Origin of the sequence: Afipia sp. DC4300-2b1 (assembly GCF_049895725.1) — a bacterium.
GTDB classification, from domain to species: Bacteria; Pseudomonadota; Alphaproteobacteria; order Rhizobiales; family Xanthobacteraceae; genus Afipia; species Afipia broomeae.
Map to the genome: position 1 here is coordinate 897,110 of NZ_JAFCSX010000001.1, position 113,071 is coordinate 1,010,180.

A 113,071-nucleotide genomic window follows, 5' to 3' on the forward strand; every position below is an offset into this window, starting at 1 on the left:
CCTTGCCAAGCGCTTCCGCCGTGTCGCCGTTCTTGACAAAAAACAGCCCCGACGCGTTGTCGGCTTGCAAACGCTTGGCTTCCGCCAGCAGGGATTCGCTGGAGACTTTTGCATTCGGCCCGTTGTCGTAGGTGACCTTGAGTGCGTCCGCTGCCTTCTTGGCGTTGGCATAGGTGTTGGCCACCGCGACGACCCAGCCTGTTGTGGTGCCGGTCTTGTCGTCCAGCGTCACCGCCTTGATGAAGCCCGGCACCTTCTTTGCCGCGCTGTCATCCACCGACTTCACCGTCGCGCCGTAGCGCACCGGCGGCATCACGATCTTGCCGTAGACCATGCCGGGCAGGAACGTATCGATGCCGTACTTCGCGGTGCCATTGGTTTTCGAGGGAATGTCGATCTGCGGGATCGACTGGCCGACCAGCGTGTACTGATCCGGCGTCTTCAGCTTGAGCGCTTTCAGTTCATCCGCCGAGAACTTCCTGGTCGCCTTGCCGCTCTTCACGATCTCCGCGAAGGTCAGCGACTTCTTCGATTTCGGATGCGAGATCGTGGAATCGCGCACCACCAGTTCACCCGCCGGCACGCCCATGATTCCTGCCGCGGCTTCGGTCAACGCAATGCGGCCCGCGGCACCCGCGCGGCTCATGGCGTCGAAGTTCATCATGGTGCTCCACGAGCCGCCGGTGATCTGCGCGCCAAGAACCGGATCGTTGTACTTCGGATCGTTGGAGGCGAGTTGAACCCGCATGTCCTTCCAGCTTGCGCCGAGTTCTTCAGCCACAAGCTGCGCCATGGTGGACGCGATGTGCTGTCCCATATCGGCCTTGCCGCAGGTCACGGTGACGAGACCGTCCGGCGCGATGGAGTACCACACGCTTGGATCGAATGCGGCGGGCGCGGCCAGCGCGCTCGATCCCGGAACGGATGCGAAGCCGAGCGCCAGACCCGCGGCGGACGTGCCGACAATGAATGAGCGGCGGCTGAGATCGGTCGATGAATCGACCTTGAGGTGCTTGTTCATGTTGCCCTCCGGTCGGCTGGCGCGTTGGACGCGGTGCGCATATCGTTGGCGGCCCGCATGATGGCCTTCTGAATTCGCGAGTAGGTCATGCAGCGGCACAGATTGCCGTCCATGTGCGCGACCACTTCGTCCTTGGTCGGGTTGGTGTTCCTGGCGAGCAGCGATGCCGCCTGCATGATCTGGCCGGACTGGCAGTAGCCGCATTGCGGCACCTGCTCGAGAATCCAGGCCTTCTGCAACGGATGATCGCCCTTGGCGCTCAAGCCTTCGATGGTGGTGATCTTCTTGCCGGCGACTTCGCCGAGCGCGGTCTGGCAGGAGCGCACGGCTTCGCCGTTGACATGAACAGTGCATGCGCCGCAAAGACCAGCGCCGCAGCCGAATTTCGTACCGGTCATCTGGAGTTGTTCGCGGATAATCCACAGCAGCGGCGTATCGTTCGCCGCGTCGACGGACACATTCCGCCCGTTAATGCTTATCGTCGGCATTTTTGCGTTTCCCCGCCGGTGCACGACATCGCTTACGGCGATGACTCACATCGAGGTCGTCCGCCCGCCACGCACCGGTCAGTAGCGAGCGGGCGGAAGCATGATCGGGTTTTCAACCGCTGGCAACGAAATTGGAATCGATCAAAACAAAATGACGCGCATGGCTGCTTCTTTGTGCAGCGCGACATACGATTCAAATTTGTAACGTTATGAGGAGCTGGCCGTGCGCTGCGGAATCGTCATCGCAGCGATGCCCACGATGACGCAAACAAGACCGATCCAGACCGTCGGCGACAGCGTTTCGCCCAGAGCCACCACACCAAGCCCGACACCCAGCGGCACACGTAAATAGGCTTGTGCAGTGGTGCCGACCGATCCCAGCGTCTGGATTAGCCGGAAATAGATCACAAAGGCGAGCGCCGTGGAAAATGCCGCGAGGGCAATCAACGCCGCAACAGAGGCTGCCGACGGCGTCAACGTCCATGGCCGGTCGACGATGAGGCTGAGCGGCGTCAGCATGACCGCGCCGCAGATCATCGATCCGGCGGCCGGCACCATTGGATCGAGCCCGTTGAAATTGCGCCCGAACAGCGCGGCGGCACCAAACATGACCGCAGAGAGCACCAGCGCAAGCTGGGCGATGACATCCTGTCCCAACCCATTTAGCGCATCGACGCCCACCACGAGACAAATCCCGGTGAGACCTGCCGCCACACCGAACGATTGCCGCAGGGTGGGACGCTCGTGACGCACGAATAGCAGCGCCAGCAGGAACGCGAAGATCGGCGCGTTCGAGCCCAGGATGGTCGCGAGGCCTGCACCCACATGGGTTTCCGCATAGGCGATCAGCGTGAAGGGCACCACGCTGTTGAGGCAGGCCTGGATCATGAAACGCTTCCACACCGCCGGATCGCGCGGCAGGGTGATGCCGCGCAGGCGCATGATCGCCAGCAGGATGCCGCCTGCGATCAGCGTGCGCCCGGAAATGAAGGTCAGCGGCGGAATCGTCTCGACGCCGATCTTGACCAGTGTGTAGGCCGCGCCCCACAGCGTCGCCAGCAAAACCAGCAGGGCAAGGTTGACCGCGGTGCGCGCGGGAGGCGTCTCGATAGCGAGGGTCATGTCGGCCTATAACGTTCTTTTCCAAAAGCATCGGTTAGCGATGATTCACCTCTCCTGTGGGGAGAGGTCGGCACGCAAAGCGTGCCGGGTGAGGGCGTAGAATCTCTCGATAGATTGAGGTCCCCTCACCCCAACCCTCTCCCCGCCGGGGAGAGGGAGCACTTTTCGTTCGTAGCCAGATACTTGCTCATATCAGACAATCGTTGTTTCGATGCGGGTCGAAGTTTATCCGCCGCGCAGCAGATTGGAGTATTGCTCCGGCACCTCGATCGGAAAGCCAAGGATCGCCGCCGACAGCGCCTTGCCGTAGTTGTCGAGGCTGAGGCTGCGCGACACCCCGCCGCCGAGCGCACCCTCTGCGACGAAATTCAGCGCCGCCAGATTGTCCGCCTCATAGCGCGTGACATCGCCCTTGATCGCGCCGCGATAGAACGCCTTGAACTTTGCCGCAGTCAATTGCGCTTTCAGCAGCGGGTAAAATTCGTCGCGATAGGCGATCACCGCGATATTCGACGTGTTGCCCTTGTCGCCGGACCGCACATGCGCCACGCGCTCAAGTTTGATAAGCATGGGTCAGCTCTCATACCAGGTGATGACCGGGGCGACCTTCTCGCGCGGCACCAGCGTGGACCACACGCCAATGATCTCGCGGGCGCGGTCCTGATGCGGCACCCGCTTGCCGGTCATGCCGACGCCGGACACCGCCATGCCGTCGATCTCGCGGCCGACTTTCAGGGCTTCCTCGCGCGTCTTGCAACGCGCGGCGACACGCACCGCGATTTCATAGGGCTCCGGCGCGTCCTGTGGCGTAGCCTCGCCATGGATAGCGTTGACGCCAAGGAAATCGATCCTCAGATCGTCTGCCTTGAGATCCACGATGCGAAACCGCTCTTCGAGGATTGTCTTCGCCAGTTGCGCACGGCGCAGCGCGCCCGGACCGGCATAGAAGAACATGTCCTCGCCGATGAAGCCTTCCATGCAGCCCATCGACACTTTCAGTGTCGCTGTCCGCGGCTTGCCGCCGATGTTGCGGACCCGCATGCGGTCCGGACCGGCCTGTTCCAGCGCAGCCGTGGTGAAATCGACCACAACGTCCGGCGTGATGTAGTTCGCCGGGTCGTGCACCTCGTAGAGCATCTGCTCTTTCACTGTCATGGCGTTGATCGCGCCGCCGGTACCCGCAACTTTCGCAATGACGGCGCTGCCGTCGCTCTCAACCTCGGCAATCGGAAAAGCCAGATCCCACGGATTCGGCACATCCTTGAAGCCGGGATCGGCGAAATAGCCGCCAGTCACCTGGGCGCCGCACTCGAGCAGATGCCCGAGGCCGCTGCCCGCGCCGAGTTTCGCAAAGTCATCCGCGCGCCAGCCGAATTCGTGCATCATCGGCGCGAGAAACAGGGACGGATCGGCGACCCGCCCGGTGATGACAATGTCCGCACCCTGCCGCAAGGCTTCGACAATCGGCTCCGCGCCGAGATACGCTTCCGCCGAAATGATCTCCGATGCGATGGAACTGACCGGGGCGCCGTTTTCCAGAATGGTGCCGCCAAGCTTTGCGATCCGGTCGGTAATAAGACTGCCGGAAACCGCCGCCACCTTCTTTCCGCGCGCGCCGTGTTCACGCAGCAGTTCGACGATGCGCTGCGCCGCGCCGTCCGGATTGATCCAGCCCTGGTTGCTGATGATCCTGGTGCCGCGCTTGAGACAGCCCGGCAGCACGGCCTTCATGCGGTCGTCGAGATAGGTGTCATATCCGGGGAACGACGGATCCCGCCGCTTGCGCACCTGCGCCGCCGAGACGGTCGCCTCCGCCATGGTCTCGAAACAGAGATAATCGAGATCGCCCTGCTCGGCGTTGAGTTTCGCCGGCTCGATGCGGTCACCCCACCACGCCGATCCCGCGCCTATCCGCAAACCCGACAAAAAGTTGATCCTTCCCCTGAGTTTTCTTGAACCTTCCGGCTTGCCTTGGGCGGCAAACCGAAGAACACTTTGTCCATGAAACTAGTGTTGTTCGCCCCGCTTGTCGCCATCGCTCTTGTGCATACCCCGGTGGATGCGCGCGCGGAGCGGCTGCCGCCTTCTCCCTTCACCACGACACTGTCTAACCACACGCCGCTGGTGTTCGGCATGAGCGTGGACGACGCGACCGAGGCGCTGGGACAACCGCTGAGCTATGTCAGCGGCCAGCCCGGCAATGAAATCTTTGTCGTGATCCGCAATGTCGGCGCGCGATGGTCGTTCCGCGACGACCCGCTCTATCTGCAATTCCGCGGCGGGCGCCTCACCGGCTGGAAGGCCGACTGGAGCCGCAACTGGATGTGGCGATAAGCCTGCATCCTATTCGCCGTAGCATTTCCGATATCTGATGGAAGGACGTCCATATGGGACAGACGATCACGTTGACCGCCTCGGATGGATTCAGGCTTGGCGCCTATCGCGCCGATCCGGCTGGCGCACCGAAAGGCGCGCTTGTCGTGATCCAGGAAATCTTCGGGGTCAACTCGCACATCCGCAACATCTGCGATCGGTTGGCGAACGAAGGCTACGTCGCCATCGCACCTGCGATCTTCGATCGCATCGAGCCGGACTTTCAGTCGGGATATTCGCCGGATGAAGTCGCGGTGGCGCGGAAATTCGTCGCCAATCCCGATTGGCCGGCGATGCTGCGCGACACGCAGGCCTCCATCGATGCGGTGAAAGACATCGGCCCGGTCGGCATCATCGGCTTTTGTCTCGGCGGCAGCATCGTCTATGCCGCAGCGACCAAGCTTTCAGGTCTCCGCGCCGCGGTCGGCTATTACGGCGGCGCCGTGGTCCGCTTCGCCGATGACAAACCCACCGTGCCGACACAGTTGCACTTCGGCGAGAAGGACACCGGCATTCCCTTGAGCGATGTCGAGATCATCAAGGCGAAGCGGCCTGAGGTCGAGGTGCTGATTTATCCCGGCGCGCAGCACGGTTTCGGCTGCAACGAGCGCGCCAGTTACGACAAGCCGAGCTCGGATCTCGCCTGGCAGCGCAGTCTAGCGTTCTTCAGGAAAAACTTGAAATAGCGACGTATCAGAACCAGCGTTCGGCAACCGAGATGGTATCGCCGGGCTTGAGGAAGGTGCCGGGCGGCACCACCGCCTGCGCCGCGCCGCCTTCACCGACGCGGGTCAGCTTGATGGCCTTGCGCTCTGCGCGCGGCGTGAAGCCGCCGGCGATGGCCACCGCGCTCTCGACCGTCATGTTGGGCACGTAGGGATATTGGCCGGGTGCGGTGACTTCACCAAGGATGAAGAACGGCCGATAGCTCTCGACTTCCGCCGCCACATACGGCTCGCGCAGATAGCCCCGCTTCAGCCGCGCCGTCACGGCAGCAGCAAGCTCGGCGGGCGTCAGTCCGCGCGCAGGCACCGAGCCGATCAGCGGCATGGTAATCGCTCCGCTGGCGCCAACCGCATAGGTGTTGGTGAGACCTTCCTGGCCATAGACCACGATGCGCAATTTGTCTCCGGCGTCGAGCCGGTAAGGCTCATCGACCGGCGCGTAGCCGGTCGTCACAGACGCGGATGTCTGCATGCAGCCCGTCAGCGCGAGCGCACCAATAACGACAGCGATCAGCGATAACCGCGACGCACGCATCAAACGCTCCGGGCCTGCCCTCGTGATGAGAGACAGGCCCGGTGTGCAGCATTTATGGTTAACAAAGGGTAAGCGCGGGGTTAGTTGCGCATGATCTGATCGGAAAACCTGCTCCCGCTTTTCCGGATCATGCGTTACGCGCTCACGCCCACTCCGATCGGGCACGACACGCCGGTTCCACCAAGGCCGCAGTACCCGGCAGGATTCTTCGCCAGATATTGCTGATGGTAGTCCTCGGCAAAGTAGAACTCGCCGGCCGGCTTGATCTCGGTGGTGATCGAACCATACCGCTTGGCGTTGAGCGCCTTGTTGTAGGCATCCTTCGAGGCCAGCGCCGCCTTCGTCTGCGCGTCGCTGGTGGTGTAGATCGCAGAGCGGTACTGCGTGCCGATGTCGTTGCCCTGGCGCATGCCCTGGGTCGGATCGTGGCTTTCCCAAAACGTCTTCAGCAACGCGTCGTAAGACACCTTGTTCGGATCGAACACCACCAGCACCGCTTCGGTGTGGCCGGTGCGGCCCGAGCAGGTCTCTTCATAGGTCGGGTTCGGTGTCGACCCGCCGGCATAGCCGACAGCGGTGACATAGACGCCGTCCATTTCCCAGAACTTGCGCTCGGCGCCCCAGAAGCAGCCGAGACCGAAAATCGCCGTCTCGAAGCCGGCGGGATAAGGGCCCTTCAGCGCGTGTCCGTTGACGAAATGGGTCCTGGCCGTCGGCAGCGCGGTCGCGCGGCCCGGCAGGGCATCGGCGGCGCTCGGCAGATCGAGGGGCTTGCGGGAGAAGAACATGGCGTGCTCCTTGCGGGTTCGCGTCTCTATATATGGGCCTATACGCAGCAATTGTCAGAGCGTTACGCGCCGCCGGCTCATCATATGTCCGGCATCACCCCTTGAAATATGCGCGAACCCACTCCCGAAATTTGCTCGCCAGGCGAATTCGCCTCACCCGGAACGCTGCTCAATTTCGTGAGTAACCGATCAGCGGCTTGGAAGGCCGGAACAGCAGCATCAGGACAATACCCAGAATACCGAGGACCGCCCAGGCCGGCTGGTTGAGCAGAAGCTTCATCACGCTATTCCAGAGCAAGGGCGAAACTCCTTCGACCAGGGTCTGAAACGACTGCTGGCTGGCCTGGTTGATGTCGTTCCAGAGCTCGCCGAGGCGCGTAATCCGCAGGGTCTGGTCGGCAATGGTCCTGGCCCCGTCGTAAACCAGCGACAGGAAGCCGATAACCAGCAGAAACAGCCCAATCAGACGAAAAAACCCACGGATCATCATTCACCCCATTTATTTCAATCACTTCGCCGGTATCGGCAGGGCCTCCCGCCGGACCCGGAAACCCCAAAATGGGCCCGGAAATCGTTGACGGTGCAGGCCAGTATCCCTATAAGAACCCGCAACTGGCGGCGGGCGCAATCCTGCCGCCGATGTTCTTTGAGAGCGTGTTCTTTAAGCAAGCTCTTTGAGAAGAACATTTTCAGGACCACCGATTTTCACCCATCATCGGCCGAACGGTCGATAGCGATCAGCCCGTCGGCTCACAACGACAGCCGCGGTCTGACGGACCGAGAGAAACCGAGAGACCATGGCCAATACCACTTCCGCCAAGAAGGCGACTCGCAAGATTGCCCGCCGCACCCTGATCAACAAATCGCGCCGCACCCAGATGCGCGGTTCGGTTCGCAATGTCGAAGAAGCGATCAAGAAGGGCGACCGCGCCGCCGCTCTCGAAGCGATGAAGAAGGCCGAGCCGGATCTGATGCAGGCCGCGCAGCGCAATATCATTCACAAGAACAACGCGAGCCGTAAGGTATCGCGCCTGACGCATCAGATCGCCAAGCTCGCCAAGTAAGTTCCACGGCGCGTTTGTCCCGAAAAAACTGACCGTCAAAAAGACGATCTGCAAAAGCCCGGCGAACGCCGGGCTTTTTCTTTTTGCAGTTGCACGATGAACACAGACGTTCCCCGATGCGCGGCGGCACACCAACACCGTTCATGACATGCGCACCGACAGCATTTGCGGTGCTTGCGATGTTTCGAAAATGCAAGCGCGATGACGCACCGACTCCAAACCACGAGCAGGGGTTACCCTGCTCTGCCGATCACAAAAAAACACGCGTGACGAAGGCCTTATCGGCATAGTGAGCGACAGCAGTTGGAAAACGCATGGGTCGCCTGATCAATCTTAAATTATTTATGAAGGAAGTTTTGCCGATTGCTCGTTTTGTGACAGTTGTCCGACTTTTCGAATCTCCGCACAGATTCAAAACCTTGCTGTTTTGTCATGAACCACTCGGTGTTTCGCATCCGCGGCAAGTCGCGCTTTGAGCGCGCGATGCGAAATCAATTTCGTTGCGAGCCGCAGCGCCTCGTGTATTTCTTATTACGTCGCGTCGCCCACGGCTCTCTTGATCAGCGCGGTTTGAGACTCTTGGGCGGGCATGCAGTTAAGGTTGGTCTGCACGTCAGTGGCACTTTCCTAGCGATGGTTGGGCGCGGACTCACGGTTTGTGAGAACGGTCCTCTGTGTGAAAATTTCTCCGCCGCGGCGATCGGAACTTTCCGGGCTCCGCGTAACAAAGCGAGAAATCCCGCAGAGGAAAAACCCCACCAGCTTCGAAGGCAGGGGATAGGTTTGGACGGGCGAAACGAAGCGGCGGCTACGGCCTGATCAGTCAACTGATCGGGCGAAAACAAAAGATTAGACCAGATCAAGGCGATAACAACTTGCCATGGTTTTCCCGTGGCAGGAGGGGGAATTTTTATGTCCAGCAGTCAGAGCAGGCACAGCGACTTTACAGCAATCATTTCCAGCGAGTTCATTTCAGCGACCACGCCAGCCGCGCCCTGCGGTCCGCCACCCCATTCCAGTCCGCGCTAACGCGACACACGTCTTCTTCCCAAAGCTGAGCAATGCCCGCGGCGATCGGCGCCGAACGGCGGAGCGTCTGCAAACGACGGAAGAAACGCATGTCAGCGGCAGACATCATCACGGCTCTGGCCGGATCACACCTCAATCAGAAGATCAGAACGCAAATGACAATCTCGGCAGAAACAATTCCGGCAGGCATCGAACTGGCAGACATCGAACGCGATCAGTGGGCGCGCTTCAAAGGACGGCTGCGCACGAATGTCGGCGAGGATTTCTACACAAGCTGGTTTGCCCGCATGGACCTCGAGCGCATCCATGACGACTGCGTTCACATGACGGTTCCGACCAAGTTCCTCAAGAGCTGGATTCAGGCTCACTATGCCGACCGGGTCCTCGCCTGCTGGCAGTCTGAAGCGCCGAGCGTGAAGCGCATTGAACTGACGGTGCGGACCGCGATGCGTTGTGCCGCGCCAGTGAAGGACGCCAAGGCGCCGCTGGGCCAGCCCCGGCCGGAGCTCGGCAATGGCGCAAGCCGCCCGGCGCCGGAACTGCGCAACACCGCGACCGCGCCGGTGTCGGCGAGCCACGAGGCGCTCGGCGGTTCACCGCTCGACCCGCGCCTGACATTCGCGACCTTCGTGATGGGCCGCTCCAACACGCTGGCACATGCTGCTGCACGTCAAGTGGCTGAAGGACGCCGCGGCGACAGCGTGATGTTCAACCCGCTCTATATTCATGCCGGCGTCGGCCTCGGCAAAACCCATCTGTTGCAGGCGGTCACCTGGGCCGGGAATTCCAATCCCGAGCGCAAGGTGCTGTATCTGACCGCCGAGAAATTCATGTACGGCTTCGTCGCCGCGCTGAAATCCCAGACGGCGCTCGCCTTCAAGGAAGCGCTGCGCGGCATCGACGTGCTGGTGATCGACGATCTTCAGTTCCTGCAGGGCAAGTCGACGCAGTCGGAATTCTGTCACACGCTGAACGCGCTGATCGACGCCGGGCGTCAGGTGGTAATTGCCGCCGACCGGCCGCCGTCCGATCTGGAAAGCCTCGACGACCGCGTGCGCTCGCGCCTCGCTGGCGGTCTCGTCGTCGAGATGGGTTCGCTTGGCGAAGAACTGCGGCTCGAAATCCTGAAGTCGCGCGTGTCGGCCGCGAAGGCACATCACGCCACCTTCGACGTGCCGATGCCGGTGCTGGAGTATCTCGCGAAAACCATCACCCATAACGGCCGCGATCTTGAGGGCGCGATCAACCGTCTCCTTGCTCACAGCAAGCTCAACGCCACCACCGTGACGCTTGAAATGGCGGAACGCGAAGTCCGCGATCTGGTCCGGCCGATGGAGCCGAAGCGGGTCAAGATCGAGGACATCCAGCGCGTGGTCGCCCGGCAGTACAATGTCAGCCGCTCGGACCTCCTGTCATCGCGCCGGACCGCCAATGTGGTCCGTCCGCGTCAGGTCGCGATGTATCTGGCAAAGACGCTGACCCTGCGCTCCCTGCCGGAGATCGGACGCCGGTTCGGTGGCCGCGATCACACCACGGTCCTGCATGCGGTCCGCAAGATCGAGGCCCTGGTCGCCAAGGATGTCTCGCTCTCCGACGAGGTCGAACTGCTGAAGCGCCAGCTTCAGGAGTGATCCAGCCGGGATGGCTTGGAAAAACCTGAGATAACAAAGGGGGAAAGCCGCCTTCCGGCGGCTCTCGCCCTTGCGCTTCCCGCTCAACCGCGCCACCTTACGGTCCCCCGTGGACCCCGGCGAAACTCCCGTTTTGCCGGTCCGCAGGGTTCAGTCGCCGCGGCGTGCTGTCCAGCCGTCCGGCACCTCCAATAACGATACGGACTTGGGATCGGGCGGAATTGTCATGAAGGTTACCGTCGAGCGGGCGCAACTCCTCAAATCACTGAGCCACGTTCATCGCGTGGTCGAACGCCGCAACACAATTCCGATATTGGGCAATGTGCTGATCCGTGCCGACAAGTCGCGCCTCAGCCTGAAGGCCACCGACCTCGATCTTGAAGTGACCGAGACGCTGGCGGCGGAAACCGGTACCGGCGGATCGACCACCGTTCCCGCCCACATGTTCTACGACATCGTGCGCAAGCTGCCGGACGGCTCACAGATCGTGCTGGAGGGCGACGGCGACCGCTCCGTGCTGGCGATCCGCGCGGGACGCTCGCGCTTCACGCTGCAGACGCTGCCGGAAAGCGACTTCCCCGATCTCGCCGCCGGCGACATGACCCATTCATTCACGCTGGCCGCCGCTGACATGAAGCGGCTGATCGACCGCACCCAGTTTGCGATCTCGACCGAAGAAACCCGCTACTATCTCAACGGCATCTATCTGCACGCCGCGGGCACCGCTAAGGCCGCGACGCTGCGCGCGGTCGCGACCGACGGTCATCGCCTCGCACAGGTCGACCTGCCGTTGCCGAAGAGCGCCGACGGTATGCCGGGCGTGATCGTGCCCCGCAAGACCGTGGGCGAAGTGCAGCGCCTGATCGAAGACAACGAGGCCGAGCTGAAGATCGAGCTGTCGCAGGGCAAGATTCGCTTCACCATCGGCGATGTTGTGCTGACCTCGAAACTGATCGACGGCACATTCCCCGACTACGGCCGCGTCATTCCGCAAAACAATGACAAGGAACTGATCGTCGACAAGAAGGATTTCGAGGCGGCGGTGGACCGCGTCTCGACCATCTCATCCGAGCGCGGCCGCGCCGTGAAACTGGCGCTGTCCGCCGGCAAGCTCGTGCTGTCCGTGACCAATCCGGATTCCGGCAGCGCGACGGAAGAGCTGGAGGTCGAATACGCTTCCGACCCGCTCGATATCGGCTTCAATTCGCGCTACCTGCTCGACATCGCGGCGCAGATCGAAGGCGAGGTCGCGGTGCTGCGTCTGGCTGATCCCGGCTCGCCCACACTCGTGCAGGACAAGGACTCCAAGGGCGCGCTGTACGTGCTGATGCCGATGCGGGTGTAATTTTACTGTTATGACGTGAATGCACTTTCTCTCTCGCCTTGTGGGAGAGGGTGCCCGCGATCCGACAAAATTGAAGATCGTCATTGCCGGGCTTGACCCGGCAATCCATCATCCTCGAATGAGATATTGGGTTTACATCCTTGCCAACAGGCCGGGCGGCACGCTGTATGTGGGCGTCACCAACGATCTGATACGCCGCATCTACGCACACCGTGAAGGACTCGCCGAGAGTTTTCAGCAAACGCTACGACGTTAAAACGCTCGTTTATTTCGAGCAGCATGACACTATCGCTGCCGCACTCCAGCGCGAAAAAAACATCAAACACTGGTCGCGCGAGTGGAAGATCGATCTAATCGTCGCACAGAATCCTGATTGGAACGATCTTTATAGTGAGATTGTCCGCTGATGCGGACGATGGATTGCCGGGTCAAGCCCGGCAATGACGATCGACATCTGTTGTGACGTTCTCAGGCCTGCTATCTAGCGCACCATGACCGTCTCCCGCATTCTCCGCCTCAGCCTGACGCATTTCCGCAACTACCGTGCGGGGAGTGTGGAGACGCGCGGCGATGTCGTGGTGCTGGTCGGCCCCAATGGTGCGGGCAAGACCAATTGCCTGGAGGCGATCTCGTTTCTTTCGCCCGGACGCGGCCTGCGCCGCGCCACGCTCGATGATGTTGCGGATATCCAGGGCGACGGCTCCTGGGCGGTGTCCGCCGAGGTGGAAGGCGAACTCGGCCTTGCGACGCTCGGCACCGGCATCGACGCGCCCCGCGCCGACGGCGCGTCCTCGCCCCGCCGCGTGCGCATCGACCGCGAGCCGGTGACCTCCGCGGCGGCCTTTGGCGATCATCTGCGCATGGTGTGGCTGACGCCCGCCATGGACGGCCTGTTCATGGGCGCGGCGTCGGAACGACGTCGCTTTTTCGACCGTCTGGTGCTGGCGATCGACTCTGAGCATTCCAGCCGCGTCTCGGCGCTGGATCGTTCCCTGCGCTCAAGAAACCGGCTGCTGGAAGACCGCAACTTCGATGCGCACTGGTGTGACGCCATTGAGCGTGAAACCGCGGAACTCGCGGTCGCGGTCGCCGCCCAGCGCGGCCAGACATTGCAGCGATTGAGTTCGATGCTGGCCGCGCGCGGCAGCAAATCAGTGTTTCCGTCGGCGCTGATTGCACTCGACGGCTGGATGGAGAATGCGCTGCTGACCGAGACCGCCACCGCCGTCGAAGACCGCTACCGCGACATGCTGCGGGAAAGCCGTGCAAAAGACGCCGCCGCGGGTCGCACGCTGAACGGGCCGCACCTGACAGATCTGCAGGTCATCTACGCGCCCAAGAACATGCCGGCGCGCGATGCCTCCACCGGCGAACAGAAAGCGCTGCTGATCGGCCTCGTGCTGGCCCACGCCACTCTGGTCGCCGAGATGACCGGCATCACGCCGCTCCTCTTGCTCGATGAAATCGTCGCCCATCTCGATCCCAATCGCCGCGCCGCGCTGTTCGACGAACTCGCCGCCCTCGGCGCACAGGTCTGGATGACCGGCGCTGATCCGGTCGCATTCACGGACATCGGTGCGCGCGCGGATATTTTCGACGTCGAGGCGGGGACGGTGAAACGGCGCGCGCGCGGCTGAACCGGGCCGCGATCTCGCCCCCAAAAGCCCTCCCGCATGCTGCGCGAATCAAGCTTTTCCACAGCCCCGAAAATGCCTCTTCGGAGCCTTGAAAAACAGCCAGAAAATCCTATCTAATCAACAGCTTGCAGGACGCCACTTTGTCCTAGGAGCTTGTCTGTTTTCATGGCACAAATCGACAATCGAAGGCGCATTTTCCGCGACCCGATTCGATCTCTCTGCCGAACCATTTTCGAAGGCAACTCATGACCGAACCAGCCCGGCAAACCAGCGCCGAACCTGTCGCCAATCCCGGTGCGGAATACGGCGCTGAATCGATCAGGGTGCTGAAAGGTCTCGACGCCGTCCGCAAGCGGCCGGGCATGTATATCGGCGACACCGATGACGGCTCGGGCCTGCATCACATGGTGTACGAAGTCGTCGACAACGCCATCGACGAGGCGCTTGCGGGCCATGCTACCCGCGTCGAAGTCATCCTCAATCCAGACAACTCGGTGACCGTACGCGACGACGGCCGCGGCATCCCCACCGACATCCACAAGGGCGAGGGCATTTCGGCCGCTGAAGTCATCATGACCCAGCTTCATGCCGGCGGAAAATTCGACCAGAATTCCTATAAGGTCTCCGGCGGCCTGCACGGCGTCGGCGTCTCCGTCGTCAACGCGCTATCGAGCAAGCTGGAATTGCGCGTCTGGCGCGACGGCAAGGAACACTACATCCAGTTCAAGCACGGTGATTCCGTCGCCCCGCTGGAAGTCGTCGGCGATGCCAATGGCAAGCGCGGAACTGAAGTGACATTCCTCGCCTCGACCGAAACCTTCACCAATGTCGAATACGATTTCGCGACGCTGGAGCACCGCCTGCGCGAGCTGGCGTTTCTGAATTCCGGCGTCAACATCACGCTCTCTGACATGCGTCACGCGGTCGAAAAACGCGAGGAACTGTTCTACGAGGGCGGCGTCGAGGAATTCGTCAAATATCTCGACCGCAACAAGAAGCCCGTGGTGCCGACCCCGATCGTGATGCGCGCGGAGCAGAACGGCATCAGTGTCGAAGTCGCGATGTGGTGGAACGACAGCTACCACGAGAACGTGCTGTGCTTCACCAACAACATTCCCCAACGCGACGGCGGCACGCATCTGGCGGGCTTCCGCGGCGCGCTGACGCGTCAGGTCACCGGCTATGCCGACGCCATGGCGAAGAAGGAAAAGATCGCGCTGACCGGCGACGATTGCCGCGAAGGCCTCACGGCTGTGCTCTCCGTCAAGGTGCCAGATCCGAAGTTCTCGTCGCAGACCAAGGACAAGCTGGTGTCCTCGGAAGTGCGCCCCGTGGTCGAAAACGTGCTGAACGCGGCGCTCTCGGCCTGGTTCGAGGAACATCCGTCGGAAGCGAAGACCATTGTCGGCAAGGTGATCGAGGCCGCCTCCGCGCGCGAAGCCGCACGCAAGGCCCGTGATCTGACCCGCCGCAAGGGCGCGCTCGACATCGCCTCGCTGCCCGGCAAGCTGGCCGACTGTCAGGAACGCGATCCGGCGAAATCCGAACTCTTTATCGTCGAGGGTGATTCCGCAGGCGGCTCCGCCAAGCAGGGCCGCAACCGCGAATTCCAGGCGGTTCTTCCATTGCGCGGCAAGATTCTCAATGTCGAACGCGCACGCTTCGACAAGATGCTTTCATCCGAGCAGATCGGCACGCTGATCACGGCGCTCGGCACCGGCATCGGACGCGACGACTTCGACATCTCGAAGCTGCGCTATCACAAGATCATCGTGATGACCGACGCCGACGTCGACGGCGCACATATCCGTACGCTGCTGCTGACGTTCTTCTTCCGGCAGATGCCGGCGCTGATCGAAGGCGGGTTTCTCTACATCGCCCAGCCGCCGCTGTTCAAGGTGACGCGCGGCAAGTCCGAGCAGTACCTCAAGGACGAGCGCGCGATGGAAGATTACCTGATCGAGACCGGTCTTGATGACTGCGTTCTGAAGCTGTCATCGGGCGAGGACCGCAAGGGCCGCGATCTTCAGGCACTGCTGGAGGACGCACGCGTCATCCGGGGCATTCTGAACAGCTTGCATAGCCGCTACAACCGCACCGTGATTGAGCAGGCCGCGATCGCCGGTGTGCTCAGCCCTCATGTGATCGGCAACATCGAGACCGCCAACCAGGCCGCCGACTATATCGCCAAGCGCCTCGACGCGCTGGCCGACGAGGTCGAACGCGGCTGGGTCGGACGCTTCACCGAAGGCGAAGGTTATTTCTTCGAGCGCACCGTGCGCGGCGTCAAGGATGTCGCCATCATCGACGACGCGCTGCTCGGCTCCGCCGAGGCGCGCAAGCTCGACGAATATGCGGGACGGCTGCAGGAGGCTTATCCGCGCAGCGCCGTGCTCCGCCGCAAGGACACCGAAACGCCGATCCACGGACCGGTCAGCCTGTTCGAGGCCGTCACCGATGCCGGACGCAAGGGCGTGACCTATCAGCGCTACAAAGGCCTCGGCGAAATGAACCCGCAGCAATTGTGGGAGACGACGCTCGACGTCAATGCCCGTTCGCTGCTGCAGGTCAAGGTCAAGGAAGTCGACGCCGCCGACGACATCTTCACGAAGCTGATGGGTGATGTCGTCGAACCGCGCCGCGAGTTCATCCAGGACAATTCGCTCGACGCCAACGTGGACGTTTGATCCTTATTCGATTGACGTTCACGATCGCCTGAGACGTGCGCCGCATTGCCACGTTTCATCCACATCCGGGCACGATGATCGGGCTTGATGCGCACATGGACCGTGGTCCATAAGCCGCTTCCCCCTTGCCGCGACTCAATTGCCGCGGCGATCTCTCCTGGTTGAAGGATCCGCCGTGGCCAAGACAATTTCCCAACAGATTGCAGACGAACTCGGCGTTCGCGAAGCGCAGGTCGAAGCCACCATCAAGCTGCTCGACGAAGGCTCGACCGTGCCTTTCATCGCGCGCTACCGCAAGGAGGTGACGGGCGCGCTCGACGATGCGCAATTGCGCACGCTGGACGAACGCCTGACCTATCTGCGGGAGATGGAGGCGCGGCGTACCACCATCCTCAATTCGATCCGCGAGCAAGGCAAGCTCGACGCCGCTCTCGAAGCGGCCATCATGGCGGCAGACAGCAAGGGCCGCCTTGAGGACATCTATCTGCCGTTCAAGCCCAAGCGCCGGACCAAGGCGGAAATCGCCAAGGAAGCGGGCCTCGAGCCGCTGGCGGACCTGTTGCTGACCCAGCCCGCAAACGAGCCGCACGCCGCCGCCGGGCCCTTCGTCGATCCCGACAAGCAGGTGGCCGATGCCGCCGCCGCGCTTGAGGGCGCACGCGCGATCCTCGTCGAACGTTTCGCGGAAGACGCCGACCTGATCGGCGCGCTGCGCGAAGATGCGTGGTCGAACGGCGTGCTGACGTCGAAGCTGCGCGAGGGGAAGCAGGAAGCCGGCGCCAAGTTCAGCGACTATTTCGATTTCAGCGAGCCGCTGCACAAGCTGCCGTCGCACCGCATTCTCGCCGCGTTCCGCGGCGAGAAGGAAGAAATCCTCGACCTGCAGATTCTTCCCGAGCCGCCGGCGGCGACACCTGCTGCTGTGAGTTCGTACGAACTGCGCATCCGGCAGCAGTTCTCGATCTCCGATCAGGGACGCCCCGGCGACAAATGGCTGACCGAAACCGTGCGCTGGGCGTGGCGAACGAAGATTCTCATTCACATCTCCATCGATCTGCGCATGCGGCTGTGGACCGCAGCCGAGGAAGAGGCCGTTCGCGTCTTTGCCGCGAACCTGCGCGATCTGCTTCTTGCCGCGCCTGCGGGAGCGCGTGTCACCATGGGCCTTGATCCGGGATACCGCACCGGCGTGAAGGTCGCTGTGGTCGATGCCACCGGCAAGGTCGTGGCGACCACCGCGATCTTTCCGCACGAGCCGCAGCGCCGCTGGGACGAATCGCTCGCGATCCTCGGAAAGCTCGCGCGCGAGCATCGCGTGGAACTGATCGCGATCGGCAACGGCACGGCATCACGCGAAACCGACAAGCTCGCCGGCGACCTGGTGAAGCTGCTGCCGGAACTGAAGATGACGCGCATCGTCGTGTCGGAAGCCGGCGCATCGGTTTACTCGGCGTCCGCCTATGCCTCCGAGGAACTGCCCGGTCTCGACGTGACGCTGCGCGGCGCGGTGTCCATCGCACGCCGCTTGCAGGACCCGCTGGCCGAACTGGTCAAGATCGATCCGAAATCCATCGGCGTTGGGCAATATCAGCACGATCTCGGCGAGGCAAAACTCTCGCGCTCACTCGATGCCGTGGTGGAAGACTGCGTGAACGCGGTCGGCGTCGACGCCAATACCGCCTCTGCGCCGCTGCTGGCGCGCGTCTCCGGCATCGGCACGGGCCTCGCGCAGAGCATCGTCCAGCACCGCGACGCCAACGGCCCCTTCCGTTCGCGCAAGGCGCTGAAAGAGGTGCCGCGTCTCGGGCCCAAGGCGTTTGAGCAGTGCGCCGGCTTCCTGCGCATCACGGGCGGCGACGATCCGCTCGATGCCTCAGGCGTGCATCCGGAATCCTACCCCGTCGTGCGCCGCATCCTCACCGCCACCAAGAGTGACATCCGGGCGCTGATCGGCAACGCCGAAATCCTGCGGCAGGTGAAGCCGCAGAGCTTTGTCGACGAAACCTTCGGTCTTCCGACCGTCACCGACATCCTCCGCGAGCTTGAGAAGCCGGGACGAGATCCGCGGCCCGCGTTCAAGGCAGCCGTGTTCATGGACGGCGTTGAAAAGGTCAGCGATCTCAAGCCCGGCATGGTACTGGAAGGCGCGGTGACGAATGTCGCGGCGTTCGGCGCATTCGTCGATGTCGGCGTGCATCAGGACGGCCTTGTCCATATTTCCGCGATGTCGCGCACCTTCATCAAGGACCCGCGCGATGTGGTGAAGCCGGGCGACATCGTGCGCGTCAAGGTTCTGGACGTCGACGTTCCGCGCAAGCGCATCGCGCTGACGCTGCGTCTCGACGACGAGATCGGACCGGCCTCCGATCGCACCGCGCGCAGCGCCCCGCGCCAGCAGGAGCGTCCCCTGTCAAAGTCCCAGCAGCGGGCCGCATCGCAACCCGCCCCTTCGGGCGGCGGCGCACTCGCGGAAGCCCTCAAGCGCGCAGCGGAGCGGCAGAACGGCAGAAAATAGCGGCGGCCGCGAAACGCCGCAGCCTTGGACCATGATTTTGTCAGGCTGCGGTGCTACTCAGTCATCATGGCCAGCGTCGAGACAACACAATCAGCCCGGATCGCGGCCCGCAATCCGGTCGCGACCGAGTTTATTGAAACCATCAAGCTCGCCCTGCCCATTGCCCTGACGCAACTGGGACAGATCGCCATGATGACGACCGATCTCGCGCTGATCGGCCGCCTCGGCGACACTGCTGTCGCCGCAGCGTCGCTGGCGCATACGGTGTTCTTCGTCGCCTTCGTGATCGGCATGGGACTGGTGTCCGCCGTGGCGCCGCTCGCAGCTCAGGCGCTGGGCGCCCGTCAGCCGCGCACGGTTCGCCGTGCGCTTCGCGTCGGCCTGTGGGCCGCGCTGCTGCTGTGCGTTCCGATGATGATGCTGCCGCTGTTCGGCGAGAAGATTCTCCTGATGCTCGGTCAGGCGCCGGAGAATGCCCGTCTCGCGCAGCGTTATCTGCTCGGCCTCGCGCCGGGCATGGCGCCCGCGTTGTGCTTCATGGCAATCCGCAACTTCATGGGCGCGGTCAACCGGCCCGAGCCGGGCCTGTGGATCACGCTGGCTGCGATCCCTGCCAATGCCGTGCTCGGCTACGCCTTGATCCACGGCCATTGGGGCATGCCGAAGCTGGAATTGCTCGGCGCGGGCGTCGCCACGACCACTGTGAACTTCGGCATGTGCGCTGCGGCCCTGTGGTTCACCTACAGCCAGCGGCCGTTCCGAAAATTTCACGTGCTGGGACGGTTCTGGCGGATCGACTGGCCGCTGATGCGCCAGCTTGTCATCATCGGCGCGCCGATCGCGGTGTCATTCCTGCTGGAGTACGGATTGTTCTCCGCCGCCGGCCTGCTGATGGGGCTGATCAGCACGACCGCGCTCGCCGCGCATCAGATCGCGCTGCAGATCGCGGCCATCCTGTTCATGGTGCCGTTCGGCATTGGAATGGCCGCGACCGTGCGCGTCGGGCAGGCGCTGGGGCGCGGCGATGTCCCGGCGATCCGCCGCGCCGGCGTGGCTGCGATTGTGCTCGGCATCATCTTCATGACGACAATGACGCTTGCCGTGATCGTGGTGCGATTTGACCTCGCGGGTTTCTTCTTCGGCGATACGCGCCAAGGCCTGGCTGCGATCGAACTCGCCGCCACGCTGATGCTGGTCGGCGCAACCTTCTTCATCGCCGACGGCATCCAGACCGTGGCCGCCGGCGCGCTTCGCGGTCTCAGCGACACCCGCATCCCGCTGCTGCTTGCGGCCATCAGTTACTGGCTGATCGGTTTCACCGCGGCCTATGGGCTCGCGTTCTGGACTAACCTGGGCGCGATCGGAGTCTGGATCGGCCTGTCGATCGGAACCGGCATCTATGCCATCCTGCTGGTATTGCGCTTCCGCGGGCTGACACAACGGCTGAGGCTGCAACATGACCGTTCAGGCTTCTAGCGTTCGAGACCTCGAAGCCGACGCCGGCATGAAGGCCTTGCTTCCCGGCGCGCAGTTCGCCGATGCGTTTCGTATCGCGGTGAACGACGACGCGCTCACTGCGCGACAGGCGGCAGAACGCATGTTTCTGCGTCTGCCGCGCTGGATCGGCGGTCTGATGAAGCTGCGGAATCTCGTCGTTGCACCACTGGGCCTCAAGACCCCTTCGCATGCAAAAACCATCGCCGCGGATTCGATCGGGCCGTTTCCCGTCATCAGTGAAACGCCACAGCGTTTGGTGGCGGGATTCGATGACAGGCATCTCGACTTCCGCGTGATCGTCGATGTCACCGGCAGCCTGCCCGACCGTCAGGTCACCGCGACCACGCTGGTGATGACCCATAACCTGCTCGGCCGCGTCTATCTTGCGACCATCATGCCGTTTCACCGGATCATCGTTCCGGCCATGCTGCGGCAGGTCTGACGCGCATCAAACCTGGCCGCCTTGACACGGATCAAAGGCAAATGAGCACCTGCGCGCTATCGGACTTCTGGGACCCGCAAAGGGCGGCATGTGCAAGGGAGGCCGGTCATGTCCTTATTTGTGCGTTTGCTGCTCACGCTGGCGGCTCCGATTACTGCGCTGTTTGTCGCCCGCGATAGCCAGCACTTCGACATCATCCAGACCTTGATGGCCACCGTGATCGCCACCATCATTGTCGCCGTTTTCGCGTTCTGGCCCTACATCCGGAAGTCCAAGACCTGATCCCGATATCTGACCAAACAGCGCGCCCGGCTTAAGGCTTCATCCGGTCCAGTGCCTGCTGCATCGGCACGGGCGAGACCTCAATGAATCCCCTGAACGGCCGGTCCATATCGAAAATCAAATTGATCGCCACCGACACCGACAGCGCCCCCAGGAAGAACGCGGCGATCACAGTGCCGTTGAACGGAGCGAATACCCCGCGCCACAGGAACAGCACGCTGAGCCAGAAGATGCCGACAACTAGAAACGGACGCGGGGTCGTGTTGATCTGCTGGACGGACAAGAGGCGGCTGGTCCGCTTCAAATCCCGAATAATGTCCAGCGCGTTCCTGCGCCCCTCGATCTGAGCCGCGTTCGGCGGCACGAACTGGCGCAGTCCGTCCTCGATCTCGTCGAGCAGCCTCACCGACTCGGCGGCTTCATTCACTTTGTCGGTGCCGCGATTGGCCCATAGCTGGGCAATTTTGTGTGCCATGAATCCGCGCAGCAACTCACGCATCTTTGTTGCATCCTGACCGAAATGCACAAGCTCCCGGTCAAGCAGGGTTAGATTGGCGCTGAACTGTTGCACCTCCTGAGTCCGCACATCGAAACTCGATTTCGTGCTTGCGACCAGAAGACCGAGCACGAGTGCAGCCAGGAGTGAGACAACACTCATGACGTTGTGCACCGTTTTGCTCGTCGCATCCGTCCGGTGGTGTTCGGGCAGAAATCCGCGAAGCGCGAAGCCCACCATTCCAGCGCCAAAAATGCAGATAAAAGCGATCAACCCGATGCCGGTAAACATGGCCATTCACATGATGAAATCGAACACCTGCGCTGCCCCGCAGGTCATCGCGGTACCTCACGTATGTCAAGACAGGCATGAACCCCAACGGGTTGAACATCCGCCGCAGGATGCCTAGTCTGCCGCCCAACGAACGGGAAAACAACAATGGCGAATGAAACCGCAACGCTGGCCGCTTACGTCGCAAACCTCAGATATGAAGACATTCCACCAGAGGTGCTGGAGCGCGCCAAGGCGCTGACCCTCGATTTTCTGGGCAGCGCCGTGCGTGCACGCAGCGAGGCGGAATCGACGCCGTCCTTGCTGGCGATGCTGGCGACCCTCGGCCTCGACGGCAAGGGCGATGCGACCGTGTGCGGCGACGCCAAAACCTATACGCCCGCCATCGCCGCGCTGCTGAATGGCGCGCTCGGCCACTCGCTCGACTTCGACGACACCCACGCGGATTCCTCGCTGCATCCGAGCGCGCCCGTTGTGCCCGCCGCCTTCGCCGTCGGCGAGATCGTGGAGGCCAGCGGCCGCGACGTGCTGACAGCCATCGTCGCGGGCTATGAGGTCTGCTGCCGCCTCGGCAATGCGCTCGATCCAACCTCGCATTACGCAAAAGGCTTTCACCCCACCGCCACCGCCGGCACCTATGGTGCAGCGGCCGCCGCGGCAAAACTTTACAAGCTCAGTGCAGATCAGATCGTCGCAGCATTCGGCGTCTCCGGCAGCCAGGCCGCCGGCTCGTTGCAATTTCTGGTCAACGGCGCCTGGAACAAGCGCTATCAGGTCGGCGCCGCTGCGATGAACGGCGTTGTCGCCGCCTCGCTGGCCCGCGAGGGATTTATCGGCGCAACGGAATCGGTTGAGGGCAAGCACGGCCTATTGGTCGGCTACAGCGATGACGCTCATCCGGACAAGGCGACCGCTGGTCTCGGCAAAATCTACGAGACCATGAAGATCGGCGTGAAGCCCTATCCGAGTTGCCGCTACACCCACGCCGCCATCGACGCCCTGATCGCCATGCGCCGCGAGCACAATCTCACGCCGGAAAACATCAAAAGCGTCGAGATCGGCCTGCACCGCAACGGCATCACACTCACCGGCGATGCCGCGACCAAGCGCCATGCGCGCAGCGTGGTCGGCGGACAGTTCTCGATGTTCTTCACCGGTGCGCTGGCGCTCGATCAGGGTTCGTTCGGCTGGGACGATTACAAGCGGCTCGGCGATCCCGCCATCGAGGCGCTGGCTGACAGGATCGAGGTCGTGCAGGACCCCCGGCTGGAGGGCAAGAGCCATCCGTTCGGCGCGCGTGTCAGCATCGAAAGCGGTGAAGGCACCCTGGAACGCCTGATCCCGGATCCATCGGGCGAGCCGTCATCGTTTCCCGATGCGGCGGCGATGCAGCAGAAATTCCTGCAACTCGCGCGGCCGGTGCTCAACGAGCGCGCCGACCGCTTCGCCGACGCCATCCTGTCGCTCGACAAGTTCGACCGCATCGACCGCGTCACGTCGCTCGCGCGGCTTTGAGTCGCATCAGGCAACCTGCGGATCAGGCATTCCCAAACGAAAGTCTGGGCCGGACCGTCTGGAATCGGTCGCATTCGCTGTCTATCATCGGCAGATGATGCCTGACTGCGCAGGAGCAAGCTGACGAATGGCGACGCTGGGACTGGACCGTGCCTCCTTGAGCAATCTGCTCTCCACGCTGACGGAGCGGGGCCGCAGCCTTCTGGGCCTCTCCAATGGCGCGCGGGCGATGTCGCAGGCCGAGTTGATCGGGCTTGGCGAAACCCTGCTGTCGCGGCGCGGCGAAGCCACCGGCGTCGCGCTCGCCAACACGCTGCTTGCGGGTTACTCGGCTGCGAGTGAAGCCGATCAGCTCGCCTTCCTCAATGCACTTGCCGATCTGTTCGGGCCGGACATGAACGAACTGAATGCGGCACTCGCCGTGGTGCGCGACAAGGGCACGTCACCCGACGCCGTCAGCAAGCTTTTGAAGGCGGCCGAGCCGAGACGGCAAGAATTGATCCGGCGTCTCAATCTGGCGCCGGGCGGCACCGCATCGCTGGTGCGCATGCGCGAAGCGCTGCTGACGCATATCAAGGATCATCCCGCGCTCAAACACGTCGACAGCGATTTCGTTCATCTGTTCGCGTCGTGGTTCAACAGGGGTTTTCTCGTGCTGCAACGGATCGACTGGACCACGCCTGCGAACATTCTGGAAAAGATCATCCGCTACGAGCAGGTTCATGCCATCTCCAACTGGGACGATTTGCGCAGCCGTCTCGCGCCGTCGGATCGCCGTTGCTACGGCTTCTTCCATCCGCAGCTCGTGGATGAGCCGCTGATCTTTGTCGAGGTGGCGCTGACCCGCGAGAGCCCGGCGGCGATCGCGCCGCTGCTCGACCTGACACGCGCGCCAATCCCGGCGACCGATGCGACGACGGCGGTATTCTATTCGATCTCGAACACGCAGCGCGGGCTCGGCGGTATTTCCTTCGGCAACTTCCTGATCAAGCAGGTGGTCGAGGAGATCAAACGCGAACTGCCGAATGTGCATACCTTCGTGACACTTTCGCCGGTGCCGGGATTCGCTGCCTGGCTGAAGCGCGAACGCGCGTCCGAGACTTCGCCGCTGCTCGATGGGGCGTCACGCGCCATCCTCAACGCGCTGGACACGCCGAACTGGGCCGACGATCCCGACATCGCCGAACAGGTCAAGGCCGAGCTGCTGCCGCTGGCGGCTTACTACTTCATCGAAGCCAAGGGTTCGCGCGGGCATCCGCTCGATCCCGTAGCGCGCTTCCATCTCGGTAACGGCGCACGGCTGGAGCGGCTGAACTTCCTCGGCGACCGCTCCGAAAAAGGCATGCAGCAGTCGTACGGGCTGATGGTCAATTATCTTTACGCGCTCGATCAGATCGAAGCGAACCACGAAGCCTTTGCCGAAAAAGGCCAGGTTGCATCGTCGTCCGCCGTTCGTAAGATGCTGCCAGCACGCGCGCTCGCGGAGACATCCGCAAGCGCGTAATAAAACTCCATTGATGCAAGGAGACGCGTCATGAGCTGGATGCCATCGAACGATCCGATCCTCGGCGACCCGCAGACCTGCGACGCGCTCGACCTCATCATCGTGCCGCGCACCCGCGATCTCGGCGACGGCTTCGCTGTCCGCCGCGCGCTGCCGCACGGCAAGCGGCAGATGGTCGGCCCCTTCATCTTCTTCGATCACTTTGGACCGGTGCAGTTCGTCGCCGGCAAGGGCATGGACGTGCGCCCGCATCCGCATATCGGGCTCGCCACCGTCACCTATCTGTTCGACGGCAGCATCATGCATCGCGACAGCGAAGGAAATATCCAGGAAATCCAGCCCGGCGCGATGAACCTGATGACCGCCGGGCGCGGCATCGCGCATTCCGAGCGCACACCGGACGTGCAGCGCGCCAGCGGCCAGCAGATGCTCGGCCTGCAAAGCTGGATCGCGCTGCCTGCAGGCAAGGAAGAGATCGCGCCGTCGTTCCAGCATTTCGGCGCCGACGTCCTGCCGACGGTTCAGGACACCGGATTCAAGGCGCGCATCATCGCCGGTTCATCGTTCGGCGCAAAATCGCCGGTCGAGATGGTTTCGGAGTGGTTCTACACCGAGGTGGCGCTGGACGAGGGCATGCGCGTGCCGCTCGATGCGGATCACGAGGAACGCGCGATCTATATCGTCGATGGCGAGATCGAGATCGCCAATGAAAAGTATGAAGGGCCGAAGCTTCTGATCTTCCGCCCCGGTGACCGGATCACCGTGAAGGCCGTGCGCCCGACGCGCATGATGTTCCTCGGCGGCACGGCGCTGGAAGGCCCGCGCCATGTCTGGTGGAACTTCGTGTCGTCGAGCAAGGAGCGCATCGAGGAAGCGAGGGCCGACTGGAAAGCCGGCCGCTTCGCCCATGTGCCCAACGAGCACGAATTCATTCCGCTGCCGGAGTGATCCTCAGAACACCGTATAGCCGCCATCGATCAGGATGCTATCCGCGGTGTGATACGATGACGCCTTGCTCATCAGGTAAACGGCGATGCCACCGAAGTCCGACGGTTCGCCGAACCGGCGCATCGGAATGCGCGGCATCACATTGGCGACGAACTTGTCGTTGGCCATCAGGCCCTCGGTCATCTCGCTCTTGATCCAGCCCGGCAGGATCGCGTTGGCCGTGATGCCATAGCGCGCCTGCTCGACCGCGAGCGCTCGGATCAGCGCATTGATCGCAGCCTTCGTCGCGGCGTAATGCTCGTTACGCGCCGTGCCGAACAGCGACGCCATGCTTGATGTCGCTACCAGCCGCCCGAAGGCATCGCCTTTTGCCGCGCGTTCCGTCATGTGCCGCGCAGCCGCCTGGAAGACATGAAACACGCCATCGAGATTTGTGGCGAACATCTTGCGCCAGTCCGCTTCGGTGCGGTCGATGAAGGCCTGACGTCCGCCGCCGCCGATCCCGGCATTGGCAAAGCAACCGTCGACGCGGCCGAATGCGTCCAGCGTCGCCTGCATCGCAGCTTTCACCGATGTCGCGTCGGTGACATCGCAGATACGCGCCTCGGCCTTGCCACCCTTGCCGGTGATCGAGGCCACCGCCTGCGCATTCTTCTCGGCATTGCGACCCCAGATCGACACCGCGCATCCTTCCGCCGCCAGCGCCTGCGCGATGCCAAGACCGATGCCGCCATTGCCGCCCGTGACCACCGCCACGCGGCCGCTCAGATCGAAAATGCCCATAATCGCTTCATCTCCGTTGATCTCGTTTGGCGGCGACATTGACCAATCGGCCGCGCAAAATCAAACCGCCGCGACGACGGAACGGCTCTTTCGCCATGCGAAACTAAAATTCGCAGCGCATGGCAGACCAGACATTGTTGCCATGCTGTGCCGTTTACAGCCAATTCGGTTTCCGAAATAGTCGCTGCGAAACGGACGCGGCAACGCTTGCGGACGTCACGCTCAATCAAAATCATCAAGCGAGGAACGCATGCAGTTCAAACATTGCAGACTGGAATTCGACGGACCTGTCGCCACACTTGTACTCGATCATCCTGAGGTCATGAACGCGGTGTCGCCGGACATGCTCGCCGGTCTCACCGAGGCGATGGATGCGATCGACGAGAAGCGCGACGACATTCGTTGCCTCGTTCTCACCGGCGCTGGCAAGGCATTCTGCACCGGGGCCAACCTTCAGGGCCGCAACGATCAGAGCGGCAAGCGGCCGAGCGCAGGCACGACGCTTGAGACAGCGTTTCATCCGTTCCTGCGCCGTCTGCGCAACCTGCATTGTCCGATCATCTCATCCGTGAACGGTCCGGCTGCCGGTGCCGGCATGAGCTTCGCTCTGATGGGTGACGTCATCGTTTGCGCGCGGTCGTCGTATTTCCTGCAGGCGTTTCGCCGCATCGGCCTGGTGCCGGATTGCGGATCGACCTGGATCCTGCCTCGCCTCATCGGCAAGGCGCGCTCGGTCGAGCTGTCCTTGCTGGGCGAGCGGCTCCCCGCCGAGAAGGCGCTGGAATGGGGACTGGTCAACCGCGTCGTCGATGATGCGGCACTCGCCGAGGAGACCAGGAAGCTTGCCCATGATCTGGCCAACGGCCCGACCGTGGCGCTGTCGCTGATCCGCCGGCTTTACTGGGAAAGCGAGAACAATTCGTTCGAGGAACAGCTCGACCTCGAACAGCAGTTCCAGCGCGTCGCCGGACGCAGCGAAGATTTCAAGGAAGGCGTCGGCGCGTTCCTGGAAAAGCGCCCGGCCAAGTTCAAGGGCCGCTGATCTGTCAGCGCAGAGACGATGTTCGAGGCAACCAGGCTGCGCTGGAAAACAGCGCAGCCTTTTTGCTGCTGCCGGAACATGCGGAATATCTCATTTTGCGCAAGGACCAGCTGCAAATGCGATTGTCATAAAAATCTCTTTTACGTCAGCGTTGTCGTCGTCTAGGACTGGCTCGCCTTCACCCATGGATGTCACGCGTGGCCTTTCCCTCCGTAAGCCGAGTTCCAAGCCCTCATGTGAAACTTCGTGCATGGCTGAATGATATCTTCGCCAGCGCGGCGCCTGCGGTCCTCACGGTGTCCTTCGGACTGTCCTATTCGGTTCTGATTTTCTCCGGTCCGCTGTCCGAGTATCTGCCCTACGGGATCGCGGCGACCTTCATCGCCACGGCGATCATCGCCATCGTGGTCGCGTTGGGCAGCACCTTTCCCATCGCAGTTGGGGGCCCCGAAACGTCCACAGCGGCGGTGACCGCCATTCTGGCAACCTCGGTGGTCGAACACATCACGGCAACCGATCCGTCCGCACACTTGCTCGGCCCTGTGCTTCTCACGCTGTCCGCCGCAACCATCATCACCGGCCTGGCGTTGTGCAGTCTGGGCCTGACCCGGATCGGCCGCGCGATCCGGTATGTGCCTTATCCCGTGATCGGCGGATTCCTTGGCGCGACAGCGCTCCTGATCGCCCTCGGCGGCGTTCGCGTCATTACGAACATGTCCTTGCGGTTCGACAACCTGGCATCGTTCGCTGATCCGATGACGATGTACGAACTTCTCGCAGGCATCGCGCTGGCGTTCACGATCTATCTGACGTGGCACCGCTCGCGCAATCCGCTGGCGCTGCCGGCGCTGCTGATCGCCGGCGTGGTCGTGACCCATATCGTGTTCAACTTCGCAGGCATCTCGCTGGAGCAGGCGCAGGCCCTCGGCTGGACATTTCAATCGCTGCCGCGCGCGACGTTTTCCCTTCCGTGGCATCTGGGTGATATTGAAAACTACCCATGGCAGGCCGTGCCCGGGCTGATCGGCAATCTCATTGCGGTGATTTTCGTCACTGCGATCAGCACGCTGTTCAACACCACAGGTCTTGAAGTCGCGACCAGCCGCGAAGCAAACCTCGAACGCGAACTGAATGTCGCGGGAGCCGCCAACATCCTGTCGGGACTGTTCGGCGGCTACGCGGGGTGCATCTCGCTCAGCCGGTCGCTGCTTAATTTCAACGGCGGAGCCACCGGCCGCCTGTCCGGACTGACGGTCGCCGGGATTGCGGTGCTGATGCTGGTCGCCGATCCGGCACTGCTCAGCTTCATGCCGAAATTCATTCTCGGCGGCCTGCTGATCTATCTCGGCGTGGACCAGCTCAACCGCTGGATTATCGAATCGCGGCGGCGGCTGTCCACCATCGAATACCTGTCGCTGCTGGCGATCATCTTCATCATCGTGAAGTGGGGTTTTATCGCTGGCGTCCTGATCGGAACTGTCATCGGCTGCGCGACATTTGCACTGAGCGCATCCCGCATCAGTTCGATCAAATTCGGCTTCAACGGCGCGGAGTACCGCAGTTCGCTCGATCGCTCGCAGCACGATCTCGCGCTGCTGGCCGCCCATGGCAAGGAAATCCACGGGCTTAATCTGCAGAGCTATCTGTTCTTCGGTTCGGCCAATCGGCTTTATCAGCATGTGAAGACGCTGCTCGAACATCATCCCGAGTGCCGCTATCTGGTGTTCGATTTCAAGCTGGTCACCGGAATCGATTCATCGGCCGCCTACAGCTTCGCCCAGATCAGGCGTTCGGCGATCGAGAACGACGTGAAGCTCGTTCTCGTCAACCTGCCGCGCGCAGCCGAAAAAATGCTGCGGTCGGGAGAGTTTCTGGCCGGCGACATTCTGGTCATGCCGGATCTCGATCATGCGCTGGAGTGGTGCGAGAACGAAATCATCGCCCGGCACAGCGGGCTGGAGCAGGAAGAAGGCGATCTGCAAGGCTGGTTCGCGGGAATTCTCGGCAATGATCATGATGCCGCCGAACTGGCGCGCCGCTGCGAACGCCTCGAGGTCCGCGCTTTCGAGACTATCGCGCGCGCGGGTGAACCGGCCGACTCGATGCTCTTTATCCTCAACGGCAGGATCGGCGTTATCGTTGACGCGGGCGGGGGTCACAGCACCCGGGTCCGAAGCCTCGGCCGCCATACAACGGTTGGGGAAATGGGGCTTGTCGCACGCCAGCCGCGCAGCGCCACGATACGGGCGGAGGCCGACAGCGTGCTTTACGTGCTGCGCGCCGAAGCGTTCAACGCGATCACCGCCAGCAACCCGGCCCTCGGCCAGAAGCTCCTGACCTATTTCATGTCGGTGTTGGCCGAGCGGCTCACTTTCGCCAGCCGCATGATCGGCGTGCTGCGCCGCTAGGCGTCAGGCGACGTGACTCATGAAGGCCTCGCGGCGGCCAATCATGCGTTCTGCAGCGACTTTTGCATCTTCACGCGTCGATGTCGCATAGGTTCGGTATTCGAGATCGAGCGACGTTGCGGAATCGCGCTTGCCGAACCAGGATACGAATGATTTCGGCCCCGATGTAATCGACGACAGCGCGAGAGCGAGGTTGTCGGCAGAGTCGAATGCGAACAGCGCTCCGGATGAGGCGTGCCTGACTTCAAAAATTCCCGGCCCGATCGGCGCCTCGAGTTTTTCGCCGCGCGCGGCCTTCGGGTAACGTTTCCACTCGCTCCAGGTTGAAATCATGGTGACCTTCCGCCGCGCCCTGCGCGTATCTCTTTAACAAACAAACGTCCCTGCCCGCACAGCGGGAAAAGTTCCAACGAACGCAACAGGCAATCGTTCCCGCCGAAAATCGTCTTTTGTCATATGGATGCGGCCGCAAGCCCTTCAAGGGAGAAACGCGGTTAACCGGTAGTCACTCGATCGTGAACAGTTGCCGCTAGACCGGCAGTCCGGCCGCCTGCGCCAGCGCCTTCAGCGAGGTTTGCGGACGCGCACCGATGTGCTGGATCACCTCGGCGGCGGCGAGTGCGCCAAGCCGGCCGCACTGTTCATGGCCAAGACCGCGCACCAAACCGAACAGGAAACCCGCGGCGAACAGATCGCCCGCGCCCGTTGTATCCACCACCTGCTTCACCGGATATGCCGGAACCGCCGTCACCTTGTCCTTCCCAGCAACCACGCAGCCCTTTTCGCTGCGGGTGACCACGGCGAGTTGGGCGTCATTGCGCAACTGACCCAGCGCCTTGTCGAAATCCTCGGTCTGATAGAGCGAAGCCAGTTCCGTCTCATTCGCGAACACCAGATCGACCGTCCCGGTCCGGATGAGATCGAGGAACTCATCGCGGTAGCGGCCGACACAAAAAGCGTCCGACAGAGTGAGCGCGACACTGCGCTTGTTGTCATGCGCGATCTTGGAGGCTTTCAGAAACGCCTCCTTCGCATTGGCCGGATCCCACAGATAACCTTCCAGATAGACGATCGAGGACGCCGCAATCTGGGCAGGGTCGATGTCGGCGGGGGAGAGATCCTGCGCCGCGCCGAGATACGTGTTCATGGTTCGCTCGCCGTCCGGCGTCACCAGGATGTAGGAGCATCCGGTCGCGGGGCCGTCGGTCGCGGCCGCGGTCGTGAACGCCACATTCGCGGCGCGGATGTCATGGGTGTACATGCGGCCGATCTGGTCGTCCTTGACCTTGCCGACATACGCCGCCTTTGCGCCGAAGCCCGCCACGCCGAAAATCGTATTCGCCGCTGAACCGCCGGACATTTCGGTGGCTGGGCCCATGGCCTGATAAACCGCAGCGGCGCGCGCCTCGTCGATCAGCGCCATCGATCCCTTGGCCATGCCGTGCTGAGCGAGAAAGGCATCGTCGGTTCGCACCAGAATATCGAAGATGGCATTCCCGATCCCGAGAACGTCGTATGTCGCTGCGGTCATTAATGATATTCCTGCTGGAAGGGAGCAAAACCGGCAAAAACTGGTATTTCAGGGGGGACTGGAGAGCCGGTTCCAAGGTCTTTGGAGCAACCGGCGACCTATCACGACAACGCGCCCGCCAGCAAGCATGTGATCCGCAGAATAGCTCGATGATCCGTCATATCCTGACCATCTCGACCGGCACGCTGGCGTCGCGAACGCTGGGATTCATGCGCGACGCCCTGATCGCGGCGCTGCTCGGCGCCGGATCGGTCGCAGACGCGTTTCTGGTGGCGTTCCAGTTCATCAATGTGACGCGCCGCTCCTTCGCCGAAGGCGCGCTGAACGCAGCGCTGATCCCGCATTATCTGCGCGTGCGGGAAACCGAGGGTACCGTTGCCGCCGCCGCCTTCGCGGGACGCGTGCTCGGCAGCGTCAGCCTCATCCTGATCTGTATCGCGCTCGTCCTGACGGTGCTGATGCCGCTCGTCATTGCAGTGCTTGCCCCCGGCTTCGTCGGCCGCGAGACATTGCAGTTCGCCATCAATGACGCCCGATTGATGATGCCGTATTTCGCGTTCGTCGGCCCATCTATCGTGATGATGGGCGTGCTGAACGCCGAGCATCGCTTCATGCTCACCGCATTCTCGCCGGTGCTGTTCAACATCACCATGATCGTTGTGCTGGTCGTGCTGCTGGTCTGGCGGCACGATCCGCTGTTCTCGGCAACCGTGATCGCGGGCGCAGTCGGCGTCGCCGGATGTCTGCAAATGCTGATCCTCGTTCAGCGCAGACCGTGGCGCGACGGCATCGCCACACCGATACGGATTTCATTCGACCCGCAAATCCGGGGGTTTCTGCGCAAGGGCATTCCCGGCATGGTGGCCAATGCCGGGCCGCAATTCCTGATTGTCGGCGGCGCGATCATCGCTTCGAATTCGCCGGCCGCGGTGTCGTGGCTTTATTTTGCCAACCGCCTGATCGAACTGCCGCTCGGCATGGTCGGCGTGGCGATGGGCACGGTGCTGGTGCCTGAAATGACCCGCGCGATCCGCGCCAACGACAAGGACGCGCTGATGCAGGCCGAGTCACGCGGACTCGAACTTGCGACCGCACTGGTCATGCCGGCAACCATCGGCCTGATCGTCCTGAGCCAGCCGATCATCCGCGTGCTGTTCGAGCACGGCGCATTCACCGCGGCGGATACCATCGCCACCGCACAGGCGCTGGCGATCCTTGCGCTCGGCCTGCCCGCGCATGTTCTGGTGAAAGTACTGGCTCCGGCTTTCTTCGCCCGCGAGGACACCAAAACGCCGCTCGCGGCAACGCTGTCCGGTATCGCGGTCGCCGTGATCTGCGGGCTGTTCTTCGGGCATGCCTATGGCGCCAGCGGCGTCGCCGCCAGCATCTCGCTCGGCGCATGGTTCTGCGCCGGCGTGCTGGGCTGGCGAGGCGCGACGACATTCGGATTTTCCCTCGACGCCATTTCGCAGCGCCGGCTGCCGCGGATCGCGATCTGCGCCGCGGTGATGGGCGCGATGCTGTATCTCGCCGAGTCCTTCGTGGCACCGGTGACGGCAACGGCTGGCTTCGCGGCCCAGATCACCATTCTCGGCGGACTGGTCGCGGCGGGCGTTTCGTTTTACGGCCTGCTGCTGGACCTGTTCGGTGTCGTGAGCTGGGGCGAGGCAATCAGCAATTTACGTGATGGCGGCTTGCGCGAGTAGCGCCTGCATGGCTAAAGACGCGCGTACACGGATCGGCCGCCGGACGGCGGCACAGGAACAGTAAGATGGCTTCAAAAGAACTGGTTTTTTCGGGCGTCCAGCCGACGGGCAATCTGCACCTCGGCAATTATCTCGGCGCCATCGTCAACTTCGTGAAGCTCCAGAACACCCACAACTGCATCTACTGCGTTGTAGACCTGCATGCCATTACCGTCTGGCAGGACCCTGCCGAGCTGACCCGTAACATTCGCGAGGTCACGGCGGCGTTCATCGCCGCGGGCATCGATCCGAAGAAGCACATTGTCTTTAACCAGAGCCAGGTCTCCGAACATGCCGAGCTCGCCTGGGTGTTCAACTGCGTGGCGCGGCTCGGGTGGCTGAACCGCATGACCCAGTTCAAGGAGAAGGCCGGTAAGGATCGCGAGAATGCATCGGTCGGGCTATACGCCTATCCGAATCTGATGGCGGCCGACATTCTGGTCTATCGCGCGACGCATGTTCCGGTCGGCGAGGATCAAAAGCAGCATCTGGAGCTGGCGCGTGACATCGCGCAGAAGTTCAACAACGACTTTTCGGATTCCATCCACGCGCACAATTTCGGCGAGAAGTTCTTTCCTCAGCCGGAGCCGCTGATCACCGGCCCCGCGACGCGCGTGATGTCGCTGCGCGACGGCACCAAGAAAATGTCGAAGTCGGATCCGTCGGACTATTCACGCATCAATCTCACCGATGACGCCGACGCGATCGCGCAGAAAATCCGCAAGGCGAAGACCGACCCGGAGCCGTTGCCGGGCGAGGAGGAAGGCCTGAAGAGCCGTCCCGAAGCGGACAATCTGGTCGGCATCTACGCGGCGCTGTCGGGACAATCGCGGCCGGACGTGCTGCGCGAATTCGGCGGTGGACAGTTCTCGGGCTTCAAGAGCACGCTGGTGGATCTCGCGGTCGCGAAGCTCGGGCCGATCGGTGCGGAAATGAAGAAGCTGACGCAGGACGCCGCTTATGTGGATTCGGTTCTGGCCGAAGGGGCGGATCGCGCGCGCGTCATCGCCGCCGAAACCATGGATGCGGTGAAGGACATCGTCGGCTTCATCCGCAAGACATGAAACTGTCTTCCATCCTGCGAAGGCCATGCCTGAATGAATCCGGGCATGGCCTCCTGCGCGTCCGGACAAACCAAATCGAGTTCCGTCAAGCCTCTTCTCACCTTGTCGGCGCGCCCTCGCGCATGGCAGCATGATGCCGGTCATTAAGCTGCGCGTATTCGTCTCGCAAACCGGTGCCCACTTTTGCGGAATACGCGCGAGGGACATGCATGAGCAGCCAGCGACGAAGCTACGAACAGGGCCACAGGCCGAAATGCCTCGTCGTCGTTGACGACACAGCGGAAGGCGACCGTGCGGTGTACTACGCGAGCCGCTGGGCGCTGCGTGTCGGCGGCGGCGTCGTGATGCTGCGCGTCATCGAGACGGAAGACCGCAACCAGCAATGGCTCGGTGTCGCCGACATCATGCGCGCCGAAGCCGAGGAGATCGCGAACGCGGCGCTCGACCGCGCCTCGGGCCGCGCCAACGGCATCGCAGCCATCACGCCGGAGCGTGTCATCCGCGAGGGCGATCCCGGCGAGCAGATCCTCGACGTCATCGATAACGATGTCGACATTGCCATGCTGGTGCTTGCGGCCAGCGCCGGTGCGGAAGGCCCCGGTCCCATCATCACCATGCTGGCGAAAACCGCCGGCACATTTCCGATCCCGATTACCGTCGTGCCGGGCAACCTCAGCGACCTCGATATCGACGCGCTGTCCTGAATTGTCATGGCCGGGCTCGTCCCGGCCATCCCGATCATGAGGCATAGGGCCGAGTTCATCGGGATCACCCGGACAAGCCCGGTGATGACACCGGGGAGTTTCCCCACCCCGGAACAGCCGCCATGCACCTTGATCGGGCTGTTTCAGGCGCCATCTGTGCTATAGGAACCGCTCACTTAACCCCGTTCGCGCCGGCCTTGAACCGGCGATGCGCCGGAGAACCAGATGTTTATCCAGACCGAAGCGACCCCAAATCCCGCGACCCTGAAGTTCATTCCCGGCCGCCCCGTGCTCGACAGCGGCACCATGGAGTTCACCGACCGTGACTCCGCCACCCGCTCCCCGCTGGCCGAACGCCTGTTCGGTGTGCCGGGCGTGACCGGCGTGTTCTACGGCTCGGATTTCGTGACCGTCACCAAGGACGACAGCGACTGGCAGCACCTCAAGCCGGCGATCCTTGGCGTCATCATGGAACACTATATGTCCGGTGCGCCGCTGCTTGCTGACGGCCAGGTTGCCGACGGCGATGCGCCACACGCCGAGGAATTCTTCAGCGAGGCCGACACCGAGACCGTCGCGGTCATCAAGGATCTGCTCGAAACCCGGATTCGCCCGGCGGTCGCCAGCGACGGCGGCGACATCACGTTCCGCGGCTTCAAGGACGGCATTGTCTATCTCGACATGAAGGGCTCCTGCGCGGGCTGCCCGTCCTCGACGGCGACGCTGAAGCACGGCATCCAGAACCTGCTGAAGCACTTCATCCCGGACGTGGTCGAAGTCCGGCCGATGTAAATTACCGAATTTTCCAAAAAGGCCTTGGGGCAAGCGCCGAACCGCTTGCCCCTTTGCTTTTTCAGCGGCACGTTGCCGCCAGCTTTGCCATCGTACCGGTCCCTGAATGATCGTTCTCGCCATCGATACCGCGCTGGACTACTGCGCTGCTGCCGTGCTCGATGCCGCCACGAAGGCGGTCATCGCGCAGGAAACGCTGGAGATGAAGCGCGGCCATGCCGAGGCGCTGATGCCGCTGATCGCACGTGTCATGACCGCGTCAGGCCTGAGCTATCTCGAACTCGACCGCATCGCCGTCACCACCGGCCCCGGCAGCTTTACCGGTTTGCGCGTCGGCATCTCCGCGGCGCGCGGCATCGGCCTTGCCGCCGACAAACCGGTGATCGGCCTCACGACGCTGGCGGCCTATGTCGCGCCTCTGGTCGCGGAGAAGCAGGAGCATCCGATCATCGCTGCGATCGATGCCCGGCATGACCATGTTTACTGTCAGGTCGTCGCCGGCAACGGGTCGGCCTTGATGCGCCCCGCTGTGATGCCGATCGAGGACACCTTCGCGGCCTCACGCTTTGGCGCATTGCGCATGGTCGGCAACGCGGCGCAACTGCTGGCGGATCGCTGGCCGCGAAATGTTCCGGCACCTGTGCTGGTCGACCCGAAACCCGGTCCCGATATTACCTGGGTCGCATGGATCGGCGCGGGGACCGACCCAGGCGCGGCGCCGGCGAAGCCGTTTTACTTGCGCGCGCCCGATGCCAAGCCGAAGGCTGGTTACGCGCTGCCGGGTACACGGACGTAGCCATGCCGCGCGTTCCCGCATTTCTGTCCCGTGTGTTTCCGAAACTGTTCGGACGCGCCGACGCCACGGTCGAACCCGCAAATCTCCGCGATGCGCCGCGTCTCTCACAACTGCATCGCGCCTCGTTTCATCGCGGCTGGGGCACGGACGAATTCGAACAGATCCTGATCGAGCGCAATGCACTCGCTCACCGGCTGCGGCTCGGCGGATCGATCATCGGATTTATCGTGTCGCGAACCGCCGCCGACGAAGCGGAGATTCTCTCTGTTGCGGTTGCACAGAAGCACCGCGGGCGCGGATTCTCGCGCGACCTGCTGCGCACCCATCTCGGGCATCTTGCGGGGCATGGCCTGAAAACCGTGTTTCTCGAAGTCGAGGAAAACAACCGCCCTGCCCGCGCCTTGTATGAACGCGCCGGTTTTCGCGTCGTCGGGCGCCGCGAACGGTACTACAAGGACGCCAGCGGCGAACAATTGAACGCCGTGGTGATGCAGCGAGACTTGTCGTAAGCTGCGGCGGGTGGCAAAACACCGCTCTATCCACCGGAACCTCGCAAGATGTCGTCCTTGAACCCCGTGCCGACAGGCAAGCACACGGATATCGAAAAGCGTTGCACCGCAGCCGGCATGCGCATGACCGAGCAGCGCCGCGTCATTGCGCGCGTGCTCGCTGAGGCCATGGATCATCCCGACGTCGAGGAACTTTACCGGCGCTGCGTTGCAGTCGACGACAAGATCTCGATTTCGACGGTCTATCGCACCGTCAAGCTGTTCGAAGACGCCGGCATCATCGAGCGTCACGATTTCCGCGAGGGCCGCGCCCGCTACGAGCAGGTGCCGGAGAGTCATCACGACCATCTCATCAACCTGCGCGACGGCAAGGTGATCGAATTCACCTCCGAGGAAATCGAAAAGCTTCAGACCGAAATCGCGCGCAAGCTCGGCTACAAGCTGGTCGACCACCGGCTGGAGCTTTATTGCGTGCCGTTGGACGAAAAGACTCGGGACGACGACAAGACTTGAGCACGCCCTCCCCTTACGATCTCGTCATTTTCGATTGCGACGGCGTGCTCGTCGACAGCGAAGCGCTGGCGTGCGTCGTTCATGCCGAGGTGCTGACGGAATACGGCTACACGATTTCCGCCGAACAGGTGCACGAGCGCTTCCTCGGGCGTTCGGCGCGTGAAGCAAGGCTTGAAGTCGAAAGCGAACTCGGCCGCGCCTTTCCCGACTCGTATACCGCGCAACTGCGCGCCACGATCGACCGGGTGTTCGGCGCGCAGTTGCAGCCCGTTCCACACATCTTCGAGGCGCTGGACCGATTGTCCCGGCGCATCTGCGTGGCGTCCTCCGGTACACCGACGCGCATTCGCAGCAGCCTCGGCACCACCGGCCTCATCGGCCGCTTCGACCCGCATCTGTTCTCTGCGATGCAGGTCGAGCGCGGCAAGCCTGCGCCGGACCTGTTTCTGTTTGCCGCCGCACAGATGGATACGCCGCCAAGGCGATGCGTCGTGATCGAGGACAGCGTGCCCGGCGTCACCGCCGCGCATGCCGCGGGAATGACCGTGATCGGATTTACCGGCGGCAGCCACTGCCGGCCCGGCGATGCTGACCGGCTGCGGGCGGCCGGCGCGAGCATTGTCATCGGCGATATGCGCACATTGCCCGGTCTGATCGAACCAAGCCTCGACCCCGCTGAAATAAGCGCCATTTAGGGAGGCGATTAAGTTCGCCCCTGAAAACCCCAACAGAACAAATAGATAGCCTCTATTTGGCGCGTTCTGAACTACCGCCCGGTCGCTGGATTTCGCCGCCCTTTATCTATATTTGAAGCGAGCGCGTATTCCGCAGAAGTGGGTACCGGTTCTGCGAACGAAATACGCGCTAAGTTATGATTAGGAGCGTTTCTTCGGCTAACCGGCCGGAAAACGCTCTCTGGAGCGGCCCGGAGCGCCGCCAGACCCAAGGTTTCGATGACCGCGCCGCGCAAGCTGCACATCAAGTCATACGGCTGTCAGATGAATGTCTACGATGCACAGCGCATGGTGGACACGCTCGCGCCTGAAGGATTCGTCGAGACGGCAAATGCCGACGACGCCGATCTTGTGATCCTCAACACCTGTCACATCCGAGAGAAAGCGTCCGAGAAAGTTTATTCGGAACTTGGACGCCTGCGCACCGCAAAGGACGAGGCCGCTCGCAACGGCCGCGAAATGCAGATCGCCGTGGCGGGCTGCGTCGCGCAGGCCGAAGGCAGTGAGATCATCCGCCGTGCGCCGGTGGTCGATGTCGTGGTCGGCCCGCAGAGCTATCATCATCTGCCGCAGTTGCTGGCAAGGGCAAAGACCGATGGCCGCGCTGTCGAGACGGAATTTCCGGTCGAGGACAAGTTCGCCTCGCTGCCCGATCCAAAACCGGCGATGATCCGCGCGCGCGGCATCTCGTCTTTCGTCACGGTGCAGGAAGGCTGTGACAAGTTCTGCACCTTCTGCGTGGTGCCTTATACGCGCGGCATGGAAGTGTCGCGTCCGGTCGCGCGCATCGTCGACGACGTCAAGCGCCTCGCCGATAACGGCGTGCGCGAGATCACGCTGATCGGCCAGAACGTCAACGCGTTTCATGGCGAAGGCGAGAACGGCAAGCCATGGTCGCTCGGCCAGCTTCTGCATCGTCTTGCGGACATTCCGGGCATCGTGCGCCTGCGCTATTCGACCAGCCATCCCCGCGATGTCGACGAGGCGCTGATCGAGGCCCACCGGGACATTCCCGCGGTGATGCCGTTCGTGCATCTGCCGGTGCAATCCGGCTCCGACCGCATCCTGGAAGCGATGAACCGCAAACACACCGCTGCCGATTATGCCCGCACCGTGGAGCGGTTCCGCAAGGTGCGTGAAGACATTGCATTTTCATCGGATTTTATTGTCGGTTTTCCCGGTGAAACCGAGGAAGACTTTTCGGCAACACTCGCGCTGGTCCGCCAAATCAGCTACGCTGGCGCCTATTCTTTCAAGTATTCGCCCCGGCCCGGTACACCGGCCGCGGACATGCAGGAGACGGTCACGACCACTGTGATGGACGAGCGATTGGCGCGGCTCCAGGAGTTGATCGACAGCCAGCAGGCTGCCTTCAACGCGGCAGTGATCGGCAAGACGGTCGATGTGCTGTTTGAGCGCGCCGCGCGCAATCCCGGTCAGATCGTCGGCCGCACCGCTTACCTGCAACCTGCTCATGTCATGGCGTCGCCCGACATCATCGGCCAGGTGCTGCCCGTCGCCGTCGACAGCCTCGAGCGCTACAGCCTGATCGGCGCCCTCGCCGGGTCGGACGTGTCTCCCGTCTCGTCACCTAGAATTTCCCAGCCCGCCAACACTTCCTTGTCAGCCATGACCACCGGAGCCTGAACCCTTGCCAAAAAGCGCATCGGATTCGCCGACACTCGCCCCTGGCCGCAAAAACGACCGAGACGTTCCAACACCGCACGAAGCCCAGATCGTCGTCGCCTTCGATGACAACGGCGCCGCCTCCGCCCTGGTCGGTCCCTACGGACAAAACCTTGCTCTGATCGAACGCCGCCTCGGCGTCGTCGCCGACTCGCGCGGCAACCACATCACCGTTGCCGGATCGCGCGACGGTTGTGACGCCGCGCGGCGGGTGCTCGAAATGCTTTACGAACAGGCTGTGCGCAGCCAGGACATCGCGCAAGGCGATGTCGAAGGCGCGATCCGCGCCGTCATCGCGCAAGGCTCGCTGTTCGAATTCGATCCGAAGACCGCGAAGTCGCAATTCGAGGAGATCAATCTGCGCAAGCGTCCGGTTCGGGCGCGTACCGCTGCGCAGGATTCCTACATCCGCGCATTGAAGCGGCACGAACTGGTGTTCGGCATCGGCCCCGCCGGCACCGGCAAGACATGGCTCGCAGTGGCGCAGGCCTGTCAGCTGTTCGAACGCAAGGAAGTCGACCGCATCATCCTGTCGCGCCCCGCCGTCGAAGCCGGAGAACGGCTTGGATTCCTGCCCGGCGACATGCGCGAAAAGGTCGATCCGTATCTGCGGCCGATCTACGACGCGCTGTACGATCTGATGGATTCGCGCATCGTCGAGCGCGGCCTGCAAAGCGGCGAAATCGAAATCGCGCCGCTGGCCTTCATGCGCGGCCGCACCCTGACCAACGCGGCCATCATTCTGGACGAAGCGCAGAACACCACGTCGATGCAGATGAAGATGTTCCTGACGCGTCTTGGCGAGAACAGCCGCATGATCATTACCGGCGATCCGAGCCAGGTCGATCTGCCCAATGGCCAGCCGTCGGGGCTGGCGGAAGCCGCCAAGCTGCTCGACGGCGTCGAAGGCATCGCCCAGGTGAGATTCCAGGCGCAGGACGTCATCCGCCATGAACTGGTGGCGCGGATCGTTGCCGCATATGAAGGCGTGCCGAAGCAGCCTGCGGGCAAACCTTGACGCACCGATGAAACAGAGCGCCAGTTGCAACCAAGATCTTTGACATGACGTCCGCCGATAGACCCGCGACCGAAGTCCTCGTTACCGCCGACTGCTGGAACAGCGAAAGCGGTGTGGAGACGACGATCCATCGCGCCATCGAAACGGCGGCGTCCATGGTCGATGCCGATACCGCCGACGCCGAACTTGCGATCATGCTGACCGACGATGCCGGCATCCGCACTCTCAACAAGAACTGGCGCGGCATCGACAAGCCGACCAACGTGCTGGCGTTTCCGGCACTACAATCGGAGCGCGCTGACGACGACGCGCCGCGCATGCTCGGCGACATCGCCATCGCCTACGAGACCACGCGCTTTGAGGCCGAAGCCGAACACAAGCCGTTCGATCACCATCTCAGCCATCTGGCGGTGCACGGTTTTCTGCATCTGGTGGGCTACGATCACGAAAACGATAAAGATGCCGAGATCATGGAAGGTCTCGAGCGTGATATCCTGGCGCAGCTCGGGATCCCCGATCCCTACGCGCACGACGATCAGGTGAACTAGGTGTCCAATTCTCTTGCCGACAAATCCGACAGGGATCGCTCTGATACGCCGCGATCGGGCAATCTGCCGGTGCCCGTGCAGCAGGGCGAGGTGCTGCGCCCGTCGTCGGAACTCTGGCTCATGCGTGCGCTGCGCACGCTGTTCGGATGGAAGGCGGGATCGGCTCGCGCCGATCTTCAGGTGGTACTTGATGCCACGGCACCGGACGAAACCAGCTTCACCACGATCGAGCGCACCATGCTGCGCAACATCCTGGGCCTGCACGAGCGGCGCATCGCCGACGTCATGGTGCCGCGCGGCGACATCGTCGCGGTCAAGCGGGATATTTCGCTGGGCGAGTTGATGAGTCTGTTCGAAAGCGCGGCTCATTCGCGTCTGGTGGTCTACAACGACACCCTCGACGACCCCGAAGGCTTCGTTCATATCCGCGACCTGCTCGCCTTCATCACAGCGAAGGCGAAGGTTGCGGACGAGGTCAACGCCAAGCGCAAAAAGCCGTTTCCGGCAGGACTCGATCTACGTTCGGTCGACCTGCGCATGAAGCTGTCCGACGCCAACATCATGCGCAAACTAATCTATGTTCCGCCATCGATGCCCGCCATCGATCTGCTGGCGCAGATGCAGGCGACGCGCATCCATCTGGCGCTGGTGGTCGACGAGTACGGCGGCACCGACGGTCTGGTGTCGATCGAGGACATCGTCGAGCAGGTGGTCGGCGAGATTGATGACGAGCACGACAGCGATGAGACACCGTCCGTGGTCCGGCAATCCGATGGATCGTTCATCGCCGACGCGCGCGCCAGCCTGGAAGACGTGCAATCCGTGGTCGGAGAGGAGTTCGACACCGGCGAAGCTGGCGAGGATGTCGATACGCTCGGCGGCTATCTCGTGACGCAGGTCGGCCGCCTGCCAGTGCGCGGTGAAATCATTTCCGGACCGGGCGAATTCGAGATCGAAGTGCTCGACGCCGATCCTCGCCGCGTCAAACGCGTCCGCATCGGAACGCAGAAAGACCGCTCCAATCTGCGTCATCGCGAGTTGCGCCGCCGGGAAGCCGCGAACGATGCCGCGCAGGCCCAGGCCAACGACAACACCAATCCGGCTTCATCCAGCGACGGCGCCGGCAATCGATGAAGTCCTTCCGCGCGCTCATCTCCGGCATCATCCTGTCATGGGGATGGACGCGCGCGATGATCGCGCTCGCCGCGGGCGCGCTGTCGGCGCTGGCGATGGCGCCGTTCAACGCGTGGCCGATTTTGTTCCTGACGATTCCGGTCGCGGTCTGGCTGGTCGATGGCGCTGGCGCCGGACGCCTCGGCGGCATTCCCGCTGCGGCGATGAGCGGCTGGTGGTTCGGCTTCGGCTATTTCGTGGCGGGGCTTTATTGGGTGGGCTACGCCTTCCTCGTCGACGCCCAGACTTTCGCGTGGCTGCTTCCGTTCGCGGTGATGGGCCTGCCGGCAGGACTGGCGCTGTTCATGGCCCTCGGCTTTGCGCTTGCCCGGCTGATCTGGGCACCGAATGCGTTTCGCATTCTCAGTCTCGCCTGCGCGCTCACGGTCAGCGAATGGCTGCGCGGACATATCCTGACAGGCTTTCCCTGGAACGCCTTCGGCTACGCATTGACCGAGCCGCTGGCGTTCGCGCAAAGCGCGTCACTGGTCGGGCTTTGGGGTTTGACGTTTATCGCGGTCGCGGTTTTTGCGTCTCCCGCAGCGCTGATCGACGATCCGCACGTGACGCGCCGCCCGTGGATTCCGCTCGTTGTCTCACTCGTCCTGCTTGCCGCGATGGGTGGCTACGGCGCAATCAGGCTCGCAAACCAGCCGACGCAGTTCGTCGACAAGGTGAAACTGCGCCTGATGCAGCCGAACCTGCAGCAGGATGTGAAATTCAACTACGCCGCCAAACAGATGGTGATGGAGAAGTATCTGTCGCTGTCGGATCGCGCGACGGGTCCGCAATCGAGCGGCGTGCGTGACTCCACCATCCTGATCTGGCCGGAATCCGCGTTTCCGTTCTTCCTGGCGCGCGAGGCCGACGCCATGGCGCAGATCGCGAACCTGTTGCCGCCGGGGACGGTGCTGGTGACGGGTGCGATCCGCCCGCCGGATCAGCCTGCCGGAACGCAAATCACCCGCGCCTACAATTCGATTTATGTCATCGATCACGATGGAACCATCCTGTCGATCTACGACAAGCTGCATCTGGTTCCATTCGGTGAATACCTGCCGTTTCAGTCCGCGATGGAAAAACTCGGCTTCGTGCAGATCACCAAGGTACGCGGCGGCTTCATTCCGGGCGACCGGCGGCGGACCATGACGGTACCGAACGCACCACGCATGCTGCCCCTGATCTGCTACGAGGCGATCTTCCCGGGCGACATTGTTCCCGGCGACGATCGTCCCGGCTGGATCGTCAACCTGACCAACGACGGATGGTTCGGCATCTCGACCGGCCCCTATCAGCATCTGCAACAGGCCCGGCTGCGAGCGATTGAAGAAGGCCTCCCCATCGTACGCTCTGCGAACACAGGCATCTCCGCCGTGATCGATCCGTTCGGCAGGATCATTACGCAATTGGGACTTGGCGCCGAGGGCGTGCTCGATTCAGCGTTGCCCAAACCAGCGTCCCCGACGCTGTTCTCCCGTGTTCGCGATATCCCGGTGGCACTGGCGGTCGCATTGTCGATTGTGATCGTTATCCGCCGCCGCGCGAAACAAAAGCCCTGACATCACCGTATCTGTTCTGACGCACGGTATTTCTGGACATGTGTCCAGACTGTCAAACCTTGTTCGATGGGTTCAATCGGCCTCAATGCGGTCACAGGGTTTAACCTAAATTCTTCATCACGGGGGCGACAAGGATTTGACGATGCTGGCGCAAGAAGCGTATTCCGGTCTGGTCATCGCCGACAGGTTCACCATCGTTTTCCAAACCCTGCCGATGACGGGGAGCTTTTAGATGACCACCAAGGCGCCCAATCCTGTTGACAAATATGTTGGCAGCCGCGTGCGCATGCGCCGGATCATGCTTGGCATGAGCCAGGAAAAGCTCGGCGAAGCGCTCGGCCTGACATTTCAGCAGGTGCAGAAATACGAGAAGGGCACCAACCGCATCGGTGCAAGCCGGCTTCAACAGATCTCCGACATTCTTCAGGTGCCGGTCTCGTTTTTGTTCGAAGGCGGCCCGGCCGGACCGAACGCGCTGGCAGGATTGAGCGAAGCGCAATCCCCCGCCTACGTTTCGGATTTTCTCGCCACTTCCGAAGGACTCGCGCTGACGCGCGCGTTCACGCGCATCACGGATGCCAAACTCCGCCGCAGCATCGTGGAACTCGTCGAGCAGATGGCGGCGCGCGAACAGTCCGACCCCACATAAACCTGCGGACCCCGCAGCGCCGTGGATCGGCAACGTTGCCGGGGCGTGTCCATGACCGGATTTCAACCAGATCGCACCCGCGATGAACGATAGACTGCCCAAGCCGGTGAATGCGATGTCAGCGAACGATACGACCTCATCACGCGGGCAAAATATCGAACACGGGCATGGATCGTTTTTCGGGCGGCGCAAGGGCCACAAGCTCCGCAATCACCAGGCCGATCTGATCGAAAATCTGCTGCCGCATCTCGCACTCGATCTTGCTCACGCGGACGCCTCTGATCCGGGCGCGCTGTTCCAGGCACCCATCGACGAAATGCGTCTCGAGATCGGATTCGGCGGCGGCGAACACCTGATCGCGGAAGCGCTCGCGTTTCCGCGGACCGGCTTCATCGGCTGCGAGCCGTACGTCAACGGCATGGCGAAAATCCTGGCGCAGATCGAAGCGCACAACATCGCCAACATCCGCCTTTTTGCAGGCGACGCCGCCGAGCTGCTGGCATGGGCGCAGCCATCGAGCTTTGCGCGGATCGATCTCATTCACCCCGATCCGTGGCCGAAACGGCGGCACTGGAAGCGCCGCTTCGTGCAGGACGCAACCATCGCCGAGATGTCGCGCATCCTGAAATCAGACGGCGAGTTCCGCTTCGTGTGCGACATCGACGACTACTGTGCATGGACCCTGATGCACATGCAGCGCTCTGCGGACTTCATCTGGACAGCAGAGCGCGCCAGCGACTGGCGGAGGCCGTGGCCGCACTACACGATGACCCGCTATGGAAGAAAGGCCGACCGCGAAGGACGCAAGGCCGCCTATCTCATCTTTCGGCACGTGAACTCTTAGGCCGGCAAACCCTTGTCGCGCAGCCGCCAGAAGGTCAGAACGCGCTGCGCCGTCGCGAGCGACAAACGCTCGTAGTTGATCCGGGCTTCCTCAATATCCGGACCGGAGGGCGTTCGTCCCGGACCAAGCCGCAACACCACCAGCGCCCGCACGGTGGCCCATTCCAGCCCGATCGATTTTCCCAGAAGCAGAATGGGATCGTAGCGATCACCGAGCATCAGCTGATGGACCACCGACAGCCGCATTCCCGTCAGCGCCGCCAGCCCCGCAATCGATTCCTCGTATTTATGCAGCTTGGCGAAGCCGAGCAGCGCCGCCTCGTTGAGTTCTCCCGCCTGATGCAGCGCCAGAATGGCGCGCTGGGCCGGCTGGAAATCGCGGGTCTGCGGTGGCGTTTTCGGCGCACCGGAAATCTCGATCATCGCCTGATTGATCGCCGCCTTCTGTTTCGGCTTCGCAGAGTCAAACATGCGGCGGCGGACGAGATCGACCGATTTCGCCAGCAACTGTTTCAGCGACGCGGCCGGAAGGTCCTCGCGCTGGCCGACAGTCAGCGCCAGCATGCCATCGTCGGTCGCGCGCTTGACCAGTCCCGAATAGCCGGACTCGGAAAACTGCGCGCCATTGTTGGCCGCGACGCTGCGCACCACTTCGCGGTCACCGCGGCGGACGATCACATCGGTCACGGTGGGAGACAATGTCGGGCGCCCTGAAATCGCGGCCAGATGTTCCTGGCCCTTGGCGCGGGCGATTTCGACGAGTGTCGGATCGTCGAGCAGCGGCGATCGGCTCAGGATCGGACCGGCAATCTTGATTTCATTTTCGTGGGCGAGTTGCTTCACCAGCGTCGGCGGCGCGTTATCCAGCTTCGACAGCCGCTCCGCCAGTTCCACGCGCGTCTCGATTTCGGTGGCCGGCACCAGACCAACCAGAATGTCGTCGAACAGCGCGACATGCCGCGTCTCGAAATGCGCGGCACCTTGCAGGAAAAGGTCGGAAATCCGCGCAATGGCCGCCGCCCGCTTTTCAGCGGAGCCGTTTTTGACGATCTCATCGAGTTCGGGAATGAGCGAAAAGGCAGCAGCCATGCGAGTCTCTGGTCGCTACTGGCGCGGCGGTCTACCGTGCGCCTGGAAGCGTTGGCGACTGTAGGTAGGCCAGATGAATGAACGGTTAGCCGGAAAGATCGCTTTGAGGACAGCTGCCATAAATGAGTTCGTGCTGGCGTCCGGACTCCCGCCGTTTGGCTGTAAGCTTATACATCCTTTCGATATTCGGAGCTTTGCCAGTAACAAAACGGGTTCCGCAATCGTTTCCGGCCCGCGGGAAGCCCTTGCCGCACAGGCCAAAAACGTCTATATCCGCCGCAGCTGATAAATTCTCATACGCACACGTAGGAGAGTGGGCCCCCCGGGACCCGCTCTTTTTTATTACCTGATGGCCCGTGCCGCATGCAGCAGCCGGCCGATAACCATAAGAGCACTCTGATCCTGGACATGAGCGACCCCACCGACGTTGCCGTTGATGCCGAACTGCTCGCCGAACCGCGCCTTGTGGTCGAGCCGGGCGTCGGCGCGCGCGTGGCCGCGGTTGCGACGCCAGTGTTGCAGGGCATGGGCTATCGGCTGGTGCGGATCAAGGTCACGGCCGAAGCGGGCTGCACTGTGCAGATCATGGCGGAGAAGCCCGACGGCACCATGCTGATCGAGGATTGCGAAGCGATTTCGAAAGCGCTGTCGCCGGTGATGGACATCGCCGATCCGATCCAGCGCGCATATCGGCTGGAAATCTCATCCCCCGGCATCGACCGGCCGCTGGTCCGCCGCACCGACTTTGAGCGTTATGCCGGGCATCTGGTGAAAATCGAGATGGCTGTGCCTCACGAGGGCCGCAAGCGTTTCCGCGGCAAGCTTGGCGGCGTCGAGGGCAACGGCATCAGGATTATTCGCGACGACGCTCGCGCCGATCAGGAAGCAAGTGTGTTGCTTACGATGGAAGACATCGCCAGCGCGAATCTCGTTCTGACCGATGAATTGATCGCGGAATCCATGCGCCGGGGCAAATCGGCTGCACGCGAGATCAAGGAAGACCTCGGCCTCGCGCCGCCTCCGCCCGAACACGCGAAGAAGGCCCGCGCCGAACTGCCAATTTCAAAAAGTTTCAAGCCGAAGCCAAAGCCGAAAAAAGCCGCGCCAAAGAACACCAAGGAACACCGCCTCGCCGCTGAAGCGAAAAAGCGAGCAGGCAAATCGGATCACCACGAAGGAGACTGAGCCATGGCCGCTGTCAGCGCCAACAAACTCGAATTGCTGCAGATCGCCGACGCCGTCGCACGCGAAAAGTCGATCGACCGCTCGATCGTGATCGCGGCGATGGAGGACGCCATCGCCAAGGCGGCCCGCGCCCGCTACGGCTCCGAGACCGATGTGCACGCCGAGATCGACGCCAAGAAGGGCGAACTTCGGCTGTCGCGCCACATGCTGGTAGTCGAGCAGGTCGAGAATTCCTCGAACCAGATCTCGCTGAAGGACGCGCAGAAGGCTAACCCCGGCGCGCAGATCGGCGACACCATTGCCGACACGCTGCCGCCGCTGGAATACGGCCGCATCGCCGCGCAGAGCGCCAAGCAGGTGATCGTGCAGAAGGTGCGCGAGGCCGAGCGTGACCGGCAGTATCAGGAATTCAAGGATCGCATCGGCGAGATCGTCAACGGCGTCGTCAAGCGCGTCGAATATGGCAGCGTCATCGTCGATCTCGGCCGCGGCGAAGCCATCGTGCGCCGCGACGAAATGCTGCCGCGCGAAGTGTTCCGCAACGGCGACCGCGTCCGCTCCTACATCTTCGATGTCCGCCGCGAAACCCGCGGACCGCAGATTTTCCTGTCGCGCACCCATCCGCAGTTCATGGCGAAGCTGTTCGCGCAGGAAGTTCCTGAAATCTATGACGGCATCGTCGAGATCAAGGCTGTGGCCCGCGATCCGGGTTCGCGCGCGAAGATTGGCGTAATTTCACGCGATTCGTCGGTCGATCCGGTCGGCGCCTGCGTCGGTATGCGCGGCTCGCGCGTGCAGGCCGTGGTGAACGAACTGCAGGGCGAGAAGATCGACATCATTCCGTGGTCGCCCGATATCGCGACCTTCGTGGTCAACGCGCTGGCGCCCGCCGAAGTCGCGAAGGTCGTGATCGACGAAGATCGCGAGCGCATTGAAGTCGTGGTGCCCGATACCCAACTATCTCTTGCGATCGGCCGCCGCGGGCAGAACGTGCGTCTTGCCTCGCAGCTCACCGGCTGGGACATCGATATTCTGACCGAACAGGAAGAATCGGAGCGCCGTCAGGCCGACTTCGAGAATTCCACCCGCGTCTTCATGGAAGCCCTCAATGTCGACGAAGTCGTCGGCCAGTTGCTGGCGTCCGAAGGTTTCGGTTCGGTCGAGGATCTGGCGCTGGTGGACCCACGGGAACTCACCAGCATCGAGGGCTTCGACGAGGAAACCGCCAACGAGCTGCAAAGCCGTGCCCGCGAATATCTTGAACAGCTCGAGGCAGAACTCGAAGCGAAGCGAAAGGAACTGGGCGTGGAAGACGCTTTGACGACTGTGCCGGGCGTAACCGCCAAGATGCTTGTGAAATTCGGCGAGAACGACATCAAGACCGTCGAGGATCTGGCCGGCTGCGCCACCGACGATCTGGTCGGCTGGGTTGAACGCAAGGACGGCGAGACCACCAAGCACGCAGGCATTCTGGACGCCAACGAAACGTCGCGCGAAGATGCGGAAGCCCTCATCATGCAGGCCCGCGTCGTCGCCGGCTGGATCACCGAAGCAGATCTCGCCAAGCCGTCCGAAGAGGCAGCCGCCTCCGAAGACAATTCGGCTCAGGCATGAAGTGTGATGCGGTTTTCGGACAACATCATGCTTTTCAAGAGCTAGGGAAATGACCCGCGCATGCTTGCCATCGCTGATCACGCAGATCTCGACAACGGACCCCGGACAAAAGCCGGGACCGAGCGGATGTGCGCGGTCACGCGGCAGGTTGCGCCGATCGATGATCTGATCCGCTTCGTCCTCTCCCCGACCGGTGAAACCGTTCCCGACCTGAAGCGCAAGCTGCCGGGGCGCGGGTTATGGGTGTCGCTGTCCCGCGCCACCGTGGCGGAAGCCGCCAGGCGCAACGTCTTCGCGCGCAGCTTCAAACGCGACGTCCAGGTGTCGAAAACCCTGGCCGACGATGTCGAGCGCATGATGGTCCGGGGAGTGTCCGAAGCCCTCGCCATGGCCGCGAAAGCGGGCCAGGTCACGTCAGGATTTTCCAAGGTTGAAGGCGCCATCGAGGGGCGGCAGGCGGTGGCCCTGATCCACGCCACGGACGGCGCTCCGGACGGAATCCGCAAGCTGAATGCCAAACTGGCCGCCGTAATGCGGGAAAACGGTACGGAATCAGCCGATTTCCCGGTTATCAGCGTCCTGACCACCGATGAATTGGATTTGGCACTCGGGCGGGCAAATGTGGTACATGCTGCCCTGCTCGCGGGCCCGGCAAGCAAGACCTTCCTCGCACGTTGCCAGACGCTCACCCGGTTTCGGGGGACGGATGGCGGTCACGATGGCGGGATGGACAAGAACAATTAGGGCATTGCCGTCAGATGCGGCATGCGAGCAACGAACAAGATTAGGACTGTTGAATGGCTGATACGAAAAATCCTGGCGATAAGCCGCTGAGCGTCGGTGCGAAAACTCTGTCGCTGAAACCGCGCACAGAGACCGGCGTCGTGCGCCAGAGTTTCAGTCACGGCCGCACCAAACAGGTGGTGGTCGAAAAGAAAACCAAGCGCCGTATGGCCGGCGATCCCGCGCCTGCGCCCGAAGCGGCACCCGCCGCGCCGGCGCCTGTCGCAGCGCCTCCGAAGGTAACGCCGCGTGCGCCTGAGCCTGCGCGTCCACCCGCGCGCAAGTCGGGCGTCGTGCTGCAGACCCTGACCGAAGACGAGCAGAGCGCCCGCGCCAGCGCGCTCGCCGATGCACGCTTGCGCGAAGAAGAAGAGCGCCGCGCGGCGGAAGCCGAAGCTGCACGCCGTAACACCAAGGAATTCAAGGAACAGCAGGAGCGCGAAGCCGCCGAAGCCCGCAAGAAGGCTGAGGAAGAACGCCATCGCGCCGAAGAAGAAGCCAAGGCGCGCGCCGAACGCGAGGCCAACAAGCGCAACGAAGCTGCCGCCAAGGCCGCGGCGCCCGCCACCACCGCGCGCACGACGGCCGCAACGCCTCCGGCCCGTCCCGCCGCTGTTGCCGCCGATGGCTCCGACGACGATGAAGCTCCGCGCATGGTGCGCCGTCCAGGCGGCGGTCCGGCCCGTCCCGTCATTGCGCCGAAGCCGGCTGCCAAACCCGGACCTGCGAAACAGCGCGGACGTCTCACCCTTTCGACCGCACTGAACGCCGACGATGTGCGCGAGCGTTCGATCGCCTCGTTCCGCCGCCGCACCCAGCGCCTCAAGGGCCACGCGTCCAACGAGCCGAAGGAAAAGCTGATCCGCGAAGTCACGATTCCCGAAGCCATCACGATTCAGGAACTCGCCAACCGCATGGCCGAGCGCGCCGTCGATATCATCCGCCTGCTGATGAAGCAGGGCGCGATGCACAAGATCACCGACGTGATCGACGCCGACACCGCGCAACTGATCGCCGAGGAAATGGGCCACACCGTCAAGCGCGTCGCCGCGTCGGACGTGGAAGAAGGCCTTTTCGACGTCGCAGAAGATCATGCCTCGGACACCACACCGCGTCCGCCGGTCGTGACCGTCATGGGCCACGTCGACCACGGCAAGACCTCGCTGCTCGACGCGCTGCGCCACGCCAACGTGGTCAGCGGCGAAGCCGGCGGCATCACCCAGCATATCGGCGCGTATCAGGTCACTTCGCCCGAAAGCGGCAAGAAGATCACCTTCATCGACACGCCAGGCCACGCAGCGTTCACCGCGATGCGCGCCCGCGGCGCCAAGGTCACGGACATTGTCATTCTCGTCGTTGCGGCGGATGACGGCGTGATGCCGCAGACGATTGAAGCGATCAACCACGCCAAGGCGGCGAAGGTTCCGATGATCGTTGCGATCAACAAGATCGACAAGCCGGATGCGAAGCCGGAGCGCGTGCGCACCGAGCTGCTGCAGTACGAGGTTCAGGTCGAGTCCTTCGGCGGCGAAGTCGTCGACGTCGAAGTGTCGGCCAAGAACAAGACCAATCTCGACAAGCTGCTAGAAATGATCGCGCTGCAGGCCGAACTGCTCGACCTGAAGACCAACCCGGATCGTCCGGCTGAAGGCACCGTGATCGAAGCCAAGCTCGATCGTGGCCGCGGTCCGGTTGCGACCGTGCTGGTTCAGCGCGGCACGCTGCGGGTCGGCGACATCATCGTGGCCGGCGCGGAAATGGGCCGCGTCCGCGCGCTGATCAACGACCAGGGCCAGACCATTCAGGAAGCTGGTCCGTCGGTTCCGGTCGAAGTGCTCGGCTTCAACGGTCCGCCGGAAGCCGGCGACCGCCTCGCTGTCGTCGAGAACGAAGCCCGCGCCCGTCAGGTCACCGACTACCGTGCTCACCAGAAGCGCGAGAAATCCGCAGCCAGCAACGCCGGCATGCGCGGTTCGCTCGAGCAGATGATGTCGCAGCTCAAGACCACGGGCCGCAAGGACTTCCCGCTGGTCATCAAGGCCGACGTGCAGGGCTCGCTGGAAGCCATTCTGGGCTCGCTCGAGAAGCTCGGCACGGATGAAGTCGCCGCACGCATCCTGCATGCGGGCGTCGGCGGCATTTCGGAGTCCGACGTGACCCTGGCGGAAGGCTTCAATGCCGCCATCATCGGCTTCAGCGTCCGCGCCAACAAGGAAGCGGCGGCGCTGGCCAAGCGCGACGGCATCGAAATCCGCTACTACAACATCATCTACGATCTCGTGGATGACGTGAAAAAGGCGATGTCCGGCCTGCTCGCGCCGACGCTGCGCGAAACCATGCTCGGCAACGCGCAGATCCTCGAAGTGTTCAACATTTCGAAGGTCGGCAAGATCGCAGGCTGCCGCGTCACCGACGGCAGCGTGGAACGCGGCGCCAATGTGCGCCTGATCCGCGACAACGTCGTCGTGCACGAAGGCAAGCTGTCGACACTGAAGCGCTTCAAGGACGAAGTGAAGGAAGTGCAGTCCGGTCAGGAATGCGGCATGGCATTCGAGAACTACCAGGACATGCGCGTCGGCGACGTTATCGAGTGTTATCGCGTGGAGACCATTCAGCGCTCCCTGTAAGTCCAAGTCTTACGGGCGCGTTGAAGGGATATTGCGAAGTCTGACGTTCTGCCCGGCCCAAAGCGCGAAGCATGTCTTCGCGCCGAAGGTGCCGGGCACCGCGTCTTGAAAGATTCAGCAACGCTACAACCGCAATGGCCGGGATGCAGACCAGTTCTGCCCGGCCATGGCGATTTTTGATTTGAACAAGGACGACAATGGCACCTCGCAAAAAGGACAGCGACCCTCGCGGCGGCACGACCGGCGCCTCGCAGCGACAATTGCGCGTCGGCGAAATCATCCGCCACGCGCTTGCGGACATTCTCGCTCAGGGCGGCGTGCACGATCCGGCGCTCGAAGGTCACATCATCACCGTGCCCGAGGTGCGGATGTCGCCGGACCTCAAGCTCGCGACCATCTATGTAATGCCGCTCGGCGGCCGCGGCATCGAGGACGTGATCGCAGCGCTCGATCGCAACAAGAAGTTTCTCCGCGGCGAAGTCGCGCATCGCGTTAACTTAAAATTCGCTCCTGATCTTCGCTTTCGCGTTGACGAACGATTCGACGAAGCAGAACGGATCGAGAAATTACTGAGAACACCCGCGGTTCAAAAAGACCTCAAGACAGATTCGGACCAAGACTGATGAATGTGACGACCCCAGACCGCGTGATCGAACAGCAAACAGCCGATTCGAACGCGCCTTCCGAAAATAAATTTGAGCAGGCACGCAATGATGCCTCTCAGCATCGCGAAGCACATGTGTCGGTTACCTCCCCCCTTGTGGGGGAGGTCGACGCGCAGCGTCGGGAGGGGGGTGAGCAACGAACAGCAATGCGTCAATCTCCCCCCCTCCCCAACCCTCCCCCACAAGGGGGGAGGGAGCAGAAAAAGGGCAACCAGCAGAAGCGCGACCGCCGCGACGTCCACGGCTGGGTGATTCTCGACAAGCCGATCGGCATGACGTCGACGCATGCTGTCGCCGTGCTCAAGCGCCTGTTCAATGCCAAGCGCGCGGGACATGCCGGCACCCTCGATCCGCTCGCCTCCGGCGGATTGCCGATTGCACTCGGCGAAGCCACCAAGACCGTTCCGTTCGTGATGGATGGCCGCAAGCGCTACCGCTTCACGGTGCAGTGGGGCGAGGAGCGCGACACCGACGACACTGAGGGCCGCGCCACCCAGACCAGCCCTGTCCGGCCTTCCGTGGAAGCGATCCGGGCGTTGCTGCCGCAGTTCACCGGAACCATCGAACAGATCCCGCCGCAGTATTCGGCGATCAAGATTCAGGGCGAACGGGCCTATGACATGGCCCGCGACGGCGAGGTGGTCCCGCTGCAGCCCCGGCCGGTCGAGATTCACGAATTAACCCTTGTGGAACAACTAGATGGCGACCGCTCGGTATTCGAGGCCGAATGCGGCAAGGGCACCTACGTCCGGGCACTGGCCCGCGATATGGGCCGTCTTTTGGGCTGTTTTGGTCATATTTGCGCGCTCCGGCGCACGATTTGCGGGCCTTTTACCGAAGCGGACATGATTCCGCTGGCAGATCTGGAGGCTTTGTGCGATAGAGCCGCGTCTGGCGAGGGCAGCCTCGCCGACGCGCTTTTGCCCGTTGAGACCGCGCTGGACGACATCCCGGCACTGGCCGTCACACGGGCGGATGCCGCAAGGCTCCACCGGGGCCAAGCGGTTTTGTTGCGCGGACGGGATGCGCCAATTTCAAACGGCACAGTCTATGCCACCGTCGGAGGAAGGCTTCTGGCCCTCGCCGAGATCGGCAATGGCGAACTCATCCCCAAGCGTGTGTTCAACCTGACCGGGCTGACAGCTCATCCCGGCCGCAAAGAAGGTGTTTGACGATGTCGATTGCCGCAGAACGCAAAGCGGAAGTCATCAAGAAGAATGCAACCAAGACCGGTGACACCGGTTCGCCTGAGGTTCAGGTCGCGATCCTGTCGGAACGCATCGCCAACCTCACCGAGCACTTCAAGAGCCACGTGAAGGACAATCATTCGCGCCGCGGCCTTTTGAAACTCGTCTCCACGCGCCGCTCCCTTCTCGACTACGTCAAGAAGAAGGACGAGGCTCGTTACAAGGCGCTGCTCGAAAAGCACAACATTCGCCGCTAAGAAATACACGCGCGCAGGTTTGCGCGCGTTTTTGCATGGCGTGTGAATACGTCATGCATTTCCAACGCGTGGTCCTCTGAAATGTCCACGCGGCGTGTCCAGCAGCAATCCGGCGGCTGGGCGATAACGGGTAACATGCCCGTACCATCGAAAGGATGGACGCCATTCCAAACCTGAAGACCATGGCAGGATCGCCGGACGCTGACGCCGCATTCACGCGCGGTCAGCGTCCCGCAATCTTGCGCATGGTTTTTGTGTTTCAGGCGTCCGTTCTTTCGTGAACCCATGAAAGACGAAGACAATGTTTAATGCTCATTCAGTCGAGATCGACTGGGGTGGACGTCCACTCAAACTCGAAACCGGCAAGATCGCGCGTCAGGCCGACGGCGCCGTTGTCGCCACCTATGGCGAGACCATCGTGCTTGCCACCGTCGTCGCCGCCAAGACGCCGCGTGAAGGCGTCGACTTCCTGCCGCTCACCGTGGATTATCAGGAAAAGACCTACGCAGCCGGCCGCATTCCCGGCGGCTACTTCAAGCGCGAAGGCCGGCCCACCGAAAAGGAAACGCTGGTTTCCCGCCTGATCGACCGCCCGATCCGTCCGCTGTTCGTTGACGGCTGGCGCAACGAAACCCAGGTCATCGTGACGGTTCTGTCGCACGACATGGAAAACGATCCGGATATTCTTGCGCTGGTGGCTTCCTCCGCGGCGCTGACCCTCTCCGGCGCACCGTTCCAGGGCCCGATCGGCGCAGCCCGCGTCGGCTTCATCAACGACGAATACGTTCTCAATCCGACCCTCGACGAGATGGCCGACACCAATCTCGATCTCGTCGTCGCCGGCACTGCCGACGCCGTTCTGATGGTGGAATCGGAAGCCAAGGAACTGAACGAAGAGATCATGCTCGGCGCCGTGATGTTCGGTCATCGGCATTTCCAGCCGGTGATCAAGGCGATCATCGAACTGGCCGAGAAGGCCGCGAAGGAGCCGCGCGAGGTTTCTTCCGTGGACAACAGCGCCATCGACAAGGAAATGCGCAGCGTCGGCGAGGCCGAACTGCGCAAGGCCTATGCCATCCCGGTCAAGCAGGATCGTTACGCGGCCGTCGGCGAAGTGAAGAAGAAGGTCATGGACCACTTCTTCCCGGAAGGCCAGGAGCCGAAGTACGACAAGCTGCGCGTCGCCGGCGTGTTCAAGGAGCTGGAAGCGGACGTCGTTCGCAACAACATCCTCGACACCGGCAAGCGCATCGACGGCCGTGACGTGAAGACGGTTCGTCCGATCGTCGCCGAAGTCGGCGTGCTGCCACGTGCCCACGGTTCGGCGCTGTTCACCCGCGGTGAGACCCAGGCAATGGTTGTCACCACGCTCGGCACCGGCGAAGACGAACAGTACATCGACTCGCTGTCGGGAACGTACAAGGAGCGCTTCCTGCTCCATTACAACTTCCCTCCCTACTCGGTTGGTGAAACCGGCCGTCTCGGCGGCACCAAGCGTCGCGAAATCGGCCACGGCAAGCTCGCATGGCGCGCGATCCATCCGGTCCTGCCGGCGCATCACGAATTCCCGTACACGCTGCGCGTGGTCTCGGAGATCACCGAGTCGAACGGTTCTTCATCGATGGCGTCGGTCTGCGGCGCTTCGCTGGCGCTGATGGACGCGGGCGTTCCCCTGAAGCGGCCCACCGCGGGTATCGCCATGGGCCTCATTCTCGAGGGCGACCGTTTTGCCGTGCTGTCCGACATTCTCGGCGACGAGGATCATCTCGGCGACATGGACTTCAAGGTCGCAGGCACCGAAAACGGCATCACGTCGCTGCAGATGGACATCAAGATCGCCGGCATCACCGAAGCGATCATGAAGCAGGCCCTCGCCCAGGCGAAGGACGGCCGTATCCACATCCTCGGCGAAATGGCGAAGGCATTGACCAATGCCCGCGCCGAGCTCGGTGAGCATGCGCCGCGCATCGAAGTGCTCCAGATCCCGACCGACAAGATCCGTGAAGTGATCGGCACCGGCGGCAAGGTGATCCGCGAGATCGTCGAGAAGACCGGCGCCAAGGTCAACATCGAGGACGACGGCACCGTGAAGGTGGCGTCCGCCAACGGCGAATCGATCCGTGCGGCGATCAAGTGGATCAAGTCGATCGCGTCCGATCCGGAAGTCGGCCAGATCTACGACGGCACCGTGGTCAAGGTGATGGAGTTCGGCGCGTTCGTGAACTTCTTCGGACCGAAGGACGGTCTGGTTCACATCAGCCAGCTCGCCGCCAACCGCGTGCAGAAGACCTCCGACGTCGTCAAGGAAGGCGACAAGGTCAAGGTCAAGCTGCTCGGGCTCGACGATCGCGGCAAGGTTCGCCTCTCGATGAAGGTGGTCGATCAGGAAACCGGCGAGGACCTCGAGGCCAAGCAGAAGGCCGAGGGCGTTTCCGCCGCCGAGTAATTGTCTCACAAACCCGTGTGACGACCCGAAGGGGCGGCATTTTGCCGCCCCTTTTTGTTTGCCTCATGCGAAACTCGTTTTGTGTCCGCAGCGTAGCCCTGTGATGGCTCGGCTGCATTCGCACCGGATCGCACCACGCTGCCACATCAGGGAGACCACCATGTCATCGATATCCCGACGCCATCTTATGACCGCCGCCGCCGGGCTCACGGCCTCTGTCGCTGCACCGCGCATCGTGTTTGCGCAGGCTGCACCGGCTCCCGCAGCCCCTGCGGCCGCACCCGCCGCTGGCCCGTTTGTCCTGCCGCCCCTTACCTACGCTCCGAATGCCCTCGAACCCCACATCGACGCCAAGACCATGGAAATTCACCATGGCAGACACCATCAGGCTTTCATCACCAACCTGAACAACCTGGCGAAAACCAATCCACAGCTCGGCACAACCGCGGTCGAAAATATCCTCGGCAACATCAATGCGCTTGATGACAGCATCAAATTTGCCGTGCGCAACAACCTCGGCGGCCACGCCAATCACACCATGTTCTGGCAGATCATGGGGCCTGACGGCGGCAAGCCTGAAGGCGAAGTGCTGGCAGCGATCGACAGGGATCTCGGCGGCATGGAGAAATTCCAGACCGAATTCAATGCCGCCGGCGGACGCCAGTTCGGCTCCGGCTGGGTGTTTGTGACGGTCACCAAAGACGGCAAGCTCGCCATCGAGACCCGTCCCAACCAGGATAATCCGATGATGGACGGCAAGCGCGTCCTGATGGGCAACGACGTCTGGGAGCACGCCTACTATCTCAATTACCAGAACCGCCGCGCCGACTATCTCAAGGCATGGTGGAACACGGTGAACTGGAAAAAGATTTCAGAGCGTTACGCCGCAGCGAAGGCCGGCACTCTCGGGGTGTAACTTCTCAAAGCACGTCAATTTCAAACAAAGGGGCGGCTTTTCAGCCGCCCCTTTTTCAATTCATGACCCTATCATCTGAAAACAGTAGGTTCCGGCGAGGCCGCTTGATCAGAATTACTTATCTGACCGCAAAGAAAAAGCGACTGGACCTGATGCTGGAATTCTTCCAAAGTTCGGCCGGAACGGTTCACGATTGTACCGTCGCCCACAGCGAAACGCCCCAGCAACAGCGAGCGCATTTCAGAGGCCTGAGAGCAATCCGGTCCTGGGCGGCACATCGGATCAAACCGGCGAACCAAAAATCACAGACGATCGGAGAAGAACATGGACGCAAAGACCGACGAAAAGGGCTTGGGCAAGTGCCCGGTCAACCATGGCGCAGGCGGTGGCACCCAGAGCAGTGCCTGGTGGCCCAACCAGTTGCGCGTCGACTTGCTGAACCAGCATTCGTCAAAGTCCGATCCGCTGGAAAAGACGTTCAGCTATCGCGAAGAGTTCAGCAAGCTCGACTACGAAGCGCTGAAGAACGACCTGCGCAAGCTCATGACCGACTCGCAGAGCTGGTGGCCCGCCGACTTCGGCCACTATGGCCCGCAGTTCGTCCGCATGTCGTGGCACGCAGCCGGCACCTACCGGCTGGCCGATGGCCGTGGCGGCGGTGGCCGTGGCCAGCAGCGCTTCGCTCCGCTCAACTCGTGGCCCGATAACGTCAACATCGACAAGTCGCGCCGCCTGCTGTGGCCGATCAAGCAGAAGTACGGCCAGAAGATTTCATGGGCGGACCTCTTGATCCTCACCGGCAACGTGGCGCTGGAGACCATGGGTTTCCGCACCTTCGGCTTTGCTGCCGGCCGCGAGGATGTCTGGGAGCCGGATCTCGACGTGAACTGGGGCGCGGAGACCGAATGGCTCAAGCACCGGACTCTCGATAAGTTTCCGGCGCCGCTCGGCGCGACCGAGATGGGTCTGATCTATGTGAACCCGGAAGGCCCCGGCGCCAATGGCGATCCGCTTTCGGCCGCTGCGTTCATCCGCGAGACCTTTGCCCGCATGGCCATGAACGACGAGGAAACCGTTGCGCTGATCGCCGGCGGCCACACGTTCGGCAAGACGCACGGCGCAGCCCCCGAGTCGCACAAGGGACCGAACCCCGAAGCCGCGGGCCTCGAAGAGCAGGGTCTCGGCTGGACCAGCAACTTCGGCAGCGGCTACGGCGCGGATGCCGTCGGCAGCGGCATCGAAGTCACCTGGACCCAGACGCCGGCCCAGTGGAGCAACTTCTTCTTCGAAAACCTGTTCAAGTATGAGTGGGTGCAGACCCGCAGCCCCGGCGGTGCGATCCAGTGGGAAGCCAAGGACGCCGAAGCCGTCATCCCGGATGCGCACGATCCGTCGAAGAAGCGCAAGCCGACCATGCTGACCACCGACCTGTCGCTGCGCGTCGATCCGATCTACGAAAAGATCTCGCGCCGCTTCCTCGAAAACCCGCAGGCCTTCGCGGAAGCCTTTGCACGCGCATGGTTCAAGCTGACCCACCGCGACCTCGGCCCGCTCTCGCGCTACCTCGGACCGGAAGTGCCGAAGGAAGTGCTGATCTGGCAGGACCCGGTGCCTGCCGTGAATCATCCGCTGATCACCGATGCCGATGCAACTGCACTCAAGGCCAAGATTCTGGCCACGGGTCTGTCCGCATCCGAACTGGTCGCTGCAGCCTGGGCTTCAGCCTCGACCTTCCGCGGTGGCGACAAGCGCGGCGGCGCCAACGGTGCGCGCGTTCGCCTTGCGCCGCAGAAAGACTGGGAAGTCAACGACCCGGCGCAACTCGCCAAGGTGATCGCGGCTCTTGAAGCAATCCATAAGGAGTTCAACGGCGCGAACTTCGGCGGCAAGCAGGTCTCTCTCGCCGACCTGATCGTCCTCGCCGGCAATGCCGGTGTCGAACAGGCAGCAAAGGCCGCCGGTCACAACGTCACGGTGCCGTTCACGCCGGGGCGCACCGACGCTTCGCAGGAGCAGACGGATATCCACGCGTTCTCCGTCATGGAGCCGCTTGCTGACGGCTTCCGCAATTATCACAAGGCGGGAGCTGCACTTGGTGAAGTCGCCCTGATCGACAAGGCGCAGTTGCTGACACTGACCGCGCCGGAAATGACCGTGCTGATCGGTGGCCTGCGCGCCATCAACATCAACACGGGCGGCGTCAAGCACGGCGTCCTCACCGACAGGCCAGGCACGCTGACCAACGACTTCTTTGTCAACCTGCTCGATATGCGCACGCAGTGGAAGTCGATCTCGGACGATCAGAGCCTGTTCGAAGGACGCGACCGCAAGAGCGGCGAGGTCAAGTGGACCGGCACACGCGTCGATCTCGTGTTCGGTTCGAACTCGGTGCTGCGCGCGCTGGCCGAGGTCTACGCCAGCGCGGATGCGAAGGAGAAGTTCATCAAGGACTTCGTCAAGGCATGGACCAAGGTGATGAACGCCGATCGCTTCGATCTCGCGGACCAGCCCAAGACGCTGCAGGCTGCGGAGTAAGCCGCGCCTGACGACAGAACGAACGAAGCCCCCGCGATCGCATCGCGGGGGCTTTTTCATTGCGTCTTCGCCGGGAGACAATCCTGCTATGAATTGGCTACAACGTAGAAAAAATCAGGGAGGCTCGAAATGATGAAACTCTATTGGTCGCCGCGATCGCGCTCGTTCTCCGGCCTCTGGCTGATGGAAGAGACCGGCCAGCCTTACGAGCGGGTGCTGACGGATATTTCCACCGGCGCGCAGAAGACACCCGAATTTCTCGCCGTCAATCCGATGGGCAAGGTGCCCGCGTTGAAGGATGGCGATGTCTCCATCGCGGAGGCTTCCGCGATCTGCGCCTACGTCGCCGATTGCTACCCTGAAGCGAAACTGGCGCCGCCCATCGGCGATCCGCGCCGTGGGAAGTATCTGCAATGGCTGTTCTTCTCACCCGGCTGCATCGAGCCGGCGATCATCCAGATCTTCACCAAGATCGAAGTGCCGACCTCAACCGCGGCCTGGGGCAGCGCGACACAGGTGTTCGATGTCCTCGACGCCGCGCTTGAAAAGGGCCCGTATCTGCTGGGCGAGACATTCTCCGCCGCCGACATCATGATCGGCTCGGGACTGAATTTCGCGGTCAGGCTGTTCAAGATGGTGCCGCCGCGTCCGTCATTCGATCGTTACATCGATGCATGCGCGGCGCGGCCCGCGTTTCAGCGCGCGGAGAAAATTGCCGCAGGGTAGGTTTCGGATTCGGAACGCTAGCCCGGGACGACGCGCGGATCGACGTCCTTCGCATAGTCGACGCCGTCGAGGCCGAACCCGAACAGGCGCAGGAACTGACTCTTGTATTCCGGCAGGTCCGCCAGTTCGCCGAGCGTTTCGGTGGTCAGCAAAGGCCAGCGGCGCAGCACTTCTTTCTGAACGCCGTCCGAGAGTTCCCAATCGTCGAGCCGAAGACGCAGCGCATCGTCCACGTCGGCATCGGGACCGAGGCGGGTCCGGAACAGACGATCGATCTGTTCGATACATCCTTCATGAAGCCCAAGCTGCTTCATGACCTTGAACAGGACCGTGCCATACAGCGGCACCACGGGAATCGCCGAACTCGCCTGCGTGACCACGGCCTTCAGCGCGACAACGCGCGCCGAGTCGCGGCCGAGCCGGCTGCGGATCTCGTCCGCCTTGCGGTCGAGATCGACCTTGGCGCGGCCGAGCGTGCCCTTCCAGTAAATCGGCCAGGTCAGTTCGCTGCCGATATAGGTGTAATTGAGCGTGCGGAAGCCTGGCGCCAGAACGCCTGCATCCGCGAGCCGGTCGATCCAGCGCTTCCAGTCGTCGCCGCCCATTACCGCGACCGTCGCCGTCGCTTCATCCTCTGTCGCGGGCGCAATGACGGTCTCGTAGACTTCGCCGCTTTCCGTGTTGAGGGTCTTGATCTCGACAGGGGCGCCGAGCGGCTTGATCGCCGAACGATACGTGACACCCGTGTCGGGATCCGTCCGCACCGGGGCGGCCATGCTGTAGACCAAGAGATCGAGCTGTCCGAATTTTTCGCGCACACGCTCGATGAAGGCGTCCTTCAATTCGTTGGAGAAGGCATCGCCCTCCAGCGTGACAGGGGCCCGGCCGATTTTCCTGGCTTCGATCTCAAACGCGCGATTGTTGTACCACCCCGCGCTGCCCGTCCGGGTCGCCGTAGGCTCCCGCTCCAGCGATACGCCGATGGTGTCCGCGCCGCCGGCGAAGGTCGCGACAATGCGGCTCGCAAGACCGTATCCCGTCGAGCAGCCCAGCACGGCGACACGCTTGGGACTCTGAGCCAGCGTGCCCTGCTTGAGAACGTATTCGATTTGCTCGTGAACGTTTCTGGCGCAACCTTCGGGATGTGCCGTCGTGCAGATGAAGCCTCGCACGCGCGGTTCGATAATCATGCCCACCCCATTCCAAATCGTTGCAATTGTTCTGCCGGCCTTTCCTTGAAGCGCAGAAAGGCAGAAACGAAATCACGCATCCAGACGCTTGAACACCAATGTTGCATTGGTGCCGCCAAAACCAAATGAATTCGACAGCACTGCGCCGATCTTGGCGCCGTCGATACGCTTGCGCACGATCGGCATGTCGGCAAACACCGGATCGAGTTCGGTGATATTCGCGCTTTCGCAGATGAAGCCATTGTTCATCATCAGCAGCGAGTAGATCGCTTCCTGCACGCCGGTTGCGCCGAGCGAATGACCGGTCAGCGATTTGGTCGCCGCGATCGGGGGACACTTGTCGCCAGCGCCGAACACGTTGCGGATGGCATTCATCTCGGGCGGATCGCCCGCAGGCGTCGATGTCGCGTGCGGGTTGATGTAGTCGATCGGGACGTTCACGGTCGACATCGCCATTTTCATGCAGCGTTCGGCGCCCTCGCCTGATGGCGCAACCATGTCGTAACCGTCGGACGTCGCACCGTAGCCGACGACCTCGCCGTAAATACGTGCCCCGCGCGCCTTGGCGTGTTCAAGCTCCTCGAGAACGACAACGCCCGCACCGCCGGCGATGACGAAGCCATCGCGGCTGATGTCGTAGGCACGCGACGCGGTCGCCGGCGCGTCGTTGTATTTCGACGACATCGCACCCATCGCGTCGAACAGCACGGACATGGTCCAGTCGAGATCCTCGCAGCCGCCCGCGAAGATGATATCCTGCTTGCCGACCTGAATGGTCTCGTAGGCATTGCCGATGCAATGGTTGGACGTGGCGCAGGCCGACGAGATCGAATAGTTGACGCCCTTGATCTTGAACCAGGTCGCCAGTGTCGCGGACGCGGTCGATGACATGGCCTTGGGGACGGCAAACGGGCCGACGCGTTTCGGTCCCTTGGTGCGGGTGATGTCGGCAGCGTCGACGATGGCGCGCGCGGAAGGGCCGCCCGACCCCATGATGATGCCGGTGCGCGGATTGACGATATCGGACTCTTCGAGGCCCGCATCGCGGATCGCCTGCTCCATCGCAACGTGATTCCACGCAGCGCCCTCGCCGAGAAAACGCATTGCACGACGATCGACCACATCCGCAGGGTTCAGAGACGGCCTGCCGAAAACCTGCGACCGGAAACCAAGCTTGGCATAATCTTCCGAATGAGTGATGCCCGGCTTGGCTTCATACAGACTCGCAAGCACTTCCTGAGTGTTGTTTCCGATGGAAGAGACAATGCCCATCCCCGTGACCACAACCCGCCTCATGATACCTCGCCTTTAGTTGCTGCGCTTTGACCTCTGCGCCTTCGACTGCCCGCGCCCGCCCACGGGGCCGGCAACTTAGAAACCCATCTTCGGGAGTTTATCAATCCTGCATCACGTTCCCGGCTGCAATGCGGCATCTCGCGGGAGCAAGCCCACTTTCAAATCCTTCGCGCGATAGAAAAGTTCGCCATCGGCCGAAAGGGTGCCATCGGCAATGCCGAGCCAGAGCTTTGAGCGCATCACGCGCTTGACGTCGATAGTGTACACGACCTTGGTGACGTGCGGCAGAACCTGACCGGCGAACTTGAGTTCGCTCAATCCCAGCGCACGGCCGCGGCCCAGCCCGCCGGACCAACCGAGAAAAAAACCGACCATTTGCCACAGCGCATCGAGTCCAAGGCATCCGGGCATCACCGGGTCACCTTTGAAATGGCAGCCGAAAAACCACAGGTCCGGCTTCACATCGAGTTCGGCACGGATCAGACCCTTGCCATACTCGCCGCCGTCTTCAGTGATCTCGGTAATCCGGTCGAACATCAGCATCGGTGGCAAGGGAAGCTGGGCATTGCCGGCTCCGAACAGCTCGCCCCGGCCACAGGCCAGGAGTTCTTCGTAGGAGTAGCTGTTCTGGCGGTCTTTCATCTGGATCCCTTGTTTTGGCATGCCGGTCCTGCGGCAGGCTTGCCGGACCTCTAACATAGGCACACCGGGGGTCAAAGTGGGCGTAACCGCCCGATTCAAGGCCATTTTTACCCGGAATTGCCGGCTGCCAGTTGCGAAAAACTTGCATGTAACTGCATCCTTTCCTATAGTCCTTGCAACAAGCCTTCTCAGCGGGCGGTTACTGGCTGCCCCGATGCGTACGAGTGATCTGATGGATGACGTAACCACCGAGAACAAGCACGGCGTGCCGCACGGGCATCATGGGCATGCGCCGGCACTCACGGGATGTCCGTGGCATGACGTCAACGAAATGTTGCAATCGGTCGGCCTGCGTCCGACTCGTCAGCGCATGGCGCTGGGCTGGCTGCTGTTCGGCAAGGGCGGACGTCACCTGACCGCCGAAATGCTCTACGAGGAAGCGACCCACGCCAAGGTGCCGGTGTCGCTCGCCACCGTTTACAACACGCTCAACCAGCTCACCGAGGCCGGCCTGCTGCGTCAGGTCAGCGTCGACGGCACCAAGACCTATTTCGACACCAACACCAGCGCGCATCATCACTTCTACATGGAAGGCAACCACGAGCTGGTCGATATTCCCGACCCGAATCTCGTGTTGCAGAAGATGCCCGACGTGCCGGAAGGCTATGAGATCAGCCGCATCGACATGGTCGTGCGCCTGCGCAAGAAGCGCTGAGCCGATCGTTATTGTGTTGAGAATGCAATCGCCGGGCCCTTCCCGGCGATTTGCTTTTGAAGGTCAGTTGACCTTCTCGTCGGCATAGACGCCCCACAGCCGCTGCTGCTCGATCCAGCCGTCGTAACCGCTGCCGGTGACGCGGCACCAGCCGTTGTTGCACCGCTTGACGGTCACGACCACGCCGGCCTGCAGCCTGGCCGCGACGGCGCTGTTTGCATCGGCGCTGTCATAGATCGGTGCGAGATCGTCCTTCTTCTTCATGGTGACGACCGCGGTGCGCTTGCCCGACAGCAGCGAATGATAGACCCAGCCTTCCGCGCCTTCCGAATCGCGCACACGCCGCCAGTTCTCGAACTCGGCGGTGATTTCCACCGGCAGACCGGAGCGGGTGTAGATCCAGGTCACATCCTGATCCTTGGTCGGCCCGGCGCGGACATTGACGTGATCCGACTTCAGGCTGACATAGCGCGGCACCGGCAGGCCGCTGGCCGTCGCCACGGCATCCTTGTCCTTGGCAGCAAAGCCGGGCGCACATGACGCGGCCCAGAGCGCACAAATTCCCGCAAGTGACGCAAAATTCCGAACAAAACCCATAACAACGTTCCTTCGTGCGGCCCCCAGCGCCGCTTCCCGCCGTCCGTGATGCCCGCGGCATTTCCTGATCGCCGCTGACCGCGCTCTCAGGAACCTCGAGAGGGCTTTGGAGACCAGCCACGCCCCTTGGGGTTCTTGTCTTGGCGCGGCCTTCTGCTAGAGAGGGACCACGGCCAAGCGTCTGAAAAGCAGCGAAAAGCTCACCGGACCGACAACGGATTTCTACCTTCGAACAGGCCGGTTAATGTGAACTGAACGGCCGGACCAAACTGTCCGGAAACGGTGACTCCGCTCAATATCGAAGGGCCTCTGGAAGAATGGTTGCGGGTAAAAAAAAGCCTCTGGTGGTGGTCACGCGAAAGCTGCCTGACAGCACCGAAACGCGCATGCGCGAGCTTTTCGACACCCGGCTCAACCTCGACGATACCCCGATGACACCGGACCAGCTCGCCGAAGCGATCCGCACCGCCGATATCCTGGTGCCGACGGTGTCCGACGAGATCACCGCCGAGCTTCTCAGCCAGCCGGACATCCGCCTCAAGCTGATTGCGAACTTCGGCAACGGCGTCGACAACATCGACGTGGCTGCGGCGATGGCGCGCGGCATCATGGTCACCAACACGCCGAAAGTTCTGACCGAAGACACCGCCGACATGACCATGGCGCTGCTTCTCGCCGTGCCGCGCCGCCTCATCGAGGGCGCATCAATCCTGACCGAAGGCAAGGACTGGCCGGGCTGGTCGCCGACCTGGATGCTCGGGCATCGGATCGGCGGCAAACGCCTCGGCATCATCGGCATGGGCCGTATCGGTCAGGCGCTGGCGCGCCGCGCCCACGCCTTCGGACTGCAGATTCACTACCACAACCGCCGTCCCGTCGCGCCGCAGATCGAGGAAGAGTTGGGCGCAACCTATTGGGACAGCCTCGACCAGATGCTGGCGCGCATGGACTTCATTTCGGTGAACTGCCCGCACACCCCGGCAACGTTCCACCTCCTGTCGGCGCGGCGGCTCAAGCTGATCCGCAAGGATGCCTATGTCATCAACACCGCGCGCGGCGAGGTGATCGACGAAGCGACGCTGACCAAGCTGATCGAGGACGGCGAGATCGCGGGCGCCGCGCTCGATGTGTTCGAGAACGAGCCGGCGGTGAATCCGAAACTGGTGCGGCTGGCCAAGGCAGGCAAGGTCGTGCTGCTGCCGCATATGGGATCGGCCACCATCGAGGGCCGCGTCGAGATGGGCGAGAAGGTGATGATCAACATCCGCACCTTCCTCGACGGCCACAAGCCGCCGGACCGCGTGCTGCCGGGTGTGAGTTAAGGATACGAAGGTCTGAGTGCCGTCACCCTGAGGTGCGCGGCCACGCCGCCAGATTTGCGTAAGCCACGTCCGCAATGGCCGCGCCTCGAAGGGCGACGGCAACGACGGGAGCGCATCCTTCGATGCTCGCCGAAGAAGGCTCGCACCTCAGGATGACGCAACATTCCCTAGATCTACTTATGCCCGCTCAAATCCGTGATCGTCGGCTTGTCGCCGTTCAGCGGATTTGACGGATCGCGCGCGTAGCGCAACGTCTCGAACCGCATCGCGCGGGCATCGATCATCACCAGCCGCCCGACAAGGCTTTCACCGAAACCGACGATTTCGCGGATTGTCTCCAGCGCCATCATCGAACCGAGCACGCCGGCCAGTGCGCCCAGCACACCGGCTTCCTCGCAGGTCGGCGTGGTGCCCGGCGGCGGCGCTTCCGGAAACAGGCAGCGATAGGTCGGATTCATGTTTCCGCTTGAGTCCGTTACATGCGCGCGAATCGTGGTCAGTGAGGCATCGAACACTCCGAGTGCGCCGGCGATCAGCGTTTTCTTCGCAAGAAAACATGCGTCCGACACCAGATAGCGCGTGGCGAAATTATCCGAGCCATCGACAATCACGTCGTAGTTTCCGATCAGGTCCAGCGCGTTGGCCGCGTTCAGCCGCACCGCATGAGTGCGCAGCGTGACATGCGGATTGAGCGCGAGGATTCTGTCGCCTGCGCTGTCCACTTTCGGACGGCCGACATCAGGCGTCGCATGAATAATCTGCCGCTGCAGGTTGGACAGCGACACCGTGTCGTCATCGACCACCCCGAGGGTCCCGATGCCCGCCGCAGCCAGATACATCAGCGCCGGAGCTCCGAGACCGCCAGCGCCGATCACCAGCACCCTGGCCGCTTTCAGCGCGGCCTGGCCGGGGCCGCCGACCTCGCGCAACACGATATGGCGCGCGTAGCGCTCCAGTTCTTCAGATGTCAGCATCCCGGTATCCACGTCAGCCGCTGCTTCCCAGATAATTTGCCGAACAGATCGAACCGCGGCGGCGCTGTCGCGGACAAAGATCATTGTACTGGAGCATGATCTTGTCCGAAAACCGGTGTCCACTTTTCGGGATCATGCTCTATGCTCAAGTGGGCTTATTACCAGCTACGAGACCAATCATGAAATTGCCGCTCGTCATTGCCGCGATACTGGCGGCCCTGCCCGGCTCCGCCGCCGCACAGACGCCGGCCAAGCCGCAACCCGCTGCCAAACAGGCGCCGGCGCAGATCAAGCCCAAGCCGGTGACGACCGTGCCGGTCCGCCCGGCGGTACAGACCCCGGTCGATACTGCCAAGGCGATGGAGCAGGCCGAGCGTCTCGCCATCCAGTCGGATCTGGCCTGGGTCAGCCTCTACAACGGCGCCATCAATGGCGAAGCGAGCGACCGGATGGTGGCCGCCATCAAGGCCTTCCAGAAGGACCATGGCGCCAAGGAAACCGGCGTGCTGAACGCGCAGGAGCGCAGCGCACTCACAGCGGCCGCAAGGAAATTGCAGGACAATGTCGGCTGGAAGATCGTCAGCGACGCGACCAGCGGCGCACGCATCGGCCTGCCGTCAAAGCTGGTGCCCCTCATCGTCAGCGACGTCAACGGCACCAAATGGTCATCCGCCACCGGCACCATCCAGATCGAATACGCACGCCGCAGGGAAGCCGGCGCGACCACCGCGACTGTCGCCGCCAGCGAGAAAAAGCTGAACGCACGCAAGGCCGACTACAGCGTGGTTAAACCGGATTTCTTCGTGCTCTCGGGCACACAAGGCCTGAAGAAATTCTACATCCGCGGCCAGACGCGGGGCGATGAAGTCCGCGTTCTCACCATCCTCTACGATCAGGCCACCGAAGGCACGATGATCCCGGTCACGGTGGCGATGTCGAGCGCGTACAATCCGTTCCCCGGCAACGGCATCGCGCAGATCAGTCCGCCGCCACGCAAGAAGGTCGAATATTCCACCGGCATCATCGCCAGCGCCGACGGCGCCATCGTCGCGGACCGCCAGGCCACCGACGGCTGCATGACGATTGCCGTGCCGGGTTATGGCAACGCGACACGCATCGCCGACGACGAGACGCGCGAACTGGCGTTGCTGCGGATCTACGGCGCAAGCGGACTAAAGCCGCTGGCGATGGCCGGGAATGGCACGACGAAATCCAATGTCAGCATCACCGGCATTTCCGATCCGCAGAACCAGGGCGGGCACAATGCCGTGACCAGCGTCGCCGCCGTCGCCGCGCCCATCGGCACCGACATCACGCTGTCGCCCGAGCCCGCCGTCGGCTTCTCCGGCGCCGCAGCCATCGACAGCGACGGCAAATTCGCGGGCCTGACGCGGCTCAAGCCCGCGGTCGTTGCGGGACCAACGGGCACGCCGCTGCCGTCGCAGGCGCTGCTTGTTTCGGCGGAGGCCGTGCGCGAGTTTCTGAAGGCGAAAGGCGTCGCCATTGCATCAGGCGCATCCGACGCCAAGGCCTCGGTGCTGCGGCTGGTGTGTGTGCGGAAGTAATCCGGTTACCGACCCTGCGATTGCAATGCATCACTGGGTCTCTCGGCTCAAACCGGGCCATGCGCGGCTGCGTCACGGTCTCGCCTTATGCGCCGAAGTTCGTCACCGTTTTGACATTTCGTCCGCGCGGCGATTCCGAACTCAATTCAGGGTCGCGGCGGCATCACTTCTGACAGGTTGGACACCAGAACGTCGAGCGTCCGTTCTGCGTGAAGCGCTTCACCGTGCCGCTGCATTTCGGCGTCTTGCAGGGCTGGCCTTCACGGTCATAGACCAGAAATGAATGCTGGAAATAGCCGAGTTCGCCGTCGGTCTGGCGATGATCGCGGAGCGACGATCCGCCCGCCTTGATGGCCGCGTTCAGCACCGTGTGGATTGAGCCGACCAGACGCTTGGCGTGATCGGTGGGGCCGCCCCTGCGATCCGCCAAGGTAGAAGCCTGCCGCTTCGGCGACAGGTGCGAACGAAACAGCGCCTCGCAGACATAGATGTTGCCAAGTCCGGCGACCACACGCTGATCCAGCAGCGCAGCTTTCAGCGACGTTTTCTTGCCCGCGCAGGAGTGTGCCAGCATCGCAGCGTCGAATTCGTTGCCGAGAGGCTCCGGCCCCAGACCGCGCAGCAGCGGCTCGGCTTCCATGTCGGCGCGCGGCACGATTTTCATGTAGCCGAAACGGCGCGGATCGTTGAACGAGATCACGGCACCCGACGCCATGTGAAACACCACATGATCGTGAGTACGGTTCTCGCTGCGCGGATAATGAAAATCGCCCGGCGTGCTCTCGCCTTCCGGAAGCATCACACGAAACGACCCCGACATGCCGAGATGCATCAGCAGCACGTCGCCGCTGTCCATGTCGGCCATCAGGTATTTCGCACGCCGGCCGAGGCCGCTGACCACCTTGCCTTCGAGGCGCGCGGCAAAATCCTTCTGGAACGGAAAGCGCAGGCCATCGCGGCGCGTCTCGACACGCGCGATCCGCTGCCCCTCCATCACCGGCTGCAAGCCGCGGCGAACGGTTTCGACCTCGGGTAATTCAGGCATCGGACATGCTCACGCCGAGGCCTTATCGGCTTCGCTGAAGGTGATGTGATTGGAGAACGGATCGTATACGGTCATGGTGGTGGCGCCCCAAGGCTGCTTCTCGAGGCCCGGGCGCATGTAGTTGTAGCCTTTGGCGGCCAGTTCGGCGTGATATTCGGCAACGCCCACGGTATCGATGGTGATGTGCGCGCCGGGCGAACCATCGCCATGGTGCTCACTCAGATAAAGCTGGATCCCCCCGCGCGAGATCCCCATGAATAACGGCAACGTCGGCTCGAAACGGTGCTCGAAATCGGTCTTGAAGCCGAGATAGTCGAAATAGAATTCGCGCGCCTTGGCGATATCGAACATCCGCAGGATAGGAATAACTCGGCTGAATTCGATCGGCATCGGCACTTCCTGGGCGGCCTGTGTGTTAACCCTGATTCCGCGGCTTTCGGTCCGCGCGTGCATGCGCATGGTATGTAGCGCGCTGCGACGCGACACGCTATGGTCCCGCCGCAAAAAGCCGCCTGGATTGGAAGAGTATGGAACGGCCTGACGGAACGACGCATTTCGGCTTCCGGGATGTGGAGCTTGGCGAGAAACAGACGTTGGTGAACGAGGTGTTTCACAGCGTGGCCAAGCGCTACGACCTGATGAACGACCTGATGTCCGGCGGCATGCACCGGCTCTGGAAAGAGGCGATGATTACCGCACTCAATCCGCCACGCTCCGATGCGCCGTTTGCACTGCTCGATGTCGCCGGCGGCACCGGTGATATTTCCTTCCGCGCGGCCAAAGCTGCGGGTCACGGATTTCAGGCCACCGTCTGCGACATCAATACCGAAATGCTGGCTGTGGGGCGCGAGCGCGCCGAGGCGCAGCATCTCGATCATCAGGTCTCGTTTGTCGAAGGCAATGCGGAAGCCCTCGCCTTCCCGGACAAGAGTTTCGACGCCTACACCATCGCGTTTGGCATCCGTAACGTGCCGCGCATTCCCCTGGCGCTGAGCGAAGCCTATCGCGTGCTGAAACCCGGCTCGCGTTTTCTGTGTCTTGAGTTTTCATCCGTCGATGTGCCGGGCCTCGACCGGATCTACGATCTGTTTTCGTTCAACGTGATCCCGCAACTCGGCCGTGCGGTCACCGGGGACGCCGAGTCCTATCGCTATCTGGTCGAATCGATCCGCCAGTTTCCGAAACCTAACGCCTTCGCCGACATGATCCGCGCCGCAGGTTTCTCCCGCGTCAAATACGACATCATGTCCGGCGGCATTGTCGCGCTCCATTCAGGCTGGCGTTTGTGATTTCTGCCATCACTCATACCCTGAGGCTGGTGCGTGCGGGCTACGTGTTCGCGCGCGAAGGCGTGTTCGGCTTCGCCGATCCGTCTTCGATGCCGCCGCAAGCGCAGTTCGCGGTGCGCATGGCGCGGCTGATCGAGCGGCGCGGCGCTGCCACCAGCGGGCGGCTGTCCCGCGCCCTGACGCGGCTTGGCCCGACTTACGTCAAGCTCGGCCAGTTTCTCGCCACCCGTCCCGACGTGGTCGGTGTGACCATGGCGCGCGATCTTGAGAATCTGCAGGATCGTCTCCCGCCGTTTCCGCAGGCGCAGGCAGAAGCGGTGGTTGCCGATGCCTTCGAGAAGCCTCTGGCGCAAGTGTTTGCGAGCTTCGGCGAATCGGTCGCCGCCGCGTCCATCGCACAGGTGCATCGCGCCGAGGTGGAGAAGGACGGCGTCCGCAAGACGGTCGCGGTGAAGGTGCTGCGGCCCAACGTCGGCGGCCGGTTTCGTCACGACCTCAGCGACTTCATGTTCGCAGCGCGCAAGATCGAGGCGATTTCCGTCGAGGCCCGGCGACTGCGCCCGATCGAGATCATCGATACGCTGTCGCGATCCGTGGCGATGGAAATGGATTTGCGGCTTGAAGCGGCCGCGCTCTCCGAGATGGCGGAAAACACCCGCGACGATCATGACTTCCGCGTGCCGTCGGTGGACTGGGATCGCACCAGCCATCATGTGCTGACGATGGAATGGATCGGCGGCATCGCGCTTAACGATCGCGCCAGGCTCGAGGCCGCGCAGATCGATCTGCCGGATCTCGGCCGCAAGGTCATCCAGAATTTCCTGCGGCATGCGCTGCGCGATGGCTTCTTCCACGCCGACATGCATCCCGGCAATCTGTTCGTCGACGACACCGGACGGCTGGTTGCGGTCGATTTCGGCATCATGGGGCGGCTCGGCCTGAAGGAGCGGCGCTTTCTCGCAGAAATTCTTTTGGGCTTCATCACGCGCGACTATCGGCGCGTCGCCGAGGTTCACTTCGAGGCGGGCTATGTGCCGGCGCATCATTCGGTGGAGAATTTCGCGCAGGCCATCCGCGCCATCGGCGAGCCGATCCACAATCGCGCCGCCGACGAAATCTCGATGGCGAAGCTGCTGTCGCTGCTGCTCGAGGTCACTGGCCTGTTCGACATGCGCACCCGCCCCGAACTGATCATGCTTCAGAAAACCATGGTCGTGGTCGAGGGCGTGGCGCGCGGATTCGATCCCAAACTCGACATCTGGACCACCGCCGACCCGGTGGTCCGCGAATGGATCGCACGCAATCTCGGACCTCTCGGCAAGATCGAGGGCGCGGTGAACGGCGCCGGCGACCTCGGCAAGGTGCTGGCCGGACTGCCGGCGATTGCCGCGCGGTCGGTCGCCGTCCTCAACCAGTTCGATGCCGTGACCCGCGACGGGCTCGTGCTGGCTCCCGAAACGGTCGAAGCCATCGGTAAGGCCGAAGCCAGACGCACCCGCTGGCAGACGATTGCCCTCTGGGTCATCGCCCTGACTTTCCTCGGCATTCTCTGGAGCATTCGCCAATAATGATGGCATTGCAGTCATGATTTGATTGCAATGCTATCATTTGCTACGGTCGCCTTAGCCTGAGGGGACCGCGCTATGGCCAGTTTGACCGTCCGCAAGCTCGATGACGACCTCAAAGCCAGCCTCCGGCTGCGCGCGGCCAGGGCCGGCCGCTCGGTCGAGGACGAGGTGCGGATGATCCTGCGGGAGGCAGCGGAAAGCCCGATCGCAGCATCCGTAAGTCCTGCGCGCAGCAGCGCCCCTCATACCCATCGCAGCCGGGCACCGGAGGTCAAAGGCCGTCCCCGGGTCACCCTCATCATCGGCGGCGGCATCGCCGCCTACAAGGCGCTCGACCTGATCCGCCGCCTGAAAGAGCGCGGAATCCACGTCCGCTGCGTGATGACACGTGCCGCGCAGCAGTTCGTGACCCCGCTCACCGCCGGGGCGCTGGCGGATGAGCGGTGCTACACAGACCTGTTCGACGCCCAGAGCGAGTTCGACGCCGGGCATATTCGCCTCGCCCGCGATACCGATCTGATTATCGTCGCGCCCGCCACCGCCGACCTGATGGCCAAGATGGCGCAAGGCCAGGCCGACGATCTCGCCACTGCGATCCTGCTGGCGACCAACCGGCAGATTTTGGTCGCACCCGCGATGAACCCGCTGATGTGGGCCAACGCTGCGACCAAACGCAATGTCGCGCAGCTTGCGCGCGACGGCGTCGCTTTCATCGGCCCGAATTCCGGCGAGATGGCGGAGGCCAACGAGGCCGGTATCGGGCGCATGTCCGAGCCTCTGGAAATTGCCGTCGCGGCCGATGCCATTCTCCGCCCGCCAGCCACCGGCCCGCTGGCCGGAAAGAAGATTCTCATCACCGCCGGCCCGACCCATGAGCCGATCGATCCGGTGCGCTATATCGCCAACCGGTCCTCCGGCAAGCAGGGCTTTGCCATTGCTGCGTCCGCTGCGGAAGCCGGCGCGGAGGTCACGCTCGTGTCAGGTCCGGTCGATCTCGACGATCCTGCCGGGGTCCGCGTCGTTCGCGTGGAATCCGCGCGCGATATGCTGGCGGAAGTGGAGCGTGCGCTGCCGGCGGATATCGCGATTTTCGCCGCCGCCGTGGCCGACTGGCGTGTCGCCAACGCAGGCGAGCAGAAAATCAAGAAGACTTCGGCGGGCATGCCGCCGCTGCAACTGGTCGAAAATCCCGACATCCTGGCGACCATCTCGAAGCTCAAGCAAAACCGGCCTCAATTGGTGATCGGCTTCGCGGCCGAGACACAAAATCTGATCGAGAACGCGACCTCGAAGCTGAAGCGCAAGGGTTGTGACTGGATCGTCGCCAACGATGTGTCGCCTGCGTCCGGCGTGATGGGCGGCGATCGCAACACCGTCCACGTTCTAACCTTGGACAAAGCGAATGTTGCTGTTGATTCCTGGCCGGTGATGACGAAAGAGGAAGTCGCCGACGCTCTCGTGGCGAAAATCGCCGACACCCTTGGACAATCAACCAAATGACATCTGCCCTCACCGTCGAGGTTCAACGCCTGCCTCATGCCGAGGGCCTCGCATTGCCGGCCTATCAGAGCGCGCACGCCGCCGGCCTCGACCTGCTCGCGGCGGTTCCAGAAGACACGCCGCTGACGGTGCAGCCGGGACAGCGCGCTCTGGTGCCGACGGGACTCATGATCGCGGTTCCGCCGGGCCATGAGGCGCAGGTGCGCCCCCGCTCCGGCCTCGCCTTCAAGCATGGCGTGACCGTCCTCAATTCGCCGGGAACCGTCGATGCAGACTATCGCGGCGAAGTTTCGGTGCTTTTGATCAATCATGGCGACGAGCCATTCACGATCCGCCGCGGTGAACGCATCGCACAGCTTGTCATCGCCGCGGTGACACAGGCAAATCTGGTGGTTGTCGCAGCGCTGACCTCTACCGATCGGGGCAGCGGCGGATTTGGTTCCACCGGACGGTAAATCGATCCCTCGTTAGAGGCGAATCGCACCGCACAATCGCTGAACTAGCCATTATTTTGCAGCGCGATTCACGTTCACGGTCTGGACTCTTACCCGGCGACTCCTGTTGAGGATATTGTCGTTCGATTCGTATGCGGGCGGTTGGGATAGATCATGTCAGGCGTGATCGAGGGGATGCGGCGGACCTTGCTGTCGTGCACTTCGATTGTGCGCGGAGGTGCAATTGGCCTTGGCGCGTGTCTTGGCGCGACGGCCCTGTTCGGGGCTGCGCCTGCGTTTGCGCGCGACGGTTTCATCGACAACGCACTGTCGCTGTTTGCGAACCTCGACCGGCAGGAAATTGCGGCGCTCAGCGTCGCGGCAGCAGTCCTCGGATTCTCGGTGGTCTCGGCGATCCTCTTGATGCGCACCCGCCTTCGCGCCGCGCGGATCGAATCCCGTCTGCTGTCGGACAACCAGGCACTCCAGCTCGAAGCCGATCGTTTCCGCGCGCTGCTGTTCGCCGAGCCGCAGGTTCTAATCTCCTGGGCTGCGGGCGGGGATCGTCCTGACATCAGCGGGGACGTGGCGCTGCTGATGCCGCACGGTACGGACCATTTCAATCCGCAGCGAATTCTTGCATTCGGAAGCTGGCTGCTCCCCGAGCAGGCGCTCGCGATGGTTCACGCCGTCGACAAGTTGCGTGAGGCAGGTGAGGGCTTTCAGCTCAACCTCACGACCGCAACAGGGCGCACCATCGAAGCGATGGGACGGGCGATCGGCGGGCAGGCTATCGTCCGTATTCGTGAACTGTCCGGCGTGCGGATGGAACTCGCCGAGATCAACATCCGGCACAATCAATTGCTGGAAGAGACCGGCGCGCTTCGCGCATTCGCTGCGTCGGTTCCCCTGCCGGTCTGGGCCCGCCGCAGCAACGGCACCCTCCATTTCGCCAACGCCGCCTATGCGCAGGCGACCGATGCGAGTTCGGTCACCGACGCCATCGAGCGTAATCTCGAGCTGCTCGATCATGACGACCGCGCCACCATGGCACGCGCGCTGGCGGAGAGGAATGTCTTCGAGGCGCGCGTTCCGGTGGTGACCGGCGGCCAGCGCCGCATCCTCGATATTCACGCACTGAATGTGAGCGGCGGCAGCGCCGGAATCGCAGTCGATGCGACAGAAGCCGCGAGCCTGCGCGCTTCCCTGGAGCGGATGGCGGAAGCCCACCGGCGCATGCTCGATCAGCTCTCGTCCGGCGTGGCGGTGTTCGACGGCGCACGGCGATTGACGTTCTATAACGATTCCTATCGCCGGCTCTGGGACTTCGATCGCGCGTTCCTCGACGACAATCCCGATGATTCAAGCGTCATCGACCGGCTGCGCGTCGCGCGCAAGATTCCCGAGCAACCGGACTTCCGCGCCTGGAAAAACAAGCTGTTCGAAGCCTACCGCGCCATCGAGCCGGCGAAAGACACCTGGTATCTGCCGGACGGACGCGCCCTCAGCGTCGTCACCACGCCGAATCCGGAGGGCGGCGTCACCTATCTGTTCGACGACGTCACTGAAAGCCTTAAGCTGGCGCGGCAGAACGACGGCCTGATCCGCGTCCAGCGTGAAACGCTGGACAACCTGTCGGAGGCCGTCGCGGTGTTCGGCAGCAACGGCCGCGCGCAACTGTTCAATCCGCCGTTCGCGCGGATGTGGAAGCTGTCCCCCGAAGCACTTGCACAGCAACCGCATATCGAAACCATCGAAAAACTGTGCCGGCCGCTGTTCGACGACAACGCGACCTGGCAGATCCTGCGCGCAGCCATCACCGGCATCGACGACCGCATTTCCGTCCCGCTCAAGCTCGAGCGAAAGGACGGCAGCGTGATCGACTGCACCACGATGCCGCTGCCCGACGGCGCGACCATGCTGACCTTCCAGGACGTCACCGACACGGTGAATGTCGAGCGCGCCCTGCGTGAGCGCAACGAAGCGCTGGAAGCCGCCGACCAGATGAAGGTCGATTTCGTCCATCACGTCTCTTACGAACTGCGTTCACCGCTCACGACCATCATCGGCTTCGCGCACTTCCTCAGCGATCCGTCGACCGGACCGATGACGCTGAAACAGAGCGAATACCTCAGCTACATCACGACCTCGACCAACGCCCTGCTCGCCATCATCAACAACATTCTCGATCTCGCCACCATCGACGCCGGCGCGATGACGCTTAATCTCGGGCCGGTGGATGTGCAGAAGACCGTCTCGGATGCCACCGCAGGCATTCAGGACCGGCTCGCCCGTGAACAGATCCGTCTTGATGTCGAGATTGATCCTGCGATCGGCGACTTCGTTGCCGACGAGCGCCGCATCGTCCAGGTGCTGTATAACCTGCTGGCCAACGCCGTCGGTTTCTCGCCGCAGAACAGCACTGTGACCCTGCGCGCCAGTCGTAGCGATTCAAGCGTGGTTTTCTCGGTCTCCGACTCCGGTCCCGGCATTCCGGAAGAAGTCAGGGACAAGGTGTTCGACTGGTTCGAAAGCCATGCCAATGGCTCGCGCCATCGCGGCGCGGGCCTCGGCCTGTCGCTGGTTCGCTCGTTCGTCGAACTGCATGGCGGCAAGGTCCACGTCGACTCGGTCGTCGGCAAGGGCACGACAGTGACCTGCGAATTTCCCGTCGATCAGACCTATCGCAATGCTGCCGAATGACCGATTTCTCGACATTCCATGTCGCGCTGGCGAATGAAGCCGCAACCGGCCATTTGATGGCGGACCTCGCATTGCTGATGAGCGCGGGCGATGTCATCACATTGTCCGGCGACCTCGGCGCCGGAAAGACCGCGGCCGCCCGCGCGCTGATCCGTTATCTCGCACAGGACGACGAGCTTGAGGTCCCGAGTCCCACCTTCACGCTGGCGCAGACCTACGACCTCCCGTCATTTCCGCTGCTGCATGCCGACCTCTATCGCGTCAACGATCCCGACGAGCTGGAAGAGATCGGATTGTCGCCCCTGCCGGACGGCACTGTGGCCTTGATCGAATGGCCAGAGCGCGCACCAGACATGCTGCCGCCTGACCGGATCGATATCGCGTTCAGCCACCGGCCATCACTCGGCACCAGCGCGCGCGCAGCCGAGATCACGGGATTCGGCAAACAGGCTGCGAAGGTCGAACGTCTGGCGGCGCTGCGGCGTTTTCTGGAACTCTCAGGCAGTCTCGACGCCAGGCGGCAGCGTATGCCGGGCGATGCCTCAACGCGCTCCTATGCACGGCTGATCAAGAAAGACCAGTCGGCCATTCTGATGAATTCGCCGCGCCGTCCCGATGGTCCGTCGCTGTATGACGGAAAATCCTACAGCGAAGCGGTCCATCTCGCCGAAGACGTCAAGCCGTTCGTCGCCATCGCCAATGGACTGCGCGAGCGCGGCTATTCGGCGCCCGCGATTCATCATGCCGATCTGGATGAAGGCTTTCTCATCACCGAGGATTTCGGCCAAGTCACCTTCATTGAGGGCGAGCCGCCGAAACCGATCGCCGACCGCTACCAGACCGCCGTCGATATGCTGGCGGCGTTTCATCGGGAACCGTTGCCGGAGGTGCTGCCTCTCGCGCCGCACCTTGATTATGTCATCCCGCCATTCGATGACGATGCGATGATGATCGAAGTCGGCCTGATGCTGGAATGGTATCTGCCCGACAAGGGCGTGACGCTGTCGAGCAACGTGCAGGCCGATTTCCTGCTGATCTGGCGTGACCTGCTGGCGAAGCTCGCCGACGCGCCGCGAACATGGATGTTGCGCGATTTTCATTCGCCCAATCTGATCTGGCTTGAACACCGCAAGGATATCGGCCGCGTCGGTATCCTCGACTTTCAGGATACGGTGATGGGTCCGGCGGCCTACGATCTCGTGTCGCTGTTGCAGGACGCGCGGATCGACATCCCGGAGAAAATCGAGATCGCGATGCTGACCCGCTATGCCGGTGAGCGGCGGGCCGCGGACACGACCTTCGATCCAGCCGCCTTTGTGCAGCAATATGCCATCATGTCGGCGCAGCGGAACACACGGCTGCTGGGGACCTTCGCGCGGCTGAACCGCCGCGACGGCAAGCCGCAGTATCTGCGACATCAGCCGCGAATCTGGACGTATCTCAACCGGGCCCTCGCCCATCCCTCGCTTGAGACCTATCGGGAATGGTGCATGGCCCATGTCCCGCCCCCGGCGACCTAGGCAAAGCCGCCACTTGAGGCCATTGCCTTTACCGGTTGTTAGCCAGCCCTCTCGTAATTTGGGTTCCGACGACTGTGCGACGCTCAGCCCCGGCGATGCAACGCACGACATCGAAAGCAGCGAGCGGAGTAACAATTAATGGCAACGGAACGACGCGTGGGCGACCGCGTGGTTTTCGAGCGCGGTTTTGCAGCTCACCTGATGGGCATTGACGGAACGTGGCGGCGCAACTGTCTGGTCGAGGATATTTCCGAGACCGGTGCCAAGCTGACCGTCGAAGGCTCAGTCGAAGGCCTGAACCTCAAGGAATTCTTTTTGCTGCTGTCCTCGACCGGCCTGGCATACCGCCGCTGCGAACTGGCCTGGGTCAATGGTGAGCAGATTGGCGCGGGCTTCCTGAAGCCGGATGCCAAGAAAAAGCCTGCACGCCGCTCGGCCGGCTCGCAGATTGTGGAAGTCTGATTGCGCCCCGGGGGGCCAGAACTGCCGCCACCCCGTGAGTCGCACCGATGTCACAAAGTGCGACTACAGCCTGAGCAGCCAGCGCGCGGCGCCGATTCGGATGCTATGCTCGGCATCCACCCGACCTCGCAACCGGTCCTGAAAGGGGCTGCCGCGAACCAGTTGAGATAAACGCGCCGATGCCTGCCAAACCCGTCTCTGCCATGGTTCTCGCCGCCGGTCTCGGCGTTCGGATGCGGCCGCTGACGGACAACATGCCGAAACCGCTGGTATCGGTCGCCGGAAAACCGCTGCTCGATCATGTGCTCGACCGGCTTGCAGAAGTCAGCGTGACCACCGCCGTGGTCAACGTCCACTATCTCCCCGATCAGATCGTTCAGCATGTCAAAGGCCGCACGGCTCCGCGCGTCATCATCTCCGACGAGCGCGACGTGGTGCTCGGCACCGGCGGCGGCGTTGTGAAGGCGCTGCCCTTGCTGGGCGACGCGCCATTCTACCATCTGAACTCGGACACGATGTGGATCGATGGCGTGCAGTCAAACCTGGCGCGTCTCGCCGAGGCGTTCGATCCGGCGCGGATGGACATCCTGCTGCTGATGGCGCCGACCTCGCACAGCATCGGCTACTCTGGCTGCGGCGATTACGCCATGCTGACCGACGGCGCGCTGCGCAAGCGCAAGGAGCACCAGGTGGTGCCGTTCGTCTATGCCGGCGCTGCGATCATGTCGCCCGCGATCTTCAGGAATGCGCCCGCCGGCGAATTCTCTCTGACCAGGATATTTGACGACGCCAACGAGCAGGAACGGCTGTTCGGACTGCGGCTTGACGGCCTGTGGATGCATGTCGGGACCCCCGATGCGGTGCAGGCGGCCGAAGAAGCACTGCTCGCCAGCGTCGCCTGAAGCCGGGGTCAAGACTCCCCTCGTTCCCCCTCCGCGTGCCATGATGCCGCCGATCGCGAATCGGATAGTTCATGCGCGTTTTCAATGTTCCCTCCTCTGCGCCGTTTCTCCACACGGTCATCGCAGCGCTTGTCGACGGCCGGCTCGTCGAGGGATTTGACGCGCGCACAAATCCCGAGCGACTGGCCGACGTCACGCTGTATCTGCCGACCCGCCGCGCAGGCCGCATGGCGCGCGAAGTATTCCTCGATGTGCTGCAAACCGATGCCGTGGTGCTGCCGCGCATCGTCGCGCTCGGCAGCGTCGACGAGGACGAACTGGAGTTTTCCGACGATGGGCAACTTGGCGGCCCGGAAGCATCCTTGCTTCCGCCGAAACTGGACGATCTCGAACGCAGACTGACCCTGGCGAAGCTGGTGGCAGCATGGGCCAAGGTTCAGCCGTCGTCACTCGTCGTCGGCAGTCCTGCTTCGACACTCGCGCTGGCCGGCGATCTGGCACGGCTGATGGACGACATGGTGACACGCGGCGTCGGCTGGGATGCGCTCGACGGCATTGTGCCGGATGACCTCGATATCTACTGGCAGCACACGCTGAAGTTTCTCAAGATCGCAAAGGAAACCTGGCCGGATTATCTGAAAACCATCGACCGGATCGAGCCTGCCGCACGCCGCGACATGCTGATCGCAGCGGAAGCAAAACGCCTCAGGGCAAAGCAAAAGGGGCCGGTGATCGCCGCGGGCTCGACAGGCTCGATGCCGGCGACGGCTAAATTCCTGCACGCTATTGCCCAGCTCCCGCAAGGTGCGGTGGTATTGCCCGGCCTCGACACCGATCTCGATGACGCTGCGTGGGACTCGATCGGCGGCACCGTCGCTGCCGGCGATCTCATCGCGACACCCGCAGCCTGGAGTCATCCCCAGGTCGCGCTGCACGGCCTGCTTGCCCGGTTCGGCATCAAGCGGCGCAACGTCGAGCCGCTCGCAGCACCTGCTCCCCATGGCCGCGAGGTGCTCGCATCCGAGGCGATGCGTCCTGCGACATCGAGCGAGCAATGGCACGCACGGCTCGGCGACAAAGCTATTGCGCAGCAAATCTCATCCGGCATGGAAGGCGTGACGCTGATCGAAGCCGCCAATCCCGAGATGGAAGCGCTGGCGATAGCAGTGGCAATGCGCGAGGCGCGGGAACAAAATCTCACCGCCGCGTTGGTGACGCCGGACCGCGCGCTGGCGCGCCGCGTGATGGCGTCGCTCGACCGCTGGAAGCTCGAATACGACGACTCCGGCGGCGATTCCCTGATGGACACGCCGGCCGGCATTTTCGCACGGCTCGCCGCGCAAACCGCCGCGGAGGAGCTGGGGCCTCCGGCATTGCTGGCGCTGCTGAAACATCCGCTGTTCCGGCTCGGTCATGCGCAGGGTGCCTTTGCAAAGACGATCGGTGACCTGGAGCTGGCACTGCTACGCGGGACGCGGCCTGCTCCGGGAAGCGCCGGACTGAAGCAGGATTTTGCAACCTTCCGTAACAACATCGCCGAACTGCATCATTCAGATCCAAGGCGAACACTGTCCTGCGCCGATCTCGATGCGGTCGGAAGACTGATTGAACAATTGTCTACCGCGCTGTCGCCGCTCGAAGACATCCGGCGCGGCAAGCCGCACGATCTCATGGACTACGCCGTTCGCCACTACGACGTCATCAAACGCCTGTCTGTCGACAGCACAGGCAACCCAGTTGCGTTCGACGGCCCCGACGGCATCGCGCTGTCGAAAGCGTTTGACGATCTGTTTCAGGTGAGCGCGCCAACGAACAGCGAGCAGCCTTCGCCAAGCGGACTCGTGCTGGACCTCAGCGATTATCCCGACGTGTTCCAGACCGCTTTCGGAGACCGCATCGTGCGGCGGCCGCAACTGGCGGCATCGCGTCTTCGCATCTATGGTCCGCTCGAAGCCCGCCTCACCGAATGCGACCGTGTCATTCTCGGCGGACTTGTCGAAGGCGTGTGGCCGCCAGCACCGCGCATCGATCCATGGCTGAGCCGTCCGATGCGGCATCAACTCGGTCTCGATCTGCCGGAGCGGCGCATCGGACTGTCGGCGCATGACTTCGCGCAATTGCTCGGGACCCGCGACGTCATCCTGTCCCGGGCCGCAAAGGTCGGCGGCGCGCCTGCGGTGGCGTCGCGCTTCCTGCACCGGCTCGAAGCTGTGGCCGGAGCGAATTCGTGGAAGGACGCCACGGAAAAGGGCGCAACCTATGTCCGCTACGCCAATGAGCTGGACCGGCCCCAGCATGTCATGCCAGCGCCGCGGCCGGAGCCAAAGCCGGATGTCGCGCTGCGTCCGCTCAGGATGTCGGTCACCGAAATCGAGGACTGGCTGCGCGATCCCTACACCATCTACGCAAAGCGGATTCTCAGACTGACGCCTCTCGACCCGGTGGACATGCCGCTGACTGCGGCTGATCGTGGCTCTGCAATCCACGAAGCGCTGGGCGAATTCACGGGTCGGTTCGCAACCGAATTGCCAGATGACATTGCCGACGCCCTGCGGAAGATCGGCCACAAGCACTTCGCCCCCCTGATGGAGCGCCCGGAAGCGCGCGCGCTGTGGTGGCCGCGATTTCTGCGCATTGCCGACTGGTTTTCCGGCTGGGAAGCGCGGCGGCGGCTTGGTGTTTCCCGCGTCGATGCTGAAATCCGCGGCGAGATTCCCCTTCAGCTTGGCAACGGACGCACGTTCGTTCTCTCGGCCCGCGCCGACCGCATCGAGCATCGCACCGATCACACCTACGCCATCCTCGACTACAAGACCGGCCAGCCGCCCAGCGCCAAGCAAGTGCGCCTCGGCCTGTCGCCTCAATTGACGCTGGAAGGCGCAATCCTGCGCAAGGGCGGATTTGAAACCATTCCTGCGGGCTCCTCGGTCAGCGAGTTGGTCTATGTCCGGCTCAGCGGCAACAATCCGCCTGGCAAGGCGACTGTTCTGGAATTGAAGATCAACAAGAGCGATCCGCCGCAGCCGCCCGATGACGCAGCCGATCAAGCGCTGCAAAAGCTCGAAGGTTTGATCCGCACGTTCGAGAACAAGGATACGCCCTATCGCTCGGTCGTGCTGCCGATGTGGGAAAACCGCTACGGCAATTACGACGACCTGGCGCGCATCAAGGAATGGTCGGCCATCGGCGATGGACAAGAGGACATCGAATGAGTTCGCCTCGCCCCGACATTCCCGACGCCGTGCGCGATGCGCAGGCGCGTGCCTCCAATCCGGAAGCGTCAGCCTTTGTTGCGGCCAATGCCGGATCGGGCAAGACACATGTGCTGGTCAATCGCGTCATCCGTCTGCTGCTCAACGGCGTGCCGCCGGAGAAAATTCTCTGCATCACCTTCACCAAGGCGGCTGCAGCCAACATGGCGCAGCGTGTGTTCGAAACGCTGGGCCGCTGGGTGACGCTGCCGGACCGGCAGCTTGATGAAGCAATCCGCGCCGTGGGCGCGCCTCTCAATGCCGGCACCCGCCTGCGCGCGCGAAAGCTGTTTGCCAGCGCGCTGGAGACCCCCGGCGGTCTGAAGGTTCAGACCATTCACGCGCTCTGCACCCGGCTGCTTCAGCAATTTCCGTTCGAGGCCAATGTGCCGGCGCGCTTTTCGGTGCTCGACGACCGCGACCAGAACGACATGATGGAGCGCGCCAATCTTGCGGTGCTGCTTGAAGCCGCCCGCGCACCGGGCAGCGAGATTGGACGCGCCCTCAACATTGCGATGTCGGCAGCCGCCGATGTCACGTTCAAGGACGTGGTGCGCGAGGCTTGTCTCAGCCGCGACCACTTCATGGCGTGGTCCGACAGCACTGGCAGCCTTGACGCGGCAATGGCCCAGATCACGGCCGTGCTCGGGGTCAGCGCCAATGAGCGGATTGAGGACATCGAGCGCGAGATCGTCGATGGACCGAATCTGCCGCGGCGCGACTGGCCTGCGATAGCCGCGGCGTTCGATGGCGGCAGTCCTGCCGATATTTCCCAGGCCGAGCGCTTCCGGATCGCCCACGGCCTGACCGATCGCGCGCAGGTCGAAGCCTATCTCGATGTTTTTCTCACCGAGACAAAGGGTGTGATCGGCCCACGCAAGACGCTGATGACCAAAGCGCTCGCCAAGCTGCAATCAGTCTTCGCCGCACGGCTGGATACGGAGCAGACAAGAATTGTCGCTCTGGATGAAAAGCGCCGCGCGGTCATGCAGCGTGACCGCGCCTATGCGCTTCTTGTCATCGCCAGCGCAGTCGCTGCAAACTACCGGCGGGAAAAGCGCGAGCGCGGCCTGCTCGACTACAACGACCTGATCGACAAGACCTACGAGATGCTGACCAACGTCTCGTCCGGCTGGGTGCATTTCAAACTCGACCGCGGCATCGACCATGTGTTGATCGACGAGGCGCAGGACACCAGCCCCCGGCAGTGGGACATCATCGAGCGTCTCACATCCGAATTTACGTCCGGCGCAGGCGCGCGCGACGGCATCAAGCGCACGATCTTCGCGGTCGGCGACGAGAAGCAGTCAATCTTCTCGTTCCAGGGCGCAGCGCCGCGCGAATTCGACAGCCGCAAGCGCGATATCGAGAAGCGGTTCAAGGGCGCCAGGCTCGCCTTCGAGCCGGTCTCGTTCAAGCATTCGTTCCGGTCGGGCTGGACGATCCTCCAGTCCGTCGATTTCGTGTTTCGCGACCCGGCAATCTACAAGAGTATTCACGCGATCGAGAACGCGCATCCCATTCACGACGCTCTCAGCGATGCCGCGCCCGCGCTGGTTGACCTGTGGGAGATCGAATATCCCGACACGCGCGACGATATCGAAGGCTGGAGCGCCGCGTTCGACCACATCTCCGAGACAAGTCCCGAGGTGCGGCTGGCGCGGCGCATTCAGGCCGAAATCAAATCGCTGATCGCAGCCCGGACCATGACCGGTCCGCGCGGCAAACGCCGGCCGCTGCGTTATGGCGACATGCTGGTGCTGGTGCGGCGGCGTGGCAGAGCCTTTGACGCCATCATTCAGGCGCTCAAGCATGCGGGCCTCCCGGTCGCCGGCGCCGACAGGCTGAAATTCACCGAGCATATCGCGGTCATCGACCTGATGAATCTGGCGGATGCCCTGCTGCTTCCGCGCGACGACCTCGCGCTGGCGACCGCACTGAAGAGCCCGTTGTTTGGTCTCGATGATGATGACCTTCAGATCGTCGCACCTCATCGCAAAGGCACATTGCGCGATGCCCTGACCGAGCATGCCAAGACGAGCGAGAAGCTCTCGGCTGCAATGAGGCGGCTGGAAGATTGCGAGCAGCGCTTCGCTCATGAGACACCGTTCACCTTCTATGCGTGGCTGCTGGGCGGCGATCGCGGCCGCGCGCGCATTCTCGCGCGAATGGGGCCCGAAGCCGACGACGCGCTCGACGAATTCCTCGAACTCGCGCTGACCTATGAGCGCAAAGCGCCCGCCTCGTTGCAGGGCTTCATGGCATGGCTGCGCGCCGCCGATACCGAGGTCAAACGCGACATGGAAATCGCGCGCGACGAAATCCGTGTGATGACAGTTCACGGCGCGAAAGGGCTGGAAGCCCCCGTGGTGTTCCTTGTCGATACCACCACCTCGCCCGCGGACACCCAGCGCATGAACCTCATTCGCATGCCGCAGGGCAACGCCGCGCCGAACGCGCCCGCGGTCGTGCTCTGGGCCGGCAAGAAGGCGAACGATCTTCCCGCGGTCGCGGCCGCGCGCGCCGCCATGAAGGACGATACCGAGGATGAATACCGGCGGCTCCTGTATGTCGCCATGACGCGAGCGGCGGATCGCCTGATCGTCGGCGGTGTGCTGCCGGGTAACATGCGGGCGGTGCGGCAACTGTCCTGGTACGACCTGATTCAGAAAGGCCTGACCCATCCTGACCTTGGCCTGCAATGCGAAACCATCGAAACGGGCTTCGGACCGGTGAAGCGCTATTCGCGGCCACAAGATGTGCAGCCGCCTGCGGACACCGCAGCGCCAATCCAGGAAATGCTTGCGCTGGAACACTTCCCTGGCTGGCTGAGAACCGATGCACCGAAGGAAACGCCTGCGGATATCCTGCTGCGTCCATCCGATGCCGCAGAGAACGATACCGAAGCACACGCAACCGTAACCGACGAAACCCGCCTTGCGCGCGAGCGAGCGCTGAAGCGCGGAACGCTGATCCACCGGCTGCTGCAATCGTTGCCGGACGTCGCCACTGAGCGACGCGAAGGTGCGGCGCGCGATTTTCTCCAGCGCAATGCGCAGCAATGGTTCACGGACGACGAGCGCACCGCGCTGGCGCGGCAGGTCACGGCGCTGATCGCAACTCCCGCATTCGCGCCGCTGTTTGCCGAGGGCAGCCGGGCGGAAGTCTCGATCGCGGGCCGCGTGGCGAGGCGCGGACGACCGCCCGCGCTGGTGTCGGGGCAGATCGACCGTCTGGTGGTGACGCCGGATGAAGTGCTGATCGTCGACTACAAGACTAACCACGCTCCGCCGCAGGCCGCCGCCGAGGCACCGCAGGCCTATGTCCGGCAGCTCGCGCTTTATCGCGACGTCTTGCAGCGGCTCTATCCCGGCCGGCCGGTGCGCTGTGCATTGCTGTGGACAGAGACGGCCGCAGTGATGGAGATTCCGGCCTCCGCGCTGGACGCAGAGCTGCAATCGCTTGTTTCCTGAGCGTCACCTGCCGTCCAACCTTCGTCGTGGTCAGGAGCTAACCCCTTGAATCGGGACCGATTCCCGAGGCCCCCCCGCTTCGCAGCCGATGGAACACGTCCCGGTGACCAGCCTTGACCGCGCAAGGGTGCATTCATAGGTTGATCCTACGTTTTCAGCGCGCGATTCTAATATCCCGCGCCTTTCATCCAACGAGGCAGATCACATGAGTGTGGGTAAGGTTTCGGACACCGATTTCGATGCGGAAGTTCTCAAGGCGGACGGCCCCGTGGTCGTCGATTTCTGGGCGGAATGGTGCGGCCCGTGCCGCATGATCGCGCCCGCACTCGACGAGATCGCCGGCGCCATGGGCGACAAGGTCAAGATCGTGAAGCTCAATGTCGACGAGAGCCCGAAGACCGCTTCGAAGTACGGCGTGATGTCGATCCCGACCCTGATGATCTTCAAGGGCGGCGAGATGGCTTCGCGTCAGGTCGGCGCCGCGCCAAAGGCCAAGCTGCAGCAGTGGATCACCGCTGCGGTTTGATCGCGCTTCTGAGTTCATATTGAAACGGCCGGCGAAAGCTGGCCGTTTTTGTTTGGGCCTATTGCGGCAGCGTTCCGTTTTCCGCCAGCACATGTCCCGCCAGATACAGCGAGCCGGTAATGAGGATGCGCGGCGGCACGTCATAGGCGAGTTTGGCGATGGCGCGCAGCGCCGCCTCGACGCTTGACGCCGTCTCGACCCGCATGCCGAGTTGCCGCGCGCTGTCGGCCAGCACATCGGGCGGCATGGCATTGTCCTGATCGGGAATTCTGACCGCGATGATATGACGGGTCTGCCCGGCGAAGTTGGCGAGAAAGCCTCCGGCGTCCTTGTTGCCCATCATGCCCGCGATCACCACCAACGGACGCGACACCCGCTCCTCGAGATCGCCGAGCGCGGCAGCCGCCACGCGCCCGCCATCGGGATTGTGACCGCCGTCGAGCCACACCTCGGCGTCTTTCGGCCCGGCATCGACCAGCCTCCCCGAGGTCAGCCGCTGCATCCGCGCCGGCCACTCGGCGCGAGCGATACCTTGCTCAAAGGCCGAAGGTTCGAGCTTCAGGGACTCGATGGCGCGCAGCGTTGCAATCGCAAGACCGGCATTGTCGAACTGATGCCGACCGAACAGCCGTGGGGCCGACAAGTCCAGCAGACCGCGCTCGTCGGAATACACCAGCCGTCCGTGCTCGACGTTGACATGCCAGTCCTGGGTCGCCGCATGCAACGGCGCACGGGCGCGCTTCGCGGCCTGCTCGATCACGGCGGTTGCTTCCGCCGTCTGCTCCGCGCAGACCACCGGAACGTTTTTCTTGATGACGCCCGCCTTCTCGGTGGCGATCCTGATCAGCGTATCGCCGAGAAACTCGATATGGTCCATGCCGATCGGAGTGATGACGCTGGCCAGCGGCGCATCGATCACATTGGTGGCGTCAAGCCGTCCGCCGAGACCGACCTCCAGCAGCACAACGTCAGCGGGGTGTTCTGCGAACAGATGGAATGCCGCGGCGGTTTCGATCTCGAAAATGGTGATCGGCTCGCCGCCATTGACACGCTCGCAGTGATCCAGCGCATCGCGCAACTGATCGTCGGTCACGAGGACCCCGCCGCCCACCTTGCCGAGGCGAAAGCGCTCGTTGAAACGCACCAGATGCGGAGAAGTGTAGACGTGAACGCGCAGGCCCGCCGCTTCAAGGATGGCGCGCAGGAACGCCACCGTCGATCCCTTGCCGTTGGTGCCGGCGACATGAATGACAGGCGGAATACGCCGCTCGGGATGATCCAGGCGATCGAGGATGCGCCACATCCGGTCGAGCGTAAGATCGATGCGTTTGGGATGCAGCGACACCAGACGCGCAAGAATGTCGTCGTAGGAGCGCGATGGTTCCTTGGCCGCAGGTGATGTCACGCGGGCGACGCAGACGCAGGCAGATCGACAGGCAGCGGCGCGGTGCGCGCTTCAAACCCTTCGGCAGCCGGTGCCTTGGTCAGCAGGCGGCAGAGCCGCGCCAGCGTCGCGCGCAGATCATGGCGATGCACCACCATATCCACCATGCCGTGTTCTTTCAGATACTCGGCGCGCTGGAAGCCTTCGGGGAGCTTTTCGCGGATGGTCTGCTCGATAACGCGGGCGCCGGCAAAGCCGATCAGCGCGCCCGGCTCGGCAATCTGCACGTCACCCAGCATCGCATAGGATGCGGTGACGCCGCCGGTGGTCGGATTGGTCAGCACCACGATATAAGGCTGGCCGATTTCACGCAGCATCTGGATCGCGACTGTGGTCCGCGGCATCTGCATCAGCGAGAGAATGCCTTCCTGCATCCGCGCGCCGCCGGAAGCGGCAAAGATGATGAAGGGCGACTTCTTCTCGACCGCGAGTTCGAGGCCCTTCACGACGGCTTCGCCCGCCGCCATGCCGAGCGAACCGCCCATGAAGTCGAAATCCTGCACGGCGACCACGACGGCGTTGCCTTCAAGCTTGCCGTAGCCGACCTTCACCGCATCGTTCATGCCGGTTTTGGCGCGGGCATCCTTGATGCGGTCGGCATATTTCCGCTCGTCGCGAAACTTCAGCGGATCGGGCGTCACTTCAGGAAGCGCAACATCGTACCATGTCTCGTTGTCGAAGATCGACTTCAGCCGCGCGGTCGCACCCATACGCATGTGATAGTTCGAGCCGGGAATCACGAACTGGTTCTGCTCGACATCCTTGTAGAACACGAGCTGTCCGGAATCCGGACACTTGATCCAGAGATTCTCCGGCGTCTCGCGCTTGAGAATGCTGCGAATCTTCGGCCGGACAACATTGGTCAACCAATTCATGACGGGCTCCGTCTCGGTGAAATGGATATATGGACGTCCGGGCCATAACCAGCAACCCGGCTTTGCCCAAATATAGCTCTTGGCAAGCGCGCTATTCCGCCGCCTGTTTTGCGCCGCGCACGCCCTGCGCCAGCGCCGCTGCAAGATCGGCGACCGCCGGAACTGTCTTTGCCGTGGCTCGGCCCTCCGAATCCAGCGTCGCACGCAGGGCGTCGATCAATGCCGAACCTACCACGGCACCATTAGCCGCCTGCGCGATGCCGCGCGCGGCGTCCGCTGTGCGGATGCCAAAGCCGACACACACCGGCAACTTGGTATGACGCTTGATGCGCGCCACAGCGGCCGAGACCTGTGCGGTATCCGCGCTCGCCGAGCCAGTGATGCCGGTGATCGAGACGTAATAAACGAAGCCCGAGGTATTCGCGAGCACGGCCGGCAGCCGCTTGTCGTCGGTAGTCGGCGTGGCAAGGCGAATAAAATTCAACCCGGCCTTCATCGCGGGGATACAAAGCTCGGTATCTTCTTCGGGGGGAAGATCTACGATGATCAAGCCATCGACACCGGCGGACTTTGCATCCGCAAGAAACTTGTCGACGCCGTAGATATAGATCGGGTTGTAGTAACCCATCAGCACGATCGGTGTGGTGGTGTCGCCCGCACGGAAATCGCGAACAACGCCGAGCGTTTTCTTCAGCGTGGTGCCGGCCTTCAAAGCACGCAGACCCGCCGCCTGAATCGCGGGACCATCGGCCATCGGATCGGTGAACGGCATGCCGATCTCGATGATGTCGGCGCCGGCCTTCGGCAGTGCCTTGACGATCTCGAGCGAGGTCGCCAGATCCGGGTCGCCGCACATCACAAAGGTGACGAAGGCCGCGCGGCCTTCCTTCTTCAGTTCGGCGAAACGTGTGTCGATGCGCGTGGTCACTTCTTCTTGCCCTTCAGAATATCGCCGACCTGCGGCACGTCCTTGTCCCCGCGACCCGACATATTGACCACCATAAGATGATCCTTCGGCCGCTTCGGCGCGAGGTCCATCACTTTCGCAATGGCATGCGCCGGCTCCAGCGCCGGGATGATGCCCTCGAGCCGCGACAGCAACTGAAATGCCTCCAGCGCTTCATCGTCGGTCGCCGACAGGTACGTCACGCGGCCGGTCTCATGAAGCCAGGAATGCTCCGGGCCGATGCCGGGATAATCGAGACCTGCCGAAATCGAATGCGCGTCCTGGATCTGGCCGTCGTCGTCCATCAGCAAGTAGGTGCGATTGCCGTGCAGCACACCGGGACGCCCGCCCGCAATCGACGCCGCATGGAGCTGCGTCAGGCCATGACCCGCGGCCTCGACGCCGAAAATCTCGATTCCGGGATCGTCGAGGAACGGATGAAACAGCCCCATCGCATTGGAGCCGCCGCCGATGCAGGCAACCAGCGAATCCGGCAGACGGCCTTCGGCCTCCATCATCTGCGCCCGCGTCTCGGTGCCGATGATCGACTGGAAGTCACGCACCATCATCGGATACGGATGCGGACCCGCTACCGTGCCGATGCAATAGAACGTGTCCGCGACATTGGTCACCCAGTCTCTCAAGGCATCGTTCATCGCGTCCTTCAGCGTGCGCGAACCGGACTGCACCGGCACCACCTTGGCGCCCAGCATTTCCATGCGGATCACGTTCGGCTGCTGCCGCTCGACGTCGACCGCGCCCATATAAACGATGCATTCAAGTCCGAAGCGCGCGCACAGCGTCGCGGTGGCGACGCCGTGCTGGCCTGCGCCGGTTTCCGCGATGATGCGCTTCTTGCCCATGCGCCGCGCGACCATGATCTGGCCGAGTACGTTGTTGACCTTGTGCGAACCGGTGTGATTCAGCTCTTCGCGCTTGAAGTAGATCTTCGCGCCGCCGAGATGCTCGGTCAGGCGTTGCGCAAAATACAGCGGCGACGGACGGCCCACATAGTCCTTCAGATAGCCGTTCATTTCCTTCTGAAACAACGGGTCGGCCTTGGCGTCCGCATACGCCTTTTCCAGATCGAGGATCAACGGCATCAGCGTCTCGGCGACATAGCGTCCGCCGAAAATGCCGAAATGCCCGCGGTCGTCGGGGCCGGAACGGAAGGAATTGGGAAGTTGAACGCTCATACGCTGCTCGCAATCCTGGAAGATGTCATCGTTCGCTCCGCCTCACGCGCGGCGCGGATGAAAGCACGGATCATATCGGGGTCCTTGATGCCCGGCGCGCTTTCGACGCCGGACGATACATCGACGCCATTCGCGTGGGTAACACGAACAGCCTCGGCAACATTGCCGGCATTGAGCCCGCCGCCGACCATGAACGGAATTGCCAGCTTGATGTTTTCAAGCAGATGCCAGTCGAACGGCACGCCCAGGCCGCCAGGGCGGGTGGCATCCTTCGGCGCACGCGCATCGAACAGGATGCGGTCGGCCACCGCCGCATAGCCCGGAAGCTCCGCGAGATCGGCGGCCGTCGCCACCGGCAGCACCTTCATCACGGGCAGTCCGAATTTCTGCTTGATGTCCCGCACCCGCGCGATGCTCTCGGAACCGTGAAGCTGCAGCAGTCCCGGCTGCAATGCCTCGATGCAGTTTTCCAGCGACGCGTCGTCCGCATCCACGGTCAGCGCCGCCTTGACGGCGCGGCCCTTCGCCAGCCGGCCGAGCTCGCGTGCGGTGCCGAGGCTGATGTGACGGGGCGACGCCTCGAAGAACACGAAGCCCACCATGTCCGCGCCAGCGTCCAGCGCGACCTCAAGGGTCTCGCGCGTGGACAGGCCGCAAATCTTTACCGCGAATGACATGGTCTCATGACGTGGTTGGGCCGCAGATCGGCGGCCGGAAAACAGGCTTTGGAACAGCCGGGCGGGTTCTACAACGCCGCGCCCTGCTTGTCTCGCCCGATGACCAGGTAAGAGGGGGTCAGGCCGGGGCTGGCGCCGACCGGAACCTGGCTTTCGCCGTTTCGCGACGAGGCCAGCAGCCGCTCGCGCATTTCAGCCAGTTCGGCGCGGGCATGGCGCGCATCTGCCTCATGCTGCCGGGCCGCCCGGCGCCAGCGATACTGACCGAACCAGGTCGCGATGCCCCCCGCGACCACCCCAAAAATGGCAACGGCGATGATGACGACGAACAGCGGCAGCGAGACGCCCAGCGCCGGATCGCTGGAATTGAAGGGGTCGAATGACAAGGTGACGACGTGGCGATTGGCGACGGCAAACACAACAAACAGGATCGCAAGCGGCAGGATCACCAGGGCGTTGAAAATCTTGCGGAGCATGGTGCGCTCTCCCAGAGTGGCCGTTCGCAAGTCCGCATCATTCCCGCTGCCGGTCGGTTGCGCAATTGCGAACGGAAATACAGACGCGCAACATCCCGGCGGTTCGAAGAAACGGAAGCAACCGCCTTAAAACGATTGTATGGACCGGCCGGCTCAGGTCGCCGCCGCCGGATCCCCTGCGTTATCGCGGTTCAGCCGCTCACGCATTTCCTTGCCGGTCTTGAAGAACGGCACACTCTTCTGCTCGACGGGAACGTGCGCGCCGGTACGCGGATTGCGGCCCGCGCGCGCAGGGCGATGCTTGACCGAAAAAGCCCCAAAACCGCGCAGTTCGACGCGGTCACCGCGTGCGAGCGCTGCAACGATTTCGTCGAGAATTGCGTTCACGATGTTCTCGACATCCCGCTGATAGAGGTGCGGGTTATGCTCGGCGATGCGCTGAACGAGTTCTGATTTGATCATTAGGATGCTGTGCCCGTAACGTGCGGATAGACATTTCCGTGAAAAAGCCTTGAACTGTCAAGTCGCTAATTCAAAGTGTGACAAGGCTAAATCGCGTGACAAACGTCCAGTTTCGTTGTTGCAGCGGCAACCGCAATGCGGCGAAGAACGGCTGAAACCGGATTCATGACAGTCAATTAGATGATGACGGCTGCCACAGCGCCAGCATGCCATCGAGACCGAAGCGGTCGACCGCCTGGGTCACGCCGGATTGCTCAAGCTGGCGCGAAATCGCTCCAAGCCCGACCGCATCGAGCGCAACAGCCGCAGTTGCCCGCAGGAATGTCATGTCGCCAAAGCGCGGCGCGAGCTTGAAATCCTTCACGGGAACATCCGCTCCGACCTTCTTTTGTGCGACGAGCCATGCCACCGCGGTTTTCTCATCGCCGAGCTGATCCACCAGCTTCAGATCGACCGCCTGACGGCCCGTGAACACACGGCCATCGGCCACGGTCTGCAATGTCGCGTCATCCATATTGCGCCGATCCTTCACCAGTCCGCGGAACCAGGCGTAGGAATCCTTCACCAGCGCATCGAGCGCAGCGCGCGCCTCCGGACTGGTCGGCTCATAACCATTCGGCGCGGCCTTGAGCGGCGACGACTTCACCTCTTCAACCTTCACGCCGACGGTCTTGAGAAGATCGGACACATTCGGAATCTGAAACAGCACGCCGATCGAGCCCACCAGCGACGTCTGCTGAGCAATGATCTGGTCCGACGCCAGTGCAGCGATGTATCCGCCCGATGCAGCGAGCCCCTCCACCACCACAACCATCGGCTTCTTCGCCTTCAGGCGCATCAGCGCATCGAAAAGCTGCTCGGAGCCCGCCGTCGTGCCGCCCGGCGAATTGATATGCACAATGACAGCGGCGGCCGATGATTTTTCCAGCCGCTCGAGCGCCTCGACGCGGGTCTGATCGCTGCGGATCAGTCCGTCGATCTTCACGCGCGCGATCGCGCTCGATCCGGTAATCGCACGGCTCGCCGGTGAGGCCAGCACACCGACTGCAACCACCGCGGCTATCACGCCCAGCGCAGCCACCACACGCCAGAACGTCAGCTTGCGGCGAATGCGGCGGCGATCAACGATCACATCGGAATCGAGCGACATGGAATTTCTCCTCGGGCAAACCGTATTTTGCAAAGACCACGAAGGCGGCCAGCAGGAAAGTTATCCCGCGCTTTTGCGAGTGCAGCCTTGAGACGTGGTTACTTCATTACCTCAATTGCGATGTAAATTGAAGCCAACAAGCGCGCGATCGCACGCGCACATTATGTGAGCAGCCGCTCGCCGTCGTGACCGGCGATCCTGAGTGCCTGCACATGACCCTGCACGCCGTCTGCAATCGCGACCGGCACGAAATGCTCGGTGCGCCCCTGAGTCGCGCTCTCGATCAGCACATGGCGGGTGGCTCCCACCTCCGACGCAAGCCTGCGGCGCAGCGCAGTCTCCCCGCTCGCCCGCAGACGCGCGGCGCGATCCTTGATGACACGGCCATTGACCTGCGGCATCCGCGCCGCCGGCGTACCGGGACGCGGCGAATATGGAAACACATGCAGGAAGGTAAGCCCGCATTCGTCGACAAGCGCCTGCGAGCGCGCAAACATCTCATCGGTCTCAGTCGGAAAGCCCGCGATGATATCCGCGCCGAAAGCGATGTCCGGCCGCAATCGCCGCACCTGCTCGCAGAACGCAATGGCATCGGCGCGCGTGTGCCGCCTTTTCATGCGCTTAAGAATGAGATCGTCACCGGCCTGCAATGACAGATGCAGATGCGGCATCAGCCGCTCGTCCGTTGCGATAACGTCGAGCAGATCGCGATCCGCCTCGATGGAATCGATCGACGAGATGCGCAGCCGCTTCACGTCCGGCACATGCTTCAGGATCTGCTTCGTCAGCGTCCCGAGTTTCGGAGCACCCGGCAGATCCGCGCCATAGCTCGTGAGATCGACGCCGGTCAGCACGACCTCGGCGTGCCCGGCCTCCGTCAACGCGCGGACCTGATCGACCACCACGCCCATGGCAACCGACCGCGAATTGCCGCGGCCGTAGGGGATGATGCAGAAGGTGCAGCGATGATCGCAGCCGTTCTGTACCTGCACGAACACGCGCGGCAATCCCGCCTGAAACCCGGCAACCAGATGCGGGGCCATTTCGGTGACCGCCATGATGTCCGAGACGGCGATTTTCTTGCCGCCACCCTCGAATGCCATGCGCGTATCGCGCCATGCCGCTGCGTGCATCTTGTCGTCGTTGCCCAGCACCCGGTCGACTTCGTCCATTTCCGCAAACATAGCGGTCTGGGTCTGCGCCGCGCAGCCGGTGACGACGATGCGCACGTCGGGCCGCTCCCGCCGGAGTTTGCGGATGGTTTGGCGCGCCTGCGCGACGGCCTCGTTGGTCACCGCACAGGTGTTGACGACGACGGTGTCCTGAAGTCCCGCGCTCTCCGCCTCGCGCCGCATCACCTCCGACTCGAATGCGTTCAGCCGGCAGCCGAAGGTGACGACATCGACTGCCATCTTTAAGCAACGTTGGCGAACAGCGCCGGATCGAAGCGGCCTTCAAACTCGAATGCGGCGGGGCCGGTCATCAGGACGTGATCGTCCTGCGCACGCCATTCGATGGTGAGTTCGCCGCCGGGCAGCGTCATGTGAACGGTGCGCCCGGTCCGCTTCAGCCGCGCCGCAGCCACCGCCGTTGCACAAGCCGCGGAGCCGCAGGCCTTGGTCAGGCCCGCGCCGCGCTCCCATGTCCGCATCACGATATGATCGCGATCGACAATGTGCGCGAGGGTGATGTTGGCGCGATCCGGAAAGATCGGGTGATTTTCGAGCAGCGGTCCGAACCGTTCGAGGTCGTAGGCATGGATATCCTCGACCCAGAAGATTGCGTGTGGATTGCCCATGCTGACCACCGACGGCGAATGCAGGATCGGCGCGTCGATCGGCCCGATCTGCAATTCGATGTAGCGCGTATCGCGGAATTCCTCGGCCAGCGGAATGTCCTGCCAGCCGAACTTCGGCACACCCATGTCGACGGTATAAAGATCGGGCGACGGACCCTGCCAGCAATTCAACAAGCCCGCGCGGGTCTCGAAGGTCAGCGCGTTCTTGCCGGTTTCCTCGAACACCTGCCGCGCGACGCAGCGCATGCCGTTGCCGCAGGCCGCGGCTTCCGAGCCGTCATTGTTGTAAATGCGGATGAAAGCGCTGGTGCCCTGAACGCGCGGCGCATGCAGCACCATCAACTGGTCGTAGGGCACGCCCGCGGGTGACGCGACGGCCCGCGCCTCATCGGGGGTAATGGTCGCGGCAGAATCGCGCAGATCGACAACGACGATCTCGTTGCCGATGCCGTTCATCTTGGCAAAGCTATGGTTGGCGAGCGTGCTCATGATCCCCCGCTATATGGCGAATGACAGGCGACTTGACCAGAGCATCGGTGCTGCCTCGCGATTGCCCAGTTTGGAACGCATGCCAGTTCCGAGCGGTTCGTGGTAACCTGTGTCCGCTTCGCCGCCGGACAACATTTACCCCGCTGACGCTTCGGAGACCATGAATGACGAATACCCGCGTAACCGTTTTGGTCGCCATGGCGCTGGTCGTCGCGGCAGCAGTCTGGTTCAAGCTGCCGATGGGGTCGGTTACGGGTCCGGTCCAGTCACCCCCGTCCAACACCGCGGCCACGGCGGTCCCTCCGGCGTCCCCGGCTCCAGCGCCGTCGGCTGCACCGGCAGCGCCTGAGACAACAGTTCCGGCCGCGCCTGCCCCGCCCGCCTCAACGGCACCCCCGGCATCTCCGCCGGCAGCAGACACTCCGCCGACGACTGCGCAAACACCCGCCGCGCCGGCAACGCCTCCGCCTCCCGCGGCAGAGGCTCCCGCGGCCCCCGCCGTGCCGAATGTGAAAACTGCCGATCCTTTCGGCGAGCAGCAGACTTTGACCGCGAAGAAAGTCGTGATCCTGCGAGGCAGCGCGACCTGGGACAATGCGTTCGAGACGCTGGTCGGGTCCCTGAAAACGCTATCGGGCTTTTTGGACAAACAGGGCATCAAGCCCGGGGGATCGTCCCTGATCGTATACACCTCGACCGACGATGCGGGCTTCACCTATCAGGCCGAAATTCCGGTCGAACAGGATCCGAAGAACCTCGCCAAGGGCATGAGCATCGGCACGTCGCCCGAGGGCCCGACGCTGAAATTTGTCCATCGTGGTTCGTACGACAACATGGACAATACCTATGAGGCGATCACCAACCACCTCGACGAAAAGAAACTGGAGGCCAAGGACACGTTCATCGAGGAGTACGTCACCGATCCATTGACGACGACGGAAGACAACCTCGTCATCAACGTCTACGTCCCGCTCAAGTAAAACTTGCCGCTCAAATAAAAAACTGGAGTTTCATAAATGCGTGCCCGCACCGTTATCGCCGCGATCGCCATCGCCACCATGGCATCGTCCGCGTTCGGACAGTCCCTGCCGCCGACGGTCTCAGTCACCGGCGAAGCATCGATCACCGTGCCGCCCGATCTGGCGCAGATCGACAGCGGAGTGACCACCGAAGCCAAGACCGCGCGCGAGGCTTCTGAGGCGAACAACAAGGCGATGGGCGGCGTCCTGCAGGCGCTGAAAAACGCTGGCATCGCCGAAAAGGACATTCAAACCTCGCGCCTGTCGCTGTCGCCGCAGAGCACACCGGGCCGCAATCCCAACGCGCCATTCCAGATCACCGGTTATCGCGCCAGCAATCGCGTCACCGTGACCATTCGCGACATCGCCAAGGTCGCGGACACTATCGACGTGCTGGTGGGCTCAGGCGCCAACGAGATCAGCGGCATCAGCTTCATGGTGTCGAAGGCGTCGAAACTGCTGGACGACGCGCGCTCCGAAGCCATCGCGGATGCACGGCGCAAGGCTGAAATCTATGCAAAGGCCGCCAACATCTCACTCGGCGCGCCGATCAGCATCTCGGAAGAAACCGCGCCTGGCCCGGTGCCGTATCGCAAGATGGCGGCAGATATAGCCGCGTCCGCGCCAGTGGCGCAGGGCCAGGAAACGCTGCGTGTCTCGGTGAGCGTGTCTTACGAGCTCAAACCGAAAGCCCAGTAAAACCGGCTAAATCTCGAACACCTGACCGGGCTTGAGCGCGACAAACCTGTCGCGCGCAACGCCGGCTGCATCGAGCGCCGTCGCCAGATCATTGACCGGCGCGTCGATGGCCTCGTCCGTGAGCTGAAACGTGCCATGATGATGCGCCAGCGCCATCTCGGCTCCGCAATCGGCGAGCGCTTTCACGGCATCCTCGGGGTTCATGTGCTGATCGCGCATGAACCAGCGCGGCTCATAGGCGCCGATCGGCAGGATCGCCGCGCGCAGCGGCCCGTGCGCGTCGCGAACGCGGCGAAAGTGCGTGCCGGTGCCGTAGCCGGAGTCGCCGACGAGGTAGAGTTTCCCGGCCGGTGTCTCCAGCACGAAACTCGCCCACAGCGCCTTGTTGCGATCGAACAGTCCGCGCGCCGTCCAGTGGCGTGTCGCCACCAGGGTGACAACGACACCGTTACCGATCTCAACCCGCTCGTTCCAGTCGAACGCTTCGGCGCGGATGGCGCTGTCGTTCGACATCATTGTCACATCGTTGCCTAGCGGCGTGATCACACGCGGCGAGAATTTCGCAGCGAGCCGTGACAAGGTTCGCGCATCGAGATGATCATAATGTCCGTGCGACACCAGCACCACGTCGATCGGCGGCAGCTTGTCGAAATCGATGCCGGGATCGTTGACCCGTTTGGGACCCGCGAACGCGACCGGCGATGCGCGCTCCGACCACACCGGATCGACCAGAATGTTGAGGCCTGCGGTCTGGATCAGCCAGCTGGCGTGGCCGACATAGGAGAACCGCACCTTGCTGCCGTTGACCTGCTGCGGCGGCGTATCGGCATAGGGCGACGGAGCGCGTTCCGGCCATTTTGCCGCCTGCTTGGTGATCTGCCAGCGCAGCACCTCCCAGAGCTTTTTCGGCGGCGAGCCGTCGGGGTCGAAGAAATAGGTTCCGTCGAAATGATCGGAGGGCGGGCCGGCATAGGTTTTCATGCGGGAAATCCAGACGGACGGGAGGCCCACCGCGACCGCGGCACCGGCAAGCAGGCCAAAAAGGCGACGACGGTTGACGTTCATGGGGTCCAAAAGGCCGGAAATGGCCTGCCGGGCAACAGTTAGGTTCCCGGAAGGCACAGTGCAACCCGCCCCAGAATCAGCATTTTTCGGTCTTTTCTTGACTTTTCGGCCTTTGGGCGGTTTAACCCCGGCACTTCTCGGAAAGACTTTCTTTTCGACCCGCCGCCCGGCACGGGATGCCGGAGGCCAACGCCCGACAGCGCTGTGCGCCCTCGGGCGCCGTCGTGTTTGGAATTTCATCTCCTTCGGGAGCAACAGGTAAGGCCGCGATGTTCGACAATCTGTCGGAACGACTTGGAGGCATACTCGACCGGTTGACGGGGCGCGGCGCGCTCTCGGAGGCCGATGTCGATGCCGCCATGCGCGAAATCCGCCGCGCCCTGCTTGAGGCCGACGTCGCGCTCGAAGTGGTTCGCTCCTTTACCGAGCGGGTGCGCGAGCAGGCCATCGGCGCCACCGTCGTCAAGTCGGTGACGCCGGGCCAGATGGTCGTGAAAATCGTTCACGACGAACTGGTCGCAACCCTCGGTTCCGAAGACCAGCTCATCGACCTCAATGCGCCCGCGCCCGTCGCAATCATGATGGTCGGCCTGCAGGGCTCCGGCAAAACCACCACCACCGCGAAGCTGGCTCGCCGATTTACCCAGCGCGACAAGAAAAAAGTTTTGATGGCGTCGCTCGACGTCTATCGCCCCGCCGCGCAGGAACAACTCGCCGTGCTCGGCCGCGATCTGTCTATCGAGACGCTGCCCATCGTTGCGGGCCAGAAGCCGGTGCAGATCGCGCAGCGCGCGCTGCAGGCCGGCAAGCTCGGCGGCTACGACATCGTGCTGCTCGACACCGCGGGCCGCACCACCCTCGACGAAGAGATGATGACGGAAGCCGCGGAGGTGAAAGCCGCCGCGAAACCGCATGAAATCCTGCTCGTCGCCGATTCTCTCACTGGTCAGGACGCCGTCAATCTGGCGCGCGCATTCGACCAGCGTGTCGGACTCACGGGCATTGCGCTGACCCGCGTCGACGGCGACGGACGCGGCGGCGCTGCGCTTTCGATGCGCGCCGTCACCGGCAAGCCGATCAAGCTGATCGGCACCGGCGAAAAGACCGACGCGCTGGAAGACTTCTATCCCTCGCGTATCGCGGGCCGCATTCTCGGCATGGGCGACGTCGTCTCGCTCGTGGAAAAAGCCGCGGCGCATATCGACGCCGAGAAGGCCGCGCGTGTCGCCGAGAAGATGCGCAAGGGCAAGTTCGACCTTGCCGACCTGCGCGACCAATTGCAGCAGATGCAGACCATGGGCGGCCTCGGCGGCCTGATGGGCATGATGCCCGGCATCGCCAAGATGAAGAACCAGATCGCCGCCGCGAACCTCGACGACAAGGTCGTGAAGCGTCAGATGGCGGTGATCGATTCCATGACGCGCGAAGAGCGCAAAAATCCCGACATCCTCAAGGCCAGCCGCAAGAAGCGCATTGCCGCCGGCGCGGGCCTCAAGGTCGAGGAAGTCAACAAGCTGCTCAAGATGCACCGGAACATGGCCGACATGATGAAGGCCATGGGTCAGGGCAAGCGCGGCCCGCTCGCGGGCATGGCGCAGGCGATGGGCTTTGGCGGCAACGGAATGCCGTCAGCCGACGCGATGAAGGAATTGGCTGCGAAGATGCCGGGCGGAATTCCGCAAGGCGTGCCATCGCTGCCGAAAGATTTTCCAAATCTTCCAGGATCAGGCCTGCCGGGTCTTGGAAAACCAACACTGCCGGGCCTCGGCGGATTTCCGGGGATCGGCAAGAAGAAATAGCCGAACAGTTTTCACGACATTCAAACACACCAACGGAGAAATAAATGTCAGTCGTTATCCGCCTCGCACGCGCAGGCACCAAGAAGCGTCCGGTCTATCACGTCGTCGTCGCCGACTCGCGCTTTCCGCGCGATGGCCGCTTCATCGAGCGTCTCGGCCACTTCAACCCGCTGCTGCCGAAGGACAACGAGACCCGCCTGAAGCTCGACATGGACAAGGTCAAGGCCTGGCTCGCCAAGGGCGCGCAGCCGTCGGACCGCGTGATGCGCTTCCTCGACGCCGCCGGCGTGAAGAAGCGTGAGCCGCGCAAGAACCCCGAGAAGGCCGTGCCGCGCAAGGAGCGCAAGGCCAACGCTGAAGCCGCCGCCAAGGCATAAGCGTTCTCATGACAAAAGCAGCGCAAATCTGCGTTGCAAGAATCGGCGCCGCGCACGGTGTGCGCGGCGAGGTGCGGCTGTGGCCGTTCACCGAAGATCCGATGGCGGTGATCGATTACGGGCCGCTCTCGACCAAAGACGGCGTGCGTCAGTTTGAAGTGGTGCGCGCCCGGATTGCCAAGGATCATCTGGTTGCAGTGCTCAAGGGCATCACGACCCGCGAAGATGCCGAGCGCATCAATGGCCTTGAGCTTTATATTTCCCGCGACAAGCTGCCCGAGACGGACGAAGGCGAATACTATCACGCCGACCTGATCGGACTGCGCGCGCTCGATCCGGCAGGCACCGCGATCGGCAAGGTGCTCGCGATCCATAATTTCGGCGCAGGCGACATCATCGAAATCGCGCCGCCGCAAGGGCCGACATTGCTGCTGCCGTTTACCGATGCGGTGGTACCGACGGTGGATCTCGCCGGCGGCCATGTGGTGATCGTGATGCCGCAAGAGATTGAAGGCGATTCTCCGTCCGACGCGGACATCTGAACCGGGATACCCGACCATGTGGCGCGCCACCGTGCTCACGCTGTTTCCGGAAATGTTTCCCGGCCCGCTCGGCGTCAGCCTTGCGGGCAAGGCGCTGGCATCGGGCGTGTGGGCACTGGAGGCCCGCGACATTCGCGACGCCGCCACCGACAAGCATCGCAGCGTCGATGACACCCCGGCCGGGGGCGGCCCCGGCATGGTGCTGCGCGCCGATGTGCTGGCAGCGGCGATCGATGCCGCCCAGATTGCCCCCGAACGCCCGCGCCTGCTGATGAGCCCCCGCGGCACCCCCCTGACCCAGAAAAAGGTCATGGAACTCGCTTCCGGGCCCGGCCCGCTGATCGTCTGCGGGCGCTTCGAGGGGATTGATCAGCGGGTCATCGAGGCCCGTGGGCTCGAGGAAATCTCTCTGGGGGATTATGTCCTCTCCGGGGGAGAAATCGCCGCCCTGGCCCTGATAGACGCCTGCGTGCGCCTTCTGCCGGGGGTGATGGGGAAGCTAAGCTCAGGAACCGACGAGAGTTTCTCGGACGGACTACTGGAATACCCCCAATATACCCGGCCGCAGGAATTTGAGGGCCGGACCATCCCGGACGTGCTGGTGTCCGGCGATCACGCCAAGGTCGAGACCTGGCGGCGGGCGCAGGCCGAAGCCCTGACCCGAACCCGGCGGCCGGACCTCTGGGCGACCAAGACCGTTCAAACGGCCACTCAAAACATCGCACCCGGCGGACGAAAAGACACGACAAAAGGGTGACAACCGGACGGCTTTGGCGTATAGCACCGGCCAATCCGTGCAGATGCTGGATACGAATTTCCGCGCAGCCCCTTCCGGGCGCGCCGCCGATGGAGTTTTGCGATGAACATCATTCAGGAGCTCGACAAGGAGCAGCTTGAAAAGCTTTCCGCCGGAAAGACGATTCCGGATTTCGGACCGGGTGACACCGTGATCGTCAACGTCAAGGTTGTCGAAGGCGAGCGTTCGCGCGTGCAGGCCTATGAAGGCGTCTGCATCGGCCGCAACGGCGGCGGCATTCACGAGAGCTTCACCGTCCGCAAGATTTCGTACGGCGAAGGCGTGGAGCGCGTGTTCCCGATCTACTCGCCGATGATCGACTCGATCAAGCTCGTGCGCCGCGGCAAGGTGCGTCGCGCCAAGCTGTATTACCTGCGCGGTCTGCGCGGCAAGTCGGCGCGCATTGTCGAGAAGCAGGACAACCGTCAGGCTGCTTCGGGCGAGTAATCGCGCAACTTTCGATGATTTAAAAAAGCGCGGTGCATCACCGCGCTTTTTATTTTCGGTAACGGAGCCGGCCGCGCCTACTTCTGCGTCAGCGGCCCGTTCATGATCCAGCGATGGCCGAACGGATCGCGCAGGATCGCGGTTCGCGTGCCCCAGAACGAATAGGTCGGTGTCACCTCGCCTTTCGCACCGAGCTTGGTGGCGCGCGAGAAGACTTCGTCGACTTCGTCGGCGGTCGCGAATTCGAGACTGACCGACATCGTCACCGGCTCGCCGGGCAGCGGCATCCGCGCAGTGCCGAATTCGGGAAACGCGTCGGACAGGAACAGCGCGCCGCCGTTGATCTCGAGTTCGCAGTGCAGGATGCGCAGGCCGTCCATCGCAGGCATCAGCGCTTTCTGCTTGGCATCGAACGCCGCAGTGTAAAAAGCGATCGCTCCGGCGGCAGGTGAGACGGTGAGATAGGGTGCTACCGGCGGGCGTGCGGTCATTGTGCGATCCTGCATAGGCTATTATGTGGTCAGGATACTTTCCCCTGTCCTGTTAAGCGAGTAAAAAGGGCGGAGGCGATTACCAGCGGCCCCAAAGGCCTGCAAACACCAATTCGGACAACCCAAAATGGCCAAAGCGACCACTCTCTACGACAAGATCTGGAATGACCATCTGGTTGATGAGCAGCCCGACGGCACCTGTCTGCTCTACATCGACCGCCATCTTGTCCACGAGGTCACGTCGCCGCAGGCGTTTGAAGGATTGCGCAATACCGGCCGCAAGGTTCGCGCGCCGCAGAAGACGCTGGCCGTGGTCGATCACAACGTTCCGACCACCGATCGCTCGAAGCCCAATCCCGATCCGGAAAGCGCCGAACAGATCGCGACGCTCGCCGAGAACGCGCGTGAATTCGGCGTCGAATATTTCAACGAATACGACAAGCGTCAGGGCATCGTGCACGTGATCGGTCCGGAGCAGGGCTTCACGCTGCCCGGCACCACCATCGTTTGCGGCGACAGCCACACCTCGACGCATGGCGCGTTCGGCGCGCTGGCGCATGGCATCGGCACGTCCGAGGTCGAGCATGTGCTCGCCACCCAGACGCTGATCCAGAAGAAGGCGAAGAACATGCGCGCCACCGTCGACGGCAAGCTGCCGGACGGCGTGACCGCAAAGGACATCATCCTTGCCATTATCGGCGAGATCGGCACCGCGGGCGGCACCGGTTACGTGCTGGAATACGCCGGCGACGCGATCCGCTCGCTGTCGATGGAAGGCCGCATGACGGTCTGCAACATGTCGATCGAAGGCGGCGCGCGCGCCGGCCTCATCGCGCCCGACGAAAAGGCTTACGAATTCCTCAAGGGCCGTCCGATGGCGCCGACCGGCGCTGCATGGGAAGCCGGGCTTCGCTACTGGGATACGCTGCGCACCGATGAGGGCGCACACTTCGATCACGAGATTCGTCTCGACGCGGCCAAGCTGCCGCCGATCGTGACCTGGGGCACCTCGCCTGAGGACGTCGTGTCGATTTCAGGCTTTGTGCCGGATCCTGCCAAGATCGAGGACGAAGCCAAGCGTTTGTCCAAGCAGCGCGCGCTCGATTACATGGGGCTGAAGCCCGGCACCAAGATCACCGACATCAAGCTCGACCGCATCTTCATCGGCTCATGCACCAACGGACGCATCGAGGATCTGCGCGCCGCCGCGAAGGTCGTCGCCGGTCATACCGTCAACGGCAACCTCAACGCGATGATCGTGCCGGGCTCGGGCCTTGTGAAGGAGCAGGCCGAAGCCGAAGGTCTCGACAAGATCTTCATCAAGGCCGGTTTTGAGTGGCGTGAGCCAGGCTGCTCGATGTGCCTTGCGATGAACCCCGACAAGCTTGCACCGGAAGAGCGCTGCGCCTCGACCTCGAACCGCAACTTCGAAGGCCGCCAAGGCTTCAAGGGCCGCACCCATCTGGTGTCGCCCGCGATGGCCGCGGCCGCTGCGATCGCCGGACACTTCGTCGATATCCGCGAATGGCATTCGACCTGAACCGTTCGCATCGCTATCGACCGGTCAAATAAAAACAGGCGCTCTTTCGAGCGCCTGTTTTGTTTTGCTGGCACCGGATTTACCAGCCGAAGCCGATGCTGAGGCCCGGTCCATAGAAACGGGGACCGCCATAGCCGTATCCATAGCCGCCGTACGGATAGCCGTAGCCGTAAGGCCGGTAATAGGCCGGCCGATAATAATAGGGGCGATAGTACGGACGATAGCCGTAACCATAGCTGTAATACGGCCTGTAGTAGGGCCGGTAATATGGTCGATAGTACGGTCTGTAGTAACGCGGGCCGTAATAGCCATAGCGCCGATAATAGCGGCGGCGCGCGCTGACATCCGTCGGCTGGGCTTCCGCCGGACGCGCGTCACGCGATGCCGTTGTGGCCGGTGATGCGGCGCTCGCAGGCGCAAGCGACATCCAGCCGGCAATCGAAAGAGCAGCGGCAACCGCCGCGGCTCCCACAAGCTTTCTCATTGCAGTTCCTCCTCCAATCGTTGCTCGACACGTTCAAGATAACGCGCATCACCGATTTACGTTCATCCATCCGCCAATGGCCTGCGTTGGCCCTGCGATCCAGACAGGGCCGTAGCGGTGGCCCTGTCTAATTAAGGATGACGTCGAGTTTGGAGCAAGATCATGACGCGCGGATTTGATCAATTCCGGTCAAACCGCATGGTGATCGAAGCTTTAACTTAATACCAGTGATGGCGACGATGATGCCGCCAGCCATGGTGATGGTGCCAGCCGTGATGGCGGCGCCAACCGTGGTGACGATGCCAGCGGTGGTGATGATGCCGGCGCCAATGAACTTGCGTGGTCATGGGCTCGGATGCCTGCCTGGCGGATGAACTCGCAGCCGGATTCATCAGCGACAGCGCCTGCGCGCCGCCCGCGGGCACCGCAACCGCAAGCAGCCCGGCGACGGCTGCGAGACCAAAAATCGTTCTGACATTCATCTTCATGAACTCTCTCTCCTCGTGAGCTGGAACGAATTCCGGCGCGTGTTTCTGACCGAAGTTCGTTTGCATCAGGCTAGGAAGGAGGATGTGAATGCGTGCTGAATGTCTGCGCCGCATTGATGAACAGATTTGCTCACGGCATCGCGCCGCAGGCGACGATGACAATTGGTATCGATGGATTGTGTGCCACGGTATTCGCCGCCGACGATCGGCGCATTCAGAAAAAACTGAACCGCTCGCCGAAAGTCAGCCGCTCCAATAGCAGTTCATGCGCGGCACGATCACCGTTCCGCTCGGGCGATACTCCTGCTCGTAGTGCGCATTGCAGACGCGCTTGGAGTTCGGACCGGGATAGCTTGAGCCGCGATAAATCCGGATGCGGCGCGGCGTGCGGCGAATGACCTCACGGCTCTGCGCGGAAAATTCCTCGGCGGTCAGCCCATGATGGACAGCCGTCGAAGCAGATTGAGCATGCGCCATACCCGGCAACGCCCAAACAATCAGGCCTGCAAAGAGGCCCATCAGAATGGCCGAAATCCCTGCCCGCGTCATGAAGCGCCGTCCCGTATCCATAAGTTCAATCGATGGGCGGCAACGTCTCCGATTGAGGCGCGCCCGTCAACACCATGAACGCGCAAATTGAGGGGGTTTCAGCGTCATGCCACTCCTTTCAATCGCTTTTGAAGCGCTCTTCGAAACCCTTGGCCCCGGTGGACAAGCCCTTTAAACAGGAGCGATGTGGCCGACTGCAAAATCCCCCACCCTTGAAGACATGGAAGCGATCGCGCATGACGCCTTCGCGCGGCTGCCAAAACACTTTCGCGATCTCTGCGAGGGATTGATTATCCAGATCGATGACTTCCCAACGGAGGACGTTCTCAAGGAGATGGGGGCCGAGAGCGAATTCGATCTGCTCGGTCTCTTCCAGGGGGTCGGGCTGCCATTTCGCTCAAGCGGCGATATTGCGCCCATGCCGAACATGATCTGGCTCTACCGCCGTCCCATCCTCGATTACTGGGCCGAACACGATGAAACTCTGGGTCATGTGGTGACGCATGTTCTGGTGCATGAAATCGGCCACCATTTCGGCCTCTCAGATGACGACATGGAAGCGATCGAGGCGGCCGTCACCTGATACGCGACGCAGGCTTTCGATCTTGCGAGGCCGTGGCTCGTGCCAGCGGCTCGCGTTCGCAGATACCGCCCCGGATCACCGCAGCCGACGTGCAGTCCCGCGCCGTGGCGAACACGCAGACGGGCCTGTCGCTGCCGAAATCGCGTATGCACCACATCTCCGCACAAGCGCCGCCCAGGGGCATCAGCAAGACCATCATTCCCGCCAGAAAGGCCAGCTTTAGCAGGTGGCCGCAGCGCATGGCGTTCATGATGTATCCTCCCTCAGCGCATAGCCTTGACGGCGATGATGGTATATTTAGAACAGCTCAAATTGCATCCGGTTCACGGGAACATCATGGACAAGTTTACGACACTCGAAGGCGTCGCGGCGCCCCTGAAGATCATCAACGTCGATACCGACATGATCATCCCGAAGCAGTATCTCAAGACCATCAAGCGCACCGGTCTCGGCAAGGGCCTGTTCTCCGAGCAGCGCTACAAGGACGACGGCAGCGAGAACCCCGATTTCGTGCTCAACAAACCGTCCTACCGCAAGGCGAAGATCCTGGTGGCTGGCGACAACTTCGGCTGCGGCTCGAGCCGCGAGCACGCGCCATGGGCGCTCGGCGATTTCGGCATCCGCTGCATCATCTCGACTTCGTTCGGCGACATTTTCTACAACAACTGCTTCAAGAACGGCATCCTGCCGATCCGCGTCAGCCACGAAGAACTCGACAAGCTGTTCGACGACGCCGACCGCGGCTCCAACGCCACGCTGACGGTCGATCTTGAGAGCCAAGAAATCCGCGGCCCCGACGGCGGCACGATCAAGTTCGAGATCGATCCCTTCCGCAAGCACTGCATGCTGAACGGGCTCGACGACATCGGCCTGACCATGGAAAAGGGCAAGTCGATCGACATGTTCGAGGCGAAGGAAAAGGCCGAGCGCCCGTGGCTGTAATTCAAAACGAATTGATGGACTAAGTCATGGCCGGGCGTGTCCCGGCCATCTACGTTTGGGCTTCTCGGACAGGTAAGACGTGGATGCCCGGGACAAGCCCGGGCATGACGATCTCAATGTTCCTGACTTCAGCTCGCCTTCAGCGCTGCAATCGCATCCGCAATCGCAATGGTGCGCTTGGCCATCTCGACGTGCAGACGCTCGACCATCTGGCCATCAAGCTGAACCACGCCCTTGTTCGCGTTCTCCGGCAGATCGAACACACCCATGATCCTGCGCGCGCGGGCAATCTCTTCCGCCGGCGGTGTGTAGGCGGCATTGGCGGCATCGATCTGGCCGGGATGGATCAGCGTCTTTCCGTCGAAGCCCATGTCGCGGCCCTGCGCGCACTCCTTCGCGAAACCAGCCACGTCGCTGATGTCGTTGTAGGGACCGTCGAGAATCTCAAGGCCATAGGCCCGCGCCGCGAGAATGCAATGCGCGAACAGCGGCAGCATGGCGGCGCGGCCCGGCAGCATCCGCATCCGCGTCTCACGCGCGATGTCGTTCGGTCCCATGACAAATCCGGCGAGACGCTTGTCGCCGTCACGCGCGGTTGAGGCAATCTCTTGCGCCGACAGAACGCCAAGCGGGGACTCGATCATCGCCCACAGCACGATGCCGGGATCGGCCTTGAGCGTGCGAAGGCGCTCCTCCAGTCTCTTGATGTCGGCCGGACGGGAAATCTTCGGGACCAGAATTCCGTCAGGCCTGGCATGAGCAGCCATGGTCAGATCGTCTTCCCACCATGGCGACTCGAGATTGTTGATGCGGATAATGATCTCACGCTTGCCGAAGCCTCCCGCGGCGACAGCTTGCGCGATCTGATCGCGCGCCATCGGTTTGGCGTCGGGCGCCACCGAGTCCTCAAGGTCGAGGATGACCCCATCGCAGGGAAGGTTCCGCGCCTTGTCGAGCGCCCGGGCATTCGAGCCGGGCATGAACAGAACACTGCGGCGCGGGTGGATCATGGTCTGGTTTCCATTGGGGAAGCACCCTGAGTAGCATTTCCGTCCCGCGCCCGAAAGGCTTGTTCGGATTGCTCTCCTAGGTTAGCCACCAGTGTCCTGAATCCGCAGTTGGTCTCGCGGCACACGCCACGGCGAACTCTGGATTTCAAAAAGGGCGCTGGAAAATGATGATGCCAGCTTGGTCCGTAGGTCCACAGACCGGGCGGACCGAGAAAACGTTGCGGACTAGCGAACCAACCTGAGACGATTTTGCGAGGCTCCCATGTCACCGTTTCCCGAACACCTGCTCGCCGGATACCAGACCTTTGTCACCCAGCGCCTGCCCACCGAACAGTCGCGCTACCGTGAATTGTCGCAAAAGGGGCAATCCCCCGAGGTGATGGTGGTCGGCTGTTGCGATTCCCGCGTTTCGCCGGAGGTGATTTTCGATGCCGGACCGGGCGAACTGTTCGTCGTTCGCAACGTCGCCAATCTCGTGCCCGTGTTCCAGCCTGACGGCAACGCCCACGGCGTCTCGGCCGCGCTGGAATATGCCAATCAGGTCCTGAAGATAAAGCACATCGTCGTGCTGGGGCATGCGCAGTGCGGCGGCATTCGCGCTTTTGTCGATGACAGCGCGCCGCTGTCCCCCGGCGACTTCATCGGCAAATGGATGTCGATGTTCGTCAAGCCAGGCGAGACGGTCTCGCAGCGCGACCACGAAACGATGCAGCAATTCGTCACGAGGATTGAAAAGGCGGCGATTCTGCGCAGCCTGGAAAACCTGATGACATTTCCGTTCGTCAAGAACCGCGTCGAGAGCGGCGAGTTGCAGCTTCACGGCGCCTATTTCGGCGTCGCGGAAGGCTCGCTTTCCATCGTCGACCAGAGCACGAACGAATTCAGCCGCGTCTATCACAGCGCGCTGGTGTCCTGAGCCGGGCACAGGCCGGCTTAATGGCCGGCCTTGTCCGACGCCCCGTGATCGCCGAGCCTGTCCGACCACACGATCAGCAGCGTCGAGACGACAAACACGAGATGGATTCCGGCGAGCCAGGCGAGCTTCTGGGCGTCGAATGCCACATCGATATTCATGAACGCCTTGAGCACCTGAATCGCCGAGATCGCCACGATCGAGGCCAGCAGCTTCTGCTTCAGCCCGGCGAAGTCGACCTTGGTCATCCATTCCGGCCAGTCGGGATGGCCGCGCGGATCGATCCGCGAGACGAAATTCTCGTAGCCAGAGAACACCACGATCAGAACCAGATTGCCGGTCAGCGATACATCGATCAGCGACAGCACGCCGAGAATGATGTCGGATTCCTTTGCCAGGGCGGCGTGAGCGATAAACTCGACCAGCAGCGCAACGAATTTAAACAGTAGCACGAGGAGACTGATGACGAGGCCGAGATAGAACGGCGCCATCAGCCAGCGGCTGTTGAACAGCAGGGATTCGAATGCGTGCTCCGCACGCTTCAGCTTTGGATTTGGCCGGTATTCCGCAGGGGAGGGCCGGTGCTCAGATGGCTCGCTTGTCATCCTGATTCCCGGCCCCGTTTTTCTGCTCACATCAGGCGGCTCAGGCCGCCTTCTTTTTCGGCTGCAACAGCTTGCGGTTGACCAGACATTCCGCGATCTGAACGGCGTTCAGCGCGGCGCCCTTGCGCAGGTTGTCGGAGACGCACCACAGCACGAGGCCGTTCTCCACCGTC

The 113,071-nt window shown here is 62.6% G+C and carries 106 protein-coding genes and 1 pseudogene (2 of these 107 cut by a window edge); 68 read left to right on the top strand and 39 right to left on the bottom strand.

Annotated features, from left to right (window positions below):
* From ACP7AL_RS04450 to ACP7AL_RS04470, 5 genes are all read right to left on the bottom strand, one after another.
* Positions 1-1,021, bottom strand: the 5' portion of a protein-coding gene (locus ACP7AL_RS04450) for a molybdopterin cofactor-binding domain-containing protein (protein ID WP_425989280.1). 1,256 nt of this gene lie to the left of the window's left edge; only the first 1,021 of its 2,277 coding nucleotides appear in the window; it begins with the start codon at positions 1,019-1,021; its stop codon lies beyond the left edge, outside the window.
* Entirely contained in the window at positions 1,018-1,509 is a 492-nt protein-coding gene (locus tag ACP7AL_RS04455) for a (2Fe-2S)-binding protein (RefSeq protein ID WP_425989283.1), read from the bottom strand. Before ACP7AL_RS04455 ends, ACP7AL_RS04450 begins: the two co-directional genes overlap by 4 nt.
* 207 nt (positions 1,510-1,716) lie before the next feature.
* Positions 1,717-2,631 carry a DMT family transporter gene (locus ACP7AL_RS04460; protein ID WP_425989286.1) on the bottom strand — a complete coding sequence of 305 codons (915 nt, stop codon included), beginning with the start codon at positions 2,629-2,631 and terminating at the stop codon, positions 1,717-1,719.
* A gap of 225 nt (positions 2,632-2,856) precedes the next feature.
* Positions 2,857-3,201, bottom strand: a complete 345-nt coding sequence (locus tag ACP7AL_RS04465) for an AtuA-related protein (protein ID WP_024921226.1) — start codon at positions 3,199-3,201, stop codon at positions 2,857-2,859.
* 3 nt (positions 3,202-3,204) lie between these two features.
* Positions 3,205-4,557 (bottom strand): acyclic terpene utilization AtuA family protein, encoded by a 1,353-nt coding sequence (locus ACP7AL_RS04470; protein WP_425989290.1) that lies wholly within the window; start codon positions 4,555-4,557, stop codon positions 3,205-3,207.
* Between the two features lie 75 nt (positions 4,558-4,632).
* On the opposite strand from ACP7AL_RS04470, the gene ACP7AL_RS04475 reads away from it, so the two are divergent.
* Both ACP7AL_RS04475 and ACP7AL_RS04480 read left to right on the top strand, forming a co-directional pair.
* Complete coding sequence (locus tag ACP7AL_RS04475; RefSeq protein ID WP_425989293.1) at positions 4,633-4,965, top strand: hypothetical protein; 333 nt, start codon at positions 4,633-4,635, stop codon at positions 4,963-4,965.
* A gap of 53 nt (positions 4,966-5,018) precedes the next feature.
* On the top strand, positions 5,019-5,690 hold the full coding sequence (locus tag ACP7AL_RS04480; RefSeq protein ID WP_425989296.1) for a dienelactone hydrolase family protein: 672 nt from the start codon (positions 5,019-5,021) through the stop codon (positions 5,688-5,690).
* Positions 5,691-5,697: 7 nt separating this feature from the next.
* On the opposite strand, the gene ACP7AL_RS04485 is transcribed toward ACP7AL_RS04480, so the two are convergent.
* The 3 genes from ACP7AL_RS04485 to ACP7AL_RS04495 form a co-directional block, all read right to left on the bottom strand.
* Positions 5,698-6,264, bottom strand: a complete 567-nt coding sequence (locus tag ACP7AL_RS04485; RefSeq protein WP_006023571.1) for a polysaccharide biosynthesis/export family protein — start codon at positions 6,262-6,264, stop codon at positions 5,698-5,700.
* 134 nt (positions 6,265-6,398) lie between these two features.
* Positions 6,399-7,052, bottom strand: coding sequence for a peptide-methionine (S)-S-oxide reductase MsrA (msrA, locus tag ACP7AL_RS04490; RefSeq protein ID WP_425989300.1), 654 nt, complete (start codon positions 7,050-7,052; stop codon positions 6,399-6,401).
* Between the two features lie 169 nt (positions 7,053-7,221).
* The gene (locus tag ACP7AL_RS04495; RefSeq protein ID WP_425989303.1) at positions 7,222-7,539 is read right to left on the bottom strand and encodes a hypothetical protein; all 318 of its coding nucleotides are present in this window, start codon (positions 7,537-7,539) and stop codon (positions 7,222-7,224) included.
* Between the two features lie 310 nt (positions 7,540-7,849).
* Between ACP7AL_RS04495 and rpsT the strand changes: the two genes are divergently transcribed.
* From rpsT to ACP7AL_RS04545, 10 genes and pseudogenes are all read left to right on the top strand, one after another.
* A complete protein-coding gene (gene rpsT / locus ACP7AL_RS04500) occupies positions 7,850-8,116 on the top strand; it encodes a 30S ribosomal protein S20 (RefSeq protein WP_006023567.1) in 267 nt (88 codons plus the stop codon).
* 1,223 nt (positions 8,117-9,339) lie between these two features.
* Positions 9,340-10,776 carry a chromosomal replication initiator protein DnaA gene (gene dnaA, locus ACP7AL_RS04505; RefSeq protein ID WP_425990022.1) on the top strand — a complete coding sequence of 479 codons (1,437 nt, stop codon included), beginning with the start codon at positions 9,340-9,342 and terminating at the stop codon, positions 10,774-10,776.
* Between the two features lie 226 nt (positions 10,777-11,002).
* A complete protein-coding gene (gene dnaN / locus ACP7AL_RS04510; RefSeq protein ID WP_024921220.1) occupies positions 11,003-12,121 on the top strand; it encodes a DNA polymerase III subunit beta in 1,119 nt (372 codons plus the stop codon).
* Between the two features lie 118 nt (positions 12,122-12,239).
* A pseudogene (locus tag ACP7AL_RS04515) lies at positions 12,240-12,528 on the top strand (GIY-YIG nuclease family protein).
* Positions 12,529-12,612: 84 nt separating this feature from the next.
* On the top strand, positions 12,613-13,758 hold the full coding sequence (gene recF / locus ACP7AL_RS04520; protein ID WP_425989308.1) for a DNA replication/repair protein RecF: 1,146 nt from the start codon (positions 12,613-12,615) through the stop codon (positions 13,756-13,758).
* Between the two features lie 245 nt (positions 13,759-14,003).
* On the top strand, positions 14,004-16,445 hold the full coding sequence (gyrB, locus tag ACP7AL_RS04525) for a DNA topoisomerase (ATP-hydrolyzing) subunit B (protein ID WP_425989311.1): 2,442 nt from the start codon (positions 14,004-14,006) through the stop codon (positions 16,443-16,445).
* A gap of 175 nt (positions 16,446-16,620) precedes the next feature.
* Positions 16,621-18,960 (top strand): Tex family protein, encoded by a 2,340-nt coding sequence (locus ACP7AL_RS04530; RefSeq protein ID WP_425989313.1) that lies wholly within the window; start codon positions 16,621-16,623, stop codon positions 18,958-18,960.
* Between the two features lie 66 nt (positions 18,961-19,026).
* Positions 19,027-20,436, top strand: a complete 1,410-nt coding sequence (locus ACP7AL_RS04535) for an MATE family efflux transporter (protein WP_425989315.1) — start codon at positions 19,027-19,029, stop codon at positions 20,434-20,436.
* On the top strand, positions 20,417-20,899 hold the full coding sequence (locus ACP7AL_RS04540; RefSeq protein WP_425989318.1) for a DUF2867 domain-containing protein: 483 nt from the start codon (positions 20,417-20,419) through the stop codon (positions 20,897-20,899). The genes ACP7AL_RS04535 and ACP7AL_RS04540 overlap by 20 nt, the downstream gene beginning before the upstream one ends.
* A 108-nt stretch (positions 20,900-21,007) precedes the next feature.
* Positions 21,008-21,181 carry a hypothetical protein gene (locus tag ACP7AL_RS04545; protein WP_192817758.1) on the top strand — a complete coding sequence of 58 codons (174 nt, stop codon included), beginning with the start codon at positions 21,008-21,010 and terminating at the stop codon, positions 21,179-21,181.
* Between the two features lie 31 nt (positions 21,182-21,212).
* On the opposite strand, the gene ACP7AL_RS04550 is transcribed toward ACP7AL_RS04545, so the two are convergent.
* On the bottom strand, positions 21,213-21,968 hold the full coding sequence (locus tag ACP7AL_RS04550) for a hypothetical protein (RefSeq protein WP_425989321.1): 756 nt from the start codon (positions 21,966-21,968) through the stop codon (positions 21,213-21,215).
* A gap of 147 nt (positions 21,969-22,115) precedes the next feature.
* Between ACP7AL_RS04550 and ACP7AL_RS04555 the strand changes: the two genes are divergently transcribed.
* From ACP7AL_RS04555 to ACP7AL_RS04565, 3 genes are all read left to right on the top strand, one after another.
* On the top strand, positions 22,116-23,483 hold the full coding sequence (locus ACP7AL_RS04555; RefSeq protein ID WP_425989324.1) for an MmgE/PrpD family protein: 1,368 nt from the start codon (positions 22,116-22,118) through the stop codon (positions 23,481-23,483).
* Positions 23,484-23,610: 127 nt separating this feature from the next.
* On the top strand, positions 23,611-24,987 hold the full coding sequence (locus ACP7AL_RS04560; RefSeq protein WP_425989326.1) for a malonyl-CoA decarboxylase: 1,377 nt from the start codon (positions 23,611-23,613) through the stop codon (positions 24,985-24,987).
* Positions 24,988-25,017: 30 nt separating this feature from the next.
* The gene (locus ACP7AL_RS04565) at positions 25,018-25,935 is read left to right on the top strand and encodes a pirin family protein (RefSeq protein WP_425989329.1); all 918 of its coding nucleotides are present in this window, start codon (positions 25,018-25,020) and stop codon (positions 25,933-25,935) included.
* A 3-nt stretch (positions 25,936-25,938) separates the two neighbouring features.
* On the opposite strand, the gene ACP7AL_RS04570 is transcribed toward ACP7AL_RS04565, so the two are convergent.
* On the bottom strand, positions 25,939-26,718 hold the full coding sequence (locus ACP7AL_RS04570; RefSeq protein WP_024921211.1) for an SDR family NAD(P)-dependent oxidoreductase: 780 nt from the start codon (positions 26,716-26,718) through the stop codon (positions 25,939-25,941).
* Between the two features lie 250 nt (positions 26,719-26,968).
* Between ACP7AL_RS04570 and ACP7AL_RS04575 the strand changes: the two genes are divergently transcribed.
* The gene (locus ACP7AL_RS04575) at positions 26,969-27,760 is read left to right on the top strand and encodes an enoyl-CoA hydratase/isomerase (protein WP_006023554.1); all 792 of its coding nucleotides are present in this window, start codon (positions 26,969-26,971) and stop codon (positions 27,758-27,760) included.
* Positions 27,761-27,948: 188 nt separating this feature from the next.
* Entirely contained in the window at positions 27,949-30,168 is a 2,220-nt protein-coding gene (locus tag ACP7AL_RS04580; protein ID WP_425989330.1) for an SLC26A/SulP transporter family protein, read from the top strand.
* A 3-nt stretch (positions 30,169-30,171) separates the two neighbouring features.
* On the opposite strand, the gene ACP7AL_RS04585 is transcribed toward ACP7AL_RS04580, so the two are convergent.
* Both ACP7AL_RS04585 and ACP7AL_RS04590 read right to left on the bottom strand, forming a co-directional pair.
* Positions 30,172-30,501, bottom strand: a complete 330-nt coding sequence (locus ACP7AL_RS04585) for a hypothetical protein (protein WP_425989333.1) — start codon at positions 30,499-30,501, stop codon at positions 30,172-30,174.
* Positions 30,502-30,697: 196 nt separating this feature from the next.
* Positions 30,698-31,699, bottom strand: coding sequence for an adenosine kinase (locus ACP7AL_RS04590; RefSeq protein ID WP_425989335.1), 1,002 nt, complete (start codon positions 31,697-31,699; stop codon positions 30,698-30,700).
* A gap of 149 nt (positions 31,700-31,848) precedes the next feature.
* Here ACP7AL_RS04590 and murJ point away from each other — a divergent pair, with 149 nt between their 5' ends.
* The 15 genes from murJ (at position 31,849) to ACP7AL_RS04665 (ending at position 46,033) form a co-directional block, all read left to right on the top strand.
* Positions 31,849-33,405 (top strand): murein biosynthesis integral membrane protein MurJ, encoded by a 1,557-nt coding sequence (gene murJ, locus ACP7AL_RS04595; RefSeq protein WP_425989338.1) that lies wholly within the window; start codon positions 31,849-31,851, stop codon positions 33,403-33,405.
* A 65-nt stretch (positions 33,406-33,470) separates the two neighbouring features.
* The gene (trpS, locus tag ACP7AL_RS04600; RefSeq protein ID WP_425989340.1) at positions 33,471-34,508 is read left to right on the top strand and encodes a tryptophan--tRNA ligase; all 1,038 of its coding nucleotides are present in this window, start codon (positions 33,471-33,473) and stop codon (positions 34,506-34,508) included.
* A 209-nt stretch (positions 34,509-34,717) separates the two neighbouring features.
* Positions 34,718-35,212 carry a universal stress protein gene (locus ACP7AL_RS04605; RefSeq protein WP_425989343.1) on the top strand — a complete coding sequence of 165 codons (495 nt, stop codon included), beginning with the start codon at positions 34,718-34,720 and terminating at the stop codon, positions 35,210-35,212.
* Between the two features lie 225 nt (positions 35,213-35,437).
* Entirely contained in the window at positions 35,438-36,004 is a 567-nt protein-coding gene (locus ACP7AL_RS04610) for a NifU family protein (RefSeq protein WP_006023547.1), read from the top strand.
* A 106-nt stretch (positions 36,005-36,110) separates the two neighbouring features.
* Positions 36,111-36,800 carry a tRNA (adenosine(37)-N6)-threonylcarbamoyltransferase complex dimerization subunit type 1 TsaB gene (gene tsaB / locus ACP7AL_RS04615; RefSeq protein ID WP_024921206.1) on the top strand — a complete coding sequence of 230 codons (690 nt, stop codon included), beginning with the start codon at positions 36,111-36,113 and terminating at the stop codon, positions 36,798-36,800.
* Positions 36,801-36,802: 2 nt separating this feature from the next.
* Entirely contained in the window at positions 36,803-37,309 is a 507-nt protein-coding gene (rimI, locus tag ACP7AL_RS04620) for a ribosomal protein S18-alanine N-acetyltransferase (RefSeq protein ID WP_425989348.1), read from the top strand.
* A gap of 48 nt (positions 37,310-37,357) precedes the next feature.
* The gene (locus ACP7AL_RS04625; RefSeq protein ID WP_425989351.1) at positions 37,358-37,822 is read left to right on the top strand and encodes a Fur family transcriptional regulator; all 465 of its coding nucleotides are present in this window, start codon (positions 37,358-37,360) and stop codon (positions 37,820-37,822) included.
* Positions 37,819-38,517, top strand: coding sequence for an HAD family hydrolase (locus tag ACP7AL_RS04630; RefSeq protein ID WP_425989354.1), 699 nt, complete (start codon positions 37,819-37,821; stop codon positions 38,515-38,517). Before ACP7AL_RS04625 ends, ACP7AL_RS04630 begins: the two co-directional genes overlap by 4 nt.
* Before the next feature lie 258 nt (positions 38,518-38,775).
* Positions 38,776-40,203, top strand: a complete 1,428-nt coding sequence (gene miaB, locus ACP7AL_RS04635) for a tRNA (N6-isopentenyl adenosine(37)-C2)-methylthiotransferase MiaB (RefSeq protein ID WP_425989357.1) — start codon at positions 38,776-38,778, stop codon at positions 40,201-40,203.
* Between the two features lie 4 nt (positions 40,204-40,207).
* On the top strand, positions 40,208-41,260 hold the full coding sequence (locus ACP7AL_RS04640; RefSeq protein ID WP_425989360.1) for a PhoH family protein: 1,053 nt from the start codon (positions 40,208-40,210) through the stop codon (positions 41,258-41,260).
* A 44-nt stretch (positions 41,261-41,304) separates the two neighbouring features.
* Complete coding sequence (gene ybeY, locus ACP7AL_RS04645) at positions 41,305-41,808, top strand: rRNA maturation RNase YbeY (RefSeq protein WP_425989363.1); 504 nt, start codon at positions 41,305-41,307, stop codon at positions 41,806-41,808.
* Entirely contained in the window at positions 41,809-42,942 is a 1,134-nt protein-coding gene (locus ACP7AL_RS04650; protein ID WP_024921200.1) for a hemolysin family protein, read from the top strand.
* On the top strand, positions 42,939-44,540 hold the full coding sequence (gene lnt / locus ACP7AL_RS04655; RefSeq protein ID WP_425989366.1) for an apolipoprotein N-acyltransferase: 1,602 nt from the start codon (positions 42,939-42,941) through the stop codon (positions 44,538-44,540). Before ACP7AL_RS04650 ends, lnt begins: the two co-directional genes overlap by 4 nt.
* 232 nt (positions 44,541-44,772) lie before the next feature.
* Positions 44,773-45,189 (top strand): helix-turn-helix domain-containing protein, encoded by a 417-nt coding sequence (locus tag ACP7AL_RS04660; RefSeq protein ID WP_425989369.1) that lies wholly within the window; start codon positions 44,773-44,775, stop codon positions 45,187-45,189.
* Between the two features lie 82 nt (positions 45,190-45,271).
* Positions 45,272-46,033 (top strand): tRNA (guanine(46)-N(7))-methyltransferase TrmB, encoded by a 762-nt coding sequence (locus ACP7AL_RS04665; protein WP_425989372.1) that lies wholly within the window; start codon positions 45,272-45,274, stop codon positions 46,031-46,033.
* Here ACP7AL_RS04665 and ACP7AL_RS04670 read toward each other — a convergent pair.
* Positions 46,030-47,121, bottom strand: a complete 1,092-nt coding sequence (locus ACP7AL_RS04670) for a DUF2336 domain-containing protein (RefSeq protein WP_425989375.1) — start codon at positions 47,119-47,121, stop codon at positions 46,030-46,032. The genes ACP7AL_RS04665 and ACP7AL_RS04670 overlap by 4 nt on opposite strands.
* Before the next feature lie 408 nt (positions 47,122-47,529).
* Here ACP7AL_RS04670 and rimP point away from each other — a divergent pair, with 408 nt between their 5' ends.
* From rimP to ACP7AL_RS04725, 11 genes are all read left to right on the top strand, one after another.
* Complete coding sequence (gene rimP / locus ACP7AL_RS04675; protein ID WP_425989378.1) at positions 47,530-48,306, top strand: ribosome maturation factor RimP; 777 nt, start codon at positions 47,530-47,532, stop codon at positions 48,304-48,306.
* 3 nt (positions 48,307-48,309) lie between these two features.
* The gene (gene nusA / locus ACP7AL_RS04680; protein WP_006023532.1) at positions 48,310-49,920 is read left to right on the top strand and encodes a transcription termination factor NusA; all 1,611 of its coding nucleotides are present in this window, start codon (positions 48,310-48,312) and stop codon (positions 49,918-49,920) included.
* A 60-nt stretch (positions 49,921-49,980) separates the two neighbouring features.
* Positions 49,981-50,664 (top strand): RNA-binding protein, encoded by a 684-nt coding sequence (locus ACP7AL_RS04685; protein WP_425989381.1) that lies wholly within the window; start codon positions 49,981-49,983, stop codon positions 50,662-50,664.
* A gap of 53 nt (positions 50,665-50,717) precedes the next feature.
* A complete protein-coding gene (gene infB / locus ACP7AL_RS04690) occupies positions 50,718-53,330 on the top strand; it encodes a translation initiation factor IF-2 (RefSeq protein WP_425989384.1) in 2,613 nt (870 codons plus the stop codon).
* Between the two features lie 197 nt (positions 53,331-53,527).
* Positions 53,528-53,953 (top strand): 30S ribosome-binding factor RbfA, encoded by a 426-nt coding sequence (gene rbfA / locus ACP7AL_RS04695; RefSeq protein WP_006023529.1) that lies wholly within the window; start codon positions 53,528-53,530, stop codon positions 53,951-53,953.
* Positions 53,953-55,167: a tRNA pseudouridine(55) synthase TruB gene (truB, locus tag ACP7AL_RS04700; RefSeq protein WP_425989387.1), complete on the top strand. Its 1,215-nt coding sequence runs from the start codon at positions 53,953-53,955 to the stop codon at positions 55,165-55,167. The genes rbfA and truB overlap by 1 nt, the downstream gene beginning before the upstream one ends.
* 2 nt (positions 55,168-55,169) lie before the next feature.
* Positions 55,170-55,439, top strand: a complete 270-nt coding sequence (gene rpsO, locus ACP7AL_RS04705) for a 30S ribosomal protein S15 (RefSeq protein ID WP_006023527.1) — start codon at positions 55,170-55,172, stop codon at positions 55,437-55,439.
* A gap of 301 nt (positions 55,440-55,740) precedes the next feature.
* On the top strand, positions 55,741-57,885 hold the full coding sequence (pnp, locus tag ACP7AL_RS04710; RefSeq protein WP_024921192.1) for a polyribonucleotide nucleotidyltransferase: 2,145 nt from the start codon (positions 55,741-55,743) through the stop codon (positions 57,883-57,885).
* Positions 57,886-58,045: 160 nt separating this feature from the next.
* Complete coding sequence (locus ACP7AL_RS04715; RefSeq protein WP_024921191.1) at positions 58,046-58,801, top strand: superoxide dismutase; 756 nt, start codon at positions 58,046-58,048, stop codon at positions 58,799-58,801.
* A 324-nt stretch (positions 58,802-59,125) separates the two neighbouring features.
* The gene (katG, locus tag ACP7AL_RS04720) at positions 59,126-61,336 is read left to right on the top strand and encodes a catalase/peroxidase HPI (protein WP_425989392.1); all 2,211 of its coding nucleotides are present in this window, start codon (positions 59,126-59,128) and stop codon (positions 61,334-61,336) included.
* Positions 61,337-61,465: 129 nt separating this feature from the next.
* Complete coding sequence (locus ACP7AL_RS04725) at positions 61,466-62,062, top strand: glutathione S-transferase family protein (RefSeq protein ID WP_425989395.1); 597 nt, start codon at positions 61,466-61,468, stop codon at positions 62,060-62,062.
* A 17-nt stretch (positions 62,063-62,079) separates the two neighbouring features.
* Here the strand turns inward: ACP7AL_RS04725 and fabV are convergent, their stop codons facing one another.
* The 3 genes from fabV to fabA form a co-directional block, all read right to left on the bottom strand.
* A complete protein-coding gene (fabV, locus tag ACP7AL_RS04730) occupies positions 62,080-63,252 on the bottom strand; it encodes an enoyl-ACP reductase FabV (RefSeq protein ID WP_425989398.1) in 1,173 nt (390 codons plus the stop codon).
* 72 nt (positions 63,253-63,324) lie between these two features.
* Positions 63,325-64,548, bottom strand: coding sequence for a beta-ketoacyl-ACP synthase I (gene fabB / locus ACP7AL_RS04735; protein ID WP_006023521.1), 1,224 nt, complete (start codon positions 64,546-64,548; stop codon positions 63,325-63,327).
* A gap of 111 nt (positions 64,549-64,659) precedes the next feature.
* Positions 64,660-65,190 (bottom strand): 3-hydroxyacyl-[acyl-carrier-protein] dehydratase FabA, encoded by a 531-nt coding sequence (gene fabA, locus ACP7AL_RS04740; protein WP_024921187.1) that lies wholly within the window; start codon positions 65,188-65,190, stop codon positions 64,660-64,662.
* 232 nt (positions 65,191-65,422) lie between these two features.
* Here fabA and irrA point away from each other — a divergent pair, with 232 nt between their 5' ends.
* Positions 65,423-65,905, top strand: a complete 483-nt coding sequence (irrA, locus tag ACP7AL_RS04745; protein WP_425989401.1) for an iron response transcriptional regulator IrrA — start codon at positions 65,423-65,425, stop codon at positions 65,903-65,905.
* Positions 65,906-65,968: 63 nt separating this feature from the next.
* Here irrA and ACP7AL_RS04750 read toward each other — a convergent pair whose 3' ends face one another.
* Positions 65,969-66,502, bottom strand: a complete 534-nt coding sequence (locus ACP7AL_RS04750; protein WP_006023518.1) for an SH3 domain-containing protein — start codon at positions 66,500-66,502, stop codon at positions 65,969-65,971.
* Positions 66,503-66,819: 317 nt separating this feature from the next.
* Here ACP7AL_RS04750 and ACP7AL_RS04755 point away from each other — a divergent pair, with 317 nt between their 5' ends.
* Entirely contained in the window at positions 66,820-67,824 is a 1,005-nt protein-coding gene (locus tag ACP7AL_RS04755; RefSeq protein ID WP_425989404.1) for a 2-hydroxyacid dehydrogenase, read from the top strand.
* Between the two features lie 173 nt (positions 67,825-67,997).
* Here ACP7AL_RS04755 and ACP7AL_RS04760 read toward each other — a convergent pair whose 3' ends face one another.
* Positions 67,998-68,798 carry a HesA/MoeB/ThiF family protein gene (locus ACP7AL_RS04760; protein WP_425989407.1) on the bottom strand — a complete coding sequence of 267 codons (801 nt, stop codon included), beginning with the start codon at positions 68,796-68,798 and terminating at the stop codon, positions 67,998-68,000.
* Positions 68,799-68,977: 179 nt separating this feature from the next.
* Between ACP7AL_RS04760 and ACP7AL_RS04765 the strand changes: the two genes are divergently transcribed.
* A complete protein-coding gene (locus ACP7AL_RS04765; protein ID WP_425989410.1) occupies positions 68,978-70,363 on the top strand; it encodes a peptidoglycan-binding protein in 1,386 nt (461 codons plus the stop codon).
* A gap of 163 nt (positions 70,364-70,526) precedes the next feature.
* Here ACP7AL_RS04765 and mutM read toward each other — a convergent pair whose 3' ends face one another.
* Together mutM and ACP7AL_RS04775 are read right to left on the bottom strand one after the other, a co-directional pair.
* Entirely contained in the window at positions 70,527-71,408 is an 882-nt protein-coding gene (mutM, locus tag ACP7AL_RS04770; protein ID WP_425989412.1) for a bifunctional DNA-formamidopyrimidine glycosylase/DNA-(apurinic or apyrimidinic site) lyase, read from the bottom strand.
* A gap of 9 nt (positions 71,409-71,417) precedes the next feature.
* Entirely contained in the window at positions 71,418-71,798 is a 381-nt protein-coding gene (locus ACP7AL_RS04775) for a glyoxalase superfamily protein (protein ID WP_425989415.1), read from the bottom strand.
* Between the two features lie 137 nt (positions 71,799-71,935).
* Between ACP7AL_RS04775 and ubiE the strand changes: the two genes are divergently transcribed.
* The 11 genes from ubiE (at position 71,936) to trxA (ending at position 89,036) form a co-directional block, all read left to right on the top strand.
* A complete protein-coding gene (gene ubiE / locus ACP7AL_RS04780) occupies positions 71,936-72,697 on the top strand; it encodes a bifunctional demethylmenaquinone methyltransferase/2-methoxy-6-polyprenyl-1,4-benzoquinol methylase UbiE (RefSeq protein WP_425989418.1) in 762 nt (253 codons plus the stop codon).
* On the top strand, positions 72,694-74,265 hold the full coding sequence (ubiB, locus tag ACP7AL_RS04785; RefSeq protein WP_425989421.1) for a 2-polyprenylphenol 6-hydroxylase: 1,572 nt from the start codon (positions 72,694-72,696) through the stop codon (positions 74,263-74,265). Before ubiE ends, ubiB begins: the two co-directional genes overlap by 4 nt.
* A 75-nt stretch (positions 74,266-74,340) precedes the next feature.
* Positions 74,341-75,765, top strand: a complete 1,425-nt coding sequence (gene coaBC, locus ACP7AL_RS04790; protein ID WP_425989424.1) for a bifunctional phosphopantothenoylcysteine decarboxylase/phosphopantothenate--cysteine ligase CoaBC — start codon at positions 74,341-74,343, stop codon at positions 75,763-75,765.
* Positions 75,762-76,220 carry a dUTP diphosphatase gene (gene dut / locus ACP7AL_RS04795; RefSeq protein ID WP_425989426.1) on the top strand — a complete coding sequence of 153 codons (459 nt, stop codon included), beginning with the start codon at positions 75,762-75,764 and terminating at the stop codon, positions 76,218-76,220. The genes coaBC and dut overlap by 4 nt, the downstream gene beginning before the upstream one ends.
* 153 nt (positions 76,221-76,373) lie before the next feature.
* Positions 76,374-78,902, top strand: coding sequence for an ATP-binding protein (locus ACP7AL_RS04800; protein ID WP_425989428.1), 2,529 nt, complete (start codon positions 76,374-76,376; stop codon positions 78,900-78,902).
* Positions 78,899-80,422: a tRNA (adenosine(37)-N6)-threonylcarbamoyltransferase complex ATPase subunit type 1 TsaE gene (gene tsaE, locus ACP7AL_RS04805; RefSeq protein ID WP_425989430.1), complete on the top strand. Its 1,524-nt coding sequence runs from the start codon at positions 78,899-78,901 to the stop codon at positions 80,420-80,422. Before ACP7AL_RS04800 ends, tsaE begins: the two co-directional genes overlap by 4 nt.
* Before the next feature lie 138 nt (positions 80,423-80,560).
* Entirely contained in the window at positions 80,561-80,884 is a 324-nt protein-coding gene (locus ACP7AL_RS04810; protein ID WP_006023506.1) for a hypothetical protein, read from the top strand.
* 179 nt (positions 80,885-81,063) lie between these two features.
* Positions 81,064-81,786 carry a nucleotidyltransferase family protein gene (locus tag ACP7AL_RS04815; RefSeq protein WP_425989432.1) on the top strand — a complete coding sequence of 241 codons (723 nt, stop codon included), beginning with the start codon at positions 81,064-81,066 and terminating at the stop codon, positions 81,784-81,786.
* Between the two features lie 71 nt (positions 81,787-81,857).
* Positions 81,858-84,998 (top strand): double-strand break repair protein AddB, encoded by a 3,141-nt coding sequence (gene addB / locus ACP7AL_RS04820; protein WP_425989434.1) that lies wholly within the window; start codon positions 81,858-81,860, stop codon positions 84,996-84,998.
* Positions 84,995-88,510, top strand: coding sequence for a double-strand break repair helicase AddA (gene addA, locus ACP7AL_RS04825; RefSeq protein WP_425989436.1), 3,516 nt, complete (start codon positions 84,995-84,997; stop codon positions 88,508-88,510). The genes addB and addA overlap by 4 nt, the downstream gene beginning before the upstream one ends.
* A gap of 205 nt (positions 88,511-88,715) precedes the next feature.
* Positions 88,716-89,036 carry a thioredoxin gene (gene trxA, locus ACP7AL_RS04830; protein WP_006023502.1) on the top strand — a complete coding sequence of 107 codons (321 nt, stop codon included), beginning with the start codon at positions 88,716-88,718 and terminating at the stop codon, positions 89,034-89,036.
* A gap of 58 nt (positions 89,037-89,094) precedes the next feature.
* On the opposite strand, the gene ACP7AL_RS04835 is transcribed toward trxA, so the two are convergent.
* The 10 genes from ACP7AL_RS04835 to dapF all read right to left on the bottom strand — a co-directional run bounded on the left by ACP7AL_RS04835 (position 89,095) and on the right by dapF (position 98,549).
* Positions 89,095-90,441, bottom strand: coding sequence for a bifunctional folylpolyglutamate synthase/dihydrofolate synthase (locus ACP7AL_RS04835; protein ID WP_425989439.1), 1,347 nt, complete (start codon positions 90,439-90,441; stop codon positions 89,095-89,097).
* Entirely contained in the window at positions 90,438-91,355 is a 918-nt protein-coding gene (accD, locus tag ACP7AL_RS04840) for an acetyl-CoA carboxylase, carboxyltransferase subunit beta (RefSeq protein ID WP_425989441.1), read from the bottom strand. The genes ACP7AL_RS04835 and accD overlap by 4 nt, the downstream gene beginning before the upstream one ends.
* A 91-nt stretch (positions 91,356-91,446) precedes the next feature.
* A complete protein-coding gene (gene trpA / locus ACP7AL_RS04845) occupies positions 91,447-92,283 on the bottom strand; it encodes a tryptophan synthase subunit alpha (RefSeq protein WP_425989443.1) in 837 nt (278 codons plus the stop codon).
* Positions 92,280-93,497 carry a tryptophan synthase subunit beta gene (gene trpB / locus ACP7AL_RS04850; RefSeq protein ID WP_024921171.1) on the bottom strand — a complete coding sequence of 406 codons (1,218 nt, stop codon included), beginning with the start codon at positions 93,495-93,497 and terminating at the stop codon, positions 92,280-92,282. The genes trpA and trpB overlap by 4 nt, the downstream gene beginning before the upstream one ends.
* Entirely contained in the window at positions 93,494-94,174 is a 681-nt protein-coding gene (locus ACP7AL_RS04855; RefSeq protein ID WP_425989446.1) for a phosphoribosylanthranilate isomerase, read from the bottom strand. The genes trpB and ACP7AL_RS04855 overlap by 4 nt, the downstream gene beginning before the upstream one ends.
* 68 nt (positions 94,175-94,242) lie before the next feature.
* The gene (locus ACP7AL_RS04860; RefSeq protein WP_425989448.1) at positions 94,243-94,650 is read right to left on the bottom strand and encodes a LapA family protein; all 408 of its coding nucleotides are present in this window, start codon (positions 94,648-94,650) and stop codon (positions 94,243-94,245) included.
* A gap of 153 nt (positions 94,651-94,803) precedes the next feature.
* Positions 94,804-95,112, bottom strand: coding sequence for an integration host factor subunit beta (locus ACP7AL_RS04865; RefSeq protein ID WP_006023494.1), 309 nt, complete (start codon positions 95,110-95,112; stop codon positions 94,804-94,806).
* A 172-nt stretch (positions 95,113-95,284) separates the two neighbouring features.
* Entirely contained in the window at positions 95,285-96,262 is a 978-nt protein-coding gene (gene sppA / locus ACP7AL_RS04870; protein ID WP_006023493.1) for a signal peptide peptidase SppA, read from the bottom strand.
* A 161-nt stretch (positions 96,263-96,423) separates the two neighbouring features.
* Entirely contained in the window at positions 96,424-97,674 is a 1,251-nt protein-coding gene (gene mtaB / locus ACP7AL_RS04875; protein WP_425989451.1) for a tRNA (N(6)-L-threonylcarbamoyladenosine(37)-C(2))-methylthiotransferase MtaB, read from the bottom strand.
* Between the two features lie 2 nt (positions 97,675-97,676).
* Positions 97,677-98,549, bottom strand: coding sequence for a diaminopimelate epimerase (gene dapF / locus ACP7AL_RS04880; RefSeq protein ID WP_425989453.1), 873 nt, complete (start codon positions 98,547-98,549; stop codon positions 97,677-97,679).
* A gap of 164 nt (positions 98,550-98,713) precedes the next feature.
* Between dapF and ACP7AL_RS04885 the strand changes: the two genes are divergently transcribed.
* A complete protein-coding gene (locus ACP7AL_RS04885) occupies positions 98,714-99,529 on the top strand; it encodes a GyrI-like domain-containing protein (RefSeq protein WP_425989455.1) in 816 nt (271 codons plus the stop codon).
* A gap of 36 nt (positions 99,530-99,565) precedes the next feature.
* The gene (locus ACP7AL_RS04890; RefSeq protein WP_425989456.1) at positions 99,566-100,267 is read left to right on the top strand and encodes an SIMPL domain-containing protein; all 702 of its coding nucleotides are present in this window, start codon (positions 99,566-99,568) and stop codon (positions 100,265-100,267) included.
* A gap of 6 nt (positions 100,268-100,273) precedes the next feature.
* On the opposite strand, the gene ACP7AL_RS04895 is transcribed toward ACP7AL_RS04890, so the two are convergent.
* On the bottom strand, positions 100,274-101,332 hold the full coding sequence (locus tag ACP7AL_RS04895) for an MBL fold metallo-hydrolase (RefSeq protein ID WP_425989458.1): 1,059 nt from the start codon (positions 101,330-101,332) through the stop codon (positions 100,274-100,276).
* Positions 101,333-101,601: 269 nt separating this feature from the next.
* Between ACP7AL_RS04895 and ffh the strand changes: the two genes are divergently transcribed.
* From ffh to rplS, 5 genes are all read left to right on the top strand, one after another.
* Entirely contained in the window at positions 101,602-103,131 is a 1,530-nt protein-coding gene (gene ffh, locus ACP7AL_RS04900) for a signal recognition particle protein (protein ID WP_425989460.1), read from the top strand.
* 44 nt (positions 103,132-103,175) lie between these two features.
* Positions 103,176-103,508: a 30S ribosomal protein S16 gene (gene rpsP, locus ACP7AL_RS04905; protein WP_006023486.1), complete on the top strand. Its 333-nt coding sequence runs from the start codon at positions 103,176-103,178 to the stop codon at positions 103,506-103,508.
* Positions 103,509-103,516: 8 nt separating this feature from the next.
* The gene (gene rimM, locus ACP7AL_RS04910; RefSeq protein ID WP_006023485.1) at positions 103,517-104,050 is read left to right on the top strand and encodes a ribosome maturation factor RimM; all 534 of its coding nucleotides are present in this window, start codon (positions 103,517-103,519) and stop codon (positions 104,048-104,050) included.
* A 16-nt stretch (positions 104,051-104,066) separates the two neighbouring features.
* Positions 104,067-104,807: a tRNA (guanosine(37)-N1)-methyltransferase TrmD gene (gene trmD, locus ACP7AL_RS04915; protein WP_425989463.1), complete on the top strand. Its 741-nt coding sequence runs from the start codon at positions 104,067-104,069 to the stop codon at positions 104,805-104,807.
* Between the two features lie 102 nt (positions 104,808-104,909).
* Positions 104,910-105,293 carry a 50S ribosomal protein L19 gene (rplS, locus tag ACP7AL_RS04920; RefSeq protein ID WP_006023483.1) on the top strand — a complete coding sequence of 128 codons (384 nt, stop codon included), beginning with the start codon at positions 104,910-104,912 and terminating at the stop codon, positions 105,291-105,293.
* Between the two features lie 77 nt (positions 105,294-105,370).
* Here the strand turns inward: rplS and ACP7AL_RS04925 are convergent, their stop codons facing one another.
* Positions 105,371-105,784: a VOC family protein gene (locus ACP7AL_RS04925; RefSeq protein WP_006023482.1), complete on the bottom strand. Its 414-nt coding sequence runs from the start codon at positions 105,782-105,784 to the stop codon at positions 105,371-105,373.
* 127 nt (positions 105,785-105,911) lie between these two features.
* Between ACP7AL_RS04925 and leuC the strand changes: the two genes are divergently transcribed.
* Positions 105,912-107,324: a 3-isopropylmalate dehydratase large subunit gene (gene leuC / locus ACP7AL_RS04930; RefSeq protein ID WP_006023481.1), complete on the top strand. Its 1,413-nt coding sequence runs from the start codon at positions 105,912-105,914 to the stop codon at positions 107,322-107,324.
* 79 nt (positions 107,325-107,403) lie between these two features.
* On the opposite strand, the gene ACP7AL_RS04935 is transcribed toward leuC, so the two are convergent.
* From ACP7AL_RS04935 to ACP7AL_RS04945, 3 genes are all read right to left on the bottom strand, one after another.
* A complete protein-coding gene (locus tag ACP7AL_RS04935) occupies positions 107,404-107,808 on the bottom strand; it encodes a hypothetical protein (protein WP_425989466.1) in 405 nt (134 codons plus the stop codon).
* 218 nt (positions 107,809-108,026) lie between these two features.
* Positions 108,027-108,296 (bottom strand): hypothetical protein, encoded by a 270-nt coding sequence (locus ACP7AL_RS04940; protein ID WP_425989467.1) that lies wholly within the window; start codon positions 108,294-108,296, stop codon positions 108,027-108,029.
* A gap of 243 nt (positions 108,297-108,539) precedes the next feature.
* Positions 108,540-108,866: a hypothetical protein gene (locus tag ACP7AL_RS04945; protein ID WP_425989469.1), complete on the bottom strand. Its 327-nt coding sequence runs from the start codon at positions 108,864-108,866 to the stop codon at positions 108,540-108,542.
* Positions 108,867-109,029: 163 nt separating this feature from the next.
* On the opposite strand from ACP7AL_RS04945, the gene ACP7AL_RS04950 reads away from it, so the two are divergent.
* Positions 109,030-109,428, top strand: coding sequence for a metallopeptidase family protein (locus ACP7AL_RS04950; protein WP_024921160.1), 399 nt, complete (start codon positions 109,030-109,032; stop codon positions 109,426-109,428).
* Here the strand turns inward: ACP7AL_RS04950 and ACP7AL_RS04955 are convergent.
* The gene (locus ACP7AL_RS04955) at positions 109,421-109,678 is read right to left on the bottom strand and encodes a hypothetical protein (protein WP_425989470.1); all 258 of its coding nucleotides are present in this window, start codon (positions 109,676-109,678) and stop codon (positions 109,421-109,423) included. The genes ACP7AL_RS04950 and ACP7AL_RS04955 overlap by 8 nt on opposite strands.
* 86 nt (positions 109,679-109,764) lie before the next feature.
* Here ACP7AL_RS04955 and leuD point away from each other — a divergent pair, with 86 nt between their 5' ends.
* Positions 109,765-110,370, top strand: a complete 606-nt coding sequence (leuD, locus tag ACP7AL_RS04960) for a 3-isopropylmalate dehydratase small subunit (protein ID WP_425989472.1) — start codon at positions 109,765-109,767, stop codon at positions 110,368-110,370.
* A gap of 128 nt (positions 110,371-110,498) precedes the next feature.
* Here leuD and ACP7AL_RS04965 read toward each other — a convergent pair whose 3' ends face one another.
* Positions 110,499-111,380 carry an HpcH/HpaI aldolase/citrate lyase family protein gene (locus ACP7AL_RS04965; RefSeq protein ID WP_425989474.1) on the bottom strand — a complete coding sequence of 294 codons (882 nt, stop codon included), beginning with the start codon at positions 111,378-111,380 and terminating at the stop codon, positions 110,499-110,501.
* Positions 111,381-111,642: 262 nt separating this feature from the next.
* Between ACP7AL_RS04965 and ACP7AL_RS04970 the strand changes: the two genes are divergently transcribed.
* Positions 111,643-112,296, top strand: a complete 654-nt coding sequence (locus ACP7AL_RS04970) for a carbonic anhydrase (RefSeq protein WP_006023473.1) — start codon at positions 111,643-111,645, stop codon at positions 112,294-112,296.
* A gap of 17 nt (positions 112,297-112,313) precedes the next feature.
* On the opposite strand, the gene ACP7AL_RS04975 is transcribed toward ACP7AL_RS04970, so the two are convergent.
* Positions 112,314-112,898, bottom strand: a complete 585-nt coding sequence (locus ACP7AL_RS04975; RefSeq protein WP_425989476.1) for a TIGR00645 family protein — start codon at positions 112,896-112,898, stop codon at positions 112,314-112,316.
* Between the two features lie 40 nt (positions 112,899-112,938).
* On the bottom strand, positions 112,939-113,071 hold the end of the coding sequence (locus ACP7AL_RS04980; RefSeq protein ID WP_425989478.1) for an aspartate-semialdehyde dehydrogenase. The gene runs 902 nt beyond the window's last position; the window shows 133 of its 1,035 coding nt (coding positions 903-1,035); the start codon falls outside the window, past its right edge — the gene reads right to left on this strand; the stop codon is at positions 112,939-112,941.

What these genes read in the sequence shown, in the direction of transcription:
- katG (WP_425989392.1), top strand. Translation starts at nt 59,126, where the DNA reads ATGGACGCAAAGACCGACGAAAAGGGCTTGGGCAAGTGCCCGGTCAAC.
- murJ (WP_425989338.1), top strand. Translation starts at nt 31,849, where the DNA reads ATGATCCGTCATATCCTGACCATCTCGACCGGCACGCTGGCGTCGCGA.
- accD (WP_425989441.1), bottom strand. Translation starts at nt 91,355, where the DNA reads ATGAATTGGTTGACCAATGTTGTCCGGCCGAAGATTCGCAGCATTCTC.
- dnaN (WP_024921220.1), top strand. Translation starts at nt 11,003, where the DNA reads ATGAAGGTTACCGTCGAGCGGGCGCAACTCCTCAAATCACTGAGCCAC.
- ACP7AL_RS04890 (WP_425989456.1), top strand. Translation starts at nt 99,566, where the DNA reads ATGCGTGCCCGCACCGTTATCGCCGCGATCGCCATCGCCACCATGGCA.
- ACP7AL_RS04885 (WP_425989455.1), top strand. Translation starts at nt 98,714, where the DNA reads ATGACGAATACCCGCGTAACCGTTTTGGTCGCCATGGCGCTGGTCGTC.
- ACP7AL_RS04755 (WP_425989404.1), top strand. Translation starts at nt 66,820, where the DNA reads ATGGTTGCGGGTAAAAAAAAGCCTCTGGTGGTGGTCACGCGAAAGCTG.
- trpS (WP_425989340.1), top strand. Translation starts at nt 33,471, where the DNA reads ATGGCTTCAAAAGAACTGGTTTTTTCGGGCGTCCAGCCGACGGGCAAT.
- tsaE (WP_425989430.1), top strand. Translation starts at nt 78,899, where the DNA reads ATGACCGATTTCTCGACATTCCATGTCGCGCTGGCGAATGAAGCCGCA.
- tsaB (WP_024921206.1), top strand. Translation starts at nt 36,111, where the DNA reads ATGATCGTTCTCGCCATCGATACCGCGCTGGACTACTGCGCTGCTGCC.
- ACP7AL_RS04575 (WP_006023554.1), top strand. Translation starts at nt 26,969, where the DNA reads ATGCAGTTCAAACATTGCAGACTGGAATTCGACGGACCTGTCGCCACA.
- ACP7AL_RS04940 (WP_425989467.1), bottom strand. Translation starts at nt 108,296, where the DNA reads ATGAAGATGAATGTCAGAACGATTTTTGGTCTCGCAGCCGTCGCCGGG.
- ACP7AL_RS04565 (WP_425989329.1), top strand. Translation starts at nt 25,018, where the DNA reads ATGAGCTGGATGCCATCGAACGATCCGATCCTCGGCGACCCGCAGACC.
- ACP7AL_RS04560 (WP_425989326.1), top strand. Translation starts at nt 23,611, where the DNA reads ATGGCGACGCTGGGACTGGACCGTGCCTCCTTGAGCAATCTGCTCTCC.
- ACP7AL_RS04750 (WP_006023518.1), bottom strand. Translation starts at nt 66,502, where the DNA reads ATGGGTTTTGTTCGGAATTTTGCGTCACTTGCGGGAATTTGTGCGCTC.
- gyrB (WP_425989311.1), top strand. Translation starts at nt 14,004, where the DNA reads ATGACCGAACCAGCCCGGCAAACCAGCGCCGAACCTGTCGCCAATCCC.
- irrA (WP_425989401.1), top strand. Translation starts at nt 65,423, where the DNA reads ATGGATGACGTAACCACCGAGAACAAGCACGGCGTGCCGCACGGGCAT.
- ACP7AL_RS04610 (WP_006023547.1), top strand. Translation starts at nt 35,438, where the DNA reads ATGTTTATCCAGACCGAAGCGACCCCAAATCCCGCGACCCTGAAGTTC.
- ACP7AL_RS04895 (WP_425989458.1), bottom strand. Translation starts at nt 101,332, where the DNA reads ATGAACGTCAACCGTCGTCGCCTTTTTGGCCTGCTTGCCGGTGCCGCG.
- ACP7AL_RS04580 (WP_425989330.1), top strand. Translation starts at nt 27,949, where the DNA reads ATGTCACGCGTGGCCTTTCCCTCCGTAAGCCGAGTTCCAAGCCCTCAT.
- ACP7AL_RS04800 (WP_425989428.1), top strand. Translation starts at nt 76,374, where the DNA reads ATGTCAGGCGTGATCGAGGGGATGCGGCGGACCTTGCTGTCGTGCACT.
- ubiE (WP_425989418.1), top strand. Translation starts at nt 71,936, where the DNA reads ATGGAACGGCCTGACGGAACGACGCATTTCGGCTTCCGGGATGTGGAG.
- ACP7AL_RS04975 (WP_425989476.1), bottom strand. Translation starts at nt 112,898, where the DNA reads ATGACAAGCGAGCCATCTGAGCACCGGCCCTCCCCTGCGGAATACCGG.
- trxA (WP_006023502.1), top strand. Translation starts at nt 88,716, where the DNA reads ATGAGTGTGGGTAAGGTTTCGGACACCGATTTCGATGCGGAAGTTCTC.
- ACP7AL_RS04775 (WP_425989415.1), bottom strand. Translation starts at nt 71,798, where the DNA reads ATGCCGATCGAATTCAGCCGAGTTATTCCTATCCTGCGGATGTTCGAT.
- ACP7AL_RS04585 (WP_425989333.1), bottom strand. Translation starts at nt 30,501, where the DNA reads ATGATTTCAACCTGGAGCGAGTGGAAACGTTACCCGAAGGCCGCGCGC.
- ACP7AL_RS04545 (WP_192817758.1), top strand. Translation starts at nt 21,008, where the DNA reads ATGTCCTTATTTGTGCGTTTGCTGCTCACGCTGGCGGCTCCGATTACT.
- lnt (WP_425989366.1), top strand. Translation starts at nt 42,939, where the DNA reads ATGAAGTCCTTCCGCGCGCTCATCTCCGGCATCATCCTGTCATGGGGA.
- mtaB (WP_425989451.1), bottom strand. Translation starts at nt 97,674, where the DNA reads ATGGCAGTCGATGTCGTCACCTTCGGCTGCCGGCTGAACGCATTCGAG.
- fabB (WP_006023521.1), bottom strand. Translation starts at nt 64,548, where the DNA reads ATGAGGCGGGTTGTGGTCACGGGGATGGGCATTGTCTCTTCCATCGGA.
- ACP7AL_RS04945 (WP_425989469.1), bottom strand. Translation starts at nt 108,866, where the DNA reads ATGGATACGGGACGGCGCTTCATGACGCGGGCAGGGATTTCGGCCATT.
- ACP7AL_RS04590 (WP_425989335.1), bottom strand. Translation starts at nt 31,699, where the DNA reads ATGACCGCAGCGACATACGACGTTCTCGGGATCGGGAATGCCATCTTC.
- ACP7AL_RS04485 (WP_006023571.1), bottom strand. Translation starts at nt 6,264, where the DNA reads ATGCGTGCGTCGCGGTTATCGCTGATCGCTGTCGTTATTGGTGCGCTC.
- miaB (WP_425989357.1), top strand. Translation starts at nt 38,776, where the DNA reads ATGACCGCGCCGCGCAAGCTGCACATCAAGTCATACGGCTGTCAGATG.
- truB (WP_425989387.1), top strand. Translation starts at nt 53,953, where the DNA reads ATGAATGTGACGACCCCAGACCGCGTGATCGAACAGCAAACAGCCGAT.
- ACP7AL_RS04855 (WP_425989446.1), bottom strand. Translation starts at nt 94,174, where the DNA reads ATGTCATTCGCGGTAAAGATTTGCGGCCTGTCCACGCGCGAGACCCTT.
- coaBC (WP_425989424.1), top strand. Translation starts at nt 74,341, where the DNA reads ATGGCCAGTTTGACCGTCCGCAAGCTCGATGACGACCTCAAAGCCAGC.
- dapF (WP_425989453.1), bottom strand. Translation starts at nt 98,549, where the DNA reads ATGAGCACGCTCGCCAACCATAGCTTTGCCAAGATGAACGGCATCGGC.
- rbfA (WP_006023529.1), top strand. Translation starts at nt 53,528, where the DNA reads ATGGCACCTCGCAAAAAGGACAGCGACCCTCGCGGCGGCACGACCGGC.
- ACP7AL_RS04955 (WP_425989470.1), bottom strand. Translation starts at nt 109,678, where the DNA reads ATGAACGCCATGCGCTGCGGCCACCTGCTAAAGCTGGCCTTTCTGGCG.
- ACP7AL_RS04555 (WP_425989324.1), top strand. Translation starts at nt 22,116, where the DNA reads ATGGCGAATGAAACCGCAACGCTGGCCGCTTACGTCGCAAACCTCAGA.
- nusA (WP_006023532.1), top strand. Translation starts at nt 48,310, where the DNA reads ATGGCCGCTGTCAGCGCCAACAAACTCGAATTGCTGCAGATCGCCGAC.
- ACP7AL_RS04860 (WP_425989448.1), bottom strand. Translation starts at nt 94,650, where the DNA reads ATGCTCCGCAAGATTTTCAACGCCCTGGTGATCCTGCCGCTTGCGATC.
- ACP7AL_RS04535 (WP_425989315.1), top strand. Translation starts at nt 19,027, where the DNA reads ATGGCCAGCGTCGAGACAACACAATCAGCCCGGATCGCGGCCCGCAAT.
- ACP7AL_RS04815 (WP_425989432.1), top strand. Translation starts at nt 81,064, where the DNA reads ATGCCTGCCAAACCCGTCTCTGCCATGGTTCTCGCCGCCGGTCTCGGC.
- ACP7AL_RS04475 (WP_425989293.1), top strand. Translation starts at nt 4,633, where the DNA reads ATGAAACTAGTGTTGTTCGCCCCGCTTGTCGCCATCGCTCTTGTGCAT.
- ACP7AL_RS04685 (WP_425989381.1), top strand. Translation starts at nt 49,981, where the DNA reads ATGCTTGCCATCGCTGATCACGCAGATCTCGACAACGGACCCCGGACA.
- ACP7AL_RS04455 (WP_425989283.1), bottom strand. Translation starts at nt 1,509, where the DNA reads ATGCCGACGATAAGCATTAACGGGCGGAATGTGTCCGTCGACGCGGCG.
- rplS (WP_006023483.1), top strand. Translation starts at nt 104,910, where the DNA reads ATGAACATCATTCAGGAGCTCGACAAGGAGCAGCTTGAAAAGCTTTCC.
- recF (WP_425989308.1), top strand. Translation starts at nt 12,613, where the DNA reads ATGACCGTCTCCCGCATTCTCCGCCTCAGCCTGACGCATTTCCGCAAC.
- mutM (WP_425989412.1), bottom strand. Translation starts at nt 71,408, where the DNA reads ATGCCTGAATTACCCGAGGTCGAAACCGTTCGCCGCGGCTTGCAGCCG.
- dut (WP_425989426.1), top strand. Translation starts at nt 75,762, where the DNA reads ATGACATCTGCCCTCACCGTCGAGGTTCAACGCCTGCCTCATGCCGAG.
- ACP7AL_RS04970 (WP_006023473.1), top strand. Translation starts at nt 111,643, where the DNA reads ATGTCACCGTTTCCCGAACACCTGCTCGCCGGATACCAGACCTTTGTC.
- rimM (WP_006023485.1), top strand. Translation starts at nt 103,517, where the DNA reads ATGACAAAAGCAGCGCAAATCTGCGTTGCAAGAATCGGCGCCGCGCAC.
- ACP7AL_RS04460 (WP_425989286.1), bottom strand. Translation starts at nt 2,631, where the DNA reads ATGACCCTCGCTATCGAGACGCCTCCCGCGCGCACCGCGGTCAACCTT.
- ffh (WP_425989460.1), top strand. Translation starts at nt 101,602, where the DNA reads ATGTTCGACAATCTGTCGGAACGACTTGGAGGCATACTCGACCGGTTG.
- ACP7AL_RS04550 (WP_425989321.1), bottom strand. Translation starts at nt 21,968, where the DNA reads ATGTTTACCGGCATCGGGTTGATCGCTTTTATCTGCATTTTTGGCGCT.
- addB (WP_425989434.1), top strand. Translation starts at nt 81,858, where the DNA reads ATGCGCGTTTTCAATGTTCCCTCCTCTGCGCCGTTTCTCCACACGGTC.
- leuC (WP_006023481.1), top strand. Translation starts at nt 105,912, where the DNA reads ATGGCCAAAGCGACCACTCTCTACGACAAGATCTGGAATGACCATCTG.
- ACP7AL_RS04865 (WP_006023494.1), bottom strand. Translation starts at nt 95,112, where the DNA reads ATGATCAAATCAGAACTCGTTCAGCGCATCGCCGAGCATAACCCGCAC.
- ACP7AL_RS04935 (WP_425989466.1), bottom strand. Translation starts at nt 107,808, where the DNA reads ATGAGAAAGCTTGTGGGAGCCGCGGCGGTTGCCGCTGCTCTTTCGATT.
- rimI (WP_425989348.1), top strand. Translation starts at nt 36,803, where the DNA reads ATGCCGCGCGTTCCCGCATTTCTGTCCCGTGTGTTTCCGAAACTGTTC.
- ACP7AL_RS04715 (WP_024921191.1), top strand. Translation starts at nt 58,046, where the DNA reads ATGTCATCGATATCCCGACGCCATCTTATGACCGCCGCCGCCGGGCTC.
- msrA (WP_425989300.1), bottom strand. Translation starts at nt 7,052, where the DNA reads ATGTTCTTCTCCCGCAAGCCCCTCGATCTGCCGAGCGCCGCCGATGCC.
- ACP7AL_RS04925 (WP_006023482.1), bottom strand. Translation starts at nt 105,784, where the DNA reads ATGACCGCACGCCCGCCGGTAGCACCCTATCTCACCGTCTCACCTGCC.
- fabV (WP_425989398.1), bottom strand. Translation starts at nt 63,252, where the DNA reads ATGATTATCGAACCGCGCGTGCGAGGCTTCATCTGCACGACGGCACAT.
- pnp (WP_024921192.1), top strand. Translation starts at nt 55,741, where the DNA reads ATGTTTAATGCTCATTCAGTCGAGATCGACTGGGGTGGACGTCCACTC.
- ACP7AL_RS04665 (WP_425989372.1), top strand. Translation starts at nt 45,272, where the DNA reads ATGAACGATAGACTGCCCAAGCCGGTGAATGCGATGTCAGCGAACGAT.
- ACP7AL_RS04660 (WP_425989369.1), top strand. Translation starts at nt 44,773, where the DNA reads ATGACCACCAAGGCGCCCAATCCTGTTGACAAATATGTTGGCAGCCGC.
- ACP7AL_RS04495 (WP_425989303.1), bottom strand. Translation starts at nt 7,539, where the DNA reads ATGATCCGTGGGTTTTTTCGTCTGATTGGGCTGTTTCTGCTGGTTATC.
- ACP7AL_RS04765 (WP_425989410.1), top strand. Translation starts at nt 68,978, where the DNA reads ATGAAATTGCCGCTCGTCATTGCCGCGATACTGGCGGCCCTGCCCGGC.
- ACP7AL_RS04760 (WP_425989407.1), bottom strand. Translation starts at nt 68,798, where the DNA reads ATGCTGACATCTGAAGAACTGGAGCGCTACGCGCGCCATATCGTGTTG.
- ybeY (WP_425989363.1), top strand. Translation starts at nt 41,305, where the DNA reads ATGACGTCCGCCGATAGACCCGCGACCGAAGTCCTCGTTACCGCCGAC.
- ACP7AL_RS04670 (WP_425989375.1), bottom strand. Translation starts at nt 47,121, where the DNA reads ATGGCTGCTGCCTTTTCGCTCATTCCCGAACTCGATGAGATCGTCAAA.
- ACP7AL_RS04570 (WP_024921211.1), bottom strand. Translation starts at nt 26,718, where the DNA reads ATGGGCATTTTCGATCTGAGCGGCCGCGTGGCGGTGGTCACGGGCGGC.
- ACP7AL_RS04810 (WP_006023506.1), top strand. Translation starts at nt 80,561, where the DNA reads ATGGCAACGGAACGACGCGTGGGCGACCGCGTGGTTTTCGAGCGCGGT.
- infB (WP_425989384.1), top strand. Translation starts at nt 50,718, where the DNA reads ATGGCTGATACGAAAAATCCTGGCGATAAGCCGCTGAGCGTCGGTGCG.
- fabA (WP_024921187.1), bottom strand. Translation starts at nt 65,190, where the DNA reads ATGAAAGACCGCCAGAACAGCTACTCCTACGAAGAACTCCTGGCCTGT.
- ACP7AL_RS04480 (WP_425989296.1), top strand. Translation starts at nt 5,019, where the DNA reads ATGGGACAGACGATCACGTTGACCGCCTCGGATGGATTCAGGCTTGGC.
- rpsP (WP_006023486.1), top strand. Translation starts at nt 103,176, where the DNA reads ATGTCAGTCGTTATCCGCCTCGCACGCGCAGGCACCAAGAAGCGTCCG.
- rpsO (WP_006023527.1), top strand. Translation starts at nt 55,170, where the DNA reads ATGTCGATTGCCGCAGAACGCAAAGCGGAAGTCATCAAGAAGAATGCA.
- trmD (WP_425989463.1), top strand. Translation starts at nt 104,067, where the DNA reads ATGTGGCGCGCCACCGTGCTCACGCTGTTTCCGGAAATGTTTCCCGGC.
- ACP7AL_RS04465 (WP_024921226.1), bottom strand. Translation starts at nt 3,201, where the DNA reads ATGCTTATCAAACTTGAGCGCGTGGCGCATGTGCGGTCCGGCGACAAG.
- ACP7AL_RS04950 (WP_024921160.1), top strand. Translation starts at nt 109,030, where the DNA reads ATGTGGCCGACTGCAAAATCCCCCACCCTTGAAGACATGGAAGCGATC.
- addA (WP_425989436.1), top strand. Translation starts at nt 84,995, where the DNA reads ATGAGTTCGCCTCGCCCCGACATTCCCGACGCCGTGCGCGATGCGCAG.
- rimP (WP_425989378.1), top strand. Translation starts at nt 47,530, where the DNA reads ATGAGCGACCCCACCGACGTTGCCGTTGATGCCGAACTGCTCGCCGAA.
- rpsT (WP_006023567.1), top strand. Translation starts at nt 7,850, where the DNA reads ATGGCCAATACCACTTCCGCCAAGAAGGCGACTCGCAAGATTGCCCGC.
- leuD (WP_425989472.1), top strand. Translation starts at nt 109,765, where the DNA reads ATGGACAAGTTTACGACACTCGAAGGCGTCGCGGCGCCCCTGAAGATC.
- ACP7AL_RS04540 (WP_425989318.1), top strand. Translation starts at nt 20,417, where the DNA reads ATGACCGTTCAGGCTTCTAGCGTTCGAGACCTCGAAGCCGACGCCGGC.
- ACP7AL_RS04965 (WP_425989474.1), bottom strand. Translation starts at nt 111,380, where the DNA reads ATGATCCACCCGCGCCGCAGTGTTCTGTTCATGCCCGGCTCGAATGCC.
- sppA (WP_006023493.1), bottom strand. Translation starts at nt 96,262, where the DNA reads ATGTCGCTCGATTCCGATGTGATCGTTGATCGCCGCCGCATTCGCCGC.
- ACP7AL_RS04605 (WP_425989343.1), top strand. Translation starts at nt 34,718, where the DNA reads ATGAGCAGCCAGCGACGAAGCTACGAACAGGGCCACAGGCCGAAATGC.
- ACP7AL_RS04725 (WP_425989395.1), top strand. Translation starts at nt 61,466, where the DNA reads ATGATGAAACTCTATTGGTCGCCGCGATCGCGCTCGTTCTCCGGCCTC.
- ACP7AL_RS04625 (WP_425989351.1), top strand. Translation starts at nt 37,358, where the DNA reads ATGTCGTCCTTGAACCCCGTGCCGACAGGCAAGCACACGGATATCGAA.
- trpB (WP_024921171.1), bottom strand. Translation starts at nt 93,497, where the DNA reads ATGAGCGTTCAACTTCCCAATTCCTTCCGTTCCGGCCCCGACGACCGC.